The sequence below is a fragment of the Legionella pneumophila subsp. pascullei genome (assembly GCF_900637585.1).
In the GTDB taxonomy this organism is placed as follows: Bacteria; Pseudomonadota; Gammaproteobacteria; order Legionellales; family Legionellaceae; genus Legionella; species Legionella pascullei.
Genome location: NZ_LR134380.1, coordinates 2936864 through 3052206 on the forward strand (window position 1 = coordinate 2936864; position 115343 = coordinate 3052206).

The following is a 115343-nucleotide window of genomic DNA, read 5'->3' on the forward strand; positions in this document are numbered from 1 at the left end:
TACAGAAATTAATGCAGCATCGATACATGTGCCTTGCTCACGAATTGCATTGACATGTAGCCTTGCTTGACAAGCCTGATGATGATCCAAAAGCGGAATTAAGTGACTGGTATTTTTTACAGTTTTTACCTGTGCCTCATCCGACAAACACATCAAATAAGCCGGTGAAACATCCAACGCCCGCGCAAGCGATTTAATCTCTTCCGGACCGGGAGTACGCACACCCTGCTCCCAATTCGTCAGGCGCGTTTGTTTCAACCCTCCAGCAAGCTCTCCAAGAGCCTTTAACGTCAAGCCTTTCGCCTTCCGTGCTTCAAGAATACGTTTGCCAATTTCCTTTTTGATATTTAGCTCAGTCAAATTTACCCCTAAAAAATGAGAGTTAACTATTGCAATATCACTTTACGTGATATAAATTAGTTTATAAATTCACATATCGTGAATAATAATCTTTTATTTTTATAAAGATATCACATTATGGAAATAAAAACGAGGATAAACAGGGATATTACCCATGATGGATTTTGTGATTAATGGTGATGAGTTAGAAGCAATGTGTGGTTTACCCCATATTCAGCAACTAGCTTATTTAAGAGGGATACGACCTTATATGGACGTTAAAACCGGAACAGTGGGAATCAAAAGGCGCATAAGTCATCAGTCGATTTCTGAGCAGCTTTATGTTGAGCCGCATCAAGGCATAAAAAGCCAAAGTTTCTCCCGTGATCAGGTACGCCGAGCCGTGTATGGTTTAGCTCGTGCTGGTTTAATTGAAATTCAATCTGACGGTATGCAGCTTATTTTAAAATGTCCTTTAGCTTCGTCGGATTATTCTGTCCAAAATAAAGCCGCCATAAACCCACCACAGAAAGCCGCCATAAACCCGCTCGAGAAAATCCTTGTAAATACTGGGTTAAATGAGAGTCAGGATGAAAAAGCCGACATAGTTGAAACCCCAAAAGCCGCCATACCTCTAAAAGAAGATAATTATATTTATTTATTACGCCAATTCGATCACTTCTGGCGTTTATACCCCGAGAAAAAATCTCGCGAACGAGCTTTTGAGATTTTCCAACAAATCAATCCCGATGAGCAGTTACTACAAACCATGCTGCAAGCACTGGACAGCCAAATTAAAGCCCATCATGCCAAAAAAGCCCATGGCGAGTGGGTTCCTGCATGGAAATTTCCAGCGAACTGGTTATTGCAAAAATCTTGGGAAGATGAAGTCAGAATCGAATTAACGCAGGAGAAAAGGAATGAGAAGCGTCGCACAAATACTAACAACGAAGCCATTGACCCCTTCTGGAATCCAGAAGCAGGAAGCAGTGAAGACGAACAGCAGCAATCCAACGTCATCAGTCTGCGGAGCTACCGACAGCTCTAAAAAGCGGATTGAGAATCTGTTTACCCGCTTTGCTGTGTTTTACGGGCATTTATGGCGCAGCCAGTTTAAGAGTGAAGGATTTTTGGAGTTTGCAAAAAAGGAATGGCTGGAGGGTTTAGAACCATTCAGTGATGCGGTTTTGAATGAGGCGATTTTGTCTTGTCGTGACCATACCGAGATGCCGCCGAGCTTGCCGCAGATGATTGGTCTTTGTCGTGACATCAAGAAACGTCGTTCGTTTTATGTAGCAAAAGATGCGTACCAGCCCGTAAGCGAGGCTGTGGTTGAGCAACATATCAGGCAATGCAAAGCCTACTTAATTTAACAAAACAAGGAGAAAAACCATGTTGGTTTTAACAAGAAAAGTTGGTGAATCGGTAGTTATCGGTGAAGACGTGTACTGCACGGTGGTGGGTTATCGTGATGGTGAAGTGCGTCTGGCCTTTGATGCCCCGCAGTCGCTTCCCATTCACCGTGATGAAATTCAAAGACGCATCTACAGAGAGCGTCAACAGGATGCCTGGTTTTATGAAGCCGCTCCTAACAAAGTAAGCATCGTGGATCGACTCATCTCCAAATTTAAACACAGCAGCCAGCCTGCAGCGCATCATCAATAACGAGGGAATGAGTCATGACTAAGCGCTCCATGAATCAAAGGCCAGGTACAACGGCCATAGCATTAGCTCTGATAGTGCTATCCCCCTTTGCATCGGCAAGTCCTGCTTCCAAAGAATATGTGGACAAGCAAATTAAAGAGGCGGTTGAACAGGTTCAGATTCAAATCCACCAGGAAAACACCCGAATTGAGGCGCAAATCACCGAACTGAAACATCATATCGGTGAGTTGTATCAAGGCGGCGTAGTGTTTTGGTTGGATGAGTCGCATCAACATGGCTTGGTTGCTGCCCGTGTAATCCCAACAACTGGTTCAGGCATTCCCTGGAGAAATGGTGAAAGTGGCGACAAAACCACCAATGCCCGGGCGAATGGTCTTTTTGCGGGTCTTTCAAACACGCATCTTATCATTTCTGAACAAACGATTGACGATCAGGAAGGCCAATTTGCCGCACTGATTGCCCATCAATTCGCGGTTCAGGAAGATGACGAGACCCCTTGTAATCAAACTCATGCTTGTTATGGCAACTGGTATTTGCCGTCATTGGCAGAGTTACAACTGATACGACAAAACCTCTACCTTCATGGGTTAGGACAATGGATTGCAGGTCGTTATTGGAGTTCTAGTGAAGACAGTGTGTCTAGCGCCTTTGTGCTCGACTTTGGCAGTGGTGCCCAGTCTAGTACGGATAAGGCGATGGAGGCTCATGTTCTTCCCATCCATGCATTTTAACCGATAAGGAATCAAACCATGACATTAAAAAAATTACTTGGACTTGCGTTGCTGCTACCAGCTGCATCCTCATTTGCAGCCGATGATACTGAAATGTGGGCCAAAATTCAGTATGCCTACACATTAATCGGCGAGGCCAACACCAACATTCAGAAACTGTTTGACGAGGTTGCACGATTGAAAGCAAGCCAAACCGTGCATCACGTGGGTGAGTCCTACCATGGTGGCATTATTTTCTGGGTGGATGAGTCCAAACAACACGGCTTAATCGCCAGTAAAATTGACGTGACCGAAGAAGGCATTCAATGGCGCAATGGGGCTTCAGGCAACAAAATCACCAATGCACGCGGTGATGGTATCGGCTCTGGTGAGACCAATACGCGCCTCATCATTGCAAGCCAGACCATTGATAATCAAAAAGGCCGCTTTGCTGCCCTCCTGGCCTCTCAATTTCAAGTTCAAGCTGATGGCATCACGCCCTGTAAAACGCCCATCGCCAATCAAGGTGTTTGTTATGGCGGCTGGTATTTGCCCTCAGCTTTTGAGCTGCAATTGATGCACACCAATTTGCGCATAGGCAATCGCGCATCCTTTGCCCCGGATTTTTATTGGACCTCAACCGAAGCAAGTGCTTCGAACGCATGGCTGATTAATTTTTCAAGTGGGGAATTAGTTGCTAGCGATAAGGCAAACACGATGGGTCGTGTCAGGACAATATCCCGTTTTTAATCAACAAGGATGCGCTATGAAAATTCATTATCTGTTTTTGGGGCTAGCGCTTTTTAGCCCCCTGACTCAGGCAAGTAATTGCTTTGATTGCAAAGGACTTCGCTTCGGCATTTCCGGCAGCACTGGAGCCACGCAGTATCAGCATGCGTATGCCCATGATGGGCAAAGCGTGTTGGGGCGGTTGAGTTTGGAGGCGCAATACGATGTTTCTGAGATGCTAAGTACTGGCTTGGAAATCGGGGTACAAAACGGCAATACCATGCGACTCGACACCCCAAAACCAACACTTGATGTATTAGGCGGTGAGCCGGTGGGTATCGTGATTAAACCCATGATTGATGCATTGCTCACCCTTAAGGTAACACCCTTTGATAACCCTGGTGTGTTTGGCTTTGTTAAAGGAGGACTGGCTTACAGACAATTACAAGTCGATAGAAATGAAGTCAACGATTTAGCAAAAACAAGCGCTGAGCTTCAGGTCGGGCTTGGCTATGGCATGAGTGATAACAGTGCCTTTTTTCTAGGCTATCAGCATGTGTTTGGCAGTAATCCCAATTATCAGGTCAATCCCTTAATTGAAACGGGCTACATCGAGGGGATCCCTTCTCAGGATGCAATACTCCTGGGGTTATCCATCGTATTTTAATCACAAGAACAAGGATCATGATGATAGAACATGACGATGAAAGCGTTACGGTAAAAGACAGAGCTAAAGAGAAGCTGCGACGTGATTTAGGATCTTTAATCGAAAGCGCGTTAAACGATCCGAAAACTGTTGAAATCATGCTTAATGCCGATGGCAAACTGTGGCAAGAACGTCTTGGCGAAACCATGCATTGCATCGGAAGCATTCTTGAGGCACGTGCAGAATCCATCATCAAAACGGTAGCAGGATTTCATGGTAAAGAGGTTACGCGATTTAATCCAATATTAGAAGGCGAGCTGCCACTGGATGGTTCGCGCTTTGCGGGACAACTACCTCCCGTGGTATCCAAACCCACCTTTGCCATTCGTAAAAAAGCCATCTCGGTATTTAGCCTGGATGACTACGTGCAATCAGAGGTGATGACTGCAGCCCAATGTGCAGTGATTAAAAATGCAGTGAAGACGCATCATAACATTCTGGTTGTTGGCGGCACGGGGTCGGGTAAAACCACATTAGTTAACGCCATCATCAATGAAATGGTGAATCACTCGCCCACTGAGCGCGTCTTTATCATTGAAGACACAGGTGAAATTCAATGCGCGGCTGAAAACTGCGTGCAATACCACACCACTCTTGATGTCAACATGACGCAACTTCTAAAAACCACCTTGCGAATGCGCCCTGACCGAATCCTGGTTGGTGAGGTCAGAGGCGCTGAAGCACTGGATTTACTCGATGCCTGGAATACCGGACATGAGGGTGGTGCCGCCACGCTTCATGCCAATAACTGCCTTGCTGGACTTCAGCGCTTGAAATCCCTGATTAGCCGCAACCCTGCTGCACCGGCTGAGATTGAGCCTCTTATTGGTGAGGCGGTTCACTGTGTGGTGCATATCGCAAGAACACCATTAGGGCGGCGCGTTGAAGACATCATATCTATAAAAGGCTTTGAAAACGGACATTACATCATCGAAACACTCATTTAAGGAGAACCCCATGAATCAGGCAACACTGTTTAACTATAAAAACCTCTGGATGACAGGAGCTGTGATTGTATTACTGCTACTCATCACTCACCCGGCATGCGCATCGAGTGCCGGTGGTGGACTTCCTTTTGATTCCTGGCTTACCAAAATCCAAAAATCCATTACTGGTCCCTTTGCTTTCTCAGCGGCCATCATTGGTCTTGTTGCCGCAGGAGCCACACTGATTTTTGGTGGTGACATGAATGGCTTTATGCGCACCCTGGTGTTTTTTGTATTGGTACTTTCATTCTTAGTCGCTGCACAAAACACCATGACAGCGATTACAGGCAAAGGCGCTGAAATTTCCAGACCAACTGTTACGGAGTTTGCGCCATGAGCCTTCGAACGATTCCAATACGACAATGCGGCAACCGCCCCAGTCTTTTTATGGGAGGGGATCGCGAACTGGTCATGTTTTCAGGATTGCTATCCGCCATTTTAATCTTCGCGGCTCAAGATTGGCTAGCTGCCATTTCTGGTGCTGCCCTTTGGTTTTTATCATTAAAAGGACTTCGTCTGATGGCCAAGTCCGATCCTTTTATAAGAGCGGTTTATTTAAGACAAAGAGGCTATCAAGCCTATTATGCTGCCCGCTCAACCCCTTTTCGTAACAATCAACGGGGGTATTTATGATTGCTTTCATGAGCTTTTTTATTAGCATCACCGGACTTGTATTGTTAGGATCGCTATTTGCCCTCACTCGATTGAAAAGCCGCGAGCACCATGTCAGAAAGCATCGCAGTCAAACGGCTGGACTAGTGGATTTATTAAACTATGCGGCAGTCGTCGATGATGGCGTGATTGTCGGCAAAAATGGCTCGTTCATGGCTGCCTGGATGTATCAGGGGGAAGATATTGCGAACACCACCGATGAAGCGCGTGAAATGATGGCGTTTCGCATCAATCAAGCCTTATCTGCCATGGGTAATGGCTGGATGATTCATGTCGATGCGATAAGACGTGCTGCACCCGGCTACAGTGAACGTGATGCCTCACACTTTCCCGACCCAGTATCAAAAGCCGTTGATGAAGAACGACGGCAGCTCTTTGAAAACATGGGCACGTTATTCGAAGGCTATTTCGTGATGACGCTGACCTGGTATCCACCAGTTTTGGCTCAAAAACGTTTTGTTGAATTGATGTTTGATGACTCAGGGGAACCCTTAAGCCAAAAAGCAAAAACTTATCAATTGATTGAAACGTTCAAGCAAGCCTGCAGAAACTTTGAATCACGCATGAGTGCGGCACTGCACCTTGAGCGATTGGGTTCAGAAGTGATCCTTCGTGAGGATCAAAAAGTCACCCAAGACCAGTTTTTAAGACACATTCAATACTGCGTCACAGGGCTAAATCACCCGGTGAATCTGCCTAAAAACCCCGTGTATCTCGATGCATTGATTGGCGGTCAGGAATTAACGTCAGGGATTACTCCTAAAATCGGTCGCAAGTTCATTCAATGCGTTGCCATTGAAGGGTTTCCCATGGAATCTTATCCCGGCATTTTAACGCTTCTAACGCAGTTGCCCGTTGAATACCGTTGGAACTCTCGCTTTATCTTTCTAGATGCCCATGAAGCCGTGGCACATTTCACCAAGTTTCGTAAAAAATGGAAGCAAAAAGTCAGAGGCTTTTTTGATCAGATGTTTCAAACCAACTCAGGGGTTATTGATGAAGATGCGCTAAATATGGTTCAGGATGCGCAAGCCGCGATTGCTGAAACCAACTCGGGCATGGTAGGTCAAGGCTACTACACCTCTGTAGTGGTATTAATGGATGAGGATAGAGCGCAGGTTGAGAGTGCAGCGCTTTTTATTGAAAAGAACATCAATGCCTTAGGCTTTAGTGCACGCACCGAAACCATCAATACCATGGATGCGTTTATGGGCAGCCTGCCTGGTCATGGCGTTGAAAACATCAGACGGCCTTTGATAAACACCATGAATCTGGCGGATTTACTCCCCACATCCAGTATTTGGACCGGCGAAAACAAAGCCCCTTGTCCACTGTTTCCACCCAACGCACCGCCTTTGATGCACTGCCTCACCAGTGGTAATGCACCATTTCGCTTAAATCTGCACGTGAGAGATTTAGGTCATGGCATCATGTTTGGCCCCACACGCTCAGGAAAATCAACCCATCTGGGTTTACTGGCATTGTCCTGGCGGCGTTATAAAGATGCGCGAATTTATTCTTTTGATAAAGGCATGTCCATGTATCCCACCTGTAAGGCAAGCGGTGGCGAGCATTTTACTATTGCAGATAAAGACTCGCGTCTGGCATTCGCTCCCTTACAGTTTTTAGAGACCAAAGCTGATAGAGCCTGGGCTATGGAGTGGATTGATACCATACTGGCCTTGAATGGTCTCAATACAACACCTGCGCAACGCAATGAAATCGGCCATGCCATTATCAGCATGCATCAAAGCGGCTCTAAAACCTTATCCGAATTTGTCATGACCATACAGGATGAACCCATCCGTGAAACTTTAAAACAATACACCATTGATGGTTTGATGGGGCATTTGTTGGATGCCGAATCCGATGGCCTGGGCTTGTCGTCCTTCATGACCTTTGAAATCGAGCATCTTATGGGTTTAGGCGAGAAATTTGCCTTGCCGGTGTTGCTCTATCTCTTCAGGCGGATTGAAACCTCATTGGATGGTCGCCCCACTTTAATCCTACTTGATGAAGCCTGGTTGATGCTGGCGCATCCGGTATTTAAAAACAAAATTGCAGAATGGCTTGATTCCATGGCGAAGAAAAATTGCGTGGTGTTTATGGCAACCCAGCATTTATCGCATGCTGCCAATTCTGGCATTTTAGACGTGATTGTTGAATCAACCGCCACCAAAATCTTTTTACCGAATCTGTATGCCAGAGATCCAGAAACACGCCTGATATATGAACGCATGGGATTAAACCCACGCCAGATTGACATCATAGCGTCAGCCCAACCCAAACGCGATTACTACTATGTCAGTGAAAAAGGTCAGCGTCTGTATCAATTGGCCTTAGGCCCTTATGCCCTGGCGTTTGTTGGCGCAACCGATCCCGATTCCATCGCTCGCATGAGACAACTGGAACAAAAGCATGGGGATGCGTGGGTTGCTCAATGGCTTTTAGAAAAAGGAATTTCCACAGAACTCTATGGAGAAGCAGCATGAAACAAGCATTAACCAATAACCCTTATCTCAACGCCAGACGCGCATGGAATGTTCATACCGCCGGGCTTATGAAATCCCTACAGGTTTGGCAATTGGTGGGCTTAAGTAGCCTTCTGATTGCCTTGGCTGCCGTAGGCGGACTCATAGCTATTGGTAGCCAATCCAAATTTATCCCTTTGGTCTTTCAGCAAGATGCCAACGGTAATACGTTATCCATCACACGCGCTGAAAAGGTTGGTGACGCCTCAATAGATGATTATCGCGCGGCAGCGGCTCATTTTATTGAAAACATTCGCATGGTAAGCCTGGATGTGGAGCTGCAAAAGAAAGCGGTGTTTCAAGTGTACTCCTACCTTAATGCCAATGATGCCGCGTTAACGAAAGTTCAAGAGTTTTACAGCGACAAGCAACAATCCAATCCATTTGAACGAGCCACGCATGAAATCGTCAGCGTTGAGATTCGCTCCGTGCTGCAAGAATCCGATCAAACCTGGCAAGTGGACTGGATAGAAACTGTCAGAAATCGTGATGGTACGCTCAAAGAAAAACCACGCATGATGAAAGCGATGATTAACCTATATCAGGACAATGAAGTCCATGATGCCGCCAGTGAGTCCATGCTAAAAAATCCTCACCTGATTTATGTGCGTGACTTCAACTGGTCCTACGAATTAAAGCATGGAGAACAGCAATGAAACGAATCATCAGCACCTTGTGTTTACTCACCCCACTAGCTGGGTTTGCACTGGATAATACCGAGATTGCCAACCGATATTTTTCAGAAACCGATCCTAAGCTCTCAACTCAGGAAAAGCAGGCACTAGACATTGCAGAGCGTACCCAAAAAGGCGAAAAAACAAGTAAGCCTTTTGCCTCTGCCGATGGTTCGGTCAGTTTTATTTATGGCTCAGGACAAATCCGCGTGGTATGTGCACCATTACAGGTTTGTGATATTGCCCTGCAACCCGGTGAGCAGTTTAACGACATGAATGTTGGTGACCCGCGTTTTGTCGTAGAACCCTCCATCACAGGAGCAGGCAGCTCACAACAAATCCATCTGCTCATCAAACCTAAAGATGCAGGGCTTGATTCATCAATGGTTGTCACCACCGACCGAAGGACGTATCACTTCAGACTAAAGTCCGATCGCACCGAGTTCATGCCCTACATTTCATTCACATACCCCGATGAAGCAAAAGCCAAGTGGCAACTCATTCAACACATGCAAGCTGAAAGACGCAAAATGGATACCTTGCCAGAAACCCAGGAGTATCTAGGCGATCTTAACTTTAACTATAAAGTTCAAGGCAACTCCCGGTTGAAGCCGGTTCGAGTCTATAACAACGGCGTTAAAACCATCATCGAGATGCCCAAAGCCATGGCTCAAAATGACGCTCCTGCGCTTTTGGTTTTAAGAAGTAAAGGTCTTTTTGGAAAGTCTGAATCGGTCATGGTGAATTATCGCGTTCAAGGCTGTCGCTACATTGTGGACGGTGTATTCGATAAGGCGATACTTGTTATCGGAAGCGGTGCTTCTCAAGAAAAAATTACCATTTCAAGGTGCTCCAGATGAAAAACATAACCGTTCTATTTATAGCATTGTTGTTATCCAGTTGTGCCAGCATGCACTATGGGAATTTTACGCCAATATCACAAGTTCAGGGTGCGGTTTTGGCACAAGACTCAGCCAATCAATTAAGCCGCGTGTTTCCTCCGGCACAACACACCTTTTGCATGGGGCAAAAAGTGCGCGATGGCTTTGGTATTCAGTTGGTTCAGAGCTTTCGAAAAAAAGGTTATGGCGTGATGGAGCGTCAATGCCCCAAACAAAACGCTCATTTGCTCTATGTGCTTGATACGCTTGAATCACAAACACTCTATCGCGTAAGTCTTTTTGTAAGCATGCAGACGTTAAGCCGCGTGTATGCAAAAAACCAGGAAACCTTCTTCCCTGTCAGCGCCTGGACCCATAAGGAGTAATAACCATGAATCCCAATAAAGAGTATTTATCACCCGACCAATCCCCACAAAGGCTGCAAACCACAGGCGTGAAACGCGTGAATCAGATGCCACTTATCATTGCAATTAGTGTCTTAACGCTGTTTGTGTTGCTTATCGCATGGGTTGCAACGAAACGCGCCAATGCGCAAAACCAGCCATCAGAGCCGGTAAAAATAAAATCGCTTCAAAAAAACACCTTAAGCCTTGCCAGTGAGGTGGTAGGAAACCATAAAATGGCTATCATCCCACCACCTGATGCACCATCAAGCCGCAATGAAATCGCGCCCTTATCGATGCCAGAACCACAGCAATTGCGCAAGGAAGACGCGCTGACACAAGAAGTATCGGATGCTGAAATCGAGCGTATTCGTCAAGAAAAAACGCAGGATTTTGAAGAAGCGGTTAAGGCTAAAACATCGGTTATGGTTGATAACTCACGATTGAACAACCACCAGCAAACGACCTCAAACAGTGATCCTGCAACTGTATTTAAAGAGCAGCTTGCCTTATTACAAGAAAGACAAACAAAACCCATGCCGCAAGGTTTAGGTGGGGAAGAGGATGAGTCGCGCTGGCATTTAAATTCAACCTTGCAAAACCCTAACAGTCGCTATGAATTAAGAGCTGGCAGTGTGATTCCCGGGGTGATGATTAGTGGTATTTCTTCCGAGTTGCCCGGACAAATCATCGCTCAGGTATCACAAAATGTGTATGACACCGCGACCGGTAAGTATTTATTAATTCCTCAGGGAACCAAGATACTGGGGCTTTATTCCAGTGATGTGGGCTTTGGCCAAAACTCGGTGCTAGTAGCATGGCAACGACTGGTATTTCCAGACAGTAAAGCGCTGGATATCGGCTCTATGCCCGGAGCTGATAGTGCTGGTTTTGCCGGATTTCGCGATCAGGTGGATCATCATTACGGGCGCATTTATGGCTCAGCGCTTTTAATGTCAGGGATTATTGCTGGCATCACCTACAGCCAAAATACCAATCAGGCCAATCAGTATGGATACGCACAACCCACAGCGGGCAGCGTGATGAGTCAGGCGTTGGGGCAGCAGCTTGGTGAAGTGACCTCGCAGCTCGTTTCAAAAAACCTGAACGTATCACCCACCATCCAGGTACGCCCGGGATACCGCTTCAATATCATCGTGGTGAAAGACTTAACCTTTAAGCAACCCTATAAATCATTTGCCTATTAAGAAAGGAGCACGATATGAAACTGAAAGCCTTATTAATTTATTGTTGCACACTGCCAGTCTTGGCAAATGGCGCACCCGTATTTGACGTTGCGAACTGGATTCAAAATGGAAAAATGATTGCAACACAACTTAGTGAGTATAGAACCCAGGTCGAGCAATACAAAAACCAGCTCGATCAATATCAAAACATGCTCGAAAACACAAAATCACTGACCTCCTATGAATGGGACAATGCCAATTCAGTGATTAATAACCTGCTGGAATCAACCAACACCATTGATTATTACAAACAGGAGGCAGGCAGTCTTCAAGGTTATCTGGATCGATTTCAAAGTCAGGAATACTACCAAAACATCGCCTGTTTTAATGCACAAGGTGAATGCAGTCCAGAGGAAATCCGAAAAATCAAACAAAACCGACTCCGCGCATCAGTTGCCGAAAAACGTGCTAATGATGCCTTGATTAAAGGGATTGATAAACAGCAACACAGTCTAAAAGAGGATTCGGCCAAACTCCGCGTGTTGCAATCTCAGGCACAAAACGCCACAGGGCAAAAGCAGGCACTCCAGGCCGGCTCTCAATTGGCCAGTCAACAATCCCACCAATTGCTTCAAATCAGAGGTCTGCTCTTGGCTCAACAAAACGCGCAGGCAGTGAAGGATGCGGCAAATGCCAATAAAGAAGCCATACAAACAGCAGGTGATGAACATTTCAGATCGGGTGTGTATCACAAGAGTTCAGGAAAAAAATGGTAATTTTTAACAACAAGGAGAAAAAATGAAACATTTAACACTATGGACGATGGTATGTGTTGCGCTGCTCTCTGGATGCAATAACTCTGAAGCCAAAAAGGCTCAGCATCTTGCCTCATTAACCTGTGAAAGCTCCAGAGAACATCGCACCACAGAGGAGCTGCAAGCCATCGGGGATGCGTGTTTTCGGGGTGGCAGCTATACGAAAAGCTCAGGGAAAAAATGGTAATCCTATGAATAAACGAATAACTCCTTATTTGATTATCCTGTTCTGGCTTGGATTTTCTGCTTGCTGTCATGCCAAAGGGCATGGCATCGACAGTCGCGATTTATTGGATAACATTTTGTATCGCTTTTCCAGCACGTCTGCACTTTGGAGCCAAATCATGCTCGGCTACGCCCGATACCTCTTTTGGTCTTTGGCCTTGGTGAGCATGGTGTGGACGTATGGCTTAATGGCGTTGCGTAAAGCCGATTTGCAGGAGTTTCTAGCCGAAACGGTGCGGTTTTTTGTTGTGGTCGGTTTTTTCTATTGGCTCTTAGAGAATGGACCGGCCATTGCAAAATCCATCATTGATTCCATGCGGCAACTGGCGGCACGTGCCTCAGGCATTGATGAGCACGTATCGCCATCGGATATTGTTGATGTGGGATTTGATATTGTATCTCGCGCCATCGACAGCTCATCCATCTGGTCGCCTGCAGCAACCACCGTAGGATTAATCGTTGCAGGGGTTATTCTCATCGTGCTGGCTTTAGTCAGTATTAACATGCTCATTATCTTAATCACCGCATGGGTTTTAACCTATGGCGGCATCATTTTATTAGGTTTTGGTGGTGGACGCTGGACTCAGGATATTGCGATTAATTACTACAAAACAGTCTTGGGGATTGCACTGCAAGCGTTTGCCATGATTTTAATTATCGGCATCGGCAAGTCCTTTGTGGATCAATATTATGCGGCACTGTCTGAGAGCATGACGCTTAAAGAAATGTTTGTCATGTTGGTGGTTGCCGTCCTTTTGCTGGTTCTCATTAATAAAATCCCTCCCGTTCTCGCAGGCATCGTATCAGGCGGTGGTTCAGGTGGTGGTGGCGGTATTGGTCTTGGTGCTGCCATGGGAGCTGCAGGAATCGCCGGAGCTGCGATGGCAAGTGCGGCAGGTGCTGCAATGACTCAGGGAGCTGGAGGCTTATCGGCACTGAGCGCAGCCTTTAAGGCCGCCAGTCAAAGCGTTAATTCCGGCAGTACAGACTCCATGTCAGCTCAGGATAAAAGCTCCAAAACCGGTGGGTTAGCAGAAGCTATGGGAAGTGCTGCCAAATTTGCGGGTTCCTTTGGCTCCCATTTAGCCTCTGGCACGATGGATGTGGCTCGTGAAAAAGCAGCCACGATTAAAGAAGCCGTTGCGGAAAAAATTGCTGACACCACGGGTGGAAAAATTGCGGATGCCATCCAAAGCAGAATGGATGCCTCGGCGTCTAAATCTCAAGAGACTGACTCAGAGCAGATTGTTTCCATGGGTGCGCCAGAAGGCAGTTTTAGCGCAGGACATGAGGCCTCGGATGAAGTCAGCCAGTTTGTAAACCAGAAAACCGCTGGAGCGCATCAATGAGTCATAGCAAACCCAACAACGCTATAGGCCCTCAAGTCAGGCAAAAAAAATCGGGCAGGCTCAATACATCATTAGTCGCGCTGGTCATCGGGGCTTTTGTAATTAGCATGCAAATCGGCACCCAGTTTCTGGCTTACCAGTTTCATTATGCCGAGGGCTTAGGCAGCTCTCTTGCGCATGTTTATATGCCCTGGCAGATGTTCATTTGGGCGATGAAATACCAATCGTTTTACCCCGATACGTTTCATGCGGCCTTTGGTGCCATGGTCATGAGTGGCTCATTGCTTTTAATGATGATCGTATTGACTTCCAGATATTTTAAAACGAATGAAATCAGTGAATACCTGCATGGCTCTGCCCGTTGGGCGAATTGGGAGGATTTAAAGCAAGCAAGCCTCGTTGGCCATGATGAAGGCGTTTATGTTGGGGCATATGAAGATGACAAAGGAGAGATTCATTATTTGCGCCATAATGGACCGGAGCATGTTTTAACCTATGCCCCAACACGCTCAGGGAAAGGTGTTGGTCTTGTGATGCCGACACTTCTATCATGGAAACATTCCTGTGTGATTACCGATTTGAAAGGTGAGCTTTGGGCGATGACCGCTGGTTGGAGACAAAAACATGCGCATAACAAAGTCATTCGCTTTGAGCCTGCAACACTAAAAGGTTCAGCTCGCTGGAACCCTCTGGATGAAATCAGAGTGGGTACTGAATCTGAAGTGGGAGACGTACAAAACCTGGCAACCCTTGTGGTTGATCCCGATGGTAAAGGGCTGGATACCCATTGGCAAAAAACCTCACAAGCCCTATTGGTGGGCTTTATATTGCATGCGATTTACAAACTAAACCACCAGGGGGAACCTGCGACCTTTCCCAACATTGACCGCATGCTGGTTGATCCCAATATTAATATTGCCGATCTGCTGATTGAAATGACCCAATACCCACATGTTGATGGCAAAACCCACCCTGTCATTTCTGCCTCGGCTCGAGACATGATAGACCGACCCGAAGAAGAAGCAGGCTCCGTATTATCTACTTTAAAATCCTATTTGGCTTTGTATCGTGATCCAGTAGTCGCACATAACGTCTCAGCTTCTGATTTTTGCATTCGTGATTTAATGAACCATGAACATCCTGTGAGCCTTTACATCGTGACCCAACCAAATGATAAAGCAAGGCTTCAACCTCTGGTGCGCGTGATGATCAATATGATAGTGCGATTATTGGCTGACAAAATGGAATTTGAGCGGGTGTCTGATGATAAAGGTCAGTCCTATGTTCAAACGAAAAAAACCTATAAACATCGCCTGTTGTGCATGATTGATGAATTCCCAAGCCTTGGAAAACTCGACATTCTGCAGGAATCATTAGCCTTTGTTGCGGGATACGGCTTAAAGTTTTACTTAATTTGTCAGGACATCAATCAGCTAAAAAGTCGTGAACGTGGCTATGGTCCTGATGAAACCATCACCTCTAATTGCCATATCCAAAATGCCTATCCTCCAAACCGGGTTGAAACAGCTGAACATCTTTCCAAGCTGACAGGCCAAACGACCATTGTTAAAGAGCACATCACCACCAGTGGCAGACGCTTTTCAGCGTTTTTGAATCAAATATCAAGAACCATTCAGGAAATATCAAGACCCCTTCTGACGGTGGATGAATGCTTGCGTATGCCCGGTCCTAAAAAAGATGCCAATGGCTTGATTGTTGAGGCGGGTGATATGGTGATTTATGCCGCTGGCTTTCCTGCCATTTACGGCAAACAACCGCTTTACTTTAAAGACCCGGTTTTCATGGCAAGAGCTTCTGTTGAAGCCCCCTTACATTCCGATAGATTGCGCGCTCAATTGAGTGAGGAAGAGGTCATCAAGCTATGAGAAAAATAGCGATTATTTTCATGGCGTTGATTACTACAGGCATTCTTTTTCATGCATTGGGATTCAGAATAAACCTGACAGAATCCATTCCTGTGGGTTTATATCGTGTGACCCATACAGACACCCTCAAAAATGCTTACGTGATTTTTTGCCCTGATGACCGAGCCGCGTTCCGCTTAGCCAAAGATAGAGGCTATATTGACCACGGTCTGCCCTGTGGAGGCTATGGGTATTTAATGAAAAAAGTGGTCGCAGTTTCAGGGGATGTGATTTCTGTAACCCCCCAAGGAGTCTATGTAAATCAAGAACTGCTCCCTTACTCAAAACCAAAACTTAAAGACGGCATGAACCGCGCCTTGCCTCAATGGCGGGTAACGCACTACCCACTTCAAAATGATGAAGTAATGACAATGACCAGCCAAAGCGAATGGTCATTTGATGGTCGCTATTACGGCCTTGTTCACACAAGGCAAATCAAAGGAATGATCACACCCGTATGGGTATTTAACAAATAGGAGTACAGCATATGAACGATAACATTGATCTGATGGACATCATTGGAGACAAATTCGAGGATTTGGAAGTCCCGGGCTTTATTACCGAAGTCAGTCCAATAGAAGCCGATATGATGGGCGCATTTTTCGAAGATGCACTGAATGAAGCCGATGCGATGGAGGCGATGTATGACTAAATTGCCTTACCATCAAGTGGTTGCCAATCAACTCATTGAAAGTCTGAAAGCCGGAACCGCCCCGTGGTTAAAACCATGGGAGCCAGGCACAGGTGATGGCCAGATGCCTTATAATCCAGTGACTGGCAAACGCTATCGCGGCATTAATGCCTTGTATTTGATGCTTCATCCCAGCGATGACAACCGCTGGCTCACCTACAAGCAAGCTCAAAGCATTGATGCGCAAGTGCGTAAAGGGAAAAAAGGCACCAGTATTCAATATTGGAAATTTCAAGAAGAGCACATCAAAAAGGATGATAACGGTCATCCCGTGCTGGATGCACAAGGCAATCCGATAAAGGTGCTGGTCAATCTGGAACGCCCCAAAGTGTTTTACGCCACAGTCTTTCATGCCTCACAGATTGATAACATGCCAGAACTCGTCAGGAAGGAACTCGACTGGTCTCTGATTGACAGGGCTGAAACCTTGTTACATCAATCGGGTGCTACCATTATTGATTCCGAAGCCGACCGAGCCTTTTACCGATTATCGACCGACAGCATCCATCTGCCGCCAAAAGAGCAATTTAAATCCGCAGCACATTATTACGCCACCGCATTGCATGAGCTGGGGCATTGGAGTGGTCACCCATCACGACTTCAGCGCGATTTAGGTCATCCTTTTGGCTCAGATGCCTATGCACGTGAGGAACTCCGGGCAGAAATTGCCAGCATGATCTTAGGTGCAGAGCTAGGCATTGGCCACGATCCATCCCAACATACCGCTTATATCAAATCATGGATTCGGGTATTGGAAGATGATCCGCTTGAAATTTTCAGAGCCTGCGCGGATGCCGAAAAAATTGTGAGTCATCTGTGCGCGTTTGAACAAACGCAAGATCTGCAAAAAACAGCTTCTATTGACATCAGGGATGATCAACTCGAAGAGGAAATCCACATGAGCGCTGAACCAATCACCACGGAAAAACGATGGCTAAACATCCCCTACAAAGATAAGGAAACCGCCAAAGCCAGGATTGGTAAACTGCCCGATGGAACACCGGGAATTGCTTGGGATAAAATTCAAAAATGCTGGTATGCAAATCCGGGTGTTCCCATGGAAAAAATCAAACCCTGGCTTCCAGAACAACAAGAAGTTACTCAAGAAAAAGCACCTGCTCACATTGATGAATTTAAAGAAGCCTTGCTAAGCCTTGGTGCTATCATTTCAGGTGAGCATCCCATCATGGATGGTAATCCACATCGCATCGCCATGGATGGAGATAAACAAGGAGAAAAAGCAGGATTTTATGTGGCGCACTTAGATGGCATTCCAGCCGGGTACATTAAAAACAATCGGACTGGTGCCGAGCTTCACTGGAAAAGTAAAGGCTACATTCTAACTGCTGAGCAAAAATCAGCGCTTAAGGCACAAGCGCTTAAACATCAGCAAGCCCGTCAGCGTGAATTGGAAGCCAAACAACATCATACCGCGTTAAGACTCCAGCAAAAGCTATCCCAAATGAGTGAAGTGAGAGAACCCACGCCCTACCTGAACGCCAAAGGCATTCAGGTACACTCTGGTGCATACACCGATAATGAAAACAAACGCACCTGCATCCCCGCCATGGATGTTGACGGCACCATTTGGTCCATTCAATACATATCCGAGGATGGCACCAAACGCTTTGCAAAAGACTCTAAAAAAGAAGGCTGTTTTCATGTCTTGGGTGGACTGGAACAATTGTCCAAAGCATCTGTTATCATCATCGCTGAAGGCTACGCCACTGCAGCAACGATAAAAGAAGCCACAGAACTGCCAGCAGTGGTTTCAGCCTTTGATGCAGGAAACCTTAAAGCTGTCGCCAAGGCATTACATGAAAAATATCCCAAAAACCCCATCATCATCGCCGCAGACGATGACAAGCATCTTGAAATCACCCAAGGTGTCAATCCGGGCAAAGAAAAAGCTATGGAAGCAGCCAAGGCGGTTAACGGCATCATGATTCTGCCGACCTTTGCGCCCAATGAGCAGTCGGAACATCCTAAGAGATTTAGCGATTTTAATGATCTGGCCAATCAGAGTTGCTTGGGGATTGAGGGCGTGAGGCGTCAGCTGAAACCTCAGCTTAATGAACTGTCTAAAAAATACAAACGATTGCAGCAGCCTGTTAAAAGTAATGTAGTATCAATGTATTAAACTGAATTAGCTTGCGGCAATTAAATGAAATTATCTTTTAATTGCCGCTTAATGCAATAGTTAAAATTCAGCTTTGCGGTAAAAAAATTAACAGCCTCTATGATTCAACTCACCATTCGGCATGACCGTACATTTAATACTTTTAAACTGTGCGAGCTGCTCTTTTGTTAAGTTTGAACCGATTAAAATGGAGTTCTCCATAGTCACATTTGTCAAATTGGCATTTGTGAAATTAACTTCCGATAAATTAACCCCATCCAATTTGGAATTACTTAGGTTCACATCGCTAAAATTTGCTCTGCTGAGATCAACGCGATCAAATTTAGAGTGGCTCAGATTCACTTTATCAAAGTTCGATTCCTGAACCTTTAACGGTTGCGGAAATTTACGAAAAGTAGCATTATTCATAACGCTTCCTGAAAAATTCATTTTATAAAATGAACCTAAAAACTCAGTTTGTATCGCATAAGAATTAATCAAGAACCCATTATCATGATCCTCATAAATACTAACGCCACTCAACTCACAACCTTGACAGTAATTTGTATCATTAAATATTTTCAAATCTTCAGGATCAGCCAAACCTTTTGATTGAGTTGGCAAAGACAAACCCATGATAATAAACAATGTCACTAATTTATAATTTTTCATTATTCCCTCTAGAAAAAGCTTGCCGGATTAATTGCAAGTAAACTCACCATCATTGGTGTAGACTTCGCCATTCGAAAGCGTGGCGCACTTATATGTTTTTGTGTTAGAAAGATGCTCTTTTGTAATATTTGAACCTATCAGGATTGCATAACTTAGATCGGCATTATCAAAATTGACACGCTCAACATGGACTCTACTAAAATCAGCATGTTTTAGATTTGCGTTTGCAAAATTAACATCCACCAGATTTGCTCTTAAAAAGGAAACTCCTTCCAGACGCGCATAATTAAAATCAACTTGGTTGAAAGAGCAGGAAGACCAATGTCCGCTCATTGAAATATGAGAAAAATTAACGTTGTTAAACGTCGATTTGATGAAATTAACGGTACTTAAGTGAGAATATGACAGGTTAGAATTTCGAAATATTCCATTATCAAATTGATCATTGCTTAAATTTGACTGTACAAAATTTGTATCAACAAAACTAGAGTCGATCAATTTATAGCCGGACAAAGAAAAACGAGTAAACAACGTACCATCAAATTTCCCAGATTTTTCCTTCATTGACCAATTAGACGAAAAAGAGCTTTGTGTCAGGTTACATCGAATGCAATCCGTTTCATTTTCGAAGCTGCTAACATCACTAGGGACATATGCATAGGCGTGAAAGCTAGGGCAAATAATTCCAAATAAAGAGGCGGTTAGAACAATTTTTTTCATTATATTTCCTTTTATAATTAGGCTCGGAATTCTACATTTCAAAAAGAATGATCGCAATTAAGAATTTTTAGTGGCTGAATTAGATGATTCCTCGTGATATATACCATTAGCCTTAAGTAAGGCTAATGGTTATAGTATTTTGCTTAAGGAGATATCACTTGCTTTTGCCACTGGCCATTTTCTTGCAAATTGTATTGAGAAACATCAGAAAGTTCATCGGTACGATATTGGTAAAAGGTAAATTTGGTAGGAATGATACGATAACCACAATACAATGATGTATAGGGTAAGTCTTGATCTTTATAGTCCTGTTCAATCCTGTATTTTTTGTCTTCCAATATCTGTTTTGAGTCGATAGGTTGACTTGAGGTAGGAGCATAGGCAAGAAACCGTAGCTGAGCGATTCTTGGATAACTGGACCAATAGGCCTTATTTTCTTCCTCAGTAAGCGCTTCAATAAGGGCTTCTAATATCACTTCTCGTTGCATTAACTCAAACCAGAACAAAAGACTAACACGAGGATTTTCGGCAATTTCAGTTACTTTTCTTGTCCCCTTTTGCGTAAAAAATAAAATTCCTTGAGGTGTAATTTCTCTAATGGCAACCACTCGAGAATGAGGTATTCCTTCTGTTGTTGCAGTAGATAATATTGCCTGCTGTGGGTTAGGGGCACCCTTATCCTTTTCTTCTTTTATCCATTGTTCTAATCGTTTGATAGGCATTCATTTATCCAAAAGTTCATATGGTACGCATTATAATCAATAGACTATATTGTTCAAATAAAATTGGAATAACCAGGTCAACCGCGTCTGAATTTAATCCTCTTATAAGGGTCGGAGGTACATCATCACCGATGTATAAATGGTAAATCCTAGACCGTATAAAGATCAGCTGTCTGTTATTCTCTTGCAATTTATAAATTCCTTATTTACACTCCCATCAGGTTGTCGATATCCCCGGTTATGAGTGGCCGAAAAACGATTTTCATAAGCTTAGTCTGTTTTGTAGTTAGTCTTTATTAACTGCTGGCAGTTTTCTTTAAACACTCATGAAAACGAAATTAAGACCAGTATATTTAATAAGGAACTTACAAATGTCCATCGCAAAACTTTGCGCGGAACGTCTTCGCACCATTTCCAATCATCATGGTATTAAACTCAAATCAGGTCATGCTCATGAGCTTGTTGCTGCATTTTTTGGTTATAAATCAAAGGCAGCTTTATTGTCAGATACTCTCTCACCCATAGAAAATATTGGGCAGGCACAAATTTTTGTTCTGATTCCCTCAGCTTTTATAGACGAGCGTCGGAAATGTCTTGAGGACTTACCATCTGGTCTCCCAGATACCTATACCTTAGGTGAAGAAATGTTTACTTTCCTGGCAGCTCAAAAAATGTTAGTAGGCAGTGCATTCCCATCATGGGTACATCTTGCTGAAGCACTGACCAATGACCACCTACAAAAGAATGGGAACATAATTTTACCCCCCAATTTTGGTGCTTCTGAAAATGCTCGCAATATTTTTGATAAGCCAGTTTATGAATTTAACCCTAAGATTGAAACTATAGATAACGAAATAAAGCTCACCGTATCTAACAGATACTACGGTTCAAGCCATGTACATTTTCAACCAATCGATGTTGTCCTAACAATCAAGCTACAGCGTATTGCCGGCTATTTTGGCTATGCAAAGCCAGAAATCTCTTTAATTGATATTTCTAGTCAGCCAGTTCGTTAAGTTAGGAGACATCATGAAACCATTTAAAATAAAGCTTCCATTTGGATTAAATGAAAATAACATCATTGTTCACATTGACAATGTTGCGAGCGGTAGAAGTTGCAATTGTATTTGCCCATGTTGTCGCTCTCCACTGATTGCTGCCAAGGGTACTAAAAATCAGCATCACTTCAAGCACTCAACGACCATTGAATGTGCAGGAGGATTGGAAAGTGCCATCCATATGGCAGTTAAGCAGATCATATTAGAACGGCGGGAGATCAGACTCCCAGAATATACCATCACGACTTCACTAATCGACTCTCAAGGAAAAAAACATCATGAGTCCAAAACGATTGTCCAAAAAGGAAGGCTGATTTCCTTTGACTCGGTTCATGAAGAGAAAACCCTCAGCGATATCAAAGCCGATATACTCGCTATAAAATCCAACGAGCAACTCATCATAGAAATTTTTTATCGACATAAAGTTGATGATCAAAAGATTGAAAAAATTAAAATAACCAATACTTCTGCTATAGAAATCGATCTGTCTGATCTTACCCCTGAGGATGTGCAAAACTGGGAATCTTTTTGGTCGCGCATCAATGATCCAAATCGTATCCAATGGCTGTATAACGCAAAAGCGCAAATCCACCTTTTGCAACTTGAAAATCAATTAAAGGAAAAAGTCGATAAACTAGAAAGAGGGTATGAACAGGAAAAAATCAAAAGGCAACAGCGTGAGCCTATAGAAAAACAACATCTTATTGAGGCTCTTGAGGAATTAAAACATGTCACCAATAAAGAGTACATAGCTCAACTTACTAAAGAAGCAGAGAATAATCCTGTCTGCCAAATTCACAGTAACGAACTCCAGTTAATACTAAATGAATTGCCCGATTTTCTAAATCTTGATGTACCAAACAGCGATTGGATATATGGCTGCGATAGGCGTGTATGGCAAATAGCCGTATATAACAAATTCATTTGCAAAAATAATAAACTCTACTTCTCAGTTAAGCAGGTTGATGACTGGCTTCAAATTGCCTGTGGTTTTAAAGTACCCAGCTGCGCTAAAACCGTAGGCAAATTAGGCAGGCGTTATCCTGAACTTGTTCCTCAGGAGATTTTGGACAATATGCCCTCATCATGGATTACACTCCGATCCTATTTTTATCATCTTGATCGATCAGGAGTACTTATATACTCCGGGAATGATCGTCGTCACAAGGGAAGCTGCTGGTTTCAAATTTTCAGTAGGGATTTAAATTCTTACCCTTACCAGTCTTCCTCAATCGAGAAGGTTTCCATCGCACATGGTTATCAAGTTTGAGTCCTTGCCGCTCCAGCTGATCATGTGCATGATCCGACAATAGCACTTCACTTCCTCTGGTGAACTGAACCACATCGAGTTGGGACACGTCTCGCAGGCTGTTTTGATTTTCGGCCGGCGAGCCCTGTCTAAAGCTGCTAGGGTTGGGCTTTGTTGCTGATGGGGTTCGGCTTCTTCTGCCTGCTGCTCTAACAGCTTCATTGCGTCCAGAAGCTCTTGTTCCATTACCATATCGCTGTCGTCTTGAAGGTTCATCATTATTCTCCTGTTTTAGTTTTATGCGCTGGCCTTCCATATCCGGATCAGCAAATGTGATTGGGATGTCATTTTTAATCACAAGCTGAAGGATTATTTTTTTAAATAGTGCTGTACCATGGATGCGAATACAGTCGCCATACTGTTGTCGCGCCATCTCCAGTGCTTTTTTTAGAGCGTCTATCGATCCCCCTTTTGAGATCGTGATCTCATGGCCATTATTTCGAATGATTGCCCTGTTGATTTTGAAAATTGCCGTACCTTCTTTGGTGATAGAGTCGATATCTTTCATCTGCCCATGAAAAGCATCCACCATGTCGCCAGAAAACGTATACTTAGCCTGATTTTTGCGATTTCGAAAACGGAGTGCTGTTAACGCCTCCTTATTGCCAGCCTCAGCTTTATACCTGAGCCAATCTGCCCAGGTTCGATTCTGATGATCATTCATTTGCTGTTGCCGTTGTTTGGAAAAGTTATTCCGAATCTGCTCTATCTCATTCAGAAGCGTTTGACTAATTTTGGAGTAAAGGTATTTTTTCTGAATGCGGGGCATTTTCATGAGTTTCAATGCTGAGCGCTTAAGTCTGGCACGTTTTTTTGCCGCCTCAATCGCTCTGGCCTTGGCTGAACGCAGCGTTTTGAGCTTACCTGAAAGGATGGTTTTATTATTCAGCCGTTCCTCACGATACCAGGCATAAAGTTCCATGCTCGACTTTGTTTTATGAAGTGGTTCATAACGGTAGGTGTTTTGTGACATGGTATCGTCCTGCAACGGTGCTACCACAAACGCTCCTAGCCTGGATATAAGAAGTTGTTTTGAAAAATTCCGAGAAATAGAGCTGGCTTTGACCATTAGCCCCTTCTTATCACAAAAAACAAAGCCATTCCCTCTTTGTTTTATGCTCAATCCATGCGCCGCCAATATTTGGTGCAGTTCCGCCCAGCTTTTCGCAGCTTCAATCGGCTCCTTGCAATGACGTTTCATCCAATTGATGAGGCTTTCAATGCCGGAATGCTGCTCCATATCATCTGCGAGATTCTCGGAGTGTCCTTTTCGCGACTGATGATTGGTCACTTTCAATCCAAACTCAACCTCCAGCTGGGAGGCCACTTCGGCAAAGGTTTTATATGCCCGGTATGGCTCAATCATGTTTAGGGTTTCAGGGTGGATTTTATTGATGGCAACATGGATGTGAAGATTGTCCGTATCATGATGAACAGTACTGATTCTTTGATGCTCCTTAAACCCAATGGCTGAGATGATCCGATCTTCTATCAGGTTCAAAACATTATCTGAGACGACTTCCCCCGGAGCAAAAGAGATTAAGACGTGATAGGTTTTATCGGCTTTGGCGCGTTGATTTTGAGCTTGAGTAGCCAATACCTCCTGAACCGCCCAGGCAGGCTCATGGCTATTGCAATTCGATATACGAATCTTCCCAACTCGCTCCTGTTTATCCTGCGGATCGGTTATGTATCGAACAAGCCCGGAGAGGCTGCTAAGACGGGCTTTTTTCATTGGAATATGGCGAATGATCATAGCTTTTTCACCACTTGATACATGGAATCTTGCAAGCCCCTGATGTTACGCAACAGGGTCATTATCGTGGCATGGTCAAAATGCGCAACCCGTTTATCCTGCGTCAACCAAAGTTTTAGCAAACCACCCAGTCGACCTAGATCTGCATTGATTTTAGCAAGCTGGATGACGTGTTCTTTGTCTATCACACTTTGCAACGGATACCCAAGACTGATGCGCCTTAAATACTCAGCAACAGACAAGCCCGCCTGAACCGCATTGGCTTTAATTTGAGTTTCTTCATTGGGTAGCACAGGCACACGAAGGTGACGCCCATTTTTTCTGGTAATGGCTTTTGGTGTTTCGTCCATAAGGATGCTGACCTCTTAATTTAAGTGGTTGCAATCCTTTGGGTATCTGATGATGAGCTTAAATCTCTGGGTTTCCGTTGAGCACCGTAGGTGCGAATAAGGCTCGTGAAATTGGATAGCCAGCTTGCTGGTTAGCTAACTTCACCTATCTTGCCCTACTTTTCTAGATCACTTTTAAGAATCATAGCAAGAATTTTTTGGGGCTTGCAACGATTTTTATAGAACTCTTTCGACAAAAGCACCAAATAAATCCAAATTATTCCTATAAGTTCCTTTATAAGACTAACATACTCTTTTTTATATTCTAATAAATTCCTAGTAGTTCCAAAATATTCTTTTTTCTTGTTCGAACCCAAATTATGATTTAGACTTTTTAAATAATAAAAATTTGACGCCAAAGAAGAATGAAAAAACCACTTTCCGAACGGGTAATCCAAAATCAGTCAGAAAAAAAGAATAAGCGAACCAATGCTAAGATTGAATTTATTGCACTGAAAGAAGACATTCGAGAAGCCCTTGATAAGGGATGTTCGATGAAAGCTGTTTGGGAAACCTTATCTGATGAAGGCCACATTTCATTCGGTTATAAGGCATTTAGACATTACGTACTTAAGTTAATTAAGTCAGAGCAGGAAAACACCAGGGATGAGAAGCAGAGCAAAAGTAAAACAACACATGAAATTAAAGGTTTTACTTTTAATCCAATACCTAACCCGGAGGAACTCTTGTAATGGCAAAAATACATATTACTATGCAAGGCAAAGGTGGTGTAGGCAAATCCTTTGTCTCAGCAACCACTGCTCAATACAAACTCTACAAAGAACAACTACCCCTTTGTTTTGATACAGATCCCATTAATGCCACGTTTCATGGTTTTAAATCACTTAAGGTCGAACGTCTGGATATTATGGATGGTGATGAAATAAACCCACGCCACTTTGACGCTTTAATTGAAAAAATTGCAAATACGCAAACTGATGTGATTATTGATAATGGTGCCAGCTCATTTGTTCCTTTATCGCATTACCTACTCACCAACCAGGTGCCCACCTTGTTAAAAGAACTTGGGCATGAGCTCATAATCCATACTGTTATCACTGGTGGTCAAGCGCTGCTGGATACAACACACGGATTTTCTCAATTAGTAAACCAATTTCCACAAGATGTTCGCTTTGTTGTATGGCTAAATCCCTATTGGGGCAAAATTGAGAGCGAAGGAAGGTCTTTTGAGCAAATGAGGGTATACAAGGAAACAAAAGACAGAATAGCGGCGATAATCAATATCCCTCACTTAAAGGAAGAAACCTTCGGCCTGGATCTCTCAAACATGCTTCAACAAAAAATGACATTTAATGAAGCAATCGATTCTCCTGAGCGAAATATTATGACCAGGCAGCGATTAAAGCTTATACGAGATCAATTATTTAGCCAGATTGATAACGCCATGGTGATCTAATGTCAGATAAAATTAATGAAACCATTCAAGCCATTGCAATCAAACATGGCGTGGTCTTGGGGAAAGACGATCCGGTTCTCATCCTCCAAACCATGAATGAAAAGCTGCTTGAGGAAAACCGAAAGGCTCAGCAGGAGATGATAGCTCAGTTCAAAGAGGAAATGGAGAACATTTCCTCTCAGTGGAAGGATGATGCTAAAGACAAAGCTGAGAAAGTCCTTAATGCCGCATTGTCTAGCAGTAAAGAGGCTATGGACAAAATACTGAGACAGGCCACCAGTGAATCCGCTCTCCTCATGAAAAATTTGATATCTAATTCGCTAACAGAAGCACGGGATTTGACTCAACAGACACGGAAAACAAATCAATTTACATTGTTATCATCCGTTGTGATGCTTACCATTTCTTGCGCATTCATGTTGCTTTTTCTAATTAATTTTTGAGGTAACTTATGCATCAACGCCATTGTTATTAGCCAAACAAAAAAAGTGAAAGAAATGACATGAGATAGAAAATTTTTCGTAAAAACAATGTATTAAAATCTACAGGCTAGTGTCTTAATTGAAAAACCCAAGAGAAAATATGAAAAAAATTAACTGCCCTGATGTTAAAGATAATTTTATGTGGGATATATGGATGTCGATGTATCATCTAACTATTCTTAGTGTTGCTGATGAATTAGCCTTATTTGTACACTTAAATAATAAAAGCCTAAGCCTAATACAATTAGCCCAAGCACTACAGCTAAATAGTCGCTCAATCGAAATATTAGTTAATCCATTAGTCTGTTTTGGCTTACTTAATCAAAATAATAATAATAAATTTGACCTAACCCCAACATCAAAAGCTTATCTCCTTCCAGAAAGCCCCTTTTACTGGGGAGCAATATTTGAAGCACAACGCAATCGTGAAGAACACAAAAAAATTATTGAAGCGATAAACGCAGGTTCAAACCAATTGCATTTTGAGGGAAAAGTAATCACTGATATGTGGAAAGAAGGCTCCATCACCCCTGAAGCAGCCCGTAACTTTACAAAGAAAATGCATGCTACAATTTTTGCACCATCAATAGGAGCAATTAAGAGTGGTTTGTTTAAGTCTACAAAAAAACTCTTGGACGTAGGCGGTGGCTCAGGTTGTTTTAGCATCGCATTTATGCAAGAGTATCCTCAGAGAGAAGCTATGGTTTTTGAACTTCCTGCTGTTTGCAATGAAACAAAAAAGTATATAGAACAATATAATTTGTTAGATAAGATATCCGTTCATCCTGGAAATTTCTTTAATGAAGAAAACTGGCCTACTGGTTTTGATGGCGTGTTATTAAGCCAAATAGTTCACGACTGGCCCTTAGACCAATGCAAAGAAATTCTCAAGCATGCTTACAATTCAATGCCTACTGGTGGAAAAATATATATTCACGAAATGTTATTGGATGAAGATAGAATATCACCATTAACTACAGCATGTTTTGACCTATTGATGTTTATAAATCACAAATCGCAACAATTTACTAAAAATGAACTATTTGATTTGCTAAAAATCATTGGTTTCAAAAATCCGCACATGGAAAAAACTTTTGGGTATTACTCTGTGATCACAGCAATAAAGTAGAACCCCCAGAGAAGCAAGGCGACACTATATTCATAAAGTGTTTTCATGAACATATTGGCGCACCACTTTACTTTTAGAGAAATTAAATAAATTACCATAGTGCTCTTAAAATGCAGTCGACTGTTATCATTAAATTATTTATTTCAACGTACCTATCAAAGATTTTGCTCTGAAAAATAGTTTATTGCATTCTTCTTCTCTCACCCCACCAATCAAGTCACAGCTATAAAAGTCTGGGGTTTTTGACAAAACTTCCTCAGCTCTGACCTGAATTTGCCGACCAAACAACTCATGCAAAAATACAATAGAAGAGCCATAAACTACCTTCGGTATCATCGCCCAATAAATTGCAGCAGCACACATTGGGCAAGGCTCGGCAGTGGAATAAAGACTTAATTTGCTTACATCGCCATTGAACCCGTTATTAAAGAGGGTCTGAATCACTGATAACTCACCATGCATCACAGGATTATTGTGTGCACTGTTTACTGACTTCAAAAGAATTTCTTTATCATCATAAACAATAATTGCCCCGTATGGTGCCATGGGGTTAGTCGCTGCCACCTCAATGGCAACGGCCATGAAGTCATGCATGTAGTTATCCATCGTTACGCTCCGCTGGTTTCATATAGTTTTCAGCAAATTTGTTTGCGCTGACTTTGTAATTCGTATCAATTCGAAATGGGTTTAAATTAGATAGCTCGTCATAAATATCTACCTTCTCTTTAACCTTAAGAAAATAAATCAGCAGGATGGAAACAGGTGCCAGAAAAACCTCATACGATATTTTATAGGCATCCTCAAAAACAATGACACTCGCCAATTTTTCAGTCGGTACAATTCCATAAAATGCCACTAAAGAAAACAGGCTTACATCGATGATGATCCCAAATGCCGATGAGGTGGCAATTCGTGTCCAAACGGTGGTGATAAACTCTTTCTTCAGCGAAATACCCCGTCTGCGTTGTCTGGATTTGATGAGTGAAATAACTGTGGAATTAATGGTCATCCCCAGAAAGAATGCAGTGGCAGAAGCGATGAACATTCGTGCCTGATTATGCAAAATCGATCTAAAGGGATCGTTTTCTCCAATCGCTAACATATTGGTTAGCCAAACATCAAAAACAAACAGTAAATTGCAGAAGATAACGAATAAGACCATCTGCTTGGTGCGTTCAATGCCATAAACATCGGTCATCATATCGGCTGCAAGGTAAGCCAATGAAAAAACAATTCCCCCGACATTGATAGTCACAAAGCCAATCGAAATAAATTTGGCAGCCATGGTTTTTGATGCGATAAAAAATACGATGCTGGAGCAAAACAGTATGTGATGGTATTTGAACGTTTTGCCATCGCCTTTTAGGACTTGTGGCAAATGAAATTTAAACAGATGCCTGTCTATAAGGTTTGGGCCTTCTATTTGCTCAATTCTTGCAATAAGCACGGACAGCCAATTATAAAAAATATTGAGCAATCCATAGATAAGCAGAGGTATCACGATCTGGGTGTCATGAGTATTTTTATGCGTGTTTAACCAACTGATATCCAGAAAGCAGAACATCACTAAAGATATCCAGAAAATGTAACCGAAGTACCTATGATTTGCCGTAGTTGCAAACCTGATTGGAAGAAGCGCACATCCCCATAAAAATAAAGAACTTTTTGTCAGGTATAAAAAGTCGCGACCCAGTACTTGCGTGTATGTTTCCTGCATTGTCCAGAATGAAGAGGCAGGCAGCCAGATGGCAAACTTTAAAAATAAAATGTAAATCGCATGAAATAATAATACCGAATACACTGCATGCCTGAGATATGCGAAGCCATACACGCCATAGATAAGTCGCAATAAAAAAAAGACCACTGGCCACCACAATAATTCTGATGAGGTGAGTATTCCATAAACTTGAATCACCTGTGCTTCTGCGGGAACGGTAATCAAAGAGAAGAAGACTGCAAATCCCAAGAGCGTGTGGAATATTTTATATTGCAAAGGTGTTTTGGATTTTCCGATAACAGACTTATTCATCAATGAAAACCCTCTTCAGGGTGGTCACGCATTTCTGTTTTAAACTGGACGTTGCCTTTTTAGCAACGATCAGTTTTTCTGAATGAGAGCCAAACTGTTGCCCCATATCAAAGACGATACGAGGATCAACCAGATAAATCATGTCGGTTTTTACAAATTCCGCCACAGACATATCCTGATTAACACGCTTGTTGGCTATATGAAAGGCAACAGTTAATTCATTACTGTCTGGATCGGTATAGACATTATCAATGCGGATGAGATAGGGTTCTCTGATTTGTCCTGTGAACCGTACATACAAATTCTGATACAAAAACCGTAATAATCGATTTCCTTGATTCCACTTATCCATGTTTACATCCTACAACTTATTTTTTTGAGCGCAGCTTCTGATGCACCTCAAGAATCACACCAGCCACAGTGTATAAATTTCTATCGAATAATTCTACTGGTAGCTTAGGATTAATTGGGTACAAATAGCTTTGATTTCCTTCAGTAACGTATTTTTTAATGGAGCAATGCTCCGGGCTGTCATTTCTCTTCACCACAATGTATGAGCGATCATCCGGTATTAGGTCTGGATTAACAATCAGCAATGAATTTTGCGGAAAGGTTGGTTCATACAAATCAGTATCTATCGCCAAAGCAAAATAATCCCCCTCAATCTCATTGGATGACCAGCGATACCATTCATTGGTCATTTGGGTTGGGTGGGCAAACTCATAGACAGGCAGAGGCCTTGTCGTTTCTTGTGGCTCTAGAGCACCCTGATGGGTCATAGGCTCTATACCCAATAACTGTTCAATACTAATATCAAAATAATTTGCAATTTGAACTAAGGTACTTGCCTTGGGATCAGTAACATCACCATTCAAAATTCTTGTGATTTTATTCGTTGGAATACCTAAGCTCCGCGCCAGTGCAGCGGGTGTAAGTTTTTTATCCCGCCCTATTAATTCATTCAGTGTTTGTGCCAATAGTAATTGGTTTGATTCATTCAAAATAGTAGTTGACATGTCTTGACTTAGTTACATTTATGTAATAATTTACATTCGTGTAATTTATTACATCGGTGTAAAAGTAAATATTACCATAAGTTACACCGATTACACCTAGATTATTTTAAGTCTGGGGGAGAATTATTATCCCCTGTTTGCAAAATAGGCAATATTTTTATAGACATTGGAAGTGAGGAGGTTAATCCATGGAACACCATTCAAAGATCAACATCTACAAAGGAATGATTCAATATATTTTAGACTCAACGCACTACACTTTGAAAAACATAGCACAGTTGTCACATTCATCACTTGATACTATCCGAATGATCTATTGCCACAATGCGCTACCAGGCAGCTTCAACTCTGAAATTGAATTGATGAAACTGTATCAGATCATTCTGGAAATAAATGAAAAACGGCAACACAGCACCGTAAACGGATAAATAAGGAGAGCCTCATGATTGAAGGAGCACAAGAACGAATTTCTCAAAAAGTATTATTCATACCAGACCTTGAAAAAATGATCGGCAGAAATAGAGTAACATTACGTCGTTGGTGGCTTACAGATAAGTTCCCTCGCCCTGTCAAACTCAATGGCACAACGCTGGCATGGCATAGCGATGAAATAGAACAATGGATTGAGCAAACCATTTTGAATGGTGAGAGGGATGCATCCTAGCATCCGAAATGCACTTTACCAGCAGGCTTGTTGCCTGCTTTTTTTTGTCCAAATTTATTTAAATGCTCTTTGCTTTGTATCTCTCACCCAATCTTGAGTAAAGAAACCAGCGAGGTACCCAGTAACTTAAATTAACTTTATAGATTTTTATAAAGTACCCAGCAAAGTACCCAGCAAAATATTTTCACATAAAAAATGATTTGGGATTGATTGTGTAACTGCTTGATTTTAAAGGAAATTCGATGGTCGGGACGGAAGGATTTGAACCTTCGACCACTAGCACCCCATGCTAGTGCGCTACCAGGCTGCGCTACGCCCCGATTGGTTAGGCATGATATCTAAATAAGGCTAAAATAACAAGGGTTATGGTTTACTATCATGAGTGAAGTATAAGTTCCTGGCTTGTCTGGGTTTTATTTTCCTGCAATAGGCTCTACTTGATTTCTGGTATTTTTGGCCACGATTTTAGTACTTTCTGAAGTACCAGTGCATGATTATGTTGAAGATCCTTTGCTGCATAAAATAAGGTGATTGGTGAAGTGCTTGCTAACGCCAAAACGTGTTCTATCAATTCGGGTTTCTCTTTTAACTCCTGGGCATACCGCTTTGTAAACTCATGCCAATGATCACTGTCTTGATGAAACCATTTCCTCAAAGCCGGGCTTGGTGCTATGTCTTTCAGCCACATATCCAGAGGAATACTCTCTTTTTTTATTCCCCGAGGCCATAATCGGTCTACAAGTATCCATAGCCCTTCTTTATGTTCCGGTGGAGAGTACACTCTGGATAAGGTAATTTCGGGTGCCGTCATATTATGTCATCCGTATCATTGGAAAAATTTCAGGGTCATTTTGATCTCTTTGATTAACGTGAGTTATGGATAAGATAAGGCGTTATCTCCAATCGTTCGGGCTGAGGAAGCATTAATGCTGTCTCGAAGCTTTGTATGGAATTTAATGTTTCGTGCCAAGGCTTCGAGACGATGCTTATGCATCCCTCAGCCTGAACGGCTCCTGGATCTCGACTGCTTCTTATATAATCCTTATCCATAACTCTCGTTAATTAAGAATAGCATGGAAGGAGTAGTTTTACCGCTCATCCTTACCTGGGAAAGATTATACCCAATCAGGTAATTTAGGGCCTCGACTAATATCAAATGGATTAGGCAGGGATGATTTATATTCTTCCATTACTGAATCTTTTTCCATTGTCGCTTCCGATTTTTCCGGATGTTTTACTGATTGTTTTTGATGTTGCAAAACTGGTGCGTTGCCGGGTAACAAATTTTTATCCATCAATTGTTGCACAAACAAATCATAATATTTAGGGCTGGGTATCTTTATCGTCAAACTATTACCCTCTCTGGCGAGAGTCATTGTTTCCGGAGGAAATTGTGGGTCTTTTATTGAATTTTTAAAAAGATTAAATTCCTGTTTAATCGTATCATACAACTCATCCAGAGCCTTCTGTTCTTCATTGCTTAGCTCGCGCTTACCTTGCAACACCAATAAGCCAAGCTCCATGTTCAGAGTCATATTGACTAAAGCAAGGGGGTCTTTAAATTCAAAAACAAAATCAGCATCCTCTGGTAAATGCCATAGGCCACTATGCAATAGTAGTTGATCTATGCTTGGAACATTTGCAGGATTCTTTGGTGCGAGCAACTGATGATCATTACCCTCTGATTTGTCGTCAGAAGCGCTATCCGATCCACCACCCCCTGAACCGCCGCCATGACCACGACAAAAAGGCAATCCTAATGAACGACAAATGCTACAGGGATTATTTTCAACTGCACGTGCACGTTCATCTTTTTTCGTTTCTTCTCTTTTCTTTGCCAAAACCATTATTTTAAACCTTGGAATTACTAACAGACAGATAATAACTTAAAATGAATGTTTCTCTTTGCGCCTTGGCGAATTTTGCAAAAAATTTACAATAAACTACGTCACGAACATCTTTACGGAGATCAAGGCACATTTTTGGGATTAGGGTTCAAGGTAGGGGTATAGCGAGCTTCTCTTTGCTCCTCAATTTCATCATCTGTACCGTCTTGTCCTGTTGTTTCATACCCAGGTACACCATCACCGACCAGATCCACTTCATCACCACGAGTGAATTGATTATGATCCATATCGTTGTCTGATCCTTCCAACTTCATTTCCTCGGTTAAGATGTCTTTGGGGTCCAGGACTGTGTCTGGTTCTGGTTCTAACTCAATCATATGGCTGCCCTTAAATATAATCTTCTCTTTATTTAAGTGTAGCAGGGATAAAAAAGATAAGAGATGTGGCTAGGATGAGTTTACCGAATACTGTCCGCCCCTCGGTAGGACAAGGTACAAAAAGCAATCCGATGATATAGAATTTTAATGACAGACTAAACTGCAGCGTAAAGTCTCATTGCCCTTAAAGCAAAGAGACTATTTTTGAAAAAATAGAACCATTATTTTCTACAATAGACTTTTAATTCTTTGTGCTTCCAATTTGGAATGAGATATCTGTACATAACGATTACAACTATTCAATTCAGCGTATTGCAAAGAATAAATGGCATTATCCAGTTCTTGCTTTGCTGCAGAATGAACATCCTCCACAACCCAGTCTGCCGCTGTATCAATGTGTATTGAAGCAATAACCAATTTTTCCGCGCAGGTTTTTTTAGCCTGGCTGGAAACTAAAGAGGCTACTGTTGAGGCTAAATCATGACACCTTTGTAAAATGGTTTCTTTATTTTCTAATGAATTCGCATAACTGCTTAAAGTTAGAACGGACAAACAGACTATCAAAGTTGCTTTTAACCTCATGTTAATCATATTAAACTCCTGTAATTGTTTGTATAAAACCGTTTTACATCGAATATCCATAAAACAATCCATGGTGGGGACATACCTTTCTAATTCAGTAGCATCATCTGGCAAGCAATCGCTCAACTCTGAAATCAAAAAAGCTTAAGCAGTTCCCCCTTCCATAAGAAAAAGGAACTGGAACCGTAATCATTACGGATTAAGAATAGTTACCTTGTGGTATTCAGAACTAACTCGATAAAAGCAGAAAAATCCTTAACCAAAAGCATTAATTCCCGTTATATGTCTTCCCAACACCAAAGTATGCACATTATCGGTACCTTCATAAGTAAAGACCGACTCCAGATTAAGCATATGCCGAATGACATGATACTCAAGACTAATTCCATTCCCGCCCATTAGATTCCTACATTTTCTCGCAATTTTCAATGCTTCACGGCAAGCATTCCCCTTAGCCAGAGAAATCATAGTGGGTGTCTCGCGGTGCTGATCCTTTAAGCGCCCAATCTGTAAATTAAGGCATTGTGCTTTAATAATTTCTGTATACATATCAGCCAAATCTTTTTGAATCAACTGAAACGAAGCCAAAGGTTTGGCAAATTGCTTGCGTTCTAACAAATAATCCCGCGCGATATCAAAGCAAGCCATGGCAGCGCCCATTGCGCCCCAGGCAATACCATAACGCGCCTGACTCAAGCAACTTAACGCAGCTCCAAGACCCTTTTCACTTTTCGGCAATAAATTCTCGTCTGGAACAAAAACGTTATCAAAAACCAACTCCCCGGTAATGGATGCTCGCAAAGACATTTTTAACTTAATTTCAGGACAACTCATGCCTTCAGATTTTGTATCGACAATAAAACCACGAATTCCTGCTTCAGTTTTTGCCCACACTATTGCTATGTCTGCGATAGGGGCATTGGTAATCCACATTTTAGCACCATTCAAAACCCAGCCACCCTCAACTTTTTTAGCATGAGTACGCATACTGGCCGGGTCAGATCCAGAGTCTGGCTCAGTTAATCCAAAACAACCTATGATATTACCTGCAGCCATCTCTGGCAGGTAGCGTTTTTTTTGCTCTTCACTGCCAAATTTAAAAATAGGATACATACACAAAGAACTTTGCACAGAAACAAAGCTGCGTAAACCGCTATCACCTCGCTCTAATTCCTGGCAGACTAATCCATAGGCAACATAAGAAGCTTCCGCACCGCCATATTCCGCAGGTAAAGTTAACCCCAACAAACCCAAATCTGCAGATTGTTTTATCAACTCTTTTGGAAAATGGGCATGCTCATAAGATTCAGCCATCAAAGGTATTACGTCATTGCTAACAAAACGAGACACACTGTCTCGTATCATGCGTTCGTCATCATGCAATTGCTCATCAAGAAACAACAAGTCGTCCACTTTCCTTCTCCCTTTTATCTGACTGTAATGCGATTACCGCGTCTATAATACTTTCCTGACTTGGCAATAGATACTGCCAAGCAGTTCCTAATGGAATGAAGCAATCTTTGCCCGTAATCCGCTTTATTTTTAAACGTGGCGAAGCCTCTTCCATCAATAATGTCATTAATCCTTCACTAATTGAGCCGCTTTGTCTACCCTCATCAACAATTAAAATACGTTTTGCCTTGGCAATTTCTTTTAAAATAGCGTCTTTTGGTAAGGGGCTAAGCCAGCGCAAATCAACGATCTTTACAAAAATATTATGTACTTCCCGCAAAACCTTTTCCGCCTGGCGAGATAAATAATAGCCATTAGCATACGTTAGAATAACGGTATCGCCCTCCCCGTATACCCCAACCTCTCCTTGAGAAATCATTTCATCAGGTGATGGGTATTCAAATAACCATCCATTATCTCCCGGGCTATACAGATCCTTGGTCATATACAAAGCAATGGGTTCTAAAAACACCACAACCCTTCCTTCCTCATAGGCAAGGCGCATACAAGTCCTCAGCATTTTTGCAGCATCGGGGCCATTGGAGGGGCAAGCCACTATAACCCCAGGCAAATCGCGTAAAACAGCTATCGAATTATCATTATGAAAATGACCGCCAAATCCTTTCTGATAAGCAAGAGAGGCGATTCGAAGCACCATAGGGTTTTGATATTGACCACTTGAAAAAAAAGATAAAGTGGATGCTTCTCCACGCAATTGATCTTCGGCATTATGCAGATAAGCTAAAAACTGAATTTCCGGAACAGGAATAAAACCATTATGTGCCAAACCAATAGCGGTACCTATAATGGTTGTTTCATCGAGAAGGGTATCAAAAACCCTGCGTTGCCCAAAACGAGCCTGTAAATCCGCAGTAACTCGATAAACTCCGCCTTTCTTTCCTACGTCTTCGCCAAAAATCAACATATTAGGATACTGCATCATCAGATCAGTCAAAGCGAAATTGATCTGCTGGCATAAATTACGCTTTAAGGTAAGTTGATTATAAGCTCCAGCAAATACTTGCGACCGTCTATTATCATCCGGCAATGGGTATTCTTGTTTTTTCTCAATGCAAGGAACAATGGAAGCCATTATTTCTTCAGCACAACTCATTCTGGGTTCCCTTATTGCCTCGAGCGCCTTGGCTTCAATTAAAGCCCGGTTGTCCTGATAAAGCTCAACCATTGCCTGTAAGCTCATCCAACCCTCTCTGTACAAAATACCTGCAGTATGCAATAAGGGGTCGTTCGCCTCCCGACGCTCAATTTCTTCCTGAGTGTTGTATTGCGATTCAATATCGGAACCGGCATGGCCCAACAAACGAACGCAACGCATGTGTAAGAACACGGGTTGTTTTTTTGTTCTTGCCAAATAGTCCGCCTCCTGTGCCTTGGCAAAAACATCCGCAATGTTTAATCCATCACACTCAATGTAATTTATTCCTGGACGAGAAGAGACGGATGATTTAATCCAATTGGATGGAGTTGGTACTGAAATGCCAATCCCATTATCTTCACAAATAAACACAATGGGGAGTGGATAGTTTTGCTGGGTTATCCAGGAGCAAGCATTCAATGTGGTTTGACTAGTTGCATGGTTGGTTGAGGCATCACCAAACGAACAAAGTATCACAGAATCAGGCGCCAACTTACTGGGTAATCCTAACTCTCGCGCTCTGGTAATTGATAAAGCAGCGCCTAAAGCTTTCGGTAAATGAGATGCGATAGTCGATGTTTGCGGCGGGATATTTAAAGGGACGCTGCCAAAGACTTTATGCCTTCCCCCTGAGATAGGATCACTTGCCGCAGCCACCAATGACAACAAGATATCCTTTACTCCATCGATTCCAGGTAATTGCTTTGCTCGTTGCAAGAAAAAGGCACCGCTGCGATAATGCAAAAACGCCATATCACTCGCTCTGAAAACCTGACCCAATACCGCATTGCCTTCATGGCCGCTACTTCCTATCGTATAAAAAGACAGGCCTTTTTCCTTTAATTGTCTTGCAATAATATCAAGAAGCCGAGATTTAATTTGTGAATCAAAAAACTCTATAGCGGTTTTCTTGTCTAATTCTGCTGTATCTGGACTCATGCTGCTTCTTAATTTGGGGAAATCCCCTTGCAACACTCTTTTCAGAAATTGTTCATCCACTACACTTGCTCTATCTAACATCACCACACCCTGTTTAAATTGCGCAATGACCAGATGAATAAGGCTATTTCAATTACATCTTGTGTAATGATTACTCTTATATCCATGCCTGGTATCCTTTCCCGATGAATTATAAAGAAATTCATAATTCTGCCGATAATTAAGACGATGAGTATATACTTATTAGACAACTTACGAAACTGTCCATCGGAGGACGACGATAAGAAATAGAAGTCTAATTGATGATGATAAGGATGGTATATGTCGGTCGAGATGAGCAAAACTTCCAATGTGAGAATCCCTCCTGGACAAGAAATCAAATTAGCAAAACCGGCAACCGAACTTTATGTAGGTCAAATTCTGAAAACAGTCGTTGTCACTACACTGTCTAATGATCAAGTCCTTATCAATATTAATGGGCAAAATCTCAATGCAAAGGCATCTCATCATTTTACACCGGGAGAGTTATTTGAAGTAAAAGTCATAGCGAACCACCCCGAAACGATCCTTCAAGTGCAACAAAAAACACCGCTTCCATCTCTATTGCAAAATGCCTTACTTCAGTATTTACCAAAACAAGCGCCAGCCACCAATCTTTTACAGACATTGGCTCAATTGATGACAGAAAATAATTTATCGGCTCCCATCAATCAGATTGTGAAAACCATTTTAGGCAATATCCCTGGATTGACTCAATTACCCAATCAACTTATGCAAGCGATTAGTCAAAGCGGTGTGTTTTTAGAATCCAAATTATTAAAAAACAAAACCCCGCAAGAAATACAATCGGATTTTAAGGGGTTGTGTTTTAAATTATTACACAGTTTAGGCACAGACATTAAACTGCCAATCCATCTGCCAAACGAGTTGGAATCTGGTTTTCCTCAACAAGCGCCTCTTCCTTTACCAGGGGCCATCCCTCAACCACTGGCTAAAGATAAGTTATTGAATCTTATTGGACTGTCAACAGACACGGTACACCATATTTTACGTGAGCAATTAACACAGGCATTAGCGCGCATCACGACTAATCAAATTAATTATTTATCGCAGGAGAATCAAGAAACCTATCTCATCATGCTTGATTTTCCTTTAAAAACTCCTGACGGCATTGATGTAATCCCTATTATGATCAAACAACACAAGGCAGAACCTATGCAGTTGTCCAAATGGTCAGTATCGTTCGCTTTGAATTTATCCCATTTAGGAGGCATACAAGCTACCGTATCAATTTACGCTAAAAATATTGATATCAAGGTTAATACTCAACAAGCCTCAACCTTGCAACTGCTCAACGATTACCATAAGGATTTGGAAGAAACACTCTATGAATCGGGTCTTCACTTAAGAGAATGGAAATTACAATTCGGATTGGAAGATAATCATATCGATGCCACAAACCTTCGTTTATTGGATATAAAAATATGAAAAGAAAGAAACCCGTCGCTATTGCATTACGTTATGATGGCAACTCTCCTCCGAAAGTAACTGCTAAAGGAGAAGGTTCAGTTGCTCAGCAAATTATCAAGACTGCTAAAGGACATGGCATTCCTCTCGAACAAAATGCCGAATTAACAGCCCTCTTATCCCAAGTTCGCCTCAATGAAGAAATACCCAAAGCACTTTATCTTGCTGTAGCCCAAATTTTGGCATTCCTTTATTACATCGATGGAAAGAAATCCAAAGAATAAATCCATCAGGACTCACGAAAAACCCAATCTCTTTGTTAAAAAATGTTTTTAATTCGGTCATTTAGTTTATCTACACTCCCTCATTAACAACATTTTTTGCCTCGACCTTGGGGTTTATCGTAAGTCCTGTCCGTATCAAGTGAACTTGATTTTTTTCCAGAAAAAGACTCAAAGGCATCCAGAAAATATTGGCAATATATGATCAAATAATCTACAATTTGTTTAAGTTATGACGAGAGGTTTCGCTATGAAATGGATAATGCTGATCGTAATCACTTTAACAACCGCAGGTTGCTGCTGTAGCACAGCAGAAGTAGTTGAATACCAGCAAGTTACAGTTGCCGCTCCAGTGGTTGAACCCGTCATTTTAGATGTCGATGATCCAGAACCTTTGGATGTGACTACCACCACTATTGAGTTTTACTAGGAAATTATCAGGCTGCGCTATTTTCTGAGAAAATAGTACTAAATTCTATTTTTCAGTACAGTCTTTAAGTGAAGCCTAATACAAAATCATTTAATACGGGTTAAATTGTCTCATAAAAAACCTATTAATCTTACGTTAATTTTTGCCAGCTATAATAAAATAAACGTTATGATATGGAATAAACCATGCCACGAATCACTCAAAATATAGAAACATACGTCACCCATTTATTAAGTGATCTGGAACCAGTTGCCCCCAAAAATCAGCATCTTGCCTATGGTTATCCTGGCGAAAGACAGGTATTCAAAGACCCAATGCTTGAGGGTAAACAAGTCGTGGTAGTGAATAGTCAATACGATGAAAAGGGTAACGTTGTTACTGGACAACCTGATGTTATTCAAGAGGCGAATAATTATATAGACAATCTTGTAGCTGCTGCTAAATCTCTGATAGACACAGATAAGAAAGGTGAGAAGGATTTGAGAAAGAGCGCAATTGATGAAATTGCAAAAACTTTCAAAAAATCCATTTCAGAAACCATTCCTTCCGATAAAGCAAAAGCGGATTTGTTTTCAAGTAAAAAAAGTTCTGCCAACAAAGACTTTCTGGAACAATTGGCTAAAGTTGAAAGCAGTTTACAGCAATTCACACAGGCTGTGGCAAAAGCCTCAGGACACAAATTAAAAGCACTGGATAAGGAAGGGCATAATATTCGCAGTCATAATCGCGATACCTTAATTCATCGCTTTAAAGCGCCTAATTCCAAAGAAGGCGAAGAACAATTTATTATGTACATACCTTGTGGAAGGTACACCAAACGTCAACAAAGACTAATGGGCAAGGATGAATCTGAAGTCAACAGGGATCATGACACTACAAGCCATAAACGCTCTGATCTGGTCCTGGGCAACAGCAGTATGGCGCGTATGATTGCAGGAACAAGGCATCCTGATGGCACCGTGACCATTCACCATGACAGCTTTTCTGGTCCTGGCGCACGCATGCCCTATTCTGATTTTAAGGGAGCTGATGACTATAAAAAGCTGGCTATCAAAGCAGTCACTTTAATCAACCAGGAAGAAGTCATCCAAACCCTGGCACAGCGTCAAATTGATCGTATGACCAATGAAGACCTTTGGAATAAAATTCCCGAAGAGTATCGCCCTGACGTGCTTCCTCCTGATGAGGAGAAAGCTCGAGCACAACTGATAAAGCTGTATGTAGAGCATAATCCGTTATCTGTCACGGAATGCTATACACAAGTTGTAACGGCTGGGCAAAGGGTAGCTGCTGAAAATCAAAAAGAGCAATTTGAATACGTACGGCAAATGATGGATGCTTTTGATGGCTCAAAAGCAAAAATCACCATTCAAACCAGTGCCAATACTGAAGTGGAAACAGAGGTTGGTTATCAAGCACGCATGAGTTCCTGGGGGGTGAATTGGTTTAGGCAGGTTGGAGCGCTCAATCCTCTCTCTGACAATAGCGTCACCAAAAATCAAAATGCCCGTTTTGTAAATCAAATGACAGATGACGTCATCACCAATTTAGACAAAGTGGCTCAAAGCCTGGCGGATTACGACAAAGCAGGTGCATTACAAGCGTTATTAAAAGGCCCGGACGTCAGCGGTCTGAATCAACAAATTACCAGAAAAGAAAATGCCTTAAAAGAGGTGAAAGGAGCCTATCGAGAAGCATTATTCAGCTATTTCGAAGAATATCAGAAAGGCGAAGGGAAATGGGATAAAGCCAAACTGGATCAATTGAAAAATCAGGTTGAAAGTTATGAAAAAAGCATTAAAAAACAAGAATCAGCAATTTATGAACTGCATAATCAAATCGATGCATTAAGAAAGGCTTATTACACAGAACACAAAGAACAAATCAATAACGCATTACAAGAACTTAAAGAACAAATAAGCCCTGTTATCCAGAATAAAGAAACAGATCCTGAGACCAAATCCAGACTGCAACATTTTTACAATTCATGTGCTTACCTCATTCAAGCTCAAGAACTCTATTATGAGAACACTTGGCATCATGGCAAAAATAATTTCAAGCTGCAAACGTTAATGGCTTCTCTCGCCAGCGAGCTGGATTATGCTAATACGAAAGGGTGTAAGAGTAATAATGACCGTGGCCAAAGATTGGCGCAAAAAGTCGTTGGCAACGCTTTATGGACAGCAATGAGTGAGGATGGGTTATACACTGGTGAATTTCTGGATCATCGAAGGACACATGATAAAAAGGTTGGAAAAGTAGAACAACTTGATCGGGAGCTTACTACTATCCAGGCCCTGCATCATACTGCCAATACGGGTGTTTCAGGTGGAAAGTTTGAAATTCAGGATAAAGCCAATTTTGCTGATAATGGTCTTTTCGGCAAGATCGCTAATTTTGCCAAAGTAAAAGACATGGGACCAGAAAACGCTTTTACAAAAAATCTGGGCACAAAAATTAAAGCGGGCCTCGGACTTGGGTTGCTAGCGGCCGTTGGATTAGTCGCTCTTACTTTATTATTCCCCCCTGCAGGCTTGGCTGTGGCTGCATTGGGAATTGGTGTGGCCGCAGGTGCTGCCATTGTTGCTGGCATTACTTTTGCGGCCACTTATCTATTTGGTACCTTTATTGATGCGATCAATAACAGGATAGAAGAAGGTAAGATTAAATCCATTGTCCGCGAGGGTATGAAAGCGGCATCAGAAAATTCACAAGAACACAAAACTGAACAAAAGGATAATTTAACAGTGAATGCCAAACTCCATCAAAAGTTGGGTGTGACACGAGAATCCATATTGGAAAGAAAATCTACTCCAGAACAAGAGCTTGAAAAACCAAAAGATAGGACTTCAAAAGTTGACTTAACATCAGACGTGGTAGATGATAAGCAAAGCGAACAGTCCGCCACTCCAGTAAACTTCTAAGGGTTATTAATTTAACAATCCAATAATGAAAAAAATAGGCTCCTTTATCCTTCTTTATCTTATGAGCTCAGCCAGTTTTTCTCTTCCCAAAGGCTTTGTTTATTTACACGATGTAGCGCCTGATATCATTGAAGACATGAGATACGCTACCAATAACAATTTCATAGGAAATCCTATCCCTGGTTACAAGCGAGGAGTATGTATAGTTACCAAACAAACCGCGCAACAATTAAAAAAAGCGGAAAAATACATCAAAACCAAAGGATATACGCTTAAAGTATATGATTGCTACAGACCACAAAGAGCTGTTGATTATTTTTATAAGTGGAGCCGCAATGCAAAAGACAAGCGCATGAAACCCGAATTTTATCCTCGTGAAATGAAACAGGATTTGTTTAACCGTGGTTATATTGCCCTGACCTCTGGCCACACGCGAGGAAGCACCCTTGACTTAACGCTGGTGAAACTAACTACCTCTCGAGAAAAAAAATCTGATCATCATTTAACGCGTTGCTACGATAAAACGCCAAACTATCTGGATGACGATTCTATCGATACAGGAACTCGTTTTGATTGTCTGGATGTGTCAGCAAACATTGATTATTCCAAGTTGAGTAAAGACCAGAAAGCTAATCGCAAATTATTACAAAAGCTTATGAGCCGCTTTGGTTTTAGATCTTATTACTATGAATGGTGGCATTTCACCCTGAAAAATGAACCTTATCCAGACACCTATTTCAATTTTCCTGTCGAATAAACAGTTAACATCAAAATTAACTCTAACACGCCTATTCATGCCCTGGATGAAACAACTAAGTACAATTCTTGAAAGACAATTAAAAACCAATATGGCTTTATTTGTTCTTTCATGATCACATTAAATATATATTGAATATTATTTATTCATCAGTTATTCTTGCCAGCCATTTCAAGTCCCTATTACTAACGGAGAATGATAGATGCGTGTTTCAAAATTACTTTTATTAACTTTGGCATTGAGCGGCAATTTATTTGCTCAAGATATCAAAGTGGTAGGAACATTAAATCAGACATTAAAGGCCCCGCAAAATAAAACACTCAATACAAAACCTGCCATACAACAAATCAAATTGCTTAAAATGCAATTGTCAAATTCTGCTATCAAGGCACTGGCCAGAAAAACAGACATCACACTCAAAAAACCAAATACCATAGCCACATCAACGGCCCTCCCCCCAAAAGTAGAATTAGGTATGAATAATGTACCCGTTCTGAACCAGGGAAGCTTTGGAACTTGCGTCACTTTTGCAACGACTGCGGCCATAGATGCTGCTTTAAACAAAGGTGATTACATCAGTCAATTGTGCCAATTACAACTAGGGCTGTATCTGGAGAAAAACGGTCATGCACCAAGTGGTTGGGATGGCTCATTAGGGCGCATAGTCTTAAGTCAAATGGAAAATTTTGGGATAGTCAGCAAAGAAAAACAAAAAAACCTGGGATGTGGTGGACTAACTGAATACCCAGACAACGAGCAACCTACCCCTGATCATGCCATGTCGCTTGAGCAATTCCATGAAATGAGTGAAGATCCTGAGACTAATCCTGTTATTTACACGCCGATCCTGGATGTTTATCAGGCTGTATTAGACAGAACAGACACCAACAAAACCATTAATGATATAAAAACAGCCTTGAATCAAAAAGATCGGGTTACTTTTGCGGTATTATTGCTGGATTTTGATTTGGGTGTTATGGGTGCCGTGGGAACGAATAAAACACAATTTGATACCTGGGTACTGACTCCTGAAATTGCTCGTGATATTTATCTGCGCCCATTTTTTGGCGGTCATGAAATGATTATCACTGGATACGATGACAATGCCATCGCTATTGATGACAATGGCCGGGAACACAAAGGATTATTTACTTTACGTAACTCATGGGGTGAACAATTTGGAGACAAGGGTAATTTTTACATGTCCTATGATTACTTCAAAGTTTTAACTATTGAAGCACAACGTATCCGTGCTCTTGCTGATAATGAATCAGAAGAAGACTCAATGACTGCCTGAACAAATCACCATAATAAAATAAATATGATCGGTTAAGCCTAAACCCCCTCATCATAATTCACTTTGCAAGTGGATTAGATGAGCGGATTCTTCAAGGCCAAACCTGATTTACCCATTTGACTTTATCAGAAATAAAAAATTTCCGCTGAAGAACAATAAAGAATATACCATTCAAGGTTCATTTTGAGTATAATGTGAGCATATTGTTTTTCTTACAAATATCATGACTCAAAAACCAGCTAAAATTACTCACCTTGTAGTATTAGGAGACAGCTTATCCGACAGAGGAACGCTGAATAAACGGGAACTGCTGGGTTTTATCCCCATGAGTTATTTAAGTGGATTAAGAAGCAAATCTCCAAAAGGTCGATTCACTAATGGTTTTCTTTGGGGAGACTACGTCGGCGCGACTACTGCAGAACAATTTGAGATCGAACATATCCGAAGAAAATTAAGATTGCATAATAATGCAAGAGATAATGCGGATATAGGCGATGAATTACTCGTCAACAATAAGGTGCGAAGAGAAAATGAAAACTCTTTTAGCTTGAATGAAGACAATCACATTCTGTTTAAAGGGGAAAGATTTGCCCGCTTCTATTGCGAAGGTGGGTTAACTTCTCATGACTATTCTTGTAGCTTTACCTTTAACCTGGTTCTGTTTTTTACAAGGCTGATTCTGGCCACACTGGGAGGAAAACGAACTCAATTATTGGCTGATGATAAAAAATACAATGTTTCCAATCTTGAAAAATCTGAAACATTAGTTGTGGAGTGGTCTGGTGCAAATGACTTGATCACCGCCAATGACAGGCCTTCTCGTGCAGCTGCAGATAAAGCCGTTAACGACCGAATTCAAAATATTGAAGCGCTGATTCATAATGGGTACAGAAACTTTGTTCTATTCAATTTACCCAACCTCTCACTAACCCCAAGATTTCAAAGAAAAAATGCAGAAGAACAACGTAATGCATCAGATTGCTCTGAATATTTTAATCAGCAACTGCAGGCCAAATCTCTTGAGTTAATCAACAAATACAAAGAATTGAGAATTCCTGTCAATCTCTCCGTCTTTGATGTTAACGAGCAATTTAAGGAAGTTTACAGTAATCCCGAAAAATATGGTTTTGATAGGGATAAGTTAAAATCACCCTACGTTGAATCGGATCTTTTTAAAGAAAATCAGAAAAACCCTATTGATCAAAAAGAACATATTTCACCGGCCAAAGGATATATGTTCTGGGATGACGTTCATCCGACTACAACAATGCATGACTGGTTAGCAGAGCGTTTCAAAGAAAAATACTACGATAAAATGTTTCGATTTGAACCACCCCTGCAAACAAAACATAGACATAAAGAAACTTCTGATGCTCTGTCAAAAACGACCGACTCAATAGTCCAAAGCAGTACAACGGTCAAGAAGCTTCCTGAAAATATCGCTTTGATTTTGAATACTATGCATTCAAGAGCACAATTGATGTGTCAATCTACTGACTCCCAAAGGCGTGAAAAAGGTGAATTATTAAAACATTTTATTTTTGAAATAAAATGTCAGCATGGAAATCTTGAAAAGATCTATGGTTTAATCTCTGCATTTACCTTAAACCCTGGTCATGCAAAAATAATAAAGACACACCAGAATCCAATGATTGATTTCTTTAGAAATAAGGCAACGACAAGAAGCGAAGATGATATTGCTGCCTTACAAAAAGCTGTCGCAGCGTATTTGGAACCTAAAGACAGCAATGAACATCTCGTTAAGCTTACTCAGTAAAGGAAATCTCAATTCAATTAATCTGGTAAGTATGAATGCATCTCTGATAGGGTACATGGGTGCTTTTCACTCCATAAAATAGCCCTGCTTCCAGACTATTGCACACTTGTTCAGGACTTAAGGTTTGCAGACACTGGGGTATCGTTTTATTTTGACAATTTGGAAAAATGGCTTCAGGATTATTCATGGCCTGATAATACTCGTTGCCCCACTCATACAAATCGGACGTAAAATAAGTTGTAAAATTTCCGACCCTCATTTGCTTGTCTAAATCGAAAATTTTCATTCCGGGATTGTTATGATGTGCCCGGCTAATTCCGGGAGTAGAAAACGCATAAATAGCTGAACCATCGGATAATGTTATTCTCCTGAACTCCTCCATATGGGAATGTGAGAACAGTATGGTAATTTGGTCATAGGAGCGATGATATTTCTCCAATAACTTCAAAAATCTATCCAGATAAATTTCATGCCAAAACTGATTTCCATTGTAGGCTGTTCCAGGAGGAACATGCATGGCCAGCAACAATTGCTTTGCATGGTGATTTTTTAATTGTTGTTCAAACCAAAATAATTGTACAAAGGCATCTCTTTGTTGATTCGGATACTTGGGTAAAAAAACAGGGGTTTTGGTCCATTGAACCGAATTGAGCGCAATTAAAATAATATCTTTGTTATTGGGGATGACATAACTGGAGTAATACCCATCCTTGTACATATGAGTATCATCAATAATTAAGCCATCACAATGAGCGCAAGCGCCAGCCCAATCGACAGCCAAATTGAGCGGTGATTTATTGTCCGAAGAAAATGGCTGGTAATTGCCAAGCAGTGAATCGTTATTCCCTGTAATATAAAATATTGGCTTTTGACCTGGATTGGCTTCATACAAACCATGAAATACAACTTGTTCATATTCTTCTTTTTTAGAGGTAGAAAATAGCGAGTGAGTAGGCAGATCGCCCAAATGTAAAATAAAGTCTACTTTTTGTGACAATTCCTCAAATCGTTTTAATGTGACATCCAAAAACTCCTTTCCAGTATCCTGCCCATCCTTCGCTATATTTTCTGCGCCATAATGAATATCAGAGATTGTTAGAAACTTTGGCGCAGAAAAGGCTAAAGAAACCAAGCCTGTCAACAACAGAACCACTCGAATAATAAACTTCAATTAACACTCCAAATCAATTTATACTGATATTAATCAGTCCGCAATTATAGCTTTTTTACAGTCACACTGAATACTACAAAGCCCGAATGCGGAAAAAATATTCTATTTAAAGTGAGTTATGGATAAGGATTATATGAGAACCAGTCGATATCCAGCGTCCGCTCAGGCTGAGGAGATGCATAAGCATCGTCTCGAAGCCTTGGCACGAAGCATTAAATCTCATACAAGGCTTCGCGACGGCATAAATGCCTCCTCAGCCCAAACGGTTCGAGATAACGTTGGAAGAGCCCAGCATTACATTTTGTGATACGAGGCTAATTTTTCTTTTAATTATCAAACTCAGATTATACCGCTTCCCGAATTATCCAGGTCCTCTCTGCCTTATTTTCAGACCCTGGCGTTTGCACCCAAAGAAGTAAAGGTTTTACTGATGGTGTAACAGGCATCATTTTGGAAGACAAGGCTACAGCAAATGAATATTTCTTGCCAATTGACTGTAAAGCTTTCCAAACGCTATTTGCATTAGACTGATTGTCTGTCACGATTAATTCATTGCCCCGATAAACCACATTCACATCTTGCCCTCTCAGTACCTGTCTTACTGCCGTTTCCAAACGCCTCCATTTGGCCTGATGAGCTCTCTGTAACTCAATTTGTGTAGGATTAAATTGGAACTTAATGCGACTATGAGGAGATAATACCCGCGCCAGTCGACTGCTTGTCGGGCTTTGCTGCAGGAAATAAGTGCATAATGCATCTAGCAATGGACGTCCCGGGCCAGCCGGTTTTCCAGGTAATCGATTGATATACATAGCAAAGGCCAAAGTGTGTCCATTAGCCGTATACAAGTACCCGGATAAACTATTCATACCTGTCATCGTCCCAGTTTTTGCCCGCACAAATCCTTGTTGATTTGGTGTTTTGAACCGTTTCTGCAAAGTCCCATCCCGGCCAGAGATAGGTAGTGCGGCGATGTACTCATAAGATAATGGAAAACGTTGATACAAGAATTTTAAAAGCGCCATGGTTTGCTCTGGAGTTACCAAATTATAACGGGACAATCCAGAGCCATCAGTGAAAACCGAGTCTTTCAAATCGATTCCTGTTTGTTGCTGCAAAAAGTTTTTAATTACTGGTTGTGCTTGCTTCCAATCCACAGGACTTCCCTTGATTTTGGCAGCGGCATGCAAATATAAACTATCGGCATATAAATTATCAGAAGGTTTTAAAGTATCTGCCATCAGTTGGGAAATTGGCTTTGAATAGCGAGTAGCGATTAATAAAGTACCAGAAGGTGCCCTTCCAAGTAAAACTTGCCCATTTAATTTAATGTTCGCCTTGGCAAGCTCGCTTACAATCATTCCCTGGGCATACACAAAAGGACTCTTTATTGCGATACGTTGTTGAACAGCCCACTGCCCTAATCCAACACAACCCCTTACCGTTAAATTGTTCTCAGGATCCAAATAAAACCCCACACCACACCCTTTAGTACTTGCCTTTGTAGTCGCCTGATTATTCAGGTTGATTGTGCCACCGCCATCATCTACTTCAACAACAGCCGGATCACCTGCTTTAGCCCCCGGGTTCACCGTGATGGTTAACCGGTTAGAATCGATCATCAACGGTGCTATTGGCGCACCATAACTATACGATAAATCAGCAGTTAGCCAGCCAGGAGGATAGGCGGGAATAGACATCAGGCTACTGTCAATGATCACATTACCTTGAATGGTCGTGATATTCCAATCCTTGAGTGAAGAAAGTAAAGTTTTTAGATCCTCTCGGCTAAACGAGGGATCACCACTGAGATGTAAATACAAATTTCCGTGCAATACGCCTTGTTGTAATTGATTAGCACTTGTACTGAGTTGATTTTTAAATTGGTAGTCTGGCCCTAGAGCCATTAGTGCAGCGGCCTCAGAAAAAAGTTTCATATTGCTGGCAGGAATAAACAAACGATTTGCATTGCGTTTATACAGAGTCTCGCCAGAGGTTAGATCAGTCACCACTATCCCCAGGTTCACATGGGGATTTAACCGATTAATTAACTTATCCACTTCAAACTGCATACTTGCCGCGTGAGACGACAGTGCCCATACTGCCCACATGAATACGCCAGTCAACGTCCTTTTCATCTAAATAGGTTCCTTAACATTGAATTTGACAATATAAATCAGGTTGAATTGTTTGATACATAGTGACAATTTCTGAGTTAGTTCCAATAAGCTAATCATATCGCAAGCCCAAACGCTCCAAAAGCCCTGCAAGGGTATCATTATCAAAAAATTTTACTTTTAACCAGCCTCCATCCTCACCTTCGTTTATAATTTGTACAGGAGCACCCACTTGCTCAGCCAGAATAGTCTGTAGTCGTTCAATATCTCTGTCTTTCCTGGGATTTTTGGGGCTGGACATATCTTTATTTTTGTAAGATTTAATTTCTTGCTCCAAGTGCCTGACAGACCATTCCTCTCCAATCACCTGGTTAGCAAACATTTCTTGCTGATCAGGATTTAAGCCAACCAATACGCGAGCATGTCCAAAAGATAACACTTTGTCTCGAACTAACTGTTTAACCTTATCGGTTAAGGTAAGGAGGCGAAGAATATTTGCTACATGGCTACGAGACTTACCGACCAAGGCCGCGATTTCGTCCTGATGATAATGAAATTCTTCAATTAAACGCTTATAACCAGTTGCTTCCTCGATTAAATTCAAATCCTGACGCTGAATATTTTCGATTAAAGTCAGAGCACACGCCTGCTTATCACTATAATCACCAATTAGACAGGGGATTTCAGTTAATCCCGCCAATTTGGCCGCTCGCCATCTTCTTTCCCCTGCAATAATCTCATATCGCTCTTTTGCAATGGTTCTTACAACCAAGGGTTCAATTAACCCTTGAGAAGAAATTGACTGAGCTAATTCCTGTAATTCAGTTGCATTAAAATCTTGTCTGGGTTGATACTGACCTGCCTGCAGACTCGTAATAGGTAAATAAGTAAATCGGGATTGCATATAAACAAATAAAAAATATCAGGATGTGAAATTGTTTCACAATAGAGGCTAGAATGGAATTGTATTGAGCTTGGCTAACAACAAAGAAAAATCCCAAAACGAGAAAAACTGACTCTAAACAGTCGGTCTGCTTATTATTTTTGCCTCTTCTTCCTTACTATTTTCAGTTTGCACTCCAAAAAAACGAATGGCGGAGTGATAAGGTACATCTTTAGAGTTGGATTTTAATTCTTCAGCGAAACCAGGATATTCCTCTAATAATTTCTTGCCAAGCTCAATGATATAGGAATCCTTGGAACGTTGAATGAGGTGCATATAATGTGCAGCAGTAATCAAGTCATTTGTAGACCCTGATTTCAATAATATCTCACAAGCAGATAGCATGGCATTCGTGCAACCTTGCGCTGCTGATTGCAAAATCATCTGTTTATACTGTGAGGATGATGGCGAATAAATCTGGGCCAGACGAAATAAAGCCAAGGGATTCGTTTTAGCTAATACCTGCATTTCAGGTAAACGCTTTACTACGGCTTGCTTTAATCCTGAATCATCGGGCGCCTTGTGTAATTGTTTCACCAAAGCAGCAAATTCGCTACTTGGATCTAATTGCGCGGCCATATCTTAACCTTTAATTATCTTCTTCATTAAAGACAGAATAAATGTTCAAAATTAAGGCAAAGTTAAGGGTCGGCACTTTTACATTTTTTTTACACTTAACTGGTTTTTTAACCTTATTTTAAGGATGTAAAGGCAAAAATAACGTTCCATTGCGATCAAAACAGGGAATAAAAATTAAAATAATTTCTCATATCTGTCCCAACCCAAATGAAATAACATGTGAGCTAAAATTGCCGAGATCAACCCATATTGCCAAAATAAAAAACCAAACAGTATGGACTGCGAAAGACTTAATAATACAAAAGAGTAAAGAAATCGTCTTGATGGGGTACAACCTGCGGCAATATAAGCTGGAAGCTGGCCTACAGCAAAAATAAATCCACTCAAAAATATTGAAATAATTATAATTTCTGAATTAATTTGACTTGTGAACAATAAAGCAAAAAAGCTCGCTACATTCATCAGCCCCCATCTGGCAATGACTTCTTCTACAACCCCTCCATAAAGCACACAGCCATCGAGTCCTATTTTGGTTCGCAACTTTGACATGATGTTAAAACTTTTTTCATCGAGTATGGAGCCGACCAAACCATAATAAAGTATACAAAAAATAACCAGACCTAAAAGCGCATACAAAAAAGTAGGTAATAAAATCACTTGAAAGGCATTCAAACTGGCTTTGCCTTGCAAAAGACCTTCCAGGATAGGATCGCCTAATCCAGTACGTGAAGACAAGATGGAACCAGCAAAACTCATGACAAATGTCATAAATAAGGTTTGCAGCACAACAAAACGACTAAATCTTTTTTTTAATCTCTCGGTATTATCAACTAGCAGAAAATAAACCAAGCGATGCATCGTGATTAAAACACCAGGAATGGATAAACAAAATAAGACAATAATTACAGGCCAATCAATTATCATTTTTCATCCTTTCGCAATACGCTATAGAAAAAACCATCCATACCCTGTTCTCCAGGTAATATCTGTTGACCATGACCAGTCCACCTTCCCCAAGACCATTTGTCATCACTTACTTGACAATCGGGATGCTCTGAGACAAATCGAGCGATTTGCAATTCATTTTCATCACTCATAATAGAGCATGTGGCATAAACCATTAAACCACCCGGTGCAAGCAGTGGCCATAATGAATTCAACATACTGTATTGTATTCGAGTAATTGCCAAAATCTCTTCATCTGTTCGTAATAATTTGATGTCTGAGTGCCGTCGAATCACTCCTGTGGCAGAACAGGGCGCATCCAGTAAAATGCGATCAAATGGATGGCCATCCCACCAGCTTTTGGGTTCCAACACGTCTCCTTGCACTATGGTTGCTTTCAAACCCAAGCGATTTAAATTATCTTTTACCCGTTGTAACCGCTGAGGGTCTAAATCCAAGGCAACACAGGAAGCCAAACCGGGCTCTCTCTCCAAAATATGGCATGTTTTTCCACCAGGAGCACAGCAAGCATCCAGCACTCGCTGCCCGGGTTTTAAAGACAATAAATACGCTGCTAATTGAGGTGCCGCATCCTGAACTGACACAGAACCTTGCGCAAAACCAGGAAGTGTCGTCACATCACAGGGGATTGCCAAAGTAATTCCATCAGGCGCAGCAGGGTGTTTAAAAGCCTCTATTCCAGATTTTTTTAGCAAATCAAGATACTCATCAACTGAGTTTTTCAACACATTGACTCTCAATGACATGGGGGGGTGTCTATCATTCGCCTCAGCAATGAGTTGCCAATCGTTTGGCCAGTCCTTTTGCAGGCGCTGAAGTAACCAGTTTGGCTGTCCATAAATAAAAACAGGCTCTGCTGACAGTTTCTCCAGAATAAGGTCTTGTCGACGGCAAAAATTTCTTAGCACAGCATTCACCAGTCCTTTTGCCCAAATTTTTTTAACCTGCCCAAGTAAAGACACTGTCTCCTTGACCACGGCATAATCCGGTTTATTCATATACTGCAATTGATAAATCCCCATCAACAAGACTATCCATACCTCATTGTCTTTGGGGCGCTTATTCATTAAAGTGTCGGCCATGGATTGCAATCGAAAATAATGGCGGCAAAATCCATAGCAAATTTCTTTTGTCAGGGGAGATGTTTCTTGCAGAGACATCAAATGAGACAGGTTTTTTCTATTTTCTATCAGGGCCGTCAAAATTTTTAAGGCTTGGAGTCTATCATTTACTTTCATTGCAACATTAAACCGCTATGCAATTGTGTTTTTCCAGAATTTAACCAATCCTTAACCGAAATGACCTTCGCTCCGGGGAATTGAATCTTTTCCACTAACAGTGCTTTATCCCCGGTAGCAACCAACAATCCATTTTTATCAATATTTAACACCATACCCGGCGTCTCACTACTCATGATATCGGTTACTTTTGCCTGATGAATCCGGAGCATTAATTCCTCAACCAGAGTATAGGCAATAGGCCATGGATTAAATGCGCGAATTTTTCTATCTATTTCTACTGCAGATTCATACCAATGAATTCGCGCTTCTTCTTTATTAATTTTACCGGCATAAGTCGCCAATTCATTGTTTTGCAATTCAAATTGCGCTGAATTGGATATTAAAGCATCCAAGGTATCCAATAGCGGCTTTACTGAAATTTTTGCTAATTTATCATGCAAACTACCAGCGGTATCAGAGGCAGTCACAGGACAAATGGCCTTGCATAGCATAGGACCTGTATCCAGCCCAACATCCATTTGCATAATGGTCACTCCGGATTCAGCATCGCCATGTAAAATGGCATGTTGTATTGGAGAAGCCCCGCGCCAGCGCGGTAACAGAGAAGCATGTACATTAATACAACCCAAACGAGGAATTTCCAATACTGCTTTTGGTAATATTAATCCATAGGCTATCACTACCATTACATCAGGCTTCAAGGCAGAAAGTTCATCGATAGCTTCCTGATTTTTAAAATTAAGGGGTTGATAAACTGATATCTGGTGGTCTATTGCCCATTCTTTTACAGGAGACCCCTGTAATTTACGGCCTCGGCCAGCCGGCCTGTCGGGCTGAGTATAAACGGCCTTGAGATGATGCTTTGATTGAATTAAAGCATCCAGACAGGGTAAGCCAAACTCCGGAGTTCCAGCAAAAACTATAGTTAACCCATTCATAGTTTACGAGCTTGTAAACGCTTGAATTTATCCAATTTCCGGCGAGCCATCATTCTCTTCAATGGAGACAACATATCGACAAACAATTTGCCATTCATATGGTCAATTTCATGTTGTAAACACTCGGCAAGCAGTCCTTCACCCGTTATTTCAAACGGTTTGCCAAACCGGTCCAATGCCTTCACCGTGACTTTTTCAGCTCTGACTACGGTATCATAAGCCCCTGGGACAGACAAACAACCTTCTTCAAATTCTTTTTCGCCATGAGAAGAAACTATTTCAGGATTAACAATAACTATCTGCTCTTTTTTATCTCCAACAACATCAATGACAGATAAACGCAAACTGACTCCTATTTGCGGTGCAGCAAGCCCAACTCCACGAGCATCATACATTGTATCAAACATATCATTGATTAATGTCTGTAAGCTCTCATCAAAGGTCTCTACTGGTTTAGCTATTTTTCTTAACCGTTCATCAGGTAAATAAAGAATCTTGCGAATTGCCATTGTTAATCTAGTTCTCTGCACATTAATCATGATATTATCCCCGATATACGGTAATGCTGCAAGATGCTAAGGCTCAACTTAAGGGATTGATACATGAAATATTGTCTCCTCATTTTCTGTTTCATCATGTCATCCATTACTCATGCCTTAAGCCTAAGACCAGATTCTCCTTCTCGTTATGTTGTACAACCTGGAGACACCTTATGGAGTATTTCCAGTCGTTATTTGAATAATCCCTGGGAATGGAAAGCGTTATGGCGCGCAAACCCCCAGATTCAAAATCCCGATCGCTTATATCCTGGCGCAGTGATCGCTTTAGAGTATTATCAAAACATCCCCTATCTCAGAGTTCTGTCTAATGGAACAATCAAGCTTTCTCCCAATATCAGAATTACTCCTCAAGAAGACGCCGTACCACCAATTCCATTAGGCGATATCAAACCTTTTTTGGATGAATCGTTAATCCTGGATGTTAATGTACTAAGCCGAGCACCGTATGTGGTAGCACTCATGAGTGAGCGAATGCTTGGCGGCCAAGGAGATGAAATTTATGTCAGAGGCTTGCATCCCTCCAAAGAAATGCCTCAAGGAGGCACTATAGGGTATTCTATCTTCAGGGGAGGTAGAAATTATTTTGATCCCATAACCCATGAATTGTTAGGTTATAAAGCGGTCCTGGTTGGTTATGGAGAACTGGTTGCTGGCGGCGAGCCTGCTACGGTTTTATTGACCAGTATCAATCAAGGCATCAAAATCAATGATAAGGTATTAATCAATAACCACCCTGAATTTGAATTATATTTCGAACCCGAAACTCCTGCCAGACAAGTCAGGGGATACATTATTGAAATGCCTGACAATATGCCCGTTGGAAACACCCAAGAAGCTGTGGGAGGAGTAATCATCATCAATCTTGGAGAAACATCCGGAATGAAACCGGGAGATGTTTTGGCTATCTATGGCAAGGAACGTATTGTCAATGATCCCCAAAATCATCTTAGACCTATTACCTTACCGCAAGAGCGTCTTGGTGAAGCCATGGTGTTTCGTGTTTTCACAAAAGCAAGTTATGCCCTGATAGTAAGATCCACGCGTGCTATTCATTTATTAGATACAGTAACGAACCCATGAGTAATCTGCAACCCCTCCTCGCCTTAAACAGGATGAAAAAAATTGGCCCCAGGACTGTATTAAAACTACAAAAAAGATGGCCTGATTTAAACCTTATGTTTCAACTGTCCCGCGCTGAACTGGAACAAGCTGGCATGCCGCCTTGGCTGGCACAAACCATAAAAAATTTTGACCAAGACTTTATAAAAGCTGATTTAGACTGGCTAAATTCATCAGAAAATCATCATATTGTAACTTGGGACTCCCCATATTATCCTGCATTACTCAAAGAAATCGCGGATCCTCCCTTTATTTTATATGCCAAAGGTGAACTTTCTGCTTTGACACAAACTAGTCTGGCAATTGTTGGAAGTCGCAATGCTTCTGTGACAGGGAATGAAAATGCTCGGGTATTCTCCAAAGAGATTTCCAGGTATGGGGTAACCATAGTGAGTGGTTTGGCCTTAGGAATTGATGCCCATGCCCATTTAGGTTGTCTGGAAGCAGGTGGCAAAACAATAGCGGTTTTAGGTACGGGAATTGATTGCATCTATCCGCGTCGACATTTAAAATTGGCCGAGCAAATTACCGAGAATGGTTTATTATTAAGCGAATTTCCTTTAAAAAGTCCGCCAATCGCTGGACATTTTCCACTCAGAAATCGTATAATAAGCGGTCTATCATTATGCATTTTGGTTATCGAGGCGGCAATTAAAAGCGGTTCTTTAATTACAGCAAGAATGGCTGTGGAACAAAATAGAGATGTATTGGCTATTCCCGGTTCGATTCATAACCCTTTAGCCAGGGGCTGCCACCACTTATTGCAACAAGGTGCAAAATTAGTAACCTCAGTGACTGATGTTCTCGATGAGCTAAAAATAGAGCACCATCAGATCGCTTCTAATAAACCAATTTTTTCCCTTGCCAGCGGTAAGGAAAACCTAGTAAAGTTCATTGGTTTTGAAACTACGGCTATCGATCAAATCATTGTTCGTAGCGGATATAGCATGGAACAAGTCACGAGTGGACTGGCTGAACTAGAATTGAAAGGGGCTGTTATGGCAGTTCCCGGTGGCTATATAAGGTGTGAATATGAAAGATAATTTATTTGAAATGTTATTGAATTTGTTTGAAAAAAGTCTTACTCAACTCCAAAAAAGCCATAAAGCCAATGATCAGGACTCCCCAAATCAATTGCTTGAAGAAGATCTTTTAAGTACTGAAGAACAATCATTGTTTATCAAATCCGCTCAACATAAATCAACGCGTATTTTTACTTACGATGAGCAAATGAAACTGACAAAAGCCAGTTATCAATTTCTAATGCGTATGAAATTATGGAATATCGTCGATATCGATCAATTTGAATCAATAATTAATCAACTGCAATTCTCTGAATCTCGTATTGTAACCTTGCAAGAAACAAAATGGACTATAAGAAATGCTCTGGCATCCACCTTGAATGAAGAGCAGTTAACTTTTCTTGATCTTGTGCTATACCAAACAGAAGATGAATTGACAATTCACTAATTAATGAGTGTACTGATATCAAGCCATTCATGAACTGTTAGTGAGCCACACAACCCATAAAGGATAAGGTTTATTTGATATGAGTAAACACTTGGTGATCGTTGAATCGCCCGCGAAAGCTAAAACAATACAGAAATATTTAGGAAATGATTATGACGTGTTAGCGTCTTATGGTCATGTGCGTGACCTGCCTGCTCGTAAAGGGTCAGTAAACCCTGAAGAACATTTTTCCATGACTTATGTTCCTATTGAAAAAAACGCGAGACATATTGACACAATAGCGAAAACTCTTAAGAAATCAGACTCTCTGCTGCTGGCAACAGACCCTGATAGAGAAGGGGAAGCTATCTCCTGGCATATTTTTGAATTAATGAAGGAACGAAATCTTTTAAAAGACAAATCGGTTCATCGAATCTTTTTTAATGAAATTACAAAAGCGGCAATCCAGGATGCAATTAATCATCCTCGGTCCATTTCCATGGATTTGGTAAATGCCCAACAAGCCAGACGTGCCCTTGATTATCTGGTTGGCTTTAACTTGTCCCCTTTGCTATGGAAGAAGATTCGGAGAGGATTATCTGCCGGGCGAGTACAAAGCCCTGCGCTTAGGTTAATTGTTGAGCGAGAAGAGGAAATTGAACGTTTCATCGCTCAAGAGTACTGGAAAATAATCGCAAAATGCGCTCATGCCAGCACCGAATTTGAAGCGCGGCTGACCCATTATAACGATGAGAAACTCCAACAGTTTTCAGTCACTCAACAAGAACAAGCCCATGAAATAAGAAAGCAGCTGATAACACAAGCACAGGGCTTTTTAACAGTTACTCAAATTGATAAAAAACAACGTAAACGTAAACCATCCCCTCCTTTTATTACCTCTACCTTACAACAGGAAGCCGCCAGAAAATTAGGTTTCACAGCACGTAAAACCATGATGGTCGCTCAGCAATTATATGAAGGGATTGATATAGGTACAGGAACAGTGGGTTTAATCACCTATATGCGTACTGATTCAGTCAACCTGGCAAAGGAAGCAATTGATGAAATACGCGATTATATTACTCATCGTTATAAGGCAGATAATTGTCCAAGTTCTCCCAGAATTTATAAGACTAAATCTAAAAATGCTCAGGAAGCGCATGAAGCGATTAGACCAACTTCCATCAAAAGAACTCCAGAAATGGTGCAAGGTTCCCTGACAAGCGATCAATTGAAACTCTATAGCTTAATCTGGAAACGCACAGTGGCCTCACAGATGGCTGATGCCATCCTGGATACGGTGAGCGTGGATTTTAGCTGTGGTAAAGGGAATACCTTCAGAGCCAATGGTTCAACAATAGCCTTTCCTGGCTTCCTTTCTGTCTATGAAGAAGGACGAGATGATTCTAAAGACGAAGACAATGAAGATAAAATTTTACCTGCTTTCAATGTAGGTGAAAAAATAAAAGTATCGGATATTGAAACCAATCAGCATTTTACCGAGCCACCTCCGAGATATTCTGAAGCAACTTTGGTTAAAGCTCTTGAAGAATACGATATAGGTAGACCGTCTACTTATGCCTCTATCATTCATACTTTGCAACAACGCGAATACGTGGTAGTTGAAAAAAAACGTTTTTTGCCCACTGACGTGGGTAGAATTGTCAATCGATTTCTAACCAACTATTTTACTCGCTATGTCGACTATCAGTTTACCGCTGGCCTTGAAGACACACTTGATGCCATCGCGCGTGGAGAAAAGGATTGGATCCCTGTTCTGGAAGAGTTCTGGCAACCTTTCGTCCAGCAAATTCAGAATATAGATGAACAAGTGCAAAGAAAGGATGTTACTACGGAATTATTAGATGAAAAATGTCCTAAATGTCAAAAACCATTGTCCATTAGGCTCGGCAAGAGAGGACGCTTTATTGGCTGCACAGGATATCCGGATTGCGATTACACTCAGGATATAAGCAATCCAGAAGGAGAAAAAGCAGAACCTGAAGTCGTGGAAGGTAGAAGTTGCCCCCTATGTCATGGAGCCTTGCATATTAAAACCGGTCGCTATGGAAAATTTATTGGGTGCAGCAATTATCCTGAATGCAAGCATATGGAGCCTTTAGAAAAGCCCTCTGATACCGGGGTCACTTGCCCTAAATGCAACCAGGCAAAAATTTTGCAGCGAAAATCAAGGAAAGGCAAAATCTTTTATTCTTGTGGAAATTACCCGAAATGCGATTATGCTCTCTGGAATGAACCTGTTGATTTACCTTGCCCTAAATGCGCATGGCCAATCTTAACCTTAAAAGAAAGCAAAAAATTTGGACGTCAAATTCTTTGTCCTCGTGAAGGTTGTGATTACTCTGCCAAGGAAGACTAGGTACTTTGTTACCCTGGGAGATTACGCCCTAAGCATCTCAGACTATTGGATCGCGAATAATAGTCTTTATTATTCACGATCCATTAATCCATCCAATTATCTCAACTCACTAAGGGATTATTATTCTTCTGTAAGTATAATTGAGCCAAGTGGTAGGAAGCGTAATCAGTGATATGCCCTGAATCACGAAACACAGGAATGCCATTGATATCTACCTTGCACACCCCTGACGGACACTGAGCCACTCGTGGGTCAATAATGACCAGTGTCTTGTATTTTCTCTGCATTTTTGCAAACAAATTATCGAACCAAATCTGTTCACTGACATCCAGGTTAAAATCACAATGTTCGGGATTGTATTTTTTATGAAGCTTGATATGTTCAAAAAAACAATTGTAAGGATTTCCCTTGGACAGCGCTATTGATTTAATTAATACAGGTTTCGCTCCTGAAGCGATAATAAGCTGCAGAGCCTTATCCAAAGCTTTTTCAATGCGCTTTAAGGAAAGCTCTTGAGATCGACCATCATTCAATTGATTAATAATTCTATCACCAAAATAACCATTCCAATTTTGGCCTAAAATAACATAATCATAATGGTTGGTTTTAATCATATTAAAATATCGATCCGTTTGATCATGGCATTCCTGATATATCCTATTTTTAATATTCCAATCAAATTGATATATTCCAGGCAAAGCAAGACAAGCAACCGTTGCATGAGCTAAAATGGATACATTAGCTTCCTTTGCCAGCGTATCCATAAATCCCCAATGCTGATTGGAATAAGAATCACCGATCATAAAGCCAGTTCGACTATCCGAATTTTTTGCTCCCAGAACACAATGATGATTAACTTCGATATTTTTGCGTTCCAGACACAAAGGTCTCTGGGGATTTTTGTACCTGTTTAATTCCGCATAAACCTGAATAGCTTCATTGAAACGATGAGGATACCCCGCATTCATTTTAATCAGATAATCACTCAAGTGAGTAACAATAACAGGCATAATCAATAAACAAACCACGGTATAGCCAAACCGGATTCGATGCAATTTCCTTGCTGGCTTTTCAATAAATCGCCAGGAAAGATAAGCGATAAAAAATATCAATCCAAAAGTAACCCAAAGGACCAAATTGGACTCTTCAATATTTAAATAGCGAATTACAGCCAATACAGGCCAATGCCAAATGTATAAGGAATAGGAAATTAATCCTATGAATACAAGGGGTCTTAATGAAAGACCATTAGTGATGATGGATTGCGGCTCTTGTTTTCCAGCTGCAATCAGTGTGGCAGTTGCAAGGCATAAAACTAAAGTATACCAATTTGGGAAACCTGTATTGATGTCATGATGCATTGCGATATAAAACAGCGTCAGAACAGCGAAAATAGTTATAAAATTTAATACATATTTATTGACTAAAAAACGGTTGCTCATTGAAGTGGAAGCAACACAGGAACCAATTAAAAACTCAAAGATACGACTGGAAAATTGATAATAAGTTTTTGCAGGATTACTCCATGAGTAATACATGGATAAGGCTAAAAAAACGATGGTTAATAAATAGGTTATCTTGATTCGATGTTGTTGACTGACCAATCGATAAAGCAAATAGATTCCAAGCGGCAAGATAAAATAACATTGCCATTCTACGGATAAAGACCACATATGCAGAAGAGGCAATTGATTACTATCCGGAGAAAAATAATCGCTCGTTACATTTTTAAAAAACACATTCGACGTAAAAATAGACGTTTTGCGAGCGCTTTTACTAAAGAGCATCAAATCATCAGGTAGGTAATAAAACAGGGTAACCAAGGTAGTAGCAACAATCAAACAAATAAAAACAGGCTGTAATCTCCATAATCGCCTGCTGTAAAATTCCATAAAAGAAAAATGATTATTTTGCAAAGATTTTTCAATGATGCTTGTAATGAGAAATCCTGAAATAACAAAGAAAACATCAACCCCTATAAACCCGGATGGAAAAAGGGTTAAGCCCCCATGAAAAAATAAAACAAATAAAATAGCAATTGCTCTTAAGCCATCAATATCTGAGCGATAGTTCACACTACAATTTCCATAAAATGATTGTTGATTAATACTAATTACATGTTCACCCAGGTACTTTATTAGTGCGCAAAGGCCTAAAAATTGGGAAACTCAGAGTTATATCACAATAATCTTCTTTTAGTGAGCACTATTTTACTGTGGTTCATTCATCAGTTGTTCAATGTAGCGTCTGCAGGTTAGTGGTTTATATAAATAATTAATTAAATAGCGAGTTCCACCAGTACCTGTGATTATCAAAGTACCATAACTTAAAATACTGCCTAAAATGGATTGACGTATGTCTATCGTTTCAATTTTATTTAGAGGGATATCCACTGTTTGCCTTACTATTATGCCGGTGCGTAAAATAACCTGTTTCTTTTTTATGGTAATAGAAGAAAAATGATAGGTTACCCAGGTAATCAATATCCAAACCAGTGCAAAAAACCCTAAAAAAAGGCTGACTTCACGCAACTGGATAATATAAATATAAATTGCCATCACTAAACCCAATCCGACGAAAGGACCAAAAAATATGATCCAATGCAATCTGGTAAAATAAATGACATTACTTTCTGTAGTGTTTTCAGCCATTGATCACCTTTATATACCTCAAAAAAATATGATATTGCACTTAACGTTAATTTGCTATTCTATACATAAATCAACTTACTTTTCGATAGTCTAACTCTTTAATAGATACCTAACAATTAAGACAAAGTTATGAAATCAATCAGTCAATGCCTAAATAAACAACTCAGTACAATTTGTCAGCATTCTATGCAACTGGAAGAATTATCTCTTAAAATTTCCGAGTTTCTTCCATCTCATTTAAACTCCAGATGTCAAGTAGGCAGTTTCAATAAGGGGAGTTTGGTTTTAACCACAACGAATGCTGCTTTTGCTTCCGAAATACGTTATTTGCTTCCTGAATTACGGGATAAATTGAGAAAAGAAGCTGGCCTTTATCAGCTTTCTTCAATTAAAATTGCCATCATTGCTCCCACTTCTCAAATGGAAAACCCTGTGCAAAAGAAATCTATTACCCTGTCTGAAAAAGCCAAAGCAACCATTATTAGTGAAAGTCAACACTGTGCTTATGAGCCACTGAAAAAGGCATTACTGCATTTGGCTCAAAGTGAATAAGTCATTATCCTTCTCATTTGTATTATGAGTTTTTTTTCACTATAATGCTCAAATATTAAACCATTCTATTAGAGCTTGCTATGCCAAAAATAAATAACATTGTCAAAGGAACAGACATAACTCCCCATTATCTGAGTGAGCCAAACAAAGAATTTAAAATCTACCGTTATAATAATGAAGTTTATGCTGTTCGTTTTGAGAATGATGAACCCATAGATTATGTTTCAATGTGGAAAAGTCACAAAGGTGAACATGCAGAGAACATTGAAATTATGGAGAGTACTGAGGAGGACTACAAGGAGCTTGGAAAAGGAGAACAAGGAACAGTCTATGAGAAAACAGAAGATAAGGCTATGAAAGTATCTCGAGGCAGGCATCCAAGAGAGTTTTATGAAAGAATCAACCTCCATATTTTAGAACAACAATTTTTGCTTAAATATCATGGTATTCAAGAGCACTTCGTTCTAGGACTATGGAATATCAAAAGTGAAGAAAACGTGTATTTCTACATGCCTAAAATCAATGCTATCCCTATTAACAAAAAAATCGACCAGCCCAAAATTGAGGAATTTATTCTTGCGCTTAAAGAACTGAATGATGCAGGGTACTGGCATCCTGATTTGGCGAATAATCCTTACCATATTAGCCCACAGAATCTGATTGCAACAGAAGAAACGGTGAAGACGATTGATCTTGATGGTGGTTTTCGATACGACAACGGCAGAGTTGATGCTCTAAGCAGGAAGTCTCTTGTTTATGGTAAAGATCAATGGCTATATGTATATAATTTCATATATCCACCCACCGATGAGGACGATAGCAGAATTGATTGGAGAGTCCCTATAGAGAAATGGTATGAAAATAACAGAGGCCAATCGTTATCAGATAATCCCGATGCGTTGCTTAGATTTTACCATGAGGGACTAGTATCATTGCCAAAAAAACTTGTCCATGATCTACATGAGACAATATTAGAAGAGTTATCCCTGGATAAAAAGTTTAAAAAACATTCGCATGAAGTGGATGTGAATCGCTTTTTTAGCCCGAAAAAACAAGAAATATATGAGGGTTTAAAGGGAGATGGGCTGAAACGAGTGATACTCAAAGAACTGAGAGACTCTTTATCAGAAATAAGAACCATGGAGCAATTGGAAGAAAAAAAATTAGAATTTTTAGCTTCCCCAGAAATGCAAATTCTTGCTGAAGGTCAGGATAAGACCACAAAAAAACTGAACTTAAAAACCAGTTCTCGCAAGAAGGTGATGGCAATATTTAAAGAGGCAGAAGAGCGAATATTGAACAACCCTGACCTAAGTATTTAGGACGAGACATTCAAATTGTGTGAATCGCATGTTTTTATGGTATCCACTTGATTCAAATAACTCTTGAAGAATTAAGCCTTGCTGATGTTTTTTCGCAGACTTATAACGTTTCCACAAATTTTTTTAAGTAAAGCTCCATTGATAACTTCCCCATAAAAATGGTCCCTTATTATTTTATTCTTCGGTAACATTTCTTTGAGGCAATTCGCTCATCATCGATATTGGCTTCCAATCGATTAAAATGCATTATAATCAAATTAATACAATATATTTTAAATCCTACTTAAGATGATCATGCTGAAACAAATTGTACTAACCGGGCTTGTTATTATAGGGATTGTCATTACGCTAATGTACTTATTTCAGCGTCACCTCATTTATTTCCCTAATAGACATACCCCAAAGTTGGAAGATTACAATGCATCGGATATGAAGATAGTTTCCTTGCATACAAAAGATAATTTGCATTTAAAATCTTGGTATATCCCCGCAGGTAAGCATCGCCCTACAATACTCTATTTGCATGGGAATGCTGGACATATTGGTTACAGAATGCCTTTGGCGCGAGAATTTATTGATGCCGGTTTAGGAGTATTTTTATTAGAATACCGTGGTTATGGAGGCAATCCAGGCAAACCTAGTGAGAAAGGTCTTTATGAAGATGGAGAAGCAGCCATCGAATTTTTAATTCAACATGGAGTGTCATCAAAGCACTTGATTTTATATGGAGAATCCATAGGCACGGGAGTTGCAACGCACCTTGCAACAAAATACCCGGTATGTGCGATTATACTTCAATCACCCTTTACATCATTAACTAAGCTTGCCCAGTATCACTATCCATTGAACTTCCTTAAACCATGGGATCAATATAATTCTCTTGCTCGTATGAAAGAAATTCATGCCCCTCTTCTAGTTTTACATGGAAAATTGGATCAGATAGTACCGTATCAAGAAGGGTTAAACGTTTTTAATGAAGCCAATGAACCTAAAAAAATGCTCTCTTTTGACGACAAAGAACATAATGACTTGTGGAGTGCTGATAATTTTTCGAGGGACATTATTCAATTTGCTTTAAACCAGTGTTCCTAGCCTCCCTTTTAAGCATTTCATTGTTAAAGCATTGACTATTTTGTTACATTTATTGCTGATCAGTTTCAGCAAAAGCCTTTGAAAATCTCCTTTCAACCCACTCCTTATTAAGGTATTGAAAGCAATCTTGCAGAAAATCAGTCAATTCTTCTTCATCAAGGACATGCTCAAAACCTACAGGTTCGACGTCATGATGAAAATACTCACCGAAGTACTTCATGGAGAAATCAACATAATCCCGAGTATGTAAAATAAAAGAATGCCACATCTCATCAATAATCAATAATGGTCCAAAAAGATAGGTTTTTTTACCCCGTAAATTCCTTTGCTTATTAAGCCACATCCAGGCTAATAAATCTTCAAAAAGGATTAGCCCTTCTCGCATGGAATACTCTGGATGAGAATGGCAAAAATGAGTAACTATTTTTTCATTTTTATAGTGAAGTAATTCTGAAAGAGTAAAACTCATTAGCGTCCGCAGCAAGTTTTTTTATTACTTGGTTTCTGATTAATGAATCTAATTATTCTACAAATCATTTCTTCTTTAGCCATAATTGTCTCTTATTGTTAAAATCATTCAAGTTTAACCCAATGTTTGTAAAGGGCGCAACTGAATGTTTTTATTTTCATCAATAAGGAGCATATGTTGTGGTGGCACATCTTCCCATCCTTCATCCAAATCATTTAGCCTTTCAGATGAAACAACAACGTAAGCCGGATTACCCTCTTCTTTTATCCATAAACCTTGAGTGGATAATACATACCCAATCAGATAATGCAGCGTCAATGGTTTTTTCTTCTCATGACTGCAATAGCGGGTAGCGATAATCTTCTTGCCATTTGTCAGACAAATATTAAAATAGGAAGGACCACTATGGCCAAATTGTTCTATTACTTCCAATATCTTGTTAATAGTTTCTTGCAACACATCAGCAGCTACCGACAGTTGGTTAATATCTCTTCCTTTTGCTAATTGCAAAAACAAACCAAACAAATGCTCAGAATCTGTTTGGCCTTTAACCCAATGGTAAATGTCATCGTCTAATAAATGCCTTATATGCCTTTTCACATCAATAAAATCATTAATTTCCCCATTATGCATTAACATCCAGTCACCATAAATAAAGGGATGGCAGTTATAATTGGTTACACCTCCCGCACTGGCAGATCGAACATGGGCAAAAAAACAAGGGGACTGGATTTTTGCTGTTAAATGCAAAAGATTTCTATCGTTCCAAGCAGGATAAACGGAGGTGAATAAAGCAGGATCAGAGCTAACCTCCGGTGAATACCACCCCAAACCAAAACCATCTCCATTCGTTCGATATTTGGTTTCACGTGCATGCAGACTCTGCATGATGATTGAATTCTTAGGTCTTACCAACACATTTTCCAATAGCGTAGGGCGTCCCAAATAAGCAACGAATCGACACATAACAGCCTCCCTCATCCAGTCATTCGAATAGTGAACTCCAATTAACTACTGCCATATTTTCTGTTAAGTAATATCCTTAAACTTGTAATCCATTCGGCTGTCATTGCGAGTTTTTAAGTATTGCAGCTCAACTCACTTTACCATATGACACAACGATTCTTACTCATCATAGGGCTACCGTTTGGAATATTAAATGCTTCTTGAAATTGAGGAATATTGGCCAGGCTACCATTGACTCTGTATACAGCAGGCGGGTGAGGATCTGTAGTCACTTGATTACGAAGTTGCTCCGGCCTGACATTCATAGCCCAAACATGTGCTGTACCCAAGAAAAATTGTTGATCTGGGGTTATTCCCTCTATGGTTTTGGCATTCTTGTACTCTTTTGACCTCTGAAACGCTTTATATGCCAAGATCATTCCACCTAAATCGGCAGTTGCTTCACCGACAACTAATTGTCCCTGTACATGCAGATCGCCATCTACGACATATTTTGAGAATTGATCAGCAATGCATTGTGTCGCTTTCTTGAATTTTGATAAATCATTAGGCGCCCACCAATTTTTCAAATTTCCATAACCATCAAATTGAGCACCTTGATCATCAAATCCATGGGTCATTTCATGACCTATTACATACCCTATCGCTCCATAATTGATGGCAGCCGGGGCCTTTGGATCAAAAAAAGGGGATTGCAATATACCCGCCGGTATATTGAGGTTATTCATTGAGGGATCATAATAAGCGTTGATAGTTTGAGGAGTCATTGCCCATTCGCTTCTATCTACTGGTTTTCCAATTTTGTCGAGATCTCGATTAATCAAGAACTCGTTTGCTCGGATAACATTCAATACGTAAGGCCCACGATCTATTTTCAAGCTGGAATAATCCCACCATTTGGATGGGTAACCAACTCGCTCTTCCATTAAATCCAGTTTTTTCAATGCCGCATCACGAGTCTTTGGTGACATCCAGCTTAAAGTTTTTATATCTTCTTGTAGTACCGTTCTGATATTTTTTAATATATCAAGGACTTTCTGTTTGGATTCTGGAGAAAAATACTTCTCTACATACAATTCTCCGATTGCAAATCCTAATGCGGCGTTTTCCGTGTTAACTACTCTTTTCCACCTTGGTAATAGTTTTTGCGTGCCGGTTAATGCAGACACCATCTTAAAATTTTGATCGACAAACGGTTTGGATAAATAAGGGGCGAATGCATCTATCAAATGCCAGCGCAGATAAGTTTTCCATTCATCCAGGCTAACTGACCGTAATAATTCATTCATCGCTTTGAAAAAATCAGGCATAGCAAAATTGATTTTATTGATTTTGCCCTGACCTCTGGCTATCAAGTATTGAGACCAGGAAAAGTTAGGTGTCATTTTATCCAACTCATTAATGGTCATCATATGATAAATGGCGTGTGGATCACGCTGCTCCACTTGTGACATGGATGCTTTAGCCAATTGAGTTTCAATATCCATTACAATTTTAGCTTCTTTTGCCGCCATGTCAGGACTGTCACCCAATAGCTCAAACATTTTAGTAAGATGGTTAACATAAGCTTCTCTTACCTGTTTAAATTTAGCTTCTTTTTTAAGATAATAATCTCTGTCCGGAAGACCCAATCCCCCTTGCATAACTGCACCTATCATGGAGGTACTGTCCTTAAAATCTTGCATGCTGCCAAAATTAAACAAAGCCCCTACACCTATTTTGTGCAAGCGAACAATTTCAGCCTGTAAATCATTCTGATTCTTCATTGCCTCTATTTTAGTGAATTCTGGTTGCAAAGGAGTGATACCTGATTTATTAATACTATCAACATCCATTCCACTGAAATAAAAATCCCCTACTTTCTGCTCAATACTTCCAGGTGTAGCGTGAGTATTCTTCGATGCGTTGATTAGCATCTGATGAATAATATTTTGTACTTTCTCATTAACAACATGAAAGCTTCCCCAGGAAGCATAGTCAGCTGGTATTGGGTTATTTGTTTTCCAATTGCCATTGGCATAGGTATAAAAATCCACAGCTGGTGATACAGTAGTATCGCGCCAGTCAAGATGAAGAAGATCCTTTGTATTATTATCTTGCAAATTAGAACTCGAAGAAAAGGCTATAAAACTAGATAACATCATAACAATACAAGTTCCAATCTTAAATTTCATCCTGATATTCCCCTTAATTTGAGCTGTATATAAATTTCTAAAGAAAAAGACTGCATAGGTCATTATATTTAGTATAGATAATGCCTTTAAAATGATAATAGTGAAAACGAATATTCTCACCAAGTGGATGTGATGTATTCCTGTCAGGCTTCAACAGGATAATATTCAGGGTGGACTGCAGGCAGATAATTTTCTGTATCAAAATAGGTATATTCCCAAGCATCCTGCCTGACCATTAATTCACGCAACAATCTGTTATTCAATTCGTGGCCAGATTTATATCCCTCAAATGCGCCAATTAAACTGGAACCCAATAAATAAAGATCACCAATAGCATCTAATACTTTGTGAGTAACAAATTCTGATTCAAAGCGGAGACCATCTTCATTAAGGACACGATAATCATCTACTACAATAGCATTATCTAAACTGCCGCCTTTTGCCAAATCACATTCTCTCAATTTTTCATAATCTGAAAGAAAGCCAAAAGTCCTCGCTCTACAAACTTCCTTGACATACGATGTTCCCGAAAAATCAAAACTTACTGTTTGAGGCCTATCATTAAAAACTGGATGCTCAAAGCCTATGGTAAATGTTATTTTATATCCTTTATGAGGGAGAAACTGGACATACTTTCCATTATCTTCGACTCGTATAGGTTTAAGAATTCTGATATATCTCTTTGCTGCATTTTGTTCTCTGATACCCGCTGATTGAATTAAAAATACGAATGGAGCAGCGCTTCCATCCATAATTGGAATCTCTGGGGCATTAACATCTATATACGCGTTATCAATACCTAACCCGGCCAGAGCAGATAATAAATGCTCCACTGTTGCAATCTTGACCTTCCCATGATGAAGGGTAGTGCAAAGCATAGTATCCCCAACGTATTCGTAGGAGGCTGGTATTTCAACCACTGGCGACAAATCCACGCGTCTAAAAACGATACCTGTGTTTACAGGGGCTGGTCTTAAGGTTAAAAGCACTTTCTCACCGGAATGTAATCCAACACCAGTAGCCTGGATTACCTTTTTAGGAGTTCTTTGTTTTATCATTCAGTGCTCACCTTTCTCTCTTATATTTATTTTGCACGCAAAAACCTTAAGATCTTAGCAACAATTTATTGATTAGTCTAATTTTTTTAGTTTTACTGAATGCAATTTTGAAAACCAAATACAAAAATTGCAAAAAAAACCATACGAACCAATTCGTGAGATATTCAAGAAAGAATGTTTGCGTACATCAAATTCATCCATAGGTTCAAAACACATCCTCTCTTGAGATATCCCCATTCAAAAGCTTCTATGCCTCTTCTTGTCTACGTAAAAATGCCGGTATGTCCAGGTAATCCACATCGGGAACACTCTCACTACCATTATTGCTTTGCTTTGTAGCCGTTGTTGTAGTGCTGGTCTGAGCTTGTTTACGAATTACTGCAGGTCTCTCCAGTTGTTGATAATCAAGGGAACCATCGCTTCTTGTAGTTTCAATCAAGCGAGCTCTGAGAGGAGGCTGTTGTTGTGGTTGTTGGTGACGCTGTCTATTATCACCCAGGCCAGTCACAATCACAGTCACTCTCATCTCGTCTGTCATTTCAGGATCGATAACAGTTCCTACCACTACAGTAGCATCATCAGAAATGAATTCTTTGACCACGTCACCCACTTCTTCAAATTCACCAATAGACATATCAAGACCAGCGGTGATATTCACCAATATTCCGCGAGCACCAGAGAAATTTACATCCTCCAATAAAGGAGACGCAATCGCTGCTTCAGCCGCTTGGCGTGCTCTTTGCTCACCCACTGCGCTACCTGTTCCCATCATGGCCATTCCCATCTCGGACATCACCGTGCGAACATCTGCAAAATCAACGTTAATCAAACCAGGGCGAGTAATTAAATCAGAGATACCTTTCACAGCGCCAAGTAGTACATTGTTTGCCGCTTTAAATGCATTGAGCAAACTAATATTTTTTCCTAAAACACTTAGCAGCTTATTATTAGGAATAGTAATTAATGAATCTACGTGCTCAGCCAAGCGTCGAATACCTTCATCAGCAGCAAGTGCTCTTTGTTTTCCTTCAAAAGAAAATGGTTTGGTTACCACAGCGACCGTTAGAATACCCAGTTCTTTAGCAATTTCAGCAAAAACAGGCGCTGCTCCAGTCCCTGTTCCCCCACCCATTCCTGCTGTAATAAAGACCATATCCGCACCACTAAGAATCTCTTTAATGTGCTCTCTGTCTTCCTCTGCTGCTTCTCTTCCAATTTGTGGATTCGCACCAGCTCCCAGACCCTTGGTTAATGCATCACCCAATTGAATATGTATTTTGGCGCTGGATCCTCTCAAAGCTTGCGCATCGGTATTCGCACAAATAAACTCTACACCATCAATATTTTCAGCGACCATATGTTCGACAGCGTTACCACCGCCACCACCAACACCTACAACCTTGATGACAGCATTATTTTCTTGCTGGCTGCTTTCCATTAATTCAAACATAACCCTGTCTCCCCTTATGTGCTGCTTTTTTCTTATTAAATTAATTAAACAGTTTTGAACTTATCGCATTTTACACTTCACAAGACAAAAATCTGAATTTGTAGTCATGCAAAATATCATGCAACCCCATATCTCAATTTCTATCCATAACAGGAATATTTTTAAGCATCATATCAGTGTTTTTACATGAAAAGCTAAAAATTTCCTTGAAACCATTCTTTCATGCGTGACCAAATGCTTTTACCATTATCACTCATTGTTGGCACATTATAGCCACTTTCATATTGCTGTTGAAAGCCATGAAGCAATAAACCAACCCCGGTTGCAAACGATGGATTCTCCGTCGCCTCAGTCAAACCCGAGACATAATGCGCACACCCTTTTCTGACTGGCATTTCGAAGCAAAGTTCAGCCAACTCAATTGCTCCTCTCACATTAGAAGCCCCACCAGTAAGAACAATACCAGCCGCCAAACGATCTTCAAATCCACTGCGACGTAATTCATTGCGTACCAGAGAAAATAACTCCTCATATCGGGCTGAAACGACATCAGCCAAAGCTTTAGCTGAAATTTTTCGCCCAGGCCTATCATTGACGCTGGTCACTTCTAGCATTTGGTTTGGATTGGCTAACTCTGGTAATGCACAAGCATGATTGACCTTAATTGCTTCTGCAGCCTTGGTTGGGGTACGTAAGGCCATTGCAATGTCATTTGTCACTTGATCACCTGCAATCGGTATAACAGAGGTATGTTGAATAGCCCCCTCACAAAATATCGCAATGTCAGTAGTTCCACCACCTATGTCTATTAAACAAACTCCAAGTTCTTTTTCATCCTCGGTAAGAACAGCATGGCTTGAAGCTAATTGTTCCAGAATGATATCAATCACTTCCAAGCCACAACGCCTGACGCACTTCACAATATTTTGAGCAGCACTGACAGAACCAGTAACAATATGAACCCGAGATTCGAGCCTTACACCAGCCATGCCTATTGGCTCACGAATACTGCCTTGATGATCAATGATAAATTCTTGTGGTAATATATGGAGTATCTTTTGATCAGCAGGGATTGCCACTGCCTTCGCAGCATCAATAACCCTTTCCACATCCGCTTGAGATACTTCCTGATCACGAATAGCCACAATACCATGAGAATTGAGACTTCGTATATGGCTGCCGGCAATGCCTGCATAAACCGTCCTAACCTCACAACCTGCCATTAATTCAGCTTCTTGCACAGCACGTTGGATTGAATTGACTGTGGTTTCTATATCAACTACAACTCCTCGCTTTAATCCGCGAGAGGGATGACGGCCAATACCTATAATTTCTATCGTTCCATCTGATGTGACTTCACCAATCAAAGCAATAATTTTTGAAGTTCCAATATCCAACCCTGTGATAATATTTTTTTCTATTTTTTTAGCCATTATCGTCCCATTTGTTGTTTCCACTGCACTGCCATGCCACGTGGATAACGCAGGTCCACGCCAGCCAGCTGATCTGCTTTTTCAGCAAAAACAGCAGGGTATGCTTTACAAAAACGCAGCAACCGTTCTTCTAACTCTTTCTTTCCTAAGTATATTTTTACATTATGATTAAGCAACAACACCCAGGATTGATTATCTCTTAAATACAATCCTGAAGCATTTAAACCGTATGATGATAATATCTTACTCAATTTTTCATAAACTTGTAAGACTTCCAATTGCTGAGATTGCGGCCCCTTTAATTTGGGAATATCCAAATCTGACGGAACAGAACCTTGATTGAATAACTTTCCATCCCTTGTCATGAGAGCATCACCCCAAATCGCCACAGGTTTTTTTTCAGTGAGTTTAATTTTCAATGTATCTGGCCAAACTCTTTCCACATAGGCCGTATCAATCCAGCTCATTGAATTCAGTTCACTTTGCAATCCTTTTACTGATAGTAAAAAGAAACTGGCGTCCAGATATTTAGCTAACACATTCTCTAATTCTTTATGTGTTATATGCTCATATGTCGCTGCTACTTTGATAGTAGTAATTGGAAAACGTTCTGCGTCAGCAAGGTATAAATAGCCTAACCGACCGGCCAGCATCAAGGCGCTAAGAATTAACAAACCCATTATCGTTAAATAACGCAAGCCGACAGAGTTCACTTCCATATTTTAGTATTCCCATTCACAAGTAATTTGTCACCAAATGTTGACGACAGTTATGATGAATCATTGCTAAATGAATCAGTTCATCAAGTAAATCAGAATAGGCGATACCAGTTGCCTGCCACAATTTGGGATACATACTTATGGAGGTAAATCCAGGTAATGTATTGATTTCATTAAAGTAAATTTCTTCTGTTTTATCATTTACAAAAAAATCTACTCTAGCCATGCCTTTACATTTAAGATAACTAAAAATATCCGCTGCAGCCTGCTTTAATTGCTTTTCCAGATTATTATTTAATTGAGCTGGAATAATCAAATCCGTTTGATTGCTTTCCAAATATTTTGCAGTATAAGAATAATAACCGTCAGGATGGTTTACTTTTATCTCACCCACCATACTTACTCTTGGTTTCCCGCAAGGAATACTGTTCTCCAACACTGCCAGCTCGATTTCTCTTCCGACAATAAATTCTTCAACCAGAATTTCTTCATCATAGCGTAATGCATCAGCAACCGCTGCGTTTAGCTCGTCCATATTATTTGCTTTGTGAATTCCCACACTGGAACCTAATGAGCATGGTTTAACGAACAAGGGCCAACCAAACTCTGAAGCGACTTCCTGGCAAAATTGTTGCCTTTCAGACGCATTGGTATGCCATGATAATAATTTATATCTTGCTGATTTGAGACCATTAATACAGGCCAGTCGCCTTGCCATATCCTTGTCCATTCCGATAGCAGAGGACAATACATCACATCCTACATAGGCAACACCGGCTAACTCAAGTAAACCTTGTAAACATCCGTCCTCATACAAAGGGCCATGAACCACTGGAAAAACAATTTCAGCATCAACTACCAAACGTCCATTAATTAATAAGCTTTCCAATGGGGTTGATTTTTCAGTAACAACAGGTAATTTATCAGAACAGGTGAGCAAATCATTATAATCATGCCGATGAAATCGACCACTTTTATCCATTGCAATGGGTATAATATGATATTTCTCGGAATCCAGGTGCTTCAAAACCGATGCGGCTGAAACCAATGACACTTCATGCTCGCCTGATTTTCCACCATAAAGTAAAACCAAATTAACGGATTTGGACATTAGCGTCTCCAATGATATGTACTTCGCGCATCAACTCGATAGATGTTTGCTCTCGAACTTTAGTTTGCACTAAATGAATCAAGGCTTCAATATTAGCTGCCGTAGCAGTACCTTGATGATTGATAATAAAATTGGCATGTTTCTCAGAAACAACTGCCCCTCCAATGCTTACCCCCTTAAGACCACAAGATTCAATGAGTCGCGCTGCAAAATCTCCAGGAGGATTTCTAAACACTGACCCACAATTATATTCATTAGTTGGTTGGGTATTGGCTCTATGGGTCAATAAATCCTTGATTAATTGTAAGGAAGTTTCTTTATTACCCGGAGTTAACTGAAGCGTAGCGGAGATAAACCATTCATCCCCCAAACCAGCAACATGGCGATAAGCCACTTCGAATTCGTCTGGTTTACGGGTTCTAATCTCACCTCGGCGATTTATCGTTTGTACTTCAATAACTGATTGCCAGGTTTCACCTCCATGACAACCGGCATTCATTCGCAGAGCACCACCCATAGTACCAGGGATACCTGCCCAAAACTCTCCTCCTGACAGATTATTGCGCGCAGAAAAACGAGCCATACTCGCACAAGATACTCCAGCCTCAACCCGAATACATTTATCGTTCAACAGGGTCATTTCTTTTAAACAGCCCTGAGTGAGAATTACGGTACCAGAAAAACCACCATCGCGAATTAGAGAATTAGAGCCTAAACCTAACCATAATAATGGCTCATCAGAGGGCAGCTGACTTAAAAACAAAGCTAAATCAGCTGTATTTGCTGGTTTATAGAGTCTTGCTGCAGGACCTCCAACTCGCCAGGTAGTATACTCAGCCAAAGGCTCATTGAAAAGCAAAGTGCCCTGACACTCTGTTACAAGACTGCTATCCATTCCCGTTATGCTCATGTTCATTCTCACGCGTTTTTCATCAGGTTCACTGCCATTTGGCCGATGCTTCCAGCTCCCTGCATCAAAATAACGTCGCCATCTTTTATAAATTCATCTAATGTGGCCTTCAACGATTGCTCGCTCACTATAGTCACTCGTTTATCTCTGGATCGTATTTCATTAGCCAGATTTTCACTAGTAACGCCTGGTATAGCTGTTTCTCCCGCCGCATAGATATCCATCAATAATAACTCATCAGATAAACTTAAAACATCGACAAATTGCCGATGCAAGGACTGTGTTCTGGTATAACGATGGGGTTGAAACACATGAACCAACCGCCTCTCGGGCCAAACACGTCTAAAAGCATCAATTGTGGATAAAATTTCCTGTGGATGATGTCCATAATCATCCACAATAATTGCCGCGCCTTTTTCGAACTGTTTTTCACCAAGCATTTGAAAGCGGCGTCCTACCCCTTGAAATTTTTGTAACCCACGAACAATAGAATCGTCATCAACTCCCAACTCGGTGGCAATTGCTATAGAAGCTAATGCATTTAATACATTGTGGCGACCCGGATATTGAAATTGTATTGTTAATTGTTTATGTGGGGCAGGCCGGACTACTACAAACTCACTCAGCATGCCCTTTTGAGTCCAATTAATTGCCCGATAATGAACCTCTTCTTTAAAACCATAAGTTAAGGTTGGTCTTTGAATGGCCGGGAGGATGCGACAGATTTCCTCATCTTCCAAACAAACCACTGCCAATCCATAAAAGGGCAAATGATGTAAAAACTCCAGAAATGTTGTTCTTAGTTTTTCAAAATCACCTTCATAAGTATCCATATGATCAGCATCAATATTAGTCACTACTGCCATCATAGGCTTCAAAAACAAAAATGAAGCATCGCTCTCATCAGCCTCTACAACAAAATAAGCCGACTTTCCAAGTTGTGCATTGGCACCACAACTATTCAATTTTCCACCAATAACAAAACTGGGATCCAAACCACCTTCAGCAAGCAAACTACTGACCAAGCTCGTTGTTGTCGTTTTCCCATGAGTACCGGCAATTGCGATACCATGCCTAAATCGCATGAGCTCAGCAAGCATGGCAGCCCTTGGAATCACTGGAATCATTAATTCGCGAGCAGCCAAAATCTCAGGGTTATTAAAATCAACAGCTGAAGATCTTACTACAACATCAGCGCCTTTAATGTTTTCCACCCTGTGACCAATATAAACTTGGATACCTAATGACCTTAAACGTTGTACTGTGCCACTTTCACCGATATCAGAACCAGTAATACGGTAGCCCTGGTTATGCAATACTTCGGCAATACCACACATACCAGCACCACCAATACCAACAAAATGAATTTGCTCTACACGCCCCATTCGCGGAGATAAAAATTGCTCTGAGTTATTCAATATTCCCCCTTAAGCCGTCAGTGGTCTCAATCCAAGAGACTGCCAACGATTTTCATGATCTATGCGCAATAACAGTGCAATAACAATACAGTTAATTACCATACTGGCTCCACCATAACTGAGTAAAGGCAGAGTTAACCCCTTGGTTGGTAACAGTCCGGCATTAACCCCCATATTAATGGAGGCCTGTAAAGCTAACCAAATAGTCAAGCCATAAGCTGTATAGGATGCAAAATACCTTTCTTGGGTATAGGCGGTGTATCCTATGTTTAATCCTCTTACAACCAGTATACTATACAATGTGATTACAACTAAAATTCCAAATAACCCTAGTTCTTCAGCAATCACGGCAAATAAAAAATCAGTATGTGCCTCAGGTAAGTAGAGTAATTTCTGTATACTTTCACCTAATCCGGTACCAAACCAGCCACCTCGTCCAAAAGCAATCAATGACTGAGTCAATTGATAACCACTGTTGTATTGATCTGCCCATGGATCCAAAAAAGCTGTTAAGCGAGCAACCCTATAGGGGGAAGATACTGCCAATAAAGCAAGTGCTGTCACTACAACCAGCATTAAACCAAAATAGTATCTTAATTTGACTCCAGCCAAAAACAGCATAGCCATTACTGTGCCAGAAATGACAACTGTGGCTCCAAAATCTGGCTCGAGCAGTAATAAAACTGAAACAACAGCCAGTATTGCCATGGGTTTAATGAATCCAAAAATGCTTTCACAAACTGCTTCTTGTTGGCGAACCAAATATCCGGAAAGATAGAATATCATTGCAAGTTTCGTTAATTCTGATACTTGCACACCAATCGGTCCTATAGCTAACCAACGCCGACTGCCATTTACTGATTTACCAATACCCGGGATTAAAACAATGAGTAATAAAAACACACAAGCAATCATCATGGGCATGCTTATTTTTTCCCAAAAACTGCTGTCTGTCCGAACCACAATTAAGGCCAGCAAGAGTCCCACAAATAAATAACAAGCCTGGCGAATCAGAAAATGAAAAGGCTGATGAAAGTACTTTGTAGAAATCATAACAGAGCTTGATGCCACCATCATTAGACCAATTATCAGCAAACCAAAAACAGCTCCTATCAGCCATTTATCATAAAGCGATATCGGTCTACTGACGGGTTTGCCTCTTTGATTTAAATGCCTGGGTCGCATCGTGTTCACAATCCACGCACTGAGGATGTAAACACATCGCCTCTATGATTAAAATCACGGAACATATCCAAACTGGCGCAAGCTGGAGATAACAAAACGACATCTCCTGGTTTTGCACATGTTTTGGCAATAGTCACAGCGCCCTCCAGAGAAGAAGCGCGCACTACAGGGACTACTTTGGCTAAAGCCGATTCAATCTTGTCAGCATCTTCACCAATCAAAACAATGGAACGAACAAATTCTGAAACTGGTTGAGCTAACTCTTGAAAATCCGCTCCTTTTCCCTGTCCACCCGCAATAAGAACAATTTTCCCTTGCATAGAACCTCCTATTCCATTAATAGCAGAGATTGTAGCACCAATATTTGTTCCTTTCGAATCATTAATCCAACCTACTCCATCCACTTCTCTTACCCATTGACAACGATGTGGTAATCCAGAAAAGGTTTTTAAAACATTAAGAATATATTGCATTGGGATTCCTGCTGCTTCGGCTAAAGCACAAGCTGCAAGGGCATTCATCCAATTATGTACCCCTTTTATTAAAATCGACTCAACAGGCAAAAGACGTTCTATTCCTTTCGCCAGATAAGTAGTGTTCTCTTGTTCAATCAAGCCCCAATTTCCTATTGAAGGTACATCTTTGCCAAAAGAGATACATTTCATATCCGCTTGACAGGATTGTTGAGGAATTGTGCCGGCATCTTCTCGATTAAATAAAGCAGTCTTAGCTCCACGATAGACTCTCTGTTTTGCCTGCGTGTAGGCTTCCATTGTATGATGCCTGTCCAAATGATCAGGCGTTACATTAAGAATCGTTGCAACCACCGGCGACAAGGAATAAGTTAAATCCAATTGAAAACTGGATAACTCCAATACCCACAAATCATAGTGATGTTCATCAGCCAGCATATCTAAAACAGGAGTACCTATGTTTCCGGCCACAGCGACACGGAACCCAGCCGCCTTAGCCATTTCCCCCACCAAAGTCGTTACGGTGGATTTGCCATTAGTTCCTGTTATCGCAATTACGGGGGCACTAATCTCTCTGGCCAGGCATTCTATGTCTCCATAAATTGATGCGCCTGCTTGACGTGCTCTCTCTAAAACAGGGGTGTCCAGTGCCAACCCGGGGCTAGTGATGACATCCGTTACCTGGTTGATTATTTCATCTGGAGTCTGTTGTAAATAAATAGATACATCAGGAAATTCATTTTGAAATTCAGCTAATCCAGGCGCCTCCTTACGTGTATCAAAAACAACAAAGGATTTATTATTTCTCTTCAGGTACCTTGCTATAGAGAGTCCCGTCTTACCTAACCCTGCTACCAAATATAAGGAATGATTCATGAATGCACCTTGTCTATCGAAGTTTTAAAGTAGCCAATCCGCATAACACAAACACAACCGTAATAATCCAAAACCTCACTATCACTTTAGGTTCTGACCACCCCTTTAATTCAAAATGGTGATGTAATGGCGCCATCCTGAATAATCTTTTTCCGCCTGAATATTTAAAATAACCCACTTGTAATATGACAGAAAGTGTTTCAATTACAAATAGTCCACCCATAATAAGCAAAACAAGCTCTTGCCTAACAACTACCGCAACGATTCCTAAAGCGGCACCTAACGCCAAAGAACCTACATCACCCATGAAGACTTGGGCGGGATAACTGTTATACCAAAGAAACCCCAGACCGGCACCAACAATAGAAGAACAAAAAATCGTTAGCTCACCAGTATTGGGCACATAAGGGATTCCTAAATAATTAGAGTATACTGCGTTACTCGATGCATAGGCAAACACACCCAAGGCACCAGCTACCATCACTATTGGCATGATAGCCAAGCCATCCAGGCCATCAGTTAAATTAACCGCATTACTGCTTCCGACGATAACGAAATAGGCAAGCACTGGAAAAAAAATACCTAAATCACAAGTGACCGTTTTAAAAAAAGGAACTGTGAGCTGAGTATGAACTGGCAAACTGGCATTCCAGTACAAATAAGAGACAGCAATTAAAGCAATAACTGACTGCCAAAAATATTTCCACCGGCCAGGCAAGCCTTTGCTGTTCTTTAATACCAACTTGCGATAATCATCAACCCAACCAACCAAACCATTCGCCAAAGTAACCAAGAGCACCAGCCACAAGCTTGTTTGTCTTAAATCGCACCAAAGCAGGCAGCTCACCGTGATAGCCAACAAAATCAAAACGCCACCCATAGTGGGAGTTCCCGCTTTTGATAAATGGGTTTGGGGACCATCATTTCTAACCATTTGACCTATTTGAAGTCCTCTTAACCAGCGGATCATTAATGGGCCGCATAATAAGCCCACTATAAGCGCGGTTAATGAGGCTAAAATAGACCTGAATGTCAAATATTGAAAAACTCTAAACGCATGATATTGTCCCTGCAATAGCTGCGTTAACCAATAGAGCATAATTATTCCTCTTGTTCTTAGAATTATGCTCAATAAATGGTATTGAGCATAATTCCTTTAATAGGGCAAAAAAGTGGCCAAGCATACCACATTCCTGTCGATTCAATGAAGAGGTTAACCCTCTGCCTGAACCAACTGATGCACAACATTTTCCATAGCACTGGAACGAGACCCTTTTACCAATACCGTGGTACCAGGTTTTAAATCATTTTTCACCACTTCAATCAACTCTTCCTGGCTGCAAAAATGCTGACCTCCCTCACCAAACGCTTGGGATGCCAGTTCACTGTGTGAACCGCAACTCATCAACTTGTCTATCCCTAGCTGACGAGCAGCCAGGCCAACTTCTCTGTGATGTTGTGTCGTCCATTCGCCTAACTCTCCCATATCACCGAATACAAAGATTTTTCTTCCTGGACGTTCAGATAATACTTCCAAAGCCGTTAAGACAGAGCGTAAATTAGCATTATATGTATCATCAATGACTGTTGACTGATTTTGCCCTGACAACATCGTCATCCGGCCTTTTACACCACCAAAATGAGCCAGTCCCCTTTGAATGTCATTGCCTGGTATCCCTACCGCATAGCAACAAGCTGCGGCGGCCAATGCATTTCGCACATTATGCAACCCTGGTACTTGTAACTCGATCTCCACTCTGCCATTGGGTAAAATCAGTATAAAATGAGCTCTTCCATGTGTATCCATGCGTATATCCTGAGCATAAATATCTGCAGGATGAATTGAGGAAAAACGTAATATTTTTTTATCAGCAAGCAAATCATCCCAAAAATGAGAGTAGGCATCATCATCATTGACTATAGCGACCCCAGTTGGGGATAAACCTTGATGGATTTCACCTTTGGAACGAGCTACTCCGTCTATTGATCCAAATCCTTCGACATGTGCAGGAGCAATATTATTAATTAACGACACATCAGGCTGCACTATTCCTACAGTATGAGCTATTTCTCCTGGATGGTTGGCTCCCAATTCAAAAACAGCGTAGCGATGCTGCTTATTTAAAGCCAACACGCTTAACGGAACTCCTATGTGATTATTTAAATTGCCTTTCGTAGCGTGTGATGGCTGGGGTAAAATGGCCGCTATCATCTCTTTGACAGTGGTTTTTCCATTCGATCCTGTTAAAGCAATGATAGGGCAACTCATTTCTTGGCGATGTGCCGCGGCAATTTTGGCTAAAGCCATTAAAGGACTGGCAACAACAAATTGGGGAATATGAACGCCTTCAATCGAGCGATTAACCACCACAGCTAAGGCGCCTTTAGCCTCGGCTTCTTTAACATAATCATGACCATCGAAGCGTTCCCCCACTATCGCAAAAAATAAATTCCCTGGCTTTAATGTGCGGGTATCTATACTAACACCAGTAATATCGGTATTAATCTGACAAGACTGAGAAAGAAGTGAAGCAATTGTAATTAGGTTCATAGTATTTTGTGATGTCTAAAAGACTAGTGTACTAACACTCACACTCACAGTTCAAGATGGTTAGAGGGAAGATAAATAAGAATATAACTAAAAAGTCAAGAATTTTAAGTTTATTATAATCCCGCTTGCAAGTAATCCGACACTCGATGAACACAGTAGGCGCAGGGCTTCGCAAGGTGCGAAGCCCTATAATGGAAACATGATCACTTGATAGCTCAATGATTCTGGGCTATGGCTTTGACATTAGTTTGTTACATAATCATCCATCAAATGCTCAATTTTCAAGTATCGATGATACCGTGCAATACGCTCTTCCGTCAGAGGTTTTCGTTGGTCATCCAGCAAATAAGCATCCAGCCCTTCACTTAATAGCTTGGCGGTATCTAGCATAATAGAAAAACGTTCTGCATCGATATCAGGGTTATTTGATATTTGCATGAACAGACATAATCCTCTTACGCTAAAAGCACCAATATTTTGTAAATCAAAAACACCCGTTGCTGTAGCTGCAGCTAAACTGCAAAGCACAGGGCCTTGTCCATTCGACAATTGATGCCTATGAAACAAGTGCCTCTCTCCAAATCTCAAACCGGCTGCTAAAACAGTTTGCAATAATTCATAGCCGGCAAATTGCCGATTTTCTTTGGCCAACAGAAACACCATTACTGTCGAAGACGAGCAGTCACTATCGGAGGATTCTGTTCTTTCATTGGATTCCAACTCCTCTTCCTCAGGAATCAATTGAGGTTGGGCTGTTTTTACAGTTGGCTTTCTTATTGATTGTCGCTTTTCTGAACCATCAAAATTTTCAAAATCCAAAGGAGCCTCCCTATTGACCTTTCGCACAGCGATAATTTCATCATTATATGATTGAGAGCCATAGGAACTATTTTCAGCTTGGCCAAGAGAAGGTTGATAGTGTTCTTGATTTAAGCTCTGTCTTCTAGTCTTCATTAAACGGCCAATAGCCACTAGAACGCCAATTAACAACAGGACATTAAGAATTAAGCTCCAATTTGCCTGCATAAGTTTACTCCATAGTCAAAGCTTGTTTCACATCAACCGCAACCAAACGAGACACTCCCGGCTCACGCATGGTCACCCCTACTAAATGATCAGCCAATTCCATAGTTACCTTATTATGAGTAATAAACAGGAATTGTATGAATTGTGACATCTCTTTCACTAAATCGCAAAACCGACTTACATTTAAGTCATCTAAAGGTGCATCCACTTCATCTAACATACAAAATGGTGAAGGATTTAGCTGAAAAATCGCAAACACCAAAGCGACAGCGGTCATTGCCTTTTCACCACCAGATAATAGATGAATAGAACTATTTCGTTTTCCAGGTGGCTGTGCCATTACTACAATCCCAGCTTCTAACAGATTATCACAAGTCAATTCGAGCTGGGCTCGACCACCACCAAATAATCTTGGAAAAAGCGCCTTGAAAGAAGTATTCACCTCATCAAATGTATTTTCAAGACGTGATTTCGTTTCATTATCCATCTTTTCAATGGCAGTTTCCAAAGTAGCTAAAGCTTGGCTCAAATCATTATATTGCTCATCCAGGTACACTTTGCGCTGCTGTTCGCTAGCAAATTCTTCTATGGCTGCCAGGTTGATAGCGCCTAACCTTTTAATCTTCTCCGAAATCGCGAGCAATTCATCTTCTTTCATGCTTTGCGTTACTCCAGATGGAATTCTCTCTAATAAAGACTGTGCTTGTAAATTAGTCTCATCCAGAGTTTCCTGAATTGAACTTGCACGAACGGATAGAGCCTGTTTTTCCATTTGGATTTGATTCATGATTTCCTGAATCCGTTTCACTTCCTGATCATAGTTTAAAATTAATTTCTCTTGGTCTTCAAGTTGCAACTTAAGCTGAGATACTTTCTCTCGGCTCAAAGTCAACAATGACTCAATTTCACCATGTTTTATCAACGATGCTGCCAATTGATTTTTAAGTCCGGCTTCTGGCGCTACTGATTGCAAATAATGTTGAGTTAACTCTTCTAAACGTATCTGTGCCCGTTGCAGCCGCTCTTTTTCTCTACCAATCCTGTCAGTTATTTGCTGTATCTTAGTAACTTCCCTATCATACTCCAATTCACTTTGATGCAATAAAGCACGGACACTCTCTACTTGCTTATTTTGTTCAACGAGAACTGTATTCCATGCCTCTTTTTCATTTATAAATTGCTTAAATTGTAACTCAGAAGCCTGATATTGGCCTTCCAGCTCTCTTATTTTCTCAGCCATTCCCAGTTGTTCTGCGTTTAGTTCTTCCAGCGACGACTCCAACTCTATTATCTCGTTAGTGATAGCATCCTTCTGTTTTTCAGCGTGAAAAATGGCTTGTTCCTGACTATTTATTGCAATGATATGATTACGTAGCGCCTCATTACTGGCATTTAAATTTAATTGATGCAGCTTTATAAAGTTCAAATTTTCCTGTAGTCGGGCTTTATAACTATCTCTTGCCAAACGGATGGATTCAATTTCTTGTTGTAAAGATTCCACACTGAAACTCAACTCGATAATCCTTTGCTGTCTGGCAAGAACTCCCACCTCATCTTGTTCTGTTTGGCGAGGTAATTTTATCCACCCTTTACCTAGCCAAATACCATTGACGGTAACAATTGATTCATGGGCCAATAAATCAGGAAGCCAAGCCTTCGCCTCATCAAGATTCTCCGCAGCATAAATATGCTCAAGATGATTCACTGTTGAGGGAACCAGACCTTGAACTTTATCAGCTAACCTTGGCCGTTCTTGTTGTTGCCGATCGAGAGCTCTCATCGTCACTACGCTCTCTTTATGATCTTGGAAATACTGCCACTGAGACCATAACTCGGCAAAATCATCGAATACATAAGCGATTAGATCGTCTCCTAATACCATTTCACAAGAAGATTGCCATTGAGGTTCGACCTTTAAAATATCCATTAATCTTGGCTTATCTGACCATTCTGTAATTCCGTCCTTATTAGGCCGATTTTCTTTTTTTGCTGCGATTTGAGCAGCTTTTAATGCCGCCAGTTCACTGTTTAAACGATGAAACTCATCTTGCAATGCATGTAATTGTTGCTCAATATTTTGTAATTGATCGTGCAAATCCGATTGAGCCTCATTCGCTTGCCTGAGCTGTTCTTCATCAAACTCCTGTGTTTCTTTCAATTGGAAATGCTTTTCTTGCAATTCATTTTTACATTTTTTTAAATCGTCAAGCGAGATGGCTGATTGTTCCAAATTCAATTTTTCCAACCTTACCAGGACTTGATGACGTTTCTGTTCTAAATGTTGTAGTTTGGCTTGAGTGAGTTGGTATTCATTTTTAATAGCATTGGACTTAATTTGCACCTCTTGCCAAATTTTCTCCCATTGCGATTGTTCCTTTTGTTTTTCTTGCCATAGAGATTCCTGCGCTTTGAATTCCATTTTTAAATGATGTAAATGCTCTTCTAACTGTTGAGCCCTAAGCTTGCTATTGTGCAATTCCTCATTATCCAGCTTAAGTTGCTCTTCAATGAGTTGAGAATCAACCTGCATTTGCTGCCTGTCATTTTCCAAACGCTTTTTTTCTCTTTCCTGTTGCTGAATCGCTTCTTCAAGACGCGCTATCTCAGTTCCTGAATGATAGAGAGAATCCTGAATTAATTGGGATTGATCAATGGCATCTTGTAATTGTTCATTTAAAACAGCGCGGTCCTTGTGGCAATGAGTTAATAAACTTTGTTGCTGCTCATTACGGATGGCTAACTCTTGCAATTCCCGCTGTTTCACTGTTTGTTTTTCTGAGTACTCCTGCCATTTAAGAGCCTGAATCTCAGCTCGGCAAATTTTTTCCTCTTCCTTTAATATAGTATAGCGCTTTGCTGCTTTGGCCTGTCGCTCCAAACGTTGCAAATGCTTGCCTAATTCTTCTCTAATATCAGCGACACGAGTCAGATTATCTCTTGTTTGTTCAATACGTTGTAAAGTTTCTCTCCGCCGTTCTTTGTATTTTGAAACCCCGGCCGCTTCCTCCAAATAAACTCTTAACTCCTCCGGTTTGGCTTCTATTAATCGAGATACAGTACCTTGGCCAATAATCGAGTAACTTCGCGCACCTGCTCCTGTGCCTAAAAAAATATCAGTAATATCTTTTCGCCTGCATCGAGTACCATTCAAATAATAAAAAGAGTCACCATCCCGAGTGACTACTCGCTTTACTGCGATTTCACCATAACTGGCAAAAGGACCAGTCAGTCTTCCCAAACTATTATCAAATACCAATTCTACTGATGCCTGTCCTACTGGTTTGCGATTGGAAGAGCCGTTAAAGATAATGTCCGTCATGGACTCTCCGCGAAGATTTTTGGCAGAGCTTTCACCCATAACCCAACGAACTGCATCAATAATATTTGATTTGCCGCATCCATTCGGACCAACAACAGCGACCAAACGACTGGGAAAATGAACCGTGGTGGGGTCAACAAATGATTTAAAACCAGCCAATTTTAATTGCTTCAAATGCATTTTAACTGCGAATTGTAAAATAATAATCGATTAGTATACCGTAGGAAGTGAATCCTGACTATTTCAGAACCCCTATATTGAACCCCTCTGCCATTGTTAAGGACAACATGCTCAATTGACAAACAATTTTATCGCTTTATAATGCAAGCTTCTGTTAACAAAAGTAGGTAAACAATGAAACAGCAATTCTATAAATTGCCCCAAATTCTAATAAGCCTTTGTCTCCTATTGCTTCTTTCCACTCCAATCCAAGCTGAACCGCCAAATCTTAGTTTAATTAGAAAAGAAATTAAAAACTATTACGACTCTGGCTTGTATCATCACGAACTGCAACGAACCATCAAGTTAGCTCAAGAATATATACACCAACAATATTTAATCAATAAAAATAACAAGCACCCACAAAAACTCGCCATAGTACTTGATATTGATGAAACCAGCCTGTCCAACTATGACAAGATGGTAAAACGCGATTTTACCGGTAACAAAGAGCAAATTCATAAAGAAATACTTGCCGCCAATTCCCCGGCAATCAAGCCCATGCTGACACTTTATAAAAATGCCTTAAAAAGGGGTATCAAAGTATTTTTTGTAACCGGAAGACAAGAATCCGAACGCGACGCCACCCGCACCAATTTAATTAATGCAGGATATACCAAATGGGCGGGACTTTATCTGCGACCTAATGGCTATTCTTCCCCATCGATCATCCCTTTTAAATCAAAAACAAGACAAATGATAGAAAAAAAAGGATACACCATCATTGCCAGTATTGGTGATCAATGCAGTGACATCCAAGGGGGGTATGCTAAAAAAGGATTTAAGCTTCCCAATCCATTTTACTACTTGCCTTAATCAAGATGTGACGTGTAATTAGATTTTTTTGTTATTGGATTGATAAAAATAAAACCCTCGGGCACAAGCCCCGAGGGTTCTTAACACTACAACCATTAAGCGGCTTTTTCTTTCATACGAATTGCCATGACTTCCATAGCCAGGAATTTAACATAATCATAGGTCACGTAATAATCCCCTTGATCTCCAGCAAATTTAGACCAGGAGTTACGTAAAGTGAAAACGCCTTGATTGATATGTCCATCTTCGTCCATCACTTCAAGATCATCATCATAACCTGTGATCACTAATTCATGCCCGGCGTAAATCATTCCATTCATCGCGTCCAGTACAATTTCAGGTGTTAACATCCAGGTGTCATGGTAAGCACGGTTAGTACCTACAGCTCCGGCATCTCCAACAAACACATCCAATAACATACCGATAGTCAAGCGATTACCTTTCGCTAACTCCTCCTTGATCTGATAGACGATTTGATTCATATCCGCTTTAGCTGAAAAGGATTCTTCATCCTTCAACAAAGCCTCCCAGCTGATTAAATTGGAGACTGGGACACTATGAGCCAAGAACTCTGAGTCGGGCATGGGTTTCCCTTCATTGTTTTCGTCTTCTAACGGATATTCTCTAACACCGGCACAACCATTCAATTTTTGATAATTCTGGCTAATAATACCGTATTCAGAAATCTGTTGAAGAACCCAGTACCCAAAAGAACCATTCCAACCGCTAGCCTTGGCCTTGTCATGTATAGCCAAATAACTTCCTAACTCCAGATTACACAATTGACTAATGTAATCCCCAGCTCCAAGAGCAGCATTGATGGCAGCAGTAACTGCGAAAGTGACACAACTACCATGATATCCCTGATCCAATACGGGTGTTAATTGCATTCCCAATTTAACTTTTCTTGGTAATTCAGAAGAAAAATTGGCTGTGTTTATTCCATTTTTAGGATATTCTGACAGCTGCTCGCGCAAATAAGATTTTGCTTCGGTCGATAATTCGTACTTGGGTAGCTTAAATGTTAAACTTTGAGCAATACCACTTGGATTTTTTGGCGTGATGTGTACATCAACCTCTCCTTTTAAAGTCAAAGGGCCTGCAAAAGCTAATGATGAAGACAAAGACAATACAGCTAAATTAATTAACTTACTCATAAAATATATCCCTATAATTATCCCTCTTGCATCATATCAAGAGGTGAATTAAATGCAAACAAATCATACGAATAAAATGACAAGCTAATTTTTACTCAAAGTGTAGAAACCATTTTATAATTAAGAGGGTATTTCGCATCGTGTTCCCTATGGCGCTGTGATTATTTTTGTAAACCGTTTATCCCTGTTACTGAAATAACAACCTCTCATTCACAATAAACAATCAGGACTTACGAAAAACCACAAGGTCAAGGCAAAAAATGTTGTTAATGAGGGCGTTTAGATACCCTAAATGACCGAATTAAAAACATTTTTTAACAAAGAGATTGGAGTTTTTCGTAAGTCCTGACAATAACAAACTGTATTCAAACTAAGAAAACAAGCAACTTCACTTGAGTTCAGATATAATAGGCCTGATTCTAAAAAAGAGGATATTAATATGCGTACTCTATTGTCATGTTTCCTGATAGCCTTATTGTCTTTTGGTTTAATTATCAATGAGGCCTCCGCTAAACGCTTTGGCGGTGGGCGTAGTTTCGGGGTTCAACGTTCTCACAGCAGTCTTTTCTCATCCAATAAAACATACAACCAATCTTCATTAGCACAAAAAGCTAATAAAAACAGATGGGGTGGCGTATTAGGAGGTCTCCTGGTTGGAGGATTATTAGCCAGTCTCTTTATGGGTAATGGTTTGGCAAATGGGTTAATCACCTGGCTAATCCTTGGTGCAGCCATTTTCTTTATCATCAGCTTCTTGCGCAGAAAAATGAGTCCGGGATTTCAATCAGCTCAATCCGGCACATTCCGCCAAAACTCTTTTCAACAATTCACTCAAAACTACGAAAACCGAAATAGTGGCGGCGCTCATTTTGCTCAGCAAGAAATCAACTTTGATAAGGAGAATTTTCTTCGTGATGCCAAAGTAACTTTTATACGCTTGCAAGCGGCTTATGACCAAAAAAATCTGCAAGATTTACAAGCATTTACAGTTCCTGAAGTATTTGCGGAAATTAAAATGCAACTGGATGAACGTGGTGAGGCCCCAAACCAAACAGAAGTCATTTCCCTGGATGCAAAATTGCTTGATGTATCCAAACAATCCTTATCCACTATGGCCAGCGTACAATTTACTGGAACAATCAAAGAGAATGGTGAACTATCTAACCTGGATGAAATCTGGCATTTCCGCCAATTTGATAACAGCAGGGGAGAGTGGGTTGTAGGAGGCATTCAGCAAGAAGTATTTCAGCCATAAAAATATTTAAAATTTCTTGGCGTGGCAACTGTCTTTAATGACAGTTGCCCTAAAAAATCAAAGAAAGTAACAGAAATCAGTCAACAAGATATTGCACCTTGATAATTTCATATTCTACCATACCGCCAGGTGTCTCTACTGTGACAGCGTCATCAAGTTCTTTGCCAATTAAAGCTCGGGCAATAGGAGAACTGTATGAAATTTTGTTCAGTTTAATATCGGCTTCATCCTCCCCAACTATTTTATAGGTTAATTCTGAGCCTGTAGCTACATGACAAATTGTAACAGTTGAACCAAATATCACTTTACCATTGTTTGGTAATTTACTGATATCAATTATTTGCGCATGAGACAACTTCGCTTCAAGTTCTTGAATACGCCCTTCATTAAAACTTTGCTGTTCTCGAGCTGCATGATATTCCGCATTTTCTTTCAAATCACCATGAGCTCTTGCCGTTGCAATTGCTTCTACAATGCGAGGACGATCCACAAACTTTAAGCGATGCAATTCTGATTTTAGTGCTTCTGCACCTTGAACTGTCATAGGATGTTTACTCATATCTACCCCTAATGTAAATCTTGTAAGCGAGTTACAGTTTCCCTATCTTCATACTTCATAGCCAAACAAGCTGCTTCAGCCCCTGATAAGGTCGTGGTATAGCTCACCTTATGCTGCAAGGCATTGCGCCTGATAGCAAAGGAATCCGCAATTGCTTGTTTGCCCTCAGTCGTATTTACAATAAAGTCTATTTCATTATTTTTTATAAAATCCAGTACGTGTGGTCTGCCTTCTGCCACTTTAAAGACTCTCCTGCAGTCTACGCCGGCAGCTTGTAATGCCAAAGCAGTACCCCGTGTGGCAATAATTTCAAAACCCAATTCTATCAATCTCTTGGCTATCTCTCCTACGCGTGTTTTATCCGCGTCACGTACCGATACGAAAGCCCGTCGTCGTTTGGCAATATGACACCCGGCACCTAACTGAGCTTTAGCATAAGCTTGTCCAAACCGCTTGGCAATACCCATCACTTCTCCTGTTGATTTCATTTCCGGGCCAAGAATTGAATCCACACCAGAAAATTTGATAAAGGGAAAAACCGGCAATTTAATCGAATAGAAAGAAGGTACATGATGGTTTTGGTTTAATCCTTGATCTTTCAAGCTAATCCCTACTTTACAAAGAGCCGCAATTTTAGCTAATGGCAGCCCGGTAGCCTTTGAGACAAAAGGTACAGTTCTCGAAGCGCGCGGATTCACTTCCAAAACATAAATATCATCCGCTTGAATAGCAAACTGCGCATTAATCAAGCCCACCACGCCTAATTTCAATGCCATTTTTCGAATCTGCTCTATCAAATCCTGTTGAACAACCACACCCAAGCTAAAGGGAGGTAAAGTACATGCGGAATCACCCGAATGTATCCCCGCCTGTTCGATATGCTCCATGATGGCACCAATCAAGACGTCTTTGCCATCACAAACGGCATCAATATCTACTTCTATGGCATCATTCAAAAATTTATCAAGCAAAACAGGAGAATCATTAGAAACTTCAACGGCATGCGACAAGTAATGCCGTAAATCCTCTTCTTGATAAACAATTTCCATAGCTCGACCACCGAGCACATAAGAAGGCCTGACAACTAGCGGATAACCAATTTTGTTGGCTAACTCAATGGCTTCTGCTTCGCTGCGAACAGTGCCATTATCGGGTTGGTGCAGCTTCAATTCTTTCACCATTTGCTGAAATCGTTCTCTGTCCTCAGCCATATCAATAGCATCCGATGAAGTACCAATTATTTTTACGCCATTAGCCTCTAAATCACGGGCTAGTTTTAATGGTGTCTGCCCCCCATAATGCACAATAACGCCCTCAGGCTGCTCAATTGCAACGACGGACAACACATCCTCTAAAGTAACAGGTTCAAAATATAATCGATCGGAAGTATCAAAATCAGTGGAAACCGTTTCTGGATTGCAATTCACCATAATAGTTTGATAGCCAGCGCTCCTTAATGATAAGGCAGCATGCACACAGCAATAATCAAATTCGATGCCTTGACCAATTCGATTAGGTCCACCTCCAAGAATCATAATCTTTTTCTTATTACTTTCAGGACGTGCTTCACAGCTCCCTTCATAACAAGAATACATGTAGGCTGTATCACTAGGGAATTCTCCAGCACAAGAATCAATCCTCTTGTAGACAGGCAAGACCCCTAATTCAATACGTCTTGCCCGCACTTGTGCTTCAGTACAACCAAGCAACTTGGCCAAGTACGCGTCAGCAAAACCTCGGTGTTTCATCAAGTGTAAAGTGGTTTTATCCAGATCCTGAATCGTTTTTCCAATGATTGAGCGCTCTAAAAGAACCAACTCTTGAATTTGCGCCAGAAACCATGGATCAACCCGACTTTCCAGATAAATTTCCTCAAGTGATAAATTTTGCCTAAACGCATCAGCAATATACCAAAGTCTATCCGGAGTGGGTTCTCGTAAATGCCCACGTAAACGCGCCATGTCCTCTTTTTGAAACAACGAATGCAACCCACATCGTCCAATCTCTAAACCTCTTATGGCTTTCTGCAATGATTCCTGGAAATTAGAACCAATCGCCATGACTTCTCCGACTGATTTCATTTGAGTGGTTAGCGTATCTGGAGTTTGTGGAAATTTATCAAAATTAAATCGCGGAACTTTAGTAACGACGTAATCGATGCTGGGCTCAAAGGACGCTGGTGTTTTACCCCCGGTGATTTCGTTTTTCAATTCATCCAAGGTATAGCCCACTGCCAATTTTGCTGCGACCTTGGCAATAGGAAAACCGGTCGCTTTTGATGCCAAAGCCGAGCTTCGAGATACACGTGGGTTCATTTCCACAACCAGCATGCGCCCATCTTCAGGATTGATAGCAAACTGAACGTTAGACCCACCCGTATCCACACCAACTGCTCTTAATACTTTAATCGCCGCATCCCGCATCCGTTGATATTCTTTATCAGTTAATGTTTGTGCTGGAGCAACGGTAATGGAATCTCCGGTATGCACCCCCATAGGGTCAAAATTTTCTATAGTACAAACAATAATGCAATTATCATTTTTATCCCGGACAACTTCCATTTCATATTCTTTCCAGCCCAGAACCGATTCATCAATCAAAAGCTCGCGAGTTGGCGACAACTCCAATCCTCTAATACAAATTTCTTCAAATTCTTCACGGTTATAGGCAATACCACCTCCACTACCACCCATGGTAAATGAAGGCCTGATGATAGCAGGAAAACCTAAACGAGCTTGCACCTGAATTGCCTCTTCCAGGCTATGAGCAATCGCTGACCTTGGCATATCCAATCCGATTTTAATCATCAGTTGGCGAAATTTTTCTCTATCTTCCGCCCTGTCTATGGCTTCACGCGTCGCCCCAATCATTTCAACCGAGTACTTGGCTAATACCCCTTCTCTTACCAAATCCAAGGCGCAATTTAAAGCTGTTTGTCCTCCCATCGTCGGCAAAAGGGCATCTGGCCTCTCTATCTCAATAATACGAGCAACTTCTTTCCATTGAACAGGCTCTATATAGGTGGCATCAGCGAGCTCAGGATCAGTCATTATGGTTGCTGGATTAGAGTTGACTAATATCACTCGATATCCTTCTTCTTTCAAAGCACGTACTGCTTGGGTACCTGAATAATCAAACTCACAAGCCTGACCAATCACAATAGGCCCTGCTCCAAGAATTAGAATAGATTTTATATCGGTTCGTTTTGGCATAATGACAATAAAAAAAGAATAAAGTGATATATTTTACCGAGTTTTGCCCAAAGATTATACCCTTGGATGACATGTTTTGAGTTATTAATTGCCAGAAAACATCCAACGGCATTAAATAACTTAAAATTACTTGTATAAAGTAGAAAGCAGCATTTGCAAACCGGCTTCTGTCAAAGACAAATATTTATAATAGGGGTCTGCCGTTGTCCGTTCAAGCCATTCATTTGCAATGCAAATATCGGTTAATTTCTGCGCTTCTTCTACTGAAACAGGTTTGCCTGATTTCTGGGTAAGTATTGCTGCTGCATCCTCTTCAATACTCAAAAAAACTTGTTCTCTGGTTACCCCTCGCGCAATCATTTCATCATAAAACAAAGACAAAATATCCATTTCGTTCATAAGTAATTCCTTATCATTGGATACTAAGATCTATAGCATATATTTAATCATCCTTCGACATGATAAAATTAAATACCTCTTCAACTAAAAAATTGGTCATAACCAAATCTTTCTGTATGCAAGAAATCGATGTCCTTATCATTGGAGCTGGCGCTGCAGGCCTAATGTGTGCTATTCAAGCAAGCAAGCGTAAAAGAAAAGTGCTTGTACTGGATCATTCCAATAAAGCCGGAAAAAAGATACTCATGTCAGGAGGTGGTCGTTGTAATTTTACCAATTACTACATTGAACCCAACAAATATTTTTCCCACAACCCCCATTTTTTCAAATCAGCCTTATCTCGTTACACTCAATGGGATTTTATTGAACTGGTTAACAAACACAAAATTCCCTTCCATGAAAAAACATTAGGACAATTATTTTGCGATAATAAGTCCAAAGACATCGTTGATATGTTGCTTAAAGAATGTGAGCAATATGGGGCGACGATTTATTTAAATACCGTAATAGAAAAAATACAAAAAACCAACGATTATTCTTTCAAGATAGGCACGACAAAAGGAAAGTTTCATTGTCATTCTGTGGTCATTGCGACCGGAGGACTCTCTATTCCCACAATGGGTGCCAGCCCCTTTGCCTATAAAGTGGCAGAACAGTTCGATATTAAGGTATGGCCAACCAGGGCCGGTCTGGTACCGTTGACTTTAGATGTTCTCGAAAAAGACAGATTATCTATCCTGTCGGGAATAGGTATTGATAGCCTGGTCAATAATGAAAGAAATCAATTTCGCGAACATATCTTGTTTACCCACCGGGGACTGAGTGGTCCTGCTATCTTGCAACTCTCATCCTACTGGCAGCCCGGTGAAAGCATAGGCATTAATTTGCTGCCTGAGCATAATCTCTTGGAAAGCTTGAAAACAGCCCGAGCAGAAGTACCGCATAAACAATTAAACTCTGTGCTATCGATGTACTTACCCAAACGAGTTGTTGAAGTATTCATTCCTCAAAAACTGGGTGAAAAAAAACTCGCTGACAGCTCTAATAAAGATTTGGAAACGATTTCCCATTTGTTGCAGAACTGGGTAGTGAAACCCAATGGGACAGAAGGTTACCGTACTGCAGAGGTTACAATAGGAGGGATAGACTGCCACGCTATATCATCAAAAACTATGGAAGCCAACAATGTGCCAGGCCTCTATTTCATAGGTGAAGCGTTGGATGTAACTGGATGGTTAGGTGGGTATAATTTCCAGTGGGCATGGTCTTCCGGCTGGGCTGCCGGACAAGTAGTGTAAGTAACGAACTCAAAAACCAAGTCTCAAGGCACACCAGCTTACCTGAACCCCAAAGCCCATATTTTTCCCAGGATTTCATGGAGAGCGATTGAAGCATAGGCCAGGTTATAGGGATTTGGTATAATCATTTTCACCCAGGTATCAGTAGACCAAAAGAAGGTAAAATCAGTTGGGGCTGCTATGGGATGCAATCCTTGCTGCTGACACAATGCCATGGAACGCGGCATATGAACAGCTGATGTAACCAGATAGAAGGGTTGCTCATGCACTATAGCTGCTAATTCGCGTGCCTGATCTGCTGTATTGATAGAAACGGTTTCAATGACAACTTTTTGGGGATCGATTGAGAACCATTTGGTTAATTCCGCCAATAATAAAGCCTCTGGTTGTTCACCTGTAGACCCTCCCCCAGATAAAAGCAGTTTTGCATCAGGCAAAGCCCTGAATAATCGGATACCTTCAACCAATCGCTTGATGCTTGCTGAGGTCAATAAATCATTTGCCGGCATTCCTTCTCCAATATTTTGCCCTCCACCGAGAACAACTACCCATTTAACGTTTGGATTAATCTGATTCACTATAGAGTATCGAGACTCTAATTGATAAGTTAAATAACTGGGCAACCAACCCGTGCTCATTGCAAGCAAGACAATCAATACAAGAAACAACAGAACTCTAGTGACAGTGGGCGCAAGCTGGCGCCATAGTAAAAAAATGCCAATCCCTATCGCCAATACACATAAAAAGAAAGGATTGATCAGGTATTCAAGCAAGTGTCTAATCAATGCCATTATCTGACTCGTCGCATTAAATAAATCCCAATTAAGGAAAAGATGAGAGTAGGACTAAAAGCTGCCAGTTCAGGTGGCCACTGGAATACGGTGCTCACTGGACCGAAAAATCGATTCAGAATGTGAAACCCAAATCCAACCATAGCGCCTACCAGTAATTTTGAGCCCATGGTTGAAGAACGTAATGGACCAAAAATAAAGGGGATGGCTAATATCATCATCACCATAGTGTTCAAAGGCTGGGTAATTCGTTGAAAAAAGGCAAACTTATAATTTGATACATTTTGATGGTTGCGTTGTTGCTCACGTAAATAGCGTTTTAATTCACGTAAAGTCATTTCATCCGGATTGGTACCAGTAATTTTAAGAATTTCCGGTTTCACAGGAACATCCCACGGCAGTGTATCGAAATGATAAGCTTTGGTATGATCCTCTGCAAATTCGGTTTGTTTCACATCATAAGCTATCCACGAATTATTGACATACTTTACTTCACTTATCTGACGAGCCAGTTTTAAAGTATGCTGGCTATCAAAACGGAATTGGTTAACATAGCGCAAAGTATTCTCGCGTGTGACTGAAGCGATAGAAACAAAATCATTACCATTACGCACCCAAACTCCTCTTGGAGTCAGCAAAGCCTGCCCTCCTGTTAAAGCGGAAACCTTGTATTCATTCGCATAATGCGCCATGACTGGTACAACGGTTTCACCCAAAGAGGTGATCAATAGAATCACTATCAGAGACGCCTTCAGTACCGCCCCTGTTATTTGGCCGATAGATATCCCTGCCGCTCGCATCACAACCAGTTCACTATGGTTAGCTAGTACCCCCAAACCAATCAAACACCCCAGCAAGCTGGCGATAGGGAAAAACAGATAGACTTGATAAGGCATCTGCAAAAGCACAAAAACACTGGCTTGTACGATTCCATAATCCGATCGCCCCAAATCATCTATTTGATTAACAAACAAAATAAAAATCTGCAATCCGACCAGCATCAAAGTCACTAAGCCGATTGCAGATAAAACCGTTTTGGCAATATAGCGATCAAGTAATTTTCTACTCATGCAAGCTTCACCTGATTTCGCCAAATTAAGAGGATTCCCAGAATGGCAACGAGCAAGTGTACCCACCACATGCCTATCCACCAGGGAATTTTACCGGTAGCAATCGCATCACGAGAAACAAACATAAAATTAGCGTAAAAAATATAAATGATAATGGCTGGCAAAAGTTTCGAATATTTTCCAGAACGTGGGCTGACACGGCTGAGCGGAACGGCAACCAAAGTCAAAGTCAGAACCATTAAGGGGATGGAAATACGCCACTGTAGTTCAGCTGCCTTTTTCAAATCCTGATTGTTCAAAGGCCATAAGTCTCTGGTTTTTGCAGTGCGGGCATCATCATTCATGACAACAGTAGGATTGGGCAATTTGGATTTATAGCTCGCAAATTCTGCAATCTGGTAATCGGCATGGCCTGGAACACCTTGGTATTCCTTGCCATTTTGCAGCACGATGTATTCCTCACCTGTTTGAGGATTAACCTCAGCAAATGCTTTATCTGCCCACAACACATCCCATAACAACTTATTATCCTGAACGCTATGTTTTGCCATGAATATCTGCTCTGCCTGGGAATGATCACGATTCATGGATTGCACATAAAAGATTTGCTGACCGCTATTAATGGCATGAAAGCGCCCAGGCATAATAGTTTGAATTAAAGTTTTGATTCCAGTAGAACGTATTAACTTGGTGCGTTCAACAGCAATCACAGGACTTGCCCAAATCATCACGACAGCGACCACTACTAACACAAGAGTGGCCATGACAAAGCTATGTTTCAGTAATTGCCTGGGACCATAACCACAAGCCCGCAGAACCGTCATTTCACTTTCGGCATATAAGCGGCCATACGCCAATAAAAGAGCAACATAAAATCCAAGAGGGAGTAGCAAGCCCATTAAATTTGGCAATTCCAACATCAACAACTTCATAATTACAAAACCAGGAATTGAACCAGAAGCAGCGCGATTTAAATATTGTATGAATTGATTACTCATGAAAATAAGAACTAATATCGCGGTTAATGCGATTAAAGTGAGGAACACTTCTTTAGTCAAATAACGAAAAATAATCACTACTTAATACCCTATACAGGACCTTATCAATTAATTCAATTCTTTCAGAATAACATATAAAAGGACCCACCATGATAATTCAAGACAGCCTATTTAAAAATAGTATTGATTTAAAACAGACGATTAAAACAGAATTTTTCATTCAAATGCTTATCCAATTTAGGTAAACTAGTTGTCTTTCTCAAGAGGTGCAGGAAAAATATCATGAATTATGGATTAACTCATACCCCCTCATTAACCACGAGCGAATGTCTGGTGTTAGGCGTTTTTTCAGATTTAACACTACCCGATTTTGCAACTGCAATTGATAATGAACAACCAGGATTGATTAAAAAACTTTGCCAGAGAATCCCTGAACCAGGGAATACTGTATGGCAAACTGATGTCAAAGGACATAGCTTGTTAATCATTCAGTGTGGTAGGAAAGAAGAATTTAGCGCTAGTTCGCTACAAAAACGTGTAGGGGAAATTACCGAAGCATTAATTAAACAGCGTTTCTCTTCTGCTACTGTGTGTTTGCCTCGATTAAATCAAGAGTCTGCTGAATGGCAATTAGAGCAAATGATTGTTCAAATCGATAATTTACGATATCAATTTCTTGATTTTAAAACGAAACATGCAAAGAGTCATAAATTAGAGTCGGTCATATTCCATCTGCCTGGAGCTACTGAAAAAAGCCTTGAAATGGCCAAAGCCATTGTTAGCGGAGTTGAATTTTGCCGTGATTTAGCGAATATGCCGGCCAATATTTGTACTCCGACTTATCTTGGTGAACAAGCTATTTCATTATCCAAACAATTCGACCAGATAAGCTGTCACGTTATGGGGCCAGAAGAAATAAAGGAAATGGGTATGGGCGCATTATTAGCCGTTGCCCAAGGGAGCGACCAACCTCCAAGATTGATAGATATTCATTATCAGGGTGACAAAAACTCAGCACCGGTCATTCTTGTAGGTAAAGGCATTACTTTTGACTCCGGAGGCTTATCTATAAAGCCGGCCAATGCCATGGATGAAATGAAATACGATATGTCTGGTGCTGCCAGTGTGTTAGGAGTTATAAAAGCCTGTGCTTTGCTGAAATTGCCTATTAATCTTATCGGCATTATAGCCAGCGCTGAAAATCTGATTAGCGGCTCCGCTGTAAAATCAGGAGACATTGTGACCACCATGTCAGGACAAACAGTCGAAATCATTAATACTGATGCGGAAGGTCGATTGGTGTTAGCGGATGCTTTGACCTACGCCGAACGATATCATCCTGATTTTGTAATCGATATTGCTACCTTAACAGGGGCGATAATCGTGGCATTGGGCAATGTAGCCACTGGTTATATGACTAAAGATGAGCAACTGGCCCAATCAATTGAGCTTGCAGCGAATGAAAGCCAGGATAAAGTTTGGCGTATGCCACTGGATGAGGCCTATCAAGATGCCCTGGATAGTCCTTTGGCTGATATGATTAACGCCAGCTTTGATCGTACAGCAGGAAGCATTACCGCCGCCTGCTTCTTATCACGATTTACCGAAAAATATCGTTGGGCCCATTTGGATATTGCGGGAACAGCCTGGATTTCTGGAAAGAAGCGTAATGCGACAGGGCGCCCTGTTCCTTTATTAACTCAATTATTACGTCATGTCGCCAATTCGCGTTGATTTTTACTTATTAGCCAGCAGCCTCCCAGAATCTCGCTGGTTGGTTGCTTGCCGCTTAATTGAAAAAGCCTATAGCAAAGGGCATACCATTTTTGTTTTCTGTGACAATCAACAGCAAGCAGAATACCTTGATGAATTGTTGTGGACTTTCAAAGACGACAGTTTTATTCCTCATAATTTGCAAGGTGAAGGCCCAGAACCTCCTCCTCCCGTACAAATTGGCTATCAAAAGGAACCCAGAGGCTTTACTGATATTCTGTTGAATTTATCCACCAATATTCCAATTTTTTATACCCGATTTAAAAGAGTCATTGAATTGGTGAGTAATGTAGAACATGAGAAAGAAGTGAGTCGATTGCACTATAAAGACTATAGAAACAAAGGCTGTGCATTGCACACACACTCGATTGAATAAATATTTTTCTGCTCGCTGGATTTTTAAGCTTATTGTGTATCCGCTCCCTGATGGTCGCGTCTCTGATTATAATAAAGTAAAACAGAGCCGCGACCATCAGGGAGCGGATAAAGGATAAAGAAGCCCGGAGAATCAGCAGTTACATTTTAACCTGGTGATTTTGAATGAGACCACAGCACATCACAATCCTTTTTTTCGGCGGCTTGTAATAAATGAATTAAAGGGATTGCTCGTTTAGCCAAACTGATATCAGGCTCACTATCCTCATCGTCTTCTAGCAGTTTATTTTCGCTTTTTATTTTTTCCAGCCCTTGTTGTAAATGATGCAAAGCATCAGGTACATTTTCAGACTTAATAGCACCGGGGATTGTGCCGCCATGCCCCATTAACAACAATAATTGTTTTGCCACATTTTCAAAATAAGTAATGTTCTCATATGCATCACAACTAAAAGTCACAAACATAACTAGCTCCCAACTGAAAATTCTATCCATAAACCTGCAATAAATACTCGGCAACTGCTCTTAAACCCATTGCTTCACCACCTTCGGGCTTTCCTGGCTTGCTTACAGTATTCCAAGCCATGATATCAAAATGAACCCATGGTATTGATTTTGTCACAAATCGTTGCAGAAATAAGCCGGCAGTAATAGCCCCAGCATAGGACGAAGAACTGGAGTTGCTCATGTCCGCAATATTCGAATTCAATAACTCTGCATAAGGTGAAAATAAAGGCAACCGCCAGACGGGGTCTGAGACTTTATTAGATGCCGCTACTATATCCTGAGCCAGTTGATCATGATTAGAAAACATGGCTGCAATTTCAGTTCCGACAGCGACACGAGCAGCACCTGTTAAAGTAGCAAAATCAATGATCAAATCTGGTTTTTCTTCACAAGCCATAGCCAAAGCATCTGCCAGAATCAATCGACCTTCTGCATCAGTGTTTTCTATTTCTACGGTTAATCCGTTGCGCATGGTTAAAACATCTCCTGGCCTAAAAGCATTCGGACCAATGGCGTTTTCAACAGCGGGGATTAATACCTGTAATCGAATCGGCAAACGCTGAACCATTATCCACTGGGCTAAACCTATGACGTGCGCAGCACCACCCATATCTTTTTTCATCAAACGCATGCCTGATGAAGGTTTGATATCAAGCCCGCCACTATCAAAACAAACGCCCTTTCCAATCAAAGTCACCAGTGGATGTTTCTCATTTCCCCAATGCAACGACAATAAGCGAGGTGCTAGAGCAGAAGCCCTGCCAACTGCATGAATGGCAGGAAAATTATCCTTTATCAACTCCTCCCCAATCCATTGTTTAAAGTAAGCCTTGTGTGTTATAGCTAATTCTTCAACAATATGGGCTAACGATTCTGGCCCCATATCACAGGTGGGTCTGTTAATGAGGTCCCGCACTAGAAATATAGAATTAGCCAAGGATAAAATATCATCGATTTCATTTGCTTCAGTAATTAAAACTCGAGGCTGTAATTCGTATTTTTTATACTCATCAAAGCGATATTGTGCCAGTGCCCAAGCTACGCCAGCCTCACGACTTAACACATCTTGCAATTGATAGTTCCCCTGAGGCAATAACAGTGCAGCATTGGCCAAAGCACCTTCCTGATTACCAGCTCCTGAACCAATAAAGGCTTTTTCAATAACACCATCCGCATTGAGAATAAAACAATAATCACCCAAATTACCCTTAAATTGGCGTACAGAAAAACAATTGCGTTCCATAGGGGTTAGATTCTCAATTCCTTCTTCCCATTGCGATTGAGAAATGAGATGGATAGGAATTACCCTATCCCCACAGCGTTTATAAAATACTTCAGCTTGCATCGTATTTAATCCTTAATCTGGCCACGAAAGTGGTTAGGTCTAAGCCCTATTATACCTAAAACTAATAAATAGATGACTACCGTGACGAATACATGAGCTAATAACAAGCTCAAGCGCATCAAGGGAGAGAAACCAAGCCAGTAAGTCGCTGTTCCACTCATAAAATATAAATATACGCCGATTGCAAAATTGGCTACTAACAATTGCATACTGTATTTCAGCCATCCGGGTGATGGTTTGAACAATCCCCTTTTAATCAAGAGAAACAACAAAATAGCACAATTCACATAGCCAGCTAATGCAGAAGCCAATGTCAAGCCAGCATGGGCCAGGTGCCAAACAAATACAAAACATAACAGTGTATTAACCACCATGGCTATGGCACCCACTTTTACAGGGGTGCTGATGTCCTGGCGAGCATAAAAACCAGAAGCCAAGACTTTAACCACCATGAAGGCAGGAACTCCCATGGCAAGAGTGATCAGGCTTTTTTGAGTTTGCAGCAAATCATAGGCTGTAAATTTGCCATAAGCAAAACAACTAGCAATTAAAGGCAAGGCAAAAAAGGATAATCCCAAACCGGCTGGAATTCCTATCAATAATATTGAACGCAGCCCCCAATCCAAAGCGCGAGAATATTGATTAATATTTTGCTCTGTGTGTTTTCTGGAAAGGTGGGGCAAGATAACCGTCGCAATGGCAACCCCAAAAACCCCCAAAGGAAAATCAGTTAGTCTGTCTGTATAGTATAACCAAGACACACTCCCTACTTTTAGAAAAGAAGCAAAAATACTATCTACCATCAAATTAAGTTGCGCAATTGAAACACCGAATAAGGCTGGGATCATTAACTTAAGTACCTTATTGACTCCTGGATCATCCCGAACGACTCTTGGCCTGATAAGCAAATGTCGTTGATACAAAAATGGCAATTGAAAAACCAATTGCACGATACCTGCAATCAACACACCCCATGCCAAACCAACAACAGGTTGTGGCAAATTAGGACACAAGTACATAGCAGCGAGTATCATGCTGATATTAAGCAAAACGGGAGTAAAAGCTGGAACCCCAAAATAGCCATAGGTATTCAATATGGCCCCAGCCATCGCTGTTAGGGAAATAAGCATTAAATAGGGAAAAGTGATACGAAGCATCTGAGTTGCCAATTCAGCCCGGACGCTATCATGATGGAAACCTGGCGCAAACAAAAAAATAATAACGGGTGAAGCGACAATTCCCACTACAGTGACCAAAGTTAATATAGAACTCAAATAACCTGAAATCCGGGCGATGAAAATACGAACATCTTCAGAAGAGCGTGTTTTTTGATATTCAGCCAATACCGGCACAAAAGCTTGAGAAAAAGCGCCTTCCGCAAAAAGGCGCCGCATAAAATTCGGTATCCTGAAAGCAACAAAAAAAGCATCCATACCAGCTTGCGCACCAAAAAAATTGGCAAGAACCATATCGCGGGCAAACCCTACTATTCTTGAAATAAATGTCATTAATGAAACGAGGGAAGTGGATCGTATCAAGCTTTGTTTTTTAGGTACCATAATATCCGTTGTCAGCATGATGTATTAAATAGATAAAAATTTTCTTTATGATATACTTAAACTGACGTGAGTTCGATATAAAAAGCATGGAAATACCTCTTATCTATGGTTAAGCTGACAGTATCCCGTAAAACACAACACATCAGGATCCGAATGCCACTACAAATCAAGTCGAGTTTGGTATCGAACGAGGTAAACTAATCACATGAAATCTTGGCTTTAACAAGATTTATCCCGATAATAAAACATTTCAACATCAACCTACGTCAAAACAAATACATAAAAGCAAAAGGTTCAAAGCAGGTCTATTGACAAATTCTAACTCATTGTGCAAGATCTACATCTTTTGCAACATCTGATTGAGTGGAGATTTTTAAGTGGCAAATATCAAATCAGCGATTAAGCGTGCACGTCAAAACGTCAAATTGCGTCAACATAACGCCAGTGCGCGTTCCATGTACCGCACTTACATTAAAAACGTGCTGAAAGCCGTAGAGTCTGGAGATCAAGAAGCTGCTCGTGCTGCTTATACTAAAGCACAACCAGTGATAGACAAAGCCGCTAACAAAGGCTTAATTCATAAAAACAAAGCAGCACGTATTAAAGGTCGCCTCGTTGCTCGCCTCAAGGCTATGGCTGCATAATATAGAGTTTCCGTCGCTCTAAGTTCGAAACAACCGAACCGGCATTTACGGTTCGGTCCCCTAGTTTAACCCATTGGAATAATTAGTTGCCTCGACCGTGGGCTGCTCATGCTCGATTACCCTAGAGTCATGCTCCTGATTTCCTCTGACAAAAGTTGAGTAAAAATAACTTCTGCCCATAGCAGCGGCTATGCCCTGGAAAAATCCTAACATACTTAATGGTTGAGCAGGGAACAGCAATGCGGCTAACTTTCTTTGAGACTGCATATGAACCACTATATCCAATTCTGAGGACATCGCTTGCACGTTTTCTCTGGCTATTTTTTGTTCATTTTCTGCTTTTTCCATTTTTGCTTGCAATTCCTTTTCCAAAAGAACAAAAGGTGCTGTCATCAAATTAGCAAATCGCTCTGTTATTGATTTTAAATGAGGGCGTTTCACTTCAATACTATCGACTGTTGGATTGGTAAAACCATTTTTAGTAAACAACAAACTGGCTACCTCATTAAGCATGTTATGCCAAGGTAAAGGTGACAGTAAAAATCTGGTTAGCCAATATCTGTCGTCTTTTACAGAAGAAAAAGTATCAGTCAGGCATTCGATAAAAAAACTTAATGATTCATTAAAATACATTATCCGAGCATCTAATTGCTCTTTATAGATTGCTAAAGACTCCTGACAAAAACCGGATGCCCATTTATATTGTTTTTCTGCTGTCAGTAAGCGTTCCGAATAGTACGCCACTGTTTCACGACCCTTTTCGACATCGCGCCATTCCTTATTGATACTTCGAGCCATACGATAAGCCAAATTTAAGCCATTAAAATGCACATTGGTTTGGACTTCAAAAGTTAATGCTTCCAATGTATGCAATTGTTCCATTAACGTAGTGAGTTGGCATAATCTCTTGAGTACTTCACTATTTTTTGCTGAGTGGCATACATAAATCACTCTGGGGATCGTTCTTGGGTTGAGTTGCTCAGGGTGATTTTCTGAGTGTATCAAAGACGAGGATTGCTCCAAGCTCTCTTGAGAGAAGTCATCCTCCGATTGATTGACCAATGTTGCATTGCGGATCAAGGGAAAACCTGTCGCTTTTAATCGCTCCTGCATTTCTTCTTTTGTCGGAGCCTGAAAGGCATCAAGCCAACTCGCCTTATCTTTTGGATTAATTGCTTCCTTTTGAGTTTCCAGCCAATTTTTGGCTAAAACATACAATCTCTTTTTAGCCAATTGAATTTGGCTTTGTAAATCATTTATGGTTAAAAACATCCTTTTATGCTCACTTGTTTGCTTGAGTGGCCTTAATCTATCACTCTAAAATGCATACTTCAATCAAAAAAACACATTAATAATTGAATATTTTAATGCAAATTGTTAATTTAATTTTCACATGGCTTGTATATTGATATCTAAAGAGGGTTGGGCTTTATCAGTCCCTCAGCACCAACCCATGCTGGAATCTATTCTAAAACTTCTAGGTTGCCGAAAGGTGCGGGGTTAAAGAAATTTTCCCCTCATTGTCTTCTAACTCGACATGATCATCACAATAGGTGCGCCCGATAATTTTACAAAGATTAATTTTATCCTTTCTGGATAAATAGGAGGCTACTGCTTCCACCATATTTTCAAATCCGTTTTCGCTAGTTTCTTCATAGGGAGAGGTATTTTTATTTTCCATTGGGGCATCATCGTCAATTTGATAATTATCCACAATGGCCATATAAATGGTGTTAAATAACGATTTTGCCTTTTTAATTTTGTCTTGTAATATTCTTTCCTCTGCATTTCTTGGGGCTGAAAATAGAGAAAGTGCCCAGCCATACCATCCTGCAGTTTTAGGCTCTTCTCGCTTAGGCTCAATAATAGAAAAGGCTTTATAACATTCAACTACTTTGTTGATTAACTCATCTTTATAAAGCCGATATTTTCCAGGGACATTGCTATTGATTAATAACCACTCCAGGCGTTGCAATTTTCTGACAATTGCTTTCACTTCCTCACAATATTCCTTATCCATTTGAAATAACTTAATTGTATCTTCAGATAATGCTTCAAGTTCTTGTGGAGGGACTGTCCAATAGAGCTTTACTCCAGGATCCTTTAAATCACGATAGTGCACCACATCTCCTGAGGATTTCCTATGCTCTCGTAAAGGACCCGTGCTATGTAAAAAAATGGGCTCCATTGGCCCACTACGTCTAGGCACTGTGGGATGCTCACCATATTCTGTGAGGCGTTCAATTTGCTCCTTTGATAATACATAAGACAATAGTGATAAAGCTTGTGTTTTACAATTTTGGGAAAGAGCCAAACTAGGCCCAAACAATCCCCAGGACAAACGCAGCTCAAAAGGTTTTAAGCGAGCTTCCCGCCTTTGTTGTTCGGCTTTAATCTTTTCAGTCGCATAAATGAGTTTTGAAAATTGTTCGTGAGGATAAATTCTGGTTTTCTCAGGTGGTTTCCCCTTAATGCCTTGCGTTTCAACAAACTCATTTATCGCTGTTTCCTGATCAGTGGCCATCTGCAAACATTTTCTTTGTAATAACTCAAAGTCGCCTTTGCTTAACTCAAAGGTAACCCCGCGCAAACCACATCCCTGATCGAGAAACCTGAGCTCTTCATGCCGCAACATTCCATGATTGCCAATCAAATCCACGTCCAGGCCCATTTTTATTTTCAATTGATTTAACCAGGAATTATTGCGATTGGTTGTCGGCAATCCATAAAATCCCCAATTATCAACAACTTCTAGCAATTTACTGGTTTCGTCCATTTTTGAAAGCAATATACAACTGTGCCACAATGGATTACTCCCTACTTCCTGATCGGTAGTACAAAAAGTAACAGCATATTTCATATCAACATCCTCATCCATTTTTATCTAAAATTATTTGACCTTGGTTAAATTAAAAATTTAAACCCCTGAAATATTATTTTTAAAATTACAATACGGCATGGCTCGACTTTCGTAAAGTGCCAGGGTAAGCGCAAGAGTTAATGTTTTAATATAATCGAAGCAACAAAAGTAGACTGGGCCTTGTGGCCCAGAAGAATCGGATACTTGATTAGCAAGATTGAAACACCATCTGTTAAATAACTCAAAGAGCCGAGCAATGACTTTAACCCAAGTTATTAATTAATTTGGCTTGATTCAACTGCTCATATGCTCGCTTTGCGGGTATAAAATTGGGATATTGCGTCACCAAACGTTGCAAGATCATTCTGGACAAAACTTCTTCCCCATGATTCCACTCATTCAATGCATCAAAATAAATCATATCCGCACTTTGGCCATCAAACTTGGGAACATTATTAAATAATACAGGTTCGACATAACTGACTTTATCCTGGGTTTGTGCATCTAATCTCTGTAATATTCTACGAGCTTGTAAACTACCGTTTTCGCTCGCTTGTTGTAATAACTCACGACCTTTTTCGGGTAGCCGCTCGCCTGCCGTTCCTTCAATATAATAAGTACCCAATTGATACTGAGCGTAAGCATTTTGCTTTTGTGCCAATTTTTGATAAATACTTGCCGATCTTTTATGATCCTTTTCGACACCAAGACCATAATGGTACATCCTTGCCAAAGCCAGCATTGCCTTTTCGTTACCTTTATCAGATGCTTCCTGGTAATATCTTAAAGCATCTGGAAAATCCAATTTCACACCAACACCTGTTTCAGATAATAAACCGAGGGCATACAAAGCGTTGCCATTGCCTAAGCTTGCAGCCTTTTTATACCAGACCAACGCCTGTTGTTCGTTTCTCGGTTGCCCCAAACCATAAAAGTACATTCCAGCCAATTGACTCATCGCTTCCGGCGCACCTTTCTCTGATGCTTCTTTAAACAAAGATAACGCTGTGGAGTAATTGACGGGCACGCCTTTACCATACTGATACATTAAAGCCAGATTATAAGCACCTAACATATCTCCTTTTGCCGCAGCATTTTCATAAGCCTTTAACGCTTGCGCGTAATTATCATCGACAGTTTCATAAATAAAACCTAATGCTACATCGGCTTTAGATAAATGTTTCGCTGCTTTTTGATACCAATGTTTGGCTAAATTATAATCAGGCTCTCCTATTTCACCTAGTTGATAAAATTGGCCTAACAAGTATTGTGCTTCAGGATTGCCTTGTTCTGCCGAAGCAGTATACCAATGTTGCGCGCCAGCAAGATCTGGTGCGGCACCTAGTCCTTTTTGGAGCATATAAGCCAATTTTAATTGCGCATATTGATCACCCTTATCAGCCAAACCTTTATAAATTTCCTTAGCTTGATTCATTTGTTCAGGATCACTGCTTTGAGATAAATAATAATCTGCCAATACTATACCGGCATGACTATTCCCTAATTTATAGGATTCAATTAAATTGGGTAAAAAGTCTTCCCCGGATTTTTGCTTGAGTACTGCCAAATTAAAGTCAGCATAGGAAAATTGGGAATCTGCCGATTGCTTCAGTAAGTCCAATCCCTTTTCTTTATCCTGAGGGATCCCTTTTCCTTCTGTGATGTAGGTACCCAATATAAACTGACTTACGGGGTTTTGTCCGGCTTGTTGATACCAGTACACGGCTTTGGCCGGATCAGCCGTTATTCCTATACCACGGTCATAGAGCATTCCCAGTAAAAGAGCGGCTTTTTCATTACCTGCTTCAGCCTGTTCTTCAGCCACTTTAAACGCTTGTTCCTGCTTTTGCTTGTTATCATCCATCGCATTATAAAATGCCAATGGCAGCAATGCCTCTGCAACTTTATTCTTCACAGCGCCTTGATATAATTTCCTTATTAAGGCAATTTTTTGTTTTCTGACATCCACACTTAAACCATTGTTGTAGTCCCTTGCCAAATATTCTGCCAATTCATATTCAGCCGGACCATAATCATTGGCCGCTGAAAGATAGAGCATGGCCATGGCTTGCTCATCATTTGCTTTGATATACTCTTTTCCATCAGGACCAACTATTCCCTGGCGCAATATTCTTGCCAAGACGTATTGTGCCCTTTTATTCCCTTTGAATGCGGAATCAGTTAGCCAATTTAATGCTTGTTGGTAATCGTTTTCGTCTTTACCTCGCTTAAGATAAAGTATTCCCAAATTATATTCAGCGCCCAAGTGTTTTTGTTCTGCCGCATTTTCATAAAAAATAATGGCAGAAGCATCATCTTGCATTAAACCAATACCATATTGAAACAATTGACCAATTTCAAATTGAGTTTGGGCATTTCCAAGTATTGCTCTGAAATACAAATAATTGACTACAGACATATAATTGACAGTTCGTCGCCAATCTCCCATCCAAATATCCATTAAATCAAAACTTCCCACTTCATTATTATCATCATAATTCGCATCGATATAAGGGACTGGTAAGTTGAGCTTTTGTACAACAGGACTATTGGCTCTCTCCAAAGCTTCTATGAATGGATTAAGCCTGTAAGTTGGATAGGCCCATTGATTTGATTGAAACTCTACTTGTTTACTGATTAAAGCGTCATAATAATTGCTTATAGGAATACTGTTAGGTTGAGTCAACTCAAATTGAGGTTTGAAAATATCCTGACGAGAGATGGTTTCAATTTTAGGCGCTTGATTATAGCTATTATTTCTCAATGCCGAAGGATTATTCCATGGACTGAATATACCATTCATCTGGTAAGCCGTCTCTTCCAGTTTATCCGTTCTGTCATTACTTAACCACAATGCGGCTTGGGCAAGAACGGGAGGCTCCGCTTTTTTCTTCTCATTTTCTGCGGCTTTCAGAGACCATTGTTTAGACAATTCCTCATCAGCGGTTACCCCTATTCCTTTTTGATATAAATTGGCTAATTCTTTCTGAGCTTGTACTGAACCATTCTGGGCTGCTTTTAGTACCAATAAAAAACCTGTCTTGGGTTCATAAACTGGACTTTTATCTTGTAAATAAATATGGGCTAACTCAAGAGTAGCGTCTATACTCTGTTTCGCAGCCTTATTAAGCCATTGAATCGCCTCATCATATTGATTTTGCATTAAAGCCAATTTACCCAGCTCAACCATGGCCGGAGCATATTGTTCCGAAGCTGCTTTATTTAATAATTCGACACCCTTGGCAGTATCCTTGGTAACCAGTTGCCCAGCCACATAAAATCTGCCCAATTCTGTTAAAGCTTTTGGATCTCCATTCTCTGCCGCTTTAGTCAGCCAAATGATTCCTAATTTTTTATTGCCCGCATGCTTACTCTCTAAAAAATATTCAGCTAACGTGTATTGAGCAATCGCATTACCATTTTTTGCTGCATCAATATAATAACGTCTCGCAACATCAGTATTTTTCTTGACGCCAACCCCATATAAATAGGCAGCCGCCATAAACATTTGTGCGTTCACATCTCCCACTGCGGCCGCTTGCTTAAACCAACGAACGGCCTCTTCCGGATTTTTTTCATGTAGCAAACTGTATTTGGCCATGAGCAGAACTGCAGGTAAATAGCCTTTTTCCGCTGATTTGGTAAAATAACGCATCGCAATACGATTATTTTTTAACTGACCATATCCATAAAGATAAAGTCGCCCTAAATAATATTCGGCAACGGCATCCTGACCTGATTTACTGATTAGGGGCTCGGCGGCTTCATTATAATGGCCTAATCTGTAAGCATTGAATGCATCATCGGCAAAAACTTGTTGGCTTGCAGATGCGACTAAAACACACACCCAAGGTACTAGTGATTTCATGAAGATTCCCCTCTTTTCATGGCCATTTATACACCGGGTATAATGCCATAATGCACCACTTGACTAACTGCCCCATTCCTCGTATTGCTGTCTACTATCCAAAAATTACCTTTATTATTCAAACCAAATTTGACATTAACATATTCGCATACTTTAACCGCATCAGCACAATCCAATATTTTTCCATAGGACTGTTTACCATCACCCAAGGTACAGATAAATTTCACTTCTTTTTCACCTGTGGCCAAAACAGCCCAGGAACTCCCTCTGATAGAATGATTTAACCAATAGGAATATAAACTTTCCTTATCATGCATTTGATATAAACTGACAGTTTCTGGCAATTTATTATAAATAAAATACATAGATTGCAAGGCTCCTTCCTTCCCCGGAAGAAGAGTCAATACCTTTAAATTTTGCTGATAGCCAACAGCAGTACAACCTAGTGGAAATTTCCCGTTATCCTTTTTCTCCGCCTTATCTTCGGCACTTGTCGCTTTATTAGATTTGGCTGCATATGCCGATATATTTAGTACACCAGTTAATAGAATCACAACGATTGCAGTTATTGAGCTTCGGCTTTTTAGGTTCATTTTTTCTTCTCACTGTCATTTAAAGGACGTACAATCACCTTAGTCCCCATAAAATTGTTACGCTCACTGGACAACTCTACAAAATTTTCATTTAACCACTTGGCATCCTGGATAAACATACGTACACAGCCATGGCTAGCTCTTACACCCGGGATATCATCAGAACCATGTAAAGCAAAGCCTTTATGAAAATACATGCAATAAGGCATTTTGGCACCGCCTCTGCCTATAGGAAAAACATCTGAAGTACAACGGACATTTTCTTTACTGAATACGCGGAAAATTCCCGTCAAAGTCCGACAGACTTTATTGGAATCAGAGCATTTATCACTTCCAGAAGAAATAGGCCCCCACCATACTAAATTGCCTTGAGCATCATAGGCTCCCCAAGCCAGTTTCTCTTGATCCACGATAATCTGTTTTTCATTTTCACTCTGAATTTTAAGCGGGAAAGGAGACACATCAAAAATATTGATATTGGCTAAATTCTTTGGTACAGCTATTTCTCTGCCTGACCAAAGATAGTTATAAGTACGATTGACTCTCTGAACGATGTCTCTTTGGACAGGGTCAGGAAATAGTTTTTCCCAACTTTGCCCACCCGTTACCTTGATGCATTCATATTGAGGATAAGCACATAATGCCGTTCCATAAAAATGCCCCGCATTAAGTACAGTCACCATTGACATCATGAACATTGTTAATAGTATTTTTTTCATGGTGCCGCCCCCTCATGCCTGTTTTTATAATGTCATGCAAAATTTGTGCTAAAAATTAAATGCCACTCTTTTTATCTTTTTTCGGTTATTTTTAATTTAAGTTTAGACCCATACAAAAAAAAATTGAAATTATTGCTATATTTAAATTAGCATTGACTGGGTTGAATACTCATGAGTCCTTTAAAAAGTAAAATTAAAACAAAGTCTTTCAAGAAATTAACAAAAACTCAAGATCTGACCACCACGATTGAAAGATTATTTACAAACTCTCAAGACAGTATTATTGTTTTTAATCAACAAGGCAAAATTGTTGCTATCAATGAAAAAGCCGCCGCTTTATTTAACAAAAATCCAGACAAGCTCATTAACAAACCTATTTGGAAACTATTGAAGTTAAACAGCTTTAACATTAAGAGACAGTTTATTCAAGCAAAGAGGTGTTTTCTTCTAGCCACTGAAGGAATAGCCCAGCAATTCACTTGGCTTGAAAGCAAATCACAAAAACCTGTACTTGCTTACCATATCCTGTTCAATAAAGTAGAAATACAGGGCACACCAATCATTTTTACCAAACTTACCGATATTCTAAAATCGAAAACCATAGAATGGATTTTATGGTCTTTAACTAAAATAAGTAACCACCAGGAAGTCAATGAAATTATTGATCAAATTCTACAATTAATCAGTGATGTTTTTGCCGCGGATTATACCTCTGTATCGTTCATAAATAATCAACAAATTGCCAGGACAATAAGCTATTATAAATTGGGTAAGAAAGAAGAAAACATCAGTTTTTCTTTAATTGATACACCTTGCGCCGAGGTAATCAAAAAAAAATCTATTTGTTATTTTAATGACGTACAAGAAAAATTCCCAAATGATAAATTATTAAAAAAAATGAAGATTAATACCTATCTCGCAGGCCCCATTACAAACCCGCAAGATGAAGTGATTGGCATTATGACTATCCTGACCAGGCGCAAAGTCGAATTTGACCCTCTGAATAATACCTTGTTTGGTTTGTTGCTAAGTCGGATTAATTCAGAGATTGAAAGACTGATAAATCTTAGAAAATTAGAGTTTTTGGCTAGTATACCCCAGCAAAACCCCAATCCAATCATAAGAATCCTTCTCGATGGGGATGTCATATTTGCTAACGATAAAGGAAAAATAATTTTAAATTATTGGATTAAATTATTTAAGGGACTTCCCTCTGAGCTGCTTAAAGAAGCTCAAAGAGCACAAAAATCCAATCAAAGCACAAGTATTGAAATGGAAGTTGAGGATAAAACCTACTTATTTACGCTTGTCTGGATAGATGAATTTAAACAAATCAATATCTATGGGACTGATATAACCCAACTCAAGAATACGCAAAATGCTATGTTAAACCTGACACGCAGAGATACTTTAACTCAAATCGCAAATCGACAATATTTTGAAGAAAAACTAATTGAAAAAATATATGAGCATCACCTCAAAGCAAAAAGCCTGGCATTATTATTAATCGATTTGGATAACTTTAAAATTGTTAATGATACATTAGGGCATCCAACAGGAGACAAACTATTGATGGCTGTTTCCAATAGAATGGCCGGATGCCTAAGAGCAAATGATTTTATTGCCCGCCTTGGAGGAGATGAGTTCATAGTCCTTCTTGATCAATCCAATACCGATACCGCAGTTAAGGTTGCGGAAAAGATTATTAACGTGCTTGGCAAACCTTTTCAATTTGATGAATATCATATGGCAATCACAGCCAGTATTGGCATTGCTATCTATCCTGAAACAGGTGAAATAGCCAGTGACTTGCTAAAACATGCCGATATCGCAATGTACCAATCCAAACAA

At 40.6% G+C, this 115343-nt stretch carries 107 protein-coding genes and 1 tRNA gene (2 of these 108 running past the window's edge); 50 read left to right on the forward strand and 58 right to left on the reverse strand.

The annotated features are described in order from the left end of the window. Positions 1 to 360 carry the 5' portion of a LexA family protein gene (locus EL201_RS13185; protein ID WP_027222691.1) on the reverse strand. The gene continues 315 nt to the left of window position 1, outside the view, so only the first 360 of its 675 coding nucleotides appear in the window; the start codon lies at positions 358 to 360; the stop codon falls past the left edge of the window. A gap of 157 nt (positions 361 to 517) precedes the next feature. Here EL201_RS13185 and EL201_RS13190 point away from each other — a divergent pair, with 157 nt between their 5' ends. Genes EL201_RS13190 through EL201_RS13285 form a run of 21 tightly spaced genes read left to right on the forward strand, consistent with a single transcriptional unit; the run spans position 518 to position 18629 of the window. Further along, a complete protein-coding gene (locus EL201_RS13190) occupies positions 518 to 1387 on the forward strand; it encodes an LvrA C-terminal domain-related protein (protein WP_027222692.1) in 870 nt (289 codons plus the stop codon). 16 nt (positions 1388 to 1403) lie between these two features. Beyond that, positions 1404 to 1712, forward strand: a complete 309-nt coding sequence (locus tag EL201_RS13195) for a hypothetical protein (protein ID WP_027222693.1) — start codon at positions 1404 to 1406, stop codon at positions 1710 to 1712. Between the two features lie 19 nt (positions 1713 to 1731). Next, complete coding sequence (gene csrA, locus EL201_RS13200; protein ID WP_027222694.1) at positions 1732 to 2004, forward strand: carbon storage regulator CsrA; 273 nt, start codon at positions 1732 to 1734, stop codon at positions 2002 to 2004. 14 nt (positions 2005 to 2018) lie between these two features. Next, complete coding sequence (locus EL201_RS13205; RefSeq protein WP_050598298.1) at positions 2019 to 2735, forward strand: Lcl C-terminal domain-containing protein; 717 nt, start codon at positions 2019 to 2021, stop codon at positions 2733 to 2735. Between the two features lie 18 nt (positions 2736 to 2753). Next, complete coding sequence (locus EL201_RS13210; protein WP_027222695.1) at positions 2754 to 3464, forward strand: Lcl C-terminal domain-containing protein; 711 nt, start codon at positions 2754 to 2756, stop codon at positions 3462 to 3464. A 16-nt stretch (positions 3465 to 3480) separates the two neighbouring features. Further along, positions 3481 to 4110 carry an outer membrane beta-barrel protein gene (locus EL201_RS13215; protein WP_027222696.1) on the forward strand — a complete coding sequence of 210 codons (630 nt, stop codon included), beginning with the start codon at positions 3481 to 3483 and terminating at the stop codon, positions 4108 to 4110. A 17-nt stretch (positions 4111 to 4127) separates the two neighbouring features. Beyond that, positions 4128 to 5096 (forward strand): P-type conjugative transfer ATPase TrbB, encoded by a 969-nt coding sequence (gene trbB / locus EL201_RS13220; RefSeq protein ID WP_414843014.1) that lies wholly within the window; start codon positions 4128 to 4130, stop codon positions 5094 to 5096. 10 nt (positions 5097 to 5106) lie between these two features. Continuing rightward, positions 5107 to 5472 (forward strand): TrbC/VirB2 family protein, encoded by a 366-nt coding sequence (locus EL201_RS13225; RefSeq protein ID WP_027222698.1) that lies wholly within the window; start codon positions 5107 to 5109, stop codon positions 5470 to 5472. After that, positions 5469 to 5768 (forward strand): conjugal transfer protein TrbD, encoded by a 300-nt coding sequence (locus EL201_RS13230; RefSeq protein ID WP_027222699.1) that lies wholly within the window; start codon positions 5469 to 5471, stop codon positions 5766 to 5768. Before EL201_RS13225 ends, EL201_RS13230 begins: the two co-directional genes overlap by 4 nt. Beyond that, the gene (locus EL201_RS13235) at positions 5765 to 8299 is read left to right on the forward strand and encodes a VirB4 family type IV secretion/conjugal transfer ATPase (RefSeq protein WP_027222700.1); all 2535 of its coding nucleotides are present in this window, start codon (positions 5765 to 5767) and stop codon (positions 8297 to 8299) included. The genes EL201_RS13230 and EL201_RS13235 overlap by 4 nt, the downstream gene beginning before the upstream one ends. Then, on the forward strand, positions 8296 to 8994 hold the full coding sequence (locus tag EL201_RS13240; RefSeq protein ID WP_027222701.1) for a conjugal transfer protein TrbF: 699 nt from the start codon (positions 8296 to 8298) through the stop codon (positions 8992 to 8994). The genes EL201_RS13235 and EL201_RS13240 overlap by 4 nt, the downstream gene beginning before the upstream one ends. Beyond that, the gene (gene trbG, locus EL201_RS13245; RefSeq protein WP_027222702.1) at positions 8991 to 9872 is read left to right on the forward strand and encodes a P-type conjugative transfer protein TrbG; all 882 of its coding nucleotides are present in this window, start codon (positions 8991 to 8993) and stop codon (positions 9870 to 9872) included. Before EL201_RS13240 ends, trbG begins: the two co-directional genes overlap by 4 nt. Continuing rightward, positions 9869 to 10279, forward strand: a complete 411-nt coding sequence (locus EL201_RS13250) for a conjugal transfer protein TrbH (protein ID WP_027222703.1) — start codon at positions 9869 to 9871, stop codon at positions 10277 to 10279. The genes trbG and EL201_RS13250 overlap by 4 nt, the downstream gene beginning before the upstream one ends. 5 nt (positions 10280 to 10284) lie before the next feature. Then, positions 10285 to 11505, forward strand: a complete 1221-nt coding sequence (locus tag EL201_RS13255; protein ID WP_027222704.1) for a TrbI/VirB10 family protein — start codon at positions 10285 to 10287, stop codon at positions 11503 to 11505. A 14-nt stretch (positions 11506 to 11519) separates the two neighbouring features. Next, positions 11520 to 12260, forward strand: a complete 741-nt coding sequence (gene trbJ, locus EL201_RS13260; protein WP_027222705.1) for a P-type conjugative transfer protein TrbJ — start codon at positions 11520 to 11522, stop codon at positions 12258 to 12260. Positions 12261 to 12282: 22 nt separating this feature from the next. After that, the gene (locus tag EL201_RS13265) at positions 12283 to 12486 is read left to right on the forward strand and encodes a hypothetical protein (protein ID WP_027222706.1); all 204 of its coding nucleotides are present in this window, start codon (positions 12283 to 12285) and stop codon (positions 12484 to 12486) included. Between the two features lie 4 nt (positions 12487 to 12490). Beyond that, positions 12491 to 13873, forward strand: coding sequence for a P-type conjugative transfer protein TrbL (gene trbL / locus EL201_RS13270; protein ID WP_027222707.1), 1383 nt, complete (start codon positions 12491 to 12493; stop codon positions 13871 to 13873). Beyond that, on the forward strand, positions 13870 to 15759 hold the full coding sequence (locus EL201_RS13275; RefSeq protein WP_027222708.1) for a type IV secretory system conjugative DNA transfer family protein: 1890 nt from the start codon (positions 13870 to 13872) through the stop codon (positions 15757 to 15759). The genes trbL and EL201_RS13275 overlap by 4 nt, the downstream gene beginning before the upstream one ends. Continuing rightward, positions 15756 to 16274, forward strand: a complete 519-nt coding sequence (gene traF / locus EL201_RS13280; protein WP_027222709.1) for a conjugative transfer signal peptidase TraF — start codon at positions 15756 to 15758, stop codon at positions 16272 to 16274. Before EL201_RS13275 ends, traF begins: the two co-directional genes overlap by 4 nt. An 11-nt stretch (positions 16275 to 16285) precedes the next feature. Next, positions 16286 to 16450 carry a hypothetical protein gene (locus EL201_RS15715; RefSeq protein WP_027222710.1) on the forward strand — a complete coding sequence of 55 codons (165 nt, stop codon included), beginning with the start codon at positions 16286 to 16288 and terminating at the stop codon, positions 16448 to 16450. Beyond that, positions 16443 to 18629 (forward strand): zincin-like metallopeptidase domain-containing protein, encoded by a 2187-nt coding sequence (locus EL201_RS13285; protein WP_027222711.1) that lies wholly within the window; start codon positions 16443 to 16445, stop codon positions 18627 to 18629. The genes EL201_RS15715 and EL201_RS13285 overlap by 8 nt, the downstream gene beginning before the upstream one ends. A gap of 87 nt (positions 18630 to 18716) precedes the next feature. Here the strand turns inward: EL201_RS13285 and EL201_RS13290 are convergent, their stop codons facing one another. The 3 genes from EL201_RS13290 to EL201_RS13300 form a co-directional block, all read right to left on the reverse strand. Continuing rightward, positions 18717 to 19280 carry a pentapeptide repeat-containing protein gene (locus EL201_RS13290; RefSeq protein ID WP_050598299.1) on the reverse strand — a complete coding sequence of 188 codons (564 nt, stop codon included), beginning with the start codon at positions 19278 to 19280 and terminating at the stop codon, positions 18717 to 18719. Between the two features lie 27 nt (positions 19281 to 19307). Continuing rightward, on the reverse strand, positions 19308 to 20000 hold the full coding sequence (locus EL201_RS13295) for a pentapeptide repeat-containing protein (protein ID WP_027222712.1): 693 nt from the start codon (positions 19998 to 20000) through the stop codon (positions 19308 to 19310). A gap of 143 nt (positions 20001 to 20143) precedes the next feature. Next, positions 20144 to 20722, reverse strand: a complete 579-nt coding sequence (locus tag EL201_RS13300) for a pyridoxine/pyridoxamine 5'-phosphate oxidase (RefSeq protein ID WP_027222713.1) — start codon at positions 20720 to 20722, stop codon at positions 20144 to 20146. A gap of 371 nt (positions 20723 to 21093) precedes the next feature. Here EL201_RS13300 and EL201_RS13305 point away from each other — a divergent pair, with 371 nt between their 5' ends. Together EL201_RS13305 and EL201_RS13310 are read left to right on the forward strand one after the other, a co-directional pair. Further along, the gene (locus EL201_RS13305) at positions 21094 to 21738 is read left to right on the forward strand and encodes a hypothetical protein (RefSeq protein WP_050598300.1); all 645 of its coding nucleotides are present in this window, start codon (positions 21094 to 21096) and stop codon (positions 21736 to 21738) included. 13 nt (positions 21739 to 21751) lie between these two features. Further along, positions 21752 to 23050: a competence protein CoiA family protein gene (locus EL201_RS13310; protein WP_027222714.1), complete on the forward strand. Its 1299-nt coding sequence runs from the start codon at positions 21752 to 21754 to the stop codon at positions 23048 to 23050. On the opposite strand, the gene traI is transcribed toward EL201_RS13310, so the two are convergent. Both traI and traJ read right to left on the reverse strand, forming a co-directional pair. Beyond that, positions 22971 to 24845, reverse strand: coding sequence for a TraI/MobA(P) family conjugative relaxase (gene traI, locus EL201_RS13315; protein ID WP_027222715.1), 1875 nt, complete (start codon positions 24843 to 24845; stop codon positions 22971 to 22973). The genes EL201_RS13310 and traI overlap by 80 nt on opposite strands. Beyond that, the gene (gene traJ / locus EL201_RS13320; protein ID WP_027222716.1) at positions 24842 to 25195 is read right to left on the reverse strand and encodes a conjugal transfer transcriptional regulator TraJ; all 354 of its coding nucleotides are present in this window, start codon (positions 25193 to 25195) and stop codon (positions 24842 to 24844) included. The genes traI and traJ overlap by 4 nt, the downstream gene beginning before the upstream one ends. A gap of 404 nt (positions 25196 to 25599) precedes the next feature. Here traJ and EL201_RS13325 point away from each other — a divergent pair, with 404 nt between their 5' ends. From EL201_RS13325 to EL201_RS13340, 4 genes are all read left to right on the forward strand, one after another. Next, positions 25600 to 25926, forward strand: coding sequence for a TraK family protein (locus tag EL201_RS13325; protein WP_027222718.1), 327 nt, complete (start codon positions 25600 to 25602; stop codon positions 25924 to 25926). Beyond that, positions 25926 to 26651, forward strand: coding sequence for a P-loop NTPase family protein (locus EL201_RS13330; RefSeq protein WP_027222719.1), 726 nt, complete (start codon positions 25926 to 25928; stop codon positions 26649 to 26651). Before EL201_RS13325 ends, EL201_RS13330 begins: the two co-directional genes overlap by 1 nt. After that, positions 26651 to 27094: a conjugal transfer protein TraM gene (locus EL201_RS13335; RefSeq protein ID WP_027222720.1), complete on the forward strand. Its 444-nt coding sequence runs from the start codon at positions 26651 to 26653 to the stop codon at positions 27092 to 27094. The genes EL201_RS13330 and EL201_RS13335 overlap by 1 nt, the downstream gene beginning before the upstream one ends. Positions 27095 to 27233: 139 nt before the next feature. Further along, positions 27234 to 28262, forward strand: a complete 1029-nt coding sequence (locus tag EL201_RS13340; protein ID WP_027222721.1) for a methyltransferase — start codon at positions 27234 to 27236, stop codon at positions 28260 to 28262. A gap of 138 nt (positions 28263 to 28400) precedes the next feature. On the opposite strand, the gene EL201_RS13345 is transcribed toward EL201_RS13340, so the two are convergent. The 4 genes from EL201_RS13345 to EL201_RS13360 are packed head-to-tail and all read right to left on the reverse strand — an operon-like array spanning position 28401 to position 31307. Continuing rightward, positions 28401 to 28868 carry a nucleoside deaminase gene (locus tag EL201_RS13345; protein ID WP_027222722.1) on the reverse strand — a complete coding sequence of 156 codons (468 nt, stop codon included), beginning with the start codon at positions 28866 to 28868 and terminating at the stop codon, positions 28401 to 28403. Beyond that, entirely contained in the window at positions 28861 to 30291 is a 1431-nt protein-coding gene (locus EL201_RS13350) for a VUT family protein (protein WP_027222723.1), read from the reverse strand. The genes EL201_RS13345 and EL201_RS13350 overlap by 8 nt, the downstream gene beginning before the upstream one ends. Further along, a complete protein-coding gene (locus EL201_RS13355; protein ID WP_027222724.1) occupies positions 30284 to 30643 on the reverse strand; it encodes a hypothetical protein in 360 nt (119 codons plus the stop codon). Before EL201_RS13355 ends, EL201_RS13350 begins: the two co-directional genes overlap by 8 nt. Before the next feature lie 16 nt (positions 30644 to 30659). After that, positions 30660 to 31307, reverse strand: coding sequence for a helix-turn-helix domain-containing protein (locus EL201_RS13360; RefSeq protein ID WP_027222725.1), 648 nt, complete (start codon positions 31305 to 31307; stop codon positions 30660 to 30662). A 442-nt stretch (positions 31308 to 31749) separates the two neighbouring features. On the opposite strand from EL201_RS13360, the gene EL201_RS13370 reads away from it, so the two are divergent. Continuing rightward, a complete protein-coding gene (locus EL201_RS13370; protein ID WP_032828930.1) occupies positions 31750 to 31971 on the forward strand; it encodes a helix-turn-helix transcriptional regulator in 222 nt (73 codons plus the stop codon). A gap of 243 nt (positions 31972 to 32214) precedes the next feature. Here EL201_RS13370 and EL201_RS13375 read toward each other — a convergent pair. The 7 genes from EL201_RS13375 to EL201_RS13405 form a co-directional block, all read right to left on the reverse strand. Beyond that, a tRNA-Pro gene (locus EL201_RS13375) sits at positions 32215 to 32291 on the reverse strand. 113 nt (positions 32292 to 32404) lie between these two features. Continuing rightward, on the reverse strand, positions 32405 to 32782 hold the full coding sequence (locus tag EL201_RS13380; protein WP_027222728.1) for a DUF488 domain-containing protein: 378 nt from the start codon (positions 32780 to 32782) through the stop codon (positions 32405 to 32407). Between the two features lie 304 nt (positions 32783 to 33086). Further along, positions 33087 to 33845, reverse strand: a complete 759-nt coding sequence (locus EL201_RS13385) for a hypothetical protein (RefSeq protein ID WP_080273145.1) — start codon at positions 33843 to 33845, stop codon at positions 33087 to 33089. 95 nt (positions 33846 to 33940) lie between these two features. After that, positions 33941 to 34195, reverse strand: coding sequence for a hypothetical protein (locus EL201_RS13390; RefSeq protein ID WP_010948278.1), 255 nt, complete (start codon positions 34193 to 34195; stop codon positions 33941 to 33943). 228 nt (positions 34196 to 34423) lie between these two features. Next, on the reverse strand, positions 34424 to 34837 hold the full coding sequence (locus EL201_RS13395) for a hypothetical protein (RefSeq protein ID WP_050598301.1): 414 nt from the start codon (positions 34835 to 34837) through the stop codon (positions 34424 to 34426). Positions 34838 to 35032: 195 nt separating this feature from the next. Continuing rightward, positions 35033 to 36190 carry an acyl-CoA dehydrogenase family protein gene (locus EL201_RS13400; RefSeq protein ID WP_027222731.1) on the reverse strand — a complete coding sequence of 386 codons (1158 nt, stop codon included), beginning with the start codon at positions 36188 to 36190 and terminating at the stop codon, positions 35033 to 35035. Further along, positions 36168 to 38405, reverse strand: a complete 2238-nt coding sequence (locus EL201_RS13405) for a dehydrogenase E1 component subunit alpha/beta (RefSeq protein WP_027222732.1) — start codon at positions 38403 to 38405, stop codon at positions 36168 to 36170. The genes EL201_RS13400 and EL201_RS13405 overlap by 23 nt, the downstream gene beginning before the upstream one ends. Before the next feature lie 240 nt (positions 38406 to 38645). Between EL201_RS13405 and fliK the strand changes: the two genes are divergently transcribed. The 7 genes from fliK (at position 38646) to EL201_RS13440 (ending at position 47257) form a co-directional block, all read left to right on the forward strand. Next, entirely contained in the window at positions 38646 to 39812 is a 1167-nt protein-coding gene (gene fliK / locus EL201_RS13410; RefSeq protein WP_027222733.1) for a flagellar hook-length control protein FliK, read from the forward strand. Then, positions 39809 to 40075, forward strand: a complete 267-nt coding sequence (locus tag EL201_RS13415; RefSeq protein ID WP_027222734.1) for an EscU/YscU/HrcU family type III secretion system export apparatus switch protein — start codon at positions 39809 to 39811, stop codon at positions 40073 to 40075. The genes fliK and EL201_RS13415 overlap by 4 nt, the downstream gene beginning before the upstream one ends. Positions 40076 to 40322: 247 nt before the next feature. Next, entirely contained in the window at positions 40323 to 40502 is a 180-nt protein-coding gene (locus EL201_RS13420; RefSeq protein WP_027222735.1) for a hypothetical protein, read from the forward strand. 185 nt (positions 40503 to 40687) lie between these two features. After that, positions 40688 to 43426, forward strand: a complete 2739-nt coding sequence (gene sidF, locus EL201_RS13425) for a Dot/Icm T4SS effector PI phosphatase SidF (protein WP_027222736.1) — start codon at positions 40688 to 40690, stop codon at positions 43424 to 43426. Between the two features lie 25 nt (positions 43427 to 43451). Further along, positions 43452 to 44183 (forward strand): M15 family metallopeptidase, encoded by a 732-nt coding sequence (locus EL201_RS13430; protein WP_027222737.1) that lies wholly within the window; start codon positions 43452 to 43454, stop codon positions 44181 to 44183. A gap of 202 nt (positions 44184 to 44385) precedes the next feature. Further along, positions 44386 to 45480, forward strand: coding sequence for a C1 family peptidase (locus EL201_RS13435; RefSeq protein ID WP_027222738.1), 1095 nt, complete (start codon positions 44386 to 44388; stop codon positions 45478 to 45480). Between the two features lie 223 nt (positions 45481 to 45703). Beyond that, positions 45704 to 47257 (forward strand): SGNH/GDSL hydrolase family protein, encoded by a 1554-nt coding sequence (locus EL201_RS13440; RefSeq protein ID WP_027222739.1) that lies wholly within the window; start codon positions 45704 to 45706, stop codon positions 47255 to 47257. A gap of 13 nt (positions 47258 to 47270) precedes the next feature. On the opposite strand, the gene EL201_RS13445 is transcribed toward EL201_RS13440, so the two are convergent. Next, a complete protein-coding gene (locus tag EL201_RS13445; RefSeq protein WP_027222740.1) occupies positions 47271 to 48428 on the reverse strand; it encodes a metallophosphoesterase in 1158 nt (385 codons plus the stop codon). A gap of 133 nt (positions 48429 to 48561) precedes the next feature. Between EL201_RS13445 and EL201_RS15720 the strand changes: the two genes are divergently transcribed. After that, positions 48562 to 48735 (forward strand): hypothetical protein, encoded by a 174-nt coding sequence (locus EL201_RS15720; protein WP_165481397.1) that lies wholly within the window; start codon positions 48562 to 48564, stop codon positions 48733 to 48735. Between the two features lie 37 nt (positions 48736 to 48772). Here EL201_RS15720 and dacB read toward each other — a convergent pair whose 3' ends face one another. From dacB to def, 7 genes are all read right to left on the reverse strand, one after another. Continuing rightward, entirely contained in the window at positions 48773 to 50566 is a 1794-nt protein-coding gene (dacB, locus tag EL201_RS13450) for a D-alanyl-D-alanine carboxypeptidase/D-alanyl-D-alanine endopeptidase (protein WP_027222742.1), read from the reverse strand. A 91-nt stretch (positions 50567 to 50657) separates the two neighbouring features. After that, the gene (locus EL201_RS13455) at positions 50658 to 51449 is read right to left on the reverse strand and encodes a ParB/RepB/Spo0J family partition protein (RefSeq protein ID WP_027222743.1); all 792 of its coding nucleotides are present in this window, start codon (positions 51447 to 51449) and stop codon (positions 50658 to 50660) included. A 114-nt stretch (positions 51450 to 51563) separates the two neighbouring features. Next, complete coding sequence (locus EL201_RS13460; protein WP_027222744.1) at positions 51564 to 52067, reverse strand: hypothetical protein; 504 nt, start codon at positions 52065 to 52067, stop codon at positions 51564 to 51566. Between the two features lie 174 nt (positions 52068 to 52241). Continuing rightward, positions 52242 to 52991 carry a CPBP family glutamic-type intramembrane protease gene (locus EL201_RS13465; protein ID WP_027222745.1) on the reverse strand — a complete coding sequence of 250 codons (750 nt, stop codon included), beginning with the start codon at positions 52989 to 52991 and terminating at the stop codon, positions 52242 to 52244. After that, positions 52988 to 54271: a 16S rRNA (cytosine(967)-C(5))-methyltransferase RsmB gene (gene rsmB / locus EL201_RS13470; RefSeq protein ID WP_027222746.1), complete on the reverse strand. Its 1284-nt coding sequence runs from the start codon at positions 54269 to 54271 to the stop codon at positions 52988 to 52990. The genes EL201_RS13465 and rsmB overlap by 4 nt, the downstream gene beginning before the upstream one ends. Then, positions 54268 to 55212 carry a methionyl-tRNA formyltransferase gene (fmt, locus tag EL201_RS13475; protein ID WP_027222747.1) on the reverse strand — a complete coding sequence of 315 codons (945 nt, stop codon included), beginning with the start codon at positions 55210 to 55212 and terminating at the stop codon, positions 54268 to 54270. The genes rsmB and fmt overlap by 4 nt, the downstream gene beginning before the upstream one ends. Next, positions 55209 to 55721 carry a peptide deformylase gene (def, locus tag EL201_RS13480; RefSeq protein WP_027222748.1) on the reverse strand — a complete coding sequence of 171 codons (513 nt, stop codon included), beginning with the start codon at positions 55719 to 55721 and terminating at the stop codon, positions 55209 to 55211. The genes fmt and def overlap by 4 nt, the downstream gene beginning before the upstream one ends. 93 nt (positions 55722 to 55814) lie before the next feature. On the opposite strand from def, the gene EL201_RS13485 reads away from it, so the two are divergent. From EL201_RS13485 to topA, 4 genes are all read left to right on the forward strand, one after another. Beyond that, positions 55815 to 56852, forward strand: a complete 1038-nt coding sequence (locus EL201_RS13485; RefSeq protein ID WP_027222749.1) for a LysM peptidoglycan-binding domain-containing protein — start codon at positions 55815 to 55817, stop codon at positions 56850 to 56852. Next, positions 56849 to 57934 (forward strand): DNA-processing protein DprA, encoded by a 1086-nt coding sequence (gene dprA, locus EL201_RS13490; protein WP_027222750.1) that lies wholly within the window; start codon positions 56849 to 56851, stop codon positions 57932 to 57934. Before EL201_RS13485 ends, dprA begins: the two co-directional genes overlap by 4 nt. After that, the gene (locus EL201_RS13495; RefSeq protein WP_027222751.1) at positions 57924 to 58361 is read left to right on the forward strand and encodes a DUF494 family protein; all 438 of its coding nucleotides are present in this window, start codon (positions 57924 to 57926) and stop codon (positions 58359 to 58361) included. Before dprA ends, EL201_RS13495 begins: the two co-directional genes overlap by 11 nt. Positions 58362 to 58440: 79 nt before the next feature. Continuing rightward, positions 58441 to 60720, forward strand: coding sequence for a type I DNA topoisomerase (topA, locus tag EL201_RS13500; protein WP_027222752.1), 2280 nt, complete (start codon positions 58441 to 58443; stop codon positions 60718 to 60720). 101 nt (positions 60721 to 60821) lie between these two features. On the opposite strand, the gene EL201_RS13505 is transcribed toward topA, so the two are convergent. Continuing rightward, positions 60822 to 62795 (reverse strand): acyltransferase family protein, encoded by a 1974-nt coding sequence (locus EL201_RS13505; RefSeq protein WP_027222753.1) that lies wholly within the window; start codon positions 62793 to 62795, stop codon positions 60822 to 60824. A 135-nt stretch (positions 62796 to 62930) separates the two neighbouring features. Continuing rightward, complete coding sequence (locus tag EL201_RS13510; protein ID WP_027222754.1) at positions 62931 to 63371, reverse strand: PH domain-containing protein; 441 nt, start codon at positions 63369 to 63371, stop codon at positions 62931 to 62933. A 129-nt stretch (positions 63372 to 63500) separates the two neighbouring features. Here EL201_RS13510 and EL201_RS13515 point away from each other — a divergent pair, with 129 nt between their 5' ends. The 3 genes from EL201_RS13515 (at position 63501) to EL201_RS13525 (ending at position 66337) form a co-directional block, all read left to right on the forward strand. Further along, the gene (locus tag EL201_RS13515; protein WP_027222755.1) at positions 63501 to 63923 is read left to right on the forward strand and encodes a DciA family protein; all 423 of its coding nucleotides are present in this window, start codon (positions 63501 to 63503) and stop codon (positions 63921 to 63923) included. Between the two features lie 80 nt (positions 63924 to 64003). Then, positions 64004 to 65245, forward strand: a complete 1242-nt coding sequence (locus EL201_RS13520; RefSeq protein ID WP_027222756.1) for a hypothetical protein — start codon at positions 64004 to 64006, stop codon at positions 65243 to 65245. 294 nt (positions 65246 to 65539) lie between these two features. Next, positions 65540 to 66337, forward strand: a complete 798-nt coding sequence (locus EL201_RS13525) for an alpha/beta hydrolase (RefSeq protein ID WP_027222757.1) — start codon at positions 65540 to 65542, stop codon at positions 66335 to 66337. Positions 66338 to 66386: 49 nt separating this feature from the next. On the opposite strand, the gene EL201_RS13530 is transcribed toward EL201_RS13525, so the two are convergent. The 16 genes from EL201_RS13530 to smc all read right to left on the reverse strand — a co-directional run bounded on the left by EL201_RS13530 (position 66387) and on the right by smc (position 87655). Next, positions 66387 to 66806 carry a UCP032817 domain-containing protein gene (locus tag EL201_RS13530; protein WP_027222758.1) on the reverse strand — a complete coding sequence of 140 codons (420 nt, stop codon included), beginning with the start codon at positions 66804 to 66806 and terminating at the stop codon, positions 66387 to 66389. Between the two features lie 114 nt (positions 66807 to 66920). Next, entirely contained in the window at positions 66921 to 67772 is an 852-nt protein-coding gene (locus EL201_RS13535) for a class II glutamine amidotransferase (RefSeq protein ID WP_027222759.1), read from the reverse strand. A gap of 137 nt (positions 67773 to 67909) precedes the next feature. Next, the gene (locus EL201_RS13540; protein WP_027222760.1) at positions 67910 to 69946 is read right to left on the reverse strand and encodes a M13 family metallopeptidase; all 2037 of its coding nucleotides are present in this window, start codon (positions 69944 to 69946) and stop codon (positions 67910 to 67912) included. A 143-nt stretch (positions 69947 to 70089) separates the two neighbouring features. Then, complete coding sequence (gene lpxC / locus EL201_RS13545) at positions 70090 to 71004, reverse strand: UDP-3-O-acyl-N-acetylglucosamine deacetylase (RefSeq protein WP_027222761.1); 915 nt, start codon at positions 71002 to 71004, stop codon at positions 70090 to 70092. Positions 71005 to 71251: 247 nt separating this feature from the next. Continuing rightward, a complete protein-coding gene (ftsZ, locus tag EL201_RS13550) occupies positions 71252 to 72454 on the reverse strand; it encodes a cell division protein FtsZ (RefSeq protein ID WP_027222762.1) in 1203 nt (400 codons plus the stop codon). Positions 72455 to 72648: 194 nt separating this feature from the next. Next, positions 72649 to 73887, reverse strand: coding sequence for a cell division protein FtsA (gene ftsA / locus EL201_RS13555; protein WP_027222763.1), 1239 nt, complete (start codon positions 73885 to 73887; stop codon positions 72649 to 72651). Further along, on the reverse strand, positions 73887 to 74606 hold the full coding sequence (locus EL201_RS13560) for a cell division protein FtsQ/DivIB (RefSeq protein WP_027222764.1): 720 nt from the start codon (positions 74604 to 74606) through the stop codon (positions 73887 to 73889). The genes ftsA and EL201_RS13560 overlap by 1 nt, the downstream gene beginning before the upstream one ends. A 16-nt stretch (positions 74607 to 74622) precedes the next feature. Beyond that, entirely contained in the window at positions 74623 to 75717 is a 1095-nt protein-coding gene (locus EL201_RS13565; RefSeq protein WP_027222765.1) for a D-alanine--D-alanine ligase family protein, read from the reverse strand. Continuing rightward, positions 75701 to 76627 carry a UDP-N-acetylmuramate dehydrogenase gene (gene murB, locus EL201_RS13570; protein WP_027222766.1) on the reverse strand — a complete coding sequence of 309 codons (927 nt, stop codon included), beginning with the start codon at positions 76625 to 76627 and terminating at the stop codon, positions 75701 to 75703. Before murB ends, EL201_RS13565 begins: the two co-directional genes overlap by 17 nt. 8 nt (positions 76628 to 76635) lie before the next feature. Further along, complete coding sequence (gene murC, locus EL201_RS13575; RefSeq protein ID WP_027222767.1) at positions 76636 to 78045, reverse strand: UDP-N-acetylmuramate--L-alanine ligase; 1410 nt, start codon at positions 78043 to 78045, stop codon at positions 76636 to 76638. Between the two features lie 9 nt (positions 78046 to 78054). After that, on the reverse strand, positions 78055 to 79230 hold the full coding sequence (ftsW, locus tag EL201_RS13580; RefSeq protein ID WP_027222768.1) for a putative lipid II flippase FtsW: 1176 nt from the start codon (positions 79228 to 79230) through the stop codon (positions 78055 to 78057). A 5-nt stretch (positions 79231 to 79235) separates the two neighbouring features. Beyond that, positions 79236 to 80579 carry a UDP-N-acetylmuramoyl-L-alanine--D-glutamate ligase gene (gene murD / locus EL201_RS13585; protein WP_027222769.1) on the reverse strand — a complete coding sequence of 448 codons (1344 nt, stop codon included), beginning with the start codon at positions 80577 to 80579 and terminating at the stop codon, positions 79236 to 79238. Between the two features lie 13 nt (positions 80580 to 80592). Next, on the reverse strand, positions 80593 to 81678 hold the full coding sequence (gene mraY / locus EL201_RS13590; RefSeq protein WP_027222770.1) for a phospho-N-acetylmuramoyl-pentapeptide-transferase: 1086 nt from the start codon (positions 81676 to 81678) through the stop codon (positions 80593 to 80595). A gap of 114 nt (positions 81679 to 81792) precedes the next feature. Continuing rightward, on the reverse strand, positions 81793 to 83130 hold the full coding sequence (locus EL201_RS13595) for a UDP-N-acetylmuramoyl-tripeptide--D-alanyl-D-alanine ligase (protein WP_027222771.1): 1338 nt from the start codon (positions 83128 to 83130) through the stop codon (positions 81793 to 81795). A gap of 243 nt (positions 83131 to 83373) precedes the next feature. Next, entirely contained in the window at positions 83374 to 84156 is a 783-nt protein-coding gene (locus tag EL201_RS13600) for a cell division protein ZipA C-terminal FtsZ-binding domain-containing protein (RefSeq protein ID WP_027222772.1), read from the reverse strand. Positions 84157 to 84160: 4 nt separating this feature from the next. Next, complete coding sequence (gene smc / locus EL201_RS13605) at positions 84161 to 87655, reverse strand: chromosome segregation protein SMC (protein ID WP_027222773.1); 3495 nt, start codon at positions 87653 to 87655, stop codon at positions 84161 to 84163. 174 nt (positions 87656 to 87829) lie between these two features. Here smc and EL201_RS13610 point away from each other — a divergent pair, with 174 nt between their 5' ends. Further along, positions 87830 to 88510 (forward strand): HAD family acid phosphatase, encoded by a 681-nt coding sequence (locus EL201_RS13610; protein WP_027222774.1) that lies wholly within the window; start codon positions 87830 to 87832, stop codon positions 88508 to 88510. Between the two features lie 95 nt (positions 88511 to 88605). On the opposite strand, the gene EL201_RS13615 is transcribed toward EL201_RS13610, so the two are convergent. Continuing rightward, positions 88606 to 89667 carry a C1 family peptidase gene (locus EL201_RS13615; RefSeq protein ID WP_027222775.1) on the reverse strand — a complete coding sequence of 354 codons (1062 nt, stop codon included), beginning with the start codon at positions 89665 to 89667 and terminating at the stop codon, positions 88606 to 88608. A gap of 439 nt (positions 89668 to 90106) precedes the next feature. On the opposite strand from EL201_RS13615, the gene EL201_RS13620 reads away from it, so the two are divergent. Beyond that, complete coding sequence (locus EL201_RS13620) at positions 90107 to 90922, forward strand: Tim44 domain-containing protein (RefSeq protein WP_027222776.1); 816 nt, start codon at positions 90107 to 90109, stop codon at positions 90920 to 90922. 76 nt (positions 90923 to 90998) lie between these two features. On the opposite strand, the gene greA is transcribed toward EL201_RS13620, so the two are convergent. From greA to EL201_RS13635, 3 genes are all read right to left on the reverse strand, one after another. Further along, the gene (gene greA, locus EL201_RS13625; protein ID WP_027222777.1) at positions 90999 to 91481 is read right to left on the reverse strand and encodes a transcription elongation factor GreA; all 483 of its coding nucleotides are present in this window, start codon (positions 91479 to 91481) and stop codon (positions 90999 to 91001) included. Between the two features lie 8 nt (positions 91482 to 91489). Further along, positions 91490 to 94693, reverse strand: coding sequence for a carbamoyl-phosphate synthase large subunit (gene carB, locus EL201_RS13630; protein ID WP_027222778.1), 3204 nt, complete (start codon positions 94691 to 94693; stop codon positions 91490 to 91492). Positions 94694 to 94819: 126 nt separating this feature from the next. After that, a complete protein-coding gene (locus EL201_RS13635; protein ID WP_027222779.1) occupies positions 94820 to 95092 on the reverse strand; it encodes a hypothetical protein in 273 nt (90 codons plus the stop codon). Between the two features lie 116 nt (positions 95093 to 95208). Here EL201_RS13635 and EL201_RS13640 point away from each other — a divergent pair, with 116 nt between their 5' ends. Beyond that, on the forward strand, positions 95209 to 96390 hold the full coding sequence (locus EL201_RS13640) for a BaiN/RdsA family NAD(P)/FAD-dependent oxidoreductase (RefSeq protein WP_027222780.1): 1182 nt from the start codon (positions 95209 to 95211) through the stop codon (positions 96388 to 96390). Between the two features lie 38 nt (positions 96391 to 96428). Here EL201_RS13640 and EL201_RS13645 read toward each other — a convergent pair whose 3' ends face one another. From EL201_RS13645 to lptF, 3 genes are read right to left on the reverse strand one after another with little or no spacing between them, the layout of a single operon-like run. Next, positions 96429 to 97181, reverse strand: coding sequence for a YdcF family protein (locus EL201_RS13645; protein ID WP_027222781.1), 753 nt, complete (start codon positions 97179 to 97181; stop codon positions 96429 to 96431). Further along, positions 97181 to 98251, reverse strand: coding sequence for an LPS export ABC transporter permease LptG (gene lptG, locus EL201_RS13650; RefSeq protein ID WP_027222782.1), 1071 nt, complete (start codon positions 98249 to 98251; stop codon positions 97181 to 97183). The genes EL201_RS13645 and lptG overlap by 1 nt, the downstream gene beginning before the upstream one ends. After that, entirely contained in the window at positions 98248 to 99327 is a 1080-nt protein-coding gene (gene lptF / locus EL201_RS13655) for an LPS export ABC transporter permease LptF (RefSeq protein ID WP_027222783.1), read from the reverse strand. Before lptF ends, lptG begins: the two co-directional genes overlap by 4 nt. Before the next feature lie 204 nt (positions 99328 to 99531). Here lptF and EL201_RS13660 point away from each other — a divergent pair, with 204 nt between their 5' ends. Together EL201_RS13660 and EL201_RS13665 are read left to right on the forward strand one after the other, a co-directional pair. Next, positions 99532 to 100983, forward strand: a complete 1452-nt coding sequence (locus tag EL201_RS13660; protein ID WP_027222784.1) for a leucyl aminopeptidase — start codon at positions 99532 to 99534, stop codon at positions 100981 to 100983. Next, positions 100964 to 101398, forward strand: coding sequence for a DNA polymerase III subunit chi (locus EL201_RS13665; RefSeq protein ID WP_027222785.1), 435 nt, complete (start codon positions 100964 to 100966; stop codon positions 101396 to 101398). Before EL201_RS13660 ends, EL201_RS13665 begins: the two co-directional genes overlap by 20 nt. A gap of 146 nt (positions 101399 to 101544) precedes the next feature. On the opposite strand, the gene EL201_RS13670 is transcribed toward EL201_RS13665, so the two are convergent. The 3 genes from EL201_RS13670 to murJ are packed head-to-tail and all read right to left on the reverse strand — an operon-like array spanning position 101545 to position 104826. Further along, entirely contained in the window at positions 101545 to 101862 is a 318-nt protein-coding gene (locus EL201_RS13670) for a DUF1840 domain-containing protein (protein WP_010948333.1), read from the reverse strand. A 22-nt stretch (positions 101863 to 101884) separates the two neighbouring features. Continuing rightward, on the reverse strand, positions 101885 to 103249 hold the full coding sequence (locus EL201_RS13675) for a leucyl aminopeptidase family protein (RefSeq protein ID WP_027222786.1): 1365 nt from the start codon (positions 103247 to 103249) through the stop codon (positions 101885 to 101887). 5 nt (positions 103250 to 103254) lie between these two features. Beyond that, positions 103255 to 104826: a murein biosynthesis integral membrane protein MurJ gene (murJ, locus tag EL201_RS13680; protein WP_027222787.1), complete on the reverse strand. Its 1572-nt coding sequence runs from the start codon at positions 104824 to 104826 to the stop codon at positions 103255 to 103257. 359 nt (positions 104827 to 105185) lie between these two features. Here murJ and rpsT point away from each other — a divergent pair, with 359 nt between their 5' ends. Further along, complete coding sequence (gene rpsT, locus EL201_RS13685; RefSeq protein WP_010948336.1) at positions 105186 to 105452, forward strand: 30S ribosomal protein S20; 267 nt, start codon at positions 105186 to 105188, stop codon at positions 105450 to 105452. A gap of 60 nt (positions 105453 to 105512) precedes the next feature. Here rpsT and EL201_RS13690 read toward each other — a convergent pair whose 3' ends face one another. The 5 genes from EL201_RS13690 to EL201_RS13710 form a co-directional block, all read right to left on the reverse strand. Beyond that, entirely contained in the window at positions 105513 to 106724 is a 1212-nt protein-coding gene (locus EL201_RS13690) for a hypothetical protein (RefSeq protein WP_027222788.1), read from the reverse strand. A gap of 205 nt (positions 106725 to 106929) precedes the next feature. Then, positions 106930 to 108312, reverse strand: coding sequence for a hypothetical protein (locus tag EL201_RS13695; protein ID WP_027222789.1), 1383 nt, complete (start codon positions 108310 to 108312; stop codon positions 106930 to 106932). A 262-nt stretch (positions 108313 to 108574) separates the two neighbouring features. Continuing rightward, the gene (enhC, locus tag EL201_RS13700) at positions 108575 to 112180 is read right to left on the reverse strand and encodes an enhanced entry protein EnhC (RefSeq protein ID WP_027222790.1); all 3606 of its coding nucleotides are present in this window, start codon (positions 112178 to 112180) and stop codon (positions 108575 to 108577) included. Between the two features lie 26 nt (positions 112181 to 112206). Then, positions 112207 to 112773: a hypothetical protein gene (locus EL201_RS13705; protein WP_027222791.1), complete on the reverse strand. Its 567-nt coding sequence runs from the start codon at positions 112771 to 112773 to the stop codon at positions 112207 to 112209. Next, positions 112770 to 113492, reverse strand: coding sequence for a L,D-transpeptidase (locus EL201_RS13710; RefSeq protein ID WP_027222792.1), 723 nt, complete (start codon positions 113490 to 113492; stop codon positions 112770 to 112772). Before EL201_RS13710 ends, EL201_RS13705 begins: the two co-directional genes overlap by 4 nt. Positions 113493 to 113663: 171 nt before the next feature. Between EL201_RS13710 and EL201_RS13715 the strand changes: the two genes are divergently transcribed. After that, on the forward strand, positions 113664 to 115343 hold the 5' portion of the coding sequence (locus EL201_RS13715; RefSeq protein WP_027222793.1) for an EAL domain-containing protein. 828 nt of this gene lie beyond the right edge of the window; the window shows 1680 of its 2508 coding nt (coding positions 1-1680); its start codon is at positions 113664 to 113666; its stop codon lies off the right edge, out of view.

Bases quoted from the DNA above. Each gene is read 5' to 3' on its own strand.
- EL201_RS13190 (WP_027222692.1), top strand. From the start codon at position 518: ATGGATTTTGTGATTAATGGTGATGAGTTAGAAGCAATGTGTGGTTTA.
- csrA (WP_027222694.1), top strand. From the start codon at position 1,732: ATGTTGGTTTTAACAAGAAAAGTTGGTGAATCGGTAGTTATCGGTGAA.
- EL201_RS13205 (WP_050598298.1), top strand. From the start codon at position 2,019: ATGACTAAGCGCTCCATGAATCAAAGGCCAGGTACAACGGCCATAGCA.
- EL201_RS13210 (WP_027222695.1), top strand. From the start codon at position 2,754: ATGACATTAAAAAAATTACTTGGACTTGCGTTGCTGCTACCAGCTGCA.
- EL201_RS13215 (WP_027222696.1), top strand. From the start codon at position 3,481: ATGAAAATTCATTATCTGTTTTTGGGGCTAGCGCTTTTTAGCCCCCTG.
- trbB (WP_414843014.1), top strand. From the start codon at position 4,128: ATGATGATAGAACATGACGATGAAAGCGTTACGGTAAAAGACAGAGCT.
- EL201_RS13225 (WP_027222698.1), top strand. From the start codon at position 5,107: ATGAATCAGGCAACACTGTTTAACTATAAAAACCTCTGGATGACAGGA.
- EL201_RS13230 (WP_027222699.1), top strand. From the start codon at position 5,469: ATGAGCCTTCGAACGATTCCAATACGACAATGCGGCAACCGCCCCAGT.
- EL201_RS13235 (WP_027222700.1), top strand. From the start codon at position 5,765: ATGATTGCTTTCATGAGCTTTTTTATTAGCATCACCGGACTTGTATTG.
- EL201_RS13240 (WP_027222701.1), top strand. From the start codon at position 8,296: ATGAAACAAGCATTAACCAATAACCCTTATCTCAACGCCAGACGCGCA.
- trbG (WP_027222702.1), top strand. From the start codon at position 8,991: ATGAAACGAATCATCAGCACCTTGTGTTTACTCACCCCACTAGCTGGG.
- EL201_RS13250 (WP_027222703.1), top strand. From the start codon at position 9,869: ATGAAAAACATAACCGTTCTATTTATAGCATTGTTGTTATCCAGTTGT.
- EL201_RS13255 (WP_027222704.1), top strand. From the start codon at position 10,285: ATGAATCCCAATAAAGAGTATTTATCACCCGACCAATCCCCACAAAGG.
- trbJ (WP_027222705.1), top strand. From the start codon at position 11,520: ATGAAACTGAAAGCCTTATTAATTTATTGTTGCACACTGCCAGTCTTG.
- EL201_RS13265 (WP_027222706.1), top strand. From the start codon at position 12,283: ATGAAACATTTAACACTATGGACGATGGTATGTGTTGCGCTGCTCTCT.
- trbL (WP_027222707.1), top strand. From the start codon at position 12,491: ATGAATAAACGAATAACTCCTTATTTGATTATCCTGTTCTGGCTTGGA.
- EL201_RS13275 (WP_027222708.1), top strand. From the start codon at position 13,870: ATGAGTCATAGCAAACCCAACAACGCTATAGGCCCTCAAGTCAGGCAA.
- traF (WP_027222709.1), top strand. From the start codon at position 15,756: ATGAGAAAAATAGCGATTATTTTCATGGCGTTGATTACTACAGGCATT.
- EL201_RS15715 (WP_027222710.1), top strand. From the start codon at position 16,286: ATGAACGATAACATTGATCTGATGGACATCATTGGAGACAAATTCGAG.
- EL201_RS13285 (WP_027222711.1), top strand. From the start codon at position 16,443: ATGACTAAATTGCCTTACCATCAAGTGGTTGCCAATCAACTCATTGAA.
- EL201_RS13290 (WP_050598299.1), bottom strand. From the start codon at position 19,280: ATGAAAAATTATAAATTAGTGACATTGTTTATTATCATGGGTTTGTCT.
- EL201_RS13295 (WP_027222712.1), bottom strand. From the start codon at position 20,000: ATGAAAAAAATTGTTCTAACCGCCTCTTTATTTGGAATTATTTGCCCT.
- EL201_RS13300 (WP_027222713.1), bottom strand. From the start codon at position 20,722: ATGCCTATCAAACGATTAGAACAATGGATAAAAGAAGAAAAGGATAAG.
- EL201_RS13305 (WP_050598300.1), top strand. From the start codon at position 21,094: ATGTCCATCGCAAAACTTTGCGCGGAACGTCTTCGCACCATTTCCAAT.
- EL201_RS13310 (WP_027222714.1), top strand. From the start codon at position 21,752: ATGAAACCATTTAAAATAAAGCTTCCATTTGGATTAAATGAAAATAAC.
- traI (WP_027222715.1), bottom strand. From the start codon at position 24,845: ATGATCATTCGCCATATTCCAATGAAAAAAGCCCGTCTTAGCAGCCTC.
- traJ (WP_027222716.1), bottom strand. From the start codon at position 25,195: ATGGACGAAACACCAAAAGCCATTACCAGAAAAAATGGGCGTCACCTT.
- EL201_RS13325 (WP_027222718.1), top strand. From the start codon at position 25,600: ATGAAAAAACCACTTTCCGAACGGGTAATCCAAAATCAGTCAGAAAAA.
- EL201_RS13330 (WP_027222719.1), top strand. From the start codon at position 25,926: ATGGCAAAAATACATATTACTATGCAAGGCAAAGGTGGTGTAGGCAAA.
- EL201_RS13335 (WP_027222720.1), top strand. From the start codon at position 26,651: ATGTCAGATAAAATTAATGAAACCATTCAAGCCATTGCAATCAAACAT.
- EL201_RS13340 (WP_027222721.1), top strand. From the start codon at position 27,234: ATGAAAAAAATTAACTGCCCTGATGTTAAAGATAATTTTATGTGGGAT.
- EL201_RS13345 (WP_027222722.1), bottom strand. From the start codon at position 28,868: ATGGATAACTACATGCATGACTTCATGGCCGTTGCCATTGAGGTGGCA.
- EL201_RS13350 (WP_027222723.1), bottom strand. From the start codon at position 30,291: ATGAATAAGTCTGTTATCGGAAAATCCAAAACACCTTTGCAATATAAA.
- EL201_RS13355 (WP_027222724.1), bottom strand. From the start codon at position 30,643: ATGGATAAGTGGAATCAAGGAAATCGATTATTACGGTTTTTGTATCAG.
- EL201_RS13360 (WP_027222725.1), bottom strand. From the start codon at position 31,307: ATGTCAACTACTATTTTGAATGAATCAAACCAATTACTATTGGCACAA.
- EL201_RS13370 (WP_032828930.1), top strand. From the start codon at position 31,750: ATGATTGAAGGAGCACAAGAACGAATTTCTCAAAAAGTATTATTCATA.
- EL201_RS13380 (WP_027222728.1), bottom strand. From the start codon at position 32,782: ATGACGGCACCCGAAATTACCTTATCCAGAGTGTACTCTCCACCGGAA.
- EL201_RS13390 (WP_010948278.1), bottom strand. From the start codon at position 34,195: ATGATTGAGTTAGAACCAGAACCAGACACAGTCCTGGACCCCAAAGAC.
- EL201_RS13395 (WP_050598301.1), bottom strand. From the start codon at position 34,837: ATGGATATTCGATGTAAAACGGTTTTATACAAACAATTACAGGAGTTT.
- EL201_RS13405 (WP_027222732.1), bottom strand. From the start codon at position 38,405: ATGTTAGATAGAGCAAGTGTAGTGGATGAACAATTTCTGAAAAGAGTG.
- fliK (WP_027222733.1), top strand. From the start codon at position 38,646: ATGTCGGTCGAGATGAGCAAAACTTCCAATGTGAGAATCCCTCCTGGA.
- EL201_RS13415 (WP_027222734.1), top strand. From the start codon at position 39,809: ATGAAAAGAAAGAAACCCGTCGCTATTGCATTACGTTATGATGGCAAC.
- EL201_RS13420 (WP_027222735.1), top strand. From the start codon at position 40,323: ATGAAATGGATAATGCTGATCGTAATCACTTTAACAACCGCAGGTTGC.
- sidF (WP_027222736.1), top strand. From the start codon at position 40,688: ATGCCACGAATCACTCAAAATATAGAAACATACGTCACCCATTTATTA.
- EL201_RS13430 (WP_027222737.1), top strand. From the start codon at position 43,452: ATGAAAAAAATAGGCTCCTTTATCCTTCTTTATCTTATGAGCTCAGCC.
- EL201_RS13435 (WP_027222738.1), top strand. From the start codon at position 44,386: ATGCGTGTTTCAAAATTACTTTTATTAACTTTGGCATTGAGCGGCAAT.
- EL201_RS13440 (WP_027222739.1), top strand. From the start codon at position 45,704: ATGACTCAAAAACCAGCTAAAATTACTCACCTTGTAGTATTAGGAGAC.
- EL201_RS15720 (WP_165481397.1), top strand. From the start codon at position 48,562: ATGAGAACCAGTCGATATCCAGCGTCCGCTCAGGCTGAGGAGATGCAT.
- dacB (WP_027222742.1), bottom strand. From the start codon at position 50,566: ATGAAAAGGACGTTGACTGGCGTATTCATGTGGGCAGTATGGGCACTG.
- EL201_RS13455 (WP_027222743.1), bottom strand. From the start codon at position 51,449: ATGCAATCCCGATTTACTTATTTACCTATTACGAGTCTGCAGGCAGGT.
- EL201_RS13460 (WP_027222744.1), bottom strand. From the start codon at position 52,067: ATGGCCGCGCAATTAGATCCAAGTAGCGAATTTGCTGCTTTGGTGAAA.
- EL201_RS13465 (WP_027222745.1), bottom strand. From the start codon at position 52,991: ATGATAATTGATTGGCCTGTAATTATTGTCTTATTTTGTTTATCCATT.
- rsmB (WP_027222746.1), bottom strand. From the start codon at position 54,271: ATGAAAGTAAATGATAGACTCCAAGCCTTAAAAATTTTGACGGCCCTG.
- fmt (WP_027222747.1), bottom strand. From the start codon at position 55,212: ATGAATGGGTTAACTATAGTTTTTGCTGGAACTCCGGAGTTTGGCTTA.
- def (WP_027222748.1), bottom strand. From the start codon at position 55,721: ATGGCAATTCGCAAGATTCTTTATTTACCTGATGAACGGTTAAGAAAA.
- EL201_RS13485 (WP_027222749.1), top strand. From the start codon at position 55,815: ATGAAATATTGTCTCCTCATTTTCTGTTTCATCATGTCATCCATTACT.
- dprA (WP_027222750.1), top strand. From the start codon at position 56,849: ATGAGTAATCTGCAACCCCTCCTCGCCTTAAACAGGATGAAAAAAATT.
- EL201_RS13495 (WP_027222751.1), top strand. From the start codon at position 57,924: ATGAAAGATAATTTATTTGAAATGTTATTGAATTTGTTTGAAAAAAGT.
- topA (WP_027222752.1), top strand. From the start codon at position 58,441: ATGAGTAAACACTTGGTGATCGTTGAATCGCCCGCGAAAGCTAAAACA.
- EL201_RS13510 (WP_027222754.1), bottom strand. From the start codon at position 63,371: ATGGCTGAAAACACTACAGAAAGTAATGTCATTTATTTTACCAGATTG.
- EL201_RS13515 (WP_027222755.1), top strand. From the start codon at position 63,501: ATGAAATCAATCAGTCAATGCCTAAATAAACAACTCAGTACAATTTGT.
- EL201_RS13520 (WP_027222756.1), top strand. From the start codon at position 64,004: ATGCCAAAAATAAATAACATTGTCAAAGGAACAGACATAACTCCCCAT.
- EL201_RS13525 (WP_027222757.1), top strand. From the start codon at position 65,540: ATGCTGAAACAAATTGTACTAACCGGGCTTGTTATTATAGGGATTGTC.
- EL201_RS13530 (WP_027222758.1), bottom strand. From the start codon at position 66,806: ATGAGTTTTACTCTTTCAGAATTACTTCACTATAAAAATGAAAAAATA.
- EL201_RS13535 (WP_027222759.1), bottom strand. From the start codon at position 67,772: ATGTGTCGATTCGTTGCTTATTTGGGACGCCCTACGCTATTGGAAAAT.
- EL201_RS13540 (WP_027222760.1), bottom strand. From the start codon at position 69,946: ATGAAATTTAAGATTGGAACTTGTATTGTTATGATGTTATCTAGTTTT.
- lpxC (WP_027222761.1), bottom strand. From the start codon at position 71,004: ATGATAAAACAAAGAACTCCTAAAAAGGTAATCCAGGCTACTGGTGTT.
- ftsZ (WP_027222762.1), bottom strand. From the start codon at position 72,454: ATGTTTGAATTAATGGAAAGCAGCCAGCAAGAAAATAATGCTGTCATC.
- ftsA (WP_027222763.1), bottom strand. From the start codon at position 73,887: ATGGCTAAAAAAATAGAAAAAAATATTATCACAGGGTTGGATATTGGA.
- EL201_RS13560 (WP_027222764.1), bottom strand. From the start codon at position 74,606: ATGGAAGTGAACTCTGTCGGCTTGCGTTATTTAACGATAATGGGTTTG.
- EL201_RS13565 (WP_027222765.1), bottom strand. From the start codon at position 75,717: ATGTCCAAATCCGTTAATTTGGTTTTACTTTATGGTGGAAAATCAGGC.
- murB (WP_027222766.1), bottom strand. From the start codon at position 76,627: ATGAGCATAACGGGAATGGATAGCAGTCTTGTAACAGAGTGTCAGGGC.
- ftsW (WP_027222768.1), bottom strand. From the start codon at position 79,230: ATGCGACCCAGGCATTTAAATCAAAGAGGCAAACCCGTCAGTAGACCG.
- murD (WP_027222769.1), bottom strand. From the start codon at position 80,579: ATGAATCATTCCTTATATTTGGTAGCAGGGTTAGGTAAGACGGGACTC.
- mraY (WP_027222770.1), bottom strand. From the start codon at position 81,678: ATGCTCTATTGGTTAACGCAGCTATTGCAGGGACAATATCATGCGTTT.
- EL201_RS13595 (WP_027222771.1), bottom strand. From the start codon at position 83,130: ATGAACCTAATTACAATTGCTTCACTTCTTTCTCAGTCTTGTCAGATT.
- EL201_RS13600 (WP_027222772.1), bottom strand. From the start codon at position 84,156: ATGCAGGCAAATTGGAGCTTAATTCTTAATGTCCTGTTGTTAATTGGC.
- smc (WP_027222773.1), bottom strand. From the start codon at position 87,655: ATGCATTTGAAGCAATTAAAATTGGCTGGTTTTAAATCATTTGTTGAC.
- EL201_RS13610 (WP_027222774.1), top strand. From the start codon at position 87,830: ATGAAACAGCAATTCTATAAATTGCCCCAAATTCTAATAAGCCTTTGT.
- EL201_RS13615 (WP_027222775.1), bottom strand. From the start codon at position 89,667: ATGAGTAAGTTAATTAATTTAGCTGTATTGTCTTTGTCTTCATCATTA.
- EL201_RS13620 (WP_027222776.1), top strand. From the start codon at position 90,107: ATGCGTACTCTATTGTCATGTTTCCTGATAGCCTTATTGTCTTTTGGT.
- greA (WP_027222777.1), bottom strand. From the start codon at position 91,481: ATGAGTAAACATCCTATGACAGTTCAAGGTGCAGAAGCACTAAAATCA.
- carB (WP_027222778.1), bottom strand. From the start codon at position 94,693: ATGCCAAAACGAACCGATATAAAATCTATTCTAATTCTTGGAGCAGGG.
- EL201_RS13635 (WP_027222779.1), bottom strand. From the start codon at position 95,092: ATGAACGAAATGGATATTTTGTCTTTGTTTTATGATGAAATGATTGCG.
- EL201_RS13640 (WP_027222780.1), top strand. From the start codon at position 95,209: ATGCAAGAAATCGATGTCCTTATCATTGGAGCTGGCGCTGCAGGCCTA.
- EL201_RS13645 (WP_027222781.1), bottom strand. From the start codon at position 97,181: ATGGCATTGATTAGACACTTGCTTGAATACCTGATCAATCCTTTCTTT.
- lptG (WP_027222782.1), bottom strand. From the start codon at position 98,251: ATGAGTAGAAAATTACTTGATCGCTATATTGCCAAAACGGTTTTATCT.
- EL201_RS13660 (WP_027222784.1), top strand. From the start codon at position 99,532: ATGAATTATGGATTAACTCATACCCCCTCATTAACCACGAGCGAATGT.
- EL201_RS13665 (WP_027222785.1), top strand. From the start codon at position 100,964: ATGTCGCCAATTCGCGTTGATTTTTACTTATTAGCCAGCAGCCTCCCA.
- EL201_RS13670 (WP_010948333.1), bottom strand. From the start codon at position 101,862: ATGTTTGTGACTTTTAGTTGTGATGCATATGAGAACATTACTTATTTT.
- EL201_RS13675 (WP_027222786.1), bottom strand. From the start codon at position 103,249: ATGCAAGCTGAAGTATTTTATAAACGCTGTGGGGATAGGGTAATTCCT.
- murJ (WP_027222787.1), bottom strand. From the start codon at position 104,826: ATGCTGACAACGGATATTATGGTACCTAAAAAACAAAGCTTGATACGA.
- EL201_RS13690 (WP_027222788.1), bottom strand. From the start codon at position 106,724: ATGTTTTTAACCATAAATGATTTACAAAGCCAAATTCAATTGGCTAAA.
- EL201_RS13695 (WP_027222789.1), bottom strand. From the start codon at position 108,312: ATGAAATATGCTGTTACTTTTTGTACTACCGATCAGGAAGTAGGGAGT.
- enhC (WP_027222790.1), bottom strand. From the start codon at position 112,180: ATGAAATCACTAGTACCTTGGGTGTGTGTTTTAGTCGCATCTGCAAGC.
- EL201_RS13705 (WP_027222791.1), bottom strand. From the start codon at position 112,773: ATGAACCTAAAAAGCCGAAGCTCAATAACTGCAATCGTTGTGATTCTA.
- EL201_RS13710 (WP_027222792.1), bottom strand. From the start codon at position 113,492: ATGAAAAAAATACTATTAACAATGTTCATGATGTCAATGGTGACTGTA.